At 43.0% G+C, this 113,749-nt stretch carries 108 protein-coding genes, 3 tRNA genes and 3 pseudogenes; 38 read left to right on the forward strand and 76 right to left on the reverse strand.

Features of this window, described 5'->3' with window-relative positions:
- From H4I94_RS09905 to H4I94_RS09915, 3 genes and pseudogenes are all read right to left on the reverse strand, one after another.
- Nucleotides 1-134, reverse strand: a pseudogene (locus H4I94_RS09905) (transposase); the annotation flags it as partial.
- Nucleotides 135-245: 111 nt separating this feature from the next.
- Nucleotides 246-3,014, reverse strand: a complete 2,769-nt coding sequence (locus H4I94_RS09910; RefSeq protein WP_261182996.1) for a M16 family metallopeptidase — start codon at nucleotides 3,012-3,014, stop codon at nucleotides 246-248.
- Between the two features lie 134 nt (nucleotides 3,015-3,148).
- A complete protein-coding gene (locus tag H4I94_RS09915; protein ID WP_261182997.1) occupies nucleotides 3,149-3,973 on the reverse strand; it encodes a PhzF family phenazine biosynthesis protein in 825 nt (274 codons plus the stop codon).
- Between the two features lie 208 nt (nucleotides 3,974-4,181).
- Between H4I94_RS09915 and gloB the strand changes: the two genes are divergently transcribed.
- The gene (gene gloB / locus H4I94_RS09920) at nucleotides 4,182-4,913 is read left to right on the forward strand and encodes a hydroxyacylglutathione hydrolase (protein ID WP_131272748.1); all 732 of its coding nucleotides are present in this window, start codon (nucleotides 4,182-4,184) and stop codon (nucleotides 4,911-4,913) included.
- 26 nt (nucleotides 4,914-4,939) lie between these two features.
- Here gloB and H4I94_RS09925 read toward each other — a convergent pair whose 3' ends face one another.
- Nucleotides 4,940-5,212, reverse strand: coding sequence for a hypothetical protein (locus H4I94_RS09925; RefSeq protein ID WP_261182998.1), 273 nt, complete (start codon nucleotides 5,210-5,212; stop codon nucleotides 4,940-4,942).
- A 501-nt stretch (nucleotides 5,213-5,713) separates the two neighbouring features.
- Here H4I94_RS09925 and H4I94_RS09930 point away from each other — a divergent pair.
- Nucleotides 5,714-5,917, forward strand: coding sequence for a hypothetical protein (locus tag H4I94_RS09930; RefSeq protein ID WP_086176023.1), 204 nt, complete (start codon nucleotides 5,714-5,716; stop codon nucleotides 5,915-5,917).
- Between the two features lie 156 nt (nucleotides 5,918-6,073).
- Here H4I94_RS09930 and H4I94_RS09935 read toward each other — a convergent pair.
- From H4I94_RS09935 to H4I94_RS09955, 5 genes are all read right to left on the reverse strand, one after another.
- Nucleotides 6,074-6,159 (reverse strand) — tRNA-Leu (locus H4I94_RS09935).
- 71 nt (nucleotides 6,160-6,230) lie between these two features.
- A tRNA-Leu gene (locus H4I94_RS09940) sits at nucleotides 6,231-6,315 on the reverse strand.
- 36 nt (nucleotides 6,316-6,351) lie between these two features.
- Nucleotides 6,352-6,425: transfer RNA gene (locus tag H4I94_RS09945), tRNA-Trp, on the reverse strand.
- Nucleotides 6,426-6,614: 189 nt separating this feature from the next.
- The gene (locus H4I94_RS09950; protein WP_261182999.1) at nucleotides 6,615-7,472 is read right to left on the reverse strand and encodes a serine/threonine protein kinase; all 858 of its coding nucleotides are present in this window, start codon (nucleotides 7,470-7,472) and stop codon (nucleotides 6,615-6,617) included.
- Nucleotides 7,432-8,943 (reverse strand): DUF3336 domain-containing protein, encoded by a 1,512-nt coding sequence (locus H4I94_RS09955; RefSeq protein ID WP_261183000.1) that lies wholly within the window; start codon nucleotides 8,941-8,943, stop codon nucleotides 7,432-7,434. The genes H4I94_RS09950 and H4I94_RS09955 overlap by 41 nt, the downstream gene beginning before the upstream one ends.
- A gap of 189 nt (nucleotides 8,944-9,132) precedes the next feature.
- On the opposite strand from H4I94_RS09955, the gene H4I94_RS09960 reads away from it, so the two are divergent.
- Nucleotides 9,133-10,005 (forward strand): ATP-binding protein, encoded by an 873-nt coding sequence (locus tag H4I94_RS09960; RefSeq protein ID WP_261183001.1) that lies wholly within the window; start codon nucleotides 9,133-9,135, stop codon nucleotides 10,003-10,005.
- A 458-nt stretch (nucleotides 10,006-10,463) separates the two neighbouring features.
- Here H4I94_RS09960 and H4I94_RS09965 read toward each other — a convergent pair whose 3' ends face one another.
- Together H4I94_RS09965 and tsaD are read right to left on the reverse strand one after the other, a co-directional pair.
- Nucleotides 10,464-11,405, reverse strand: coding sequence for a sensor domain-containing diguanylate cyclase (locus tag H4I94_RS09965; protein WP_092818431.1), 942 nt, complete (start codon nucleotides 11,403-11,405; stop codon nucleotides 10,464-10,466).
- Nucleotides 11,406-11,590: 185 nt separating this feature from the next.
- The gene (tsaD, locus tag H4I94_RS09970; RefSeq protein ID WP_092818432.1) at nucleotides 11,591-12,607 is read right to left on the reverse strand and encodes a tRNA (adenosine(37)-N6)-threonylcarbamoyltransferase complex transferase subunit TsaD; all 1,017 of its coding nucleotides are present in this window, start codon (nucleotides 12,605-12,607) and stop codon (nucleotides 11,591-11,593) included.
- 146 nt (nucleotides 12,608-12,753) lie between these two features.
- On the opposite strand from tsaD, the gene rpsU reads away from it, so the two are divergent.
- Both rpsU and H4I94_RS09980 read left to right on the forward strand, forming a co-directional pair.
- A complete protein-coding gene (rpsU, locus tag H4I94_RS09975; RefSeq protein WP_001136722.1) occupies nucleotides 12,754-12,969 on the forward strand; it encodes a 30S ribosomal protein S21 in 216 nt (71 codons plus the stop codon).
- A gap of 34 nt (nucleotides 12,970-13,003) precedes the next feature.
- The gene (locus H4I94_RS09980) at nucleotides 13,004-13,450 is read left to right on the forward strand and encodes a GatB/YqeY domain-containing protein (protein ID WP_092818433.1); all 447 of its coding nucleotides are present in this window, start codon (nucleotides 13,004-13,006) and stop codon (nucleotides 13,448-13,450) included.
- Between the two features lie 91 nt (nucleotides 13,451-13,541).
- On the opposite strand, the gene H4I94_RS09985 is transcribed toward H4I94_RS09980, so the two are convergent.
- The 14 genes from H4I94_RS09985 to H4I94_RS10050 form a co-directional block, all read right to left on the reverse strand.
- On the reverse strand, nucleotides 13,542-13,904 hold the full coding sequence (locus H4I94_RS09985) for a hypothetical protein (protein WP_261183005.1): 363 nt from the start codon (nucleotides 13,902-13,904) through the stop codon (nucleotides 13,542-13,544).
- 77 nt (nucleotides 13,905-13,981) lie between these two features.
- Complete coding sequence (locus H4I94_RS09990) at nucleotides 13,982-14,353, reverse strand: GFA family protein (RefSeq protein WP_261183006.1); 372 nt, start codon at nucleotides 14,351-14,353, stop codon at nucleotides 13,982-13,984.
- Between the two features lie 46 nt (nucleotides 14,354-14,399).
- Nucleotides 14,400-15,839, reverse strand: coding sequence for a M48 family metalloprotease (locus H4I94_RS09995; protein WP_409976754.1), 1,440 nt, complete (start codon nucleotides 15,837-15,839; stop codon nucleotides 14,400-14,402).
- 86 nt (nucleotides 15,840-15,925) lie between these two features.
- Nucleotides 15,926-16,894 (reverse strand): 2-hydroxyacid dehydrogenase, encoded by a 969-nt coding sequence (locus H4I94_RS10000; protein ID WP_131272742.1) that lies wholly within the window; start codon nucleotides 16,892-16,894, stop codon nucleotides 15,926-15,928.
- Nucleotides 16,891-17,556, reverse strand: coding sequence for a hypothetical protein (locus H4I94_RS10005; RefSeq protein ID WP_261183008.1), 666 nt, complete (start codon nucleotides 17,554-17,556; stop codon nucleotides 16,891-16,893). Before H4I94_RS10005 ends, H4I94_RS10000 begins: the two co-directional genes overlap by 4 nt.
- 97 nt (nucleotides 17,557-17,653) lie before the next feature.
- The gene (locus H4I94_RS10010; RefSeq protein ID WP_409976755.1) at nucleotides 17,654-19,504 is read right to left on the reverse strand and encodes a M48 family metalloprotease; all 1,851 of its coding nucleotides are present in this window, start codon (nucleotides 19,502-19,504) and stop codon (nucleotides 17,654-17,656) included.
- Nucleotides 19,505-19,633: 129 nt separating this feature from the next.
- Nucleotides 19,634-21,172 carry an amidophosphoribosyltransferase gene (purF, locus tag H4I94_RS10015; protein WP_092818439.1) on the reverse strand — a complete coding sequence of 513 codons (1,539 nt, stop codon included), beginning with the start codon at nucleotides 21,170-21,172 and terminating at the stop codon, nucleotides 19,634-19,636.
- A gap of 24 nt (nucleotides 21,173-21,196) precedes the next feature.
- Nucleotides 21,197-21,781, reverse strand: coding sequence for a CvpA family protein (locus tag H4I94_RS10020; protein WP_261183010.1), 585 nt, complete (start codon nucleotides 21,779-21,781; stop codon nucleotides 21,197-21,199).
- On the reverse strand, nucleotides 21,778-22,788 hold the full coding sequence (locus H4I94_RS10025) for a quinone-dependent dihydroorotate dehydrogenase (RefSeq protein WP_261183011.1): 1,011 nt from the start codon (nucleotides 22,786-22,788) through the stop codon (nucleotides 21,778-21,780). The genes H4I94_RS10020 and H4I94_RS10025 overlap by 4 nt, the downstream gene beginning before the upstream one ends.
- 90 nt (nucleotides 22,789-22,878) lie before the next feature.
- Nucleotides 22,879-23,358, reverse strand: a complete 480-nt coding sequence (locus H4I94_RS10030; protein WP_261183013.1) for a type II secretion system protein M — start codon at nucleotides 23,356-23,358, stop codon at nucleotides 22,879-22,881.
- Entirely contained in the window at nucleotides 23,358-24,497 is a 1,140-nt protein-coding gene (gene gspL / locus H4I94_RS10035; protein WP_261183014.1) for a type II secretion system protein GspL, read from the reverse strand. Before gspL ends, H4I94_RS10030 begins: the two co-directional genes overlap by 1 nt.
- A gap of 30 nt (nucleotides 24,498-24,527) precedes the next feature.
- Nucleotides 24,528-24,983, reverse strand: coding sequence for a phosphohistidine phosphatase SixA (gene sixA / locus H4I94_RS10040; protein ID WP_092818444.1), 456 nt, complete (start codon nucleotides 24,981-24,983; stop codon nucleotides 24,528-24,530).
- A 71-nt stretch (nucleotides 24,984-25,054) separates the two neighbouring features.
- Nucleotides 25,055-26,128 carry an NAD(P)H-dependent glycerol-3-phosphate dehydrogenase gene (locus tag H4I94_RS10045; RefSeq protein WP_092818445.1) on the reverse strand — a complete coding sequence of 358 codons (1,074 nt, stop codon included), beginning with the start codon at nucleotides 26,126-26,128 and terminating at the stop codon, nucleotides 25,055-25,057.
- 33 nt (nucleotides 26,129-26,161) lie between these two features.
- On the reverse strand, nucleotides 26,162-26,737 hold the full coding sequence (locus H4I94_RS10050; RefSeq protein WP_261183015.1) for a nitroreductase: 576 nt from the start codon (nucleotides 26,735-26,737) through the stop codon (nucleotides 26,162-26,164).
- A 228-nt stretch (nucleotides 26,738-26,965) separates the two neighbouring features.
- Here H4I94_RS10050 and H4I94_RS10055 point away from each other — a divergent pair, with 228 nt between their 5' ends.
- A complete protein-coding gene (locus H4I94_RS10055; protein WP_261183016.1) occupies nucleotides 26,966-27,346 on the forward strand; it encodes a hypothetical protein in 381 nt (126 codons plus the stop codon).
- A gap of 122 nt (nucleotides 27,347-27,468) precedes the next feature.
- Here the strand turns inward: H4I94_RS10055 and rhlB are convergent, their stop codons facing one another.
- Both rhlB and H4I94_RS10065 read right to left on the reverse strand, forming a co-directional pair.
- Nucleotides 27,469-28,620 carry an ATP-dependent RNA helicase RhlB gene (rhlB, locus tag H4I94_RS10060; protein ID WP_092818448.1) on the reverse strand — a complete coding sequence of 384 codons (1,152 nt, stop codon included), beginning with the start codon at nucleotides 28,618-28,620 and terminating at the stop codon, nucleotides 27,469-27,471.
- 99 nt (nucleotides 28,621-28,719) lie between these two features.
- A complete protein-coding gene (locus H4I94_RS10065; protein WP_004648643.1) occupies nucleotides 28,720-28,932 on the reverse strand; it encodes a cold-shock protein in 213 nt (70 codons plus the stop codon).
- A gap of 382 nt (nucleotides 28,933-29,314) precedes the next feature.
- On the opposite strand from H4I94_RS10065, the gene H4I94_RS10070 reads away from it, so the two are divergent.
- From H4I94_RS10070 to H4I94_RS10090, 5 genes are all read left to right on the forward strand, one after another.
- Complete coding sequence (locus H4I94_RS10070) at nucleotides 29,315-29,548, forward strand: sulfurtransferase TusA family protein (RefSeq protein WP_131272842.1); 234 nt, start codon at nucleotides 29,315-29,317, stop codon at nucleotides 29,546-29,548.
- Between the two features lie 140 nt (nucleotides 29,549-29,688).
- Nucleotides 29,689-30,558, forward strand: coding sequence for an RNA polymerase sigma factor RpoH (gene rpoH / locus H4I94_RS10075; RefSeq protein WP_092818450.1), 870 nt, complete (start codon nucleotides 29,689-29,691; stop codon nucleotides 30,556-30,558).
- Nucleotides 30,559-30,704: 146 nt separating this feature from the next.
- Nucleotides 30,705-31,070, forward strand: a complete 366-nt coding sequence (locus tag H4I94_RS10080; protein ID WP_261183017.1) for a DUF423 domain-containing protein — start codon at nucleotides 30,705-30,707, stop codon at nucleotides 31,068-31,070.
- Nucleotides 31,071-31,086: 16 nt separating this feature from the next.
- Complete coding sequence (gene thiS / locus H4I94_RS10085; RefSeq protein ID WP_261183065.1) at nucleotides 31,087-31,284, forward strand: sulfur carrier protein ThiS; 198 nt, start codon at nucleotides 31,087-31,089, stop codon at nucleotides 31,282-31,284.
- A gap of 11 nt (nucleotides 31,285-31,295) precedes the next feature.
- Complete coding sequence (locus H4I94_RS10090) at nucleotides 31,296-32,081, forward strand: thiazole synthase (RefSeq protein ID WP_131272734.1); 786 nt, start codon at nucleotides 31,296-31,298, stop codon at nucleotides 32,079-32,081.
- Between the two features lie 48 nt (nucleotides 32,082-32,129).
- Here the strand turns inward: H4I94_RS10090 and H4I94_RS10095 are convergent, their stop codons facing one another.
- The 3 genes from H4I94_RS10095 to H4I94_RS10105 form a co-directional block, all read right to left on the reverse strand.
- Nucleotides 32,130-32,465 carry a putative quinol monooxygenase gene (locus H4I94_RS10095; RefSeq protein WP_261183018.1) on the reverse strand — a complete coding sequence of 112 codons (336 nt, stop codon included), beginning with the start codon at nucleotides 32,463-32,465 and terminating at the stop codon, nucleotides 32,130-32,132.
- A gap of 27 nt (nucleotides 32,466-32,492) precedes the next feature.
- On the reverse strand, nucleotides 32,493-33,074 hold the full coding sequence (locus H4I94_RS10100; RefSeq protein ID WP_261183019.1) for an NAD(P)H-dependent oxidoreductase: 582 nt from the start codon (nucleotides 33,072-33,074) through the stop codon (nucleotides 32,493-32,495).
- A gap of 186 nt (nucleotides 33,075-33,260) precedes the next feature.
- On the reverse strand, nucleotides 33,261-33,872 hold the full coding sequence (locus H4I94_RS10105; protein WP_092818456.1) for a glutathione binding-like protein: 612 nt from the start codon (nucleotides 33,870-33,872) through the stop codon (nucleotides 33,261-33,263).
- Between the two features lie 218 nt (nucleotides 33,873-34,090).
- Here H4I94_RS10105 and H4I94_RS10110 point away from each other — a divergent pair, with 218 nt between their 5' ends.
- Together H4I94_RS10110 and trmB are read left to right on the forward strand one after the other, a co-directional pair.
- On the forward strand, nucleotides 34,091-35,539 hold the full coding sequence (locus tag H4I94_RS10110) for a SulP family inorganic anion transporter (RefSeq protein WP_261183066.1): 1,449 nt from the start codon (nucleotides 34,091-34,093) through the stop codon (nucleotides 35,537-35,539).
- A gap of 130 nt (nucleotides 35,540-35,669) precedes the next feature.
- Nucleotides 35,670-36,386, forward strand: coding sequence for a tRNA (guanosine(46)-N7)-methyltransferase TrmB (gene trmB, locus H4I94_RS10115; protein WP_092818457.1), 717 nt, complete (start codon nucleotides 35,670-35,672; stop codon nucleotides 36,384-36,386).
- Between the two features lie 58 nt (nucleotides 36,387-36,444).
- Here trmB and H4I94_RS10120 read toward each other — a convergent pair whose 3' ends face one another.
- The 7 genes from H4I94_RS10120 to H4I94_RS10150 form a co-directional block, all read right to left on the reverse strand.
- The gene (locus H4I94_RS10120) at nucleotides 36,445-37,119 is read right to left on the reverse strand and encodes a class I SAM-dependent methyltransferase (RefSeq protein WP_180041797.1); all 675 of its coding nucleotides are present in this window, start codon (nucleotides 37,117-37,119) and stop codon (nucleotides 36,445-36,447) included.
- A 32-nt stretch (nucleotides 37,120-37,151) separates the two neighbouring features.
- Nucleotides 37,152-37,949: a Rossmann-like and DUF2520 domain-containing protein gene (locus tag H4I94_RS10125; protein WP_180081816.1), complete on the reverse strand. Its 798-nt coding sequence runs from the start codon at nucleotides 37,947-37,949 to the stop codon at nucleotides 37,152-37,154.
- A 95-nt stretch (nucleotides 37,950-38,044) separates the two neighbouring features.
- The gene (locus H4I94_RS10130) at nucleotides 38,045-38,842 is read right to left on the reverse strand and encodes a thioesterase family protein (protein WP_261183020.1); all 798 of its coding nucleotides are present in this window, start codon (nucleotides 38,840-38,842) and stop codon (nucleotides 38,045-38,047) included.
- A 348-nt stretch (nucleotides 38,843-39,190) separates the two neighbouring features.
- Nucleotides 39,191-39,877, reverse strand: coding sequence for a class I SAM-dependent methyltransferase (locus H4I94_RS10135; protein ID WP_092818461.1), 687 nt, complete (start codon nucleotides 39,875-39,877; stop codon nucleotides 39,191-39,193).
- 59 nt (nucleotides 39,878-39,936) lie between these two features.
- Nucleotides 39,937-40,929 (reverse strand): biotin synthase BioB, encoded by a 993-nt coding sequence (gene bioB, locus H4I94_RS10140; protein WP_261183021.1) that lies wholly within the window; start codon nucleotides 40,927-40,929, stop codon nucleotides 39,937-39,939.
- Between the two features lie 168 nt (nucleotides 40,930-41,097).
- Nucleotides 41,098-42,786, reverse strand: coding sequence for an AMP-binding protein (locus H4I94_RS10145; protein ID WP_261183022.1), 1,689 nt, complete (start codon nucleotides 42,784-42,786; stop codon nucleotides 41,098-41,100).
- A 96-nt stretch (nucleotides 42,787-42,882) separates the two neighbouring features.
- Complete coding sequence (locus H4I94_RS10150) at nucleotides 42,883-43,512, reverse strand: TetR/AcrR family transcriptional regulator (RefSeq protein ID WP_092818464.1); 630 nt, start codon at nucleotides 43,510-43,512, stop codon at nucleotides 42,883-42,885.
- Nucleotides 43,513-43,660: 148 nt separating this feature from the next.
- Between H4I94_RS10150 and H4I94_RS10155 the strand changes: the two genes are divergently transcribed.
- The 7 genes from H4I94_RS10155 to H4I94_RS10185 all read left to right on the forward strand — a co-directional run bounded on the left by H4I94_RS10155 (nucleotide 43,661) and on the right by H4I94_RS10185 (nucleotide 51,634).
- Complete coding sequence (locus H4I94_RS10155) at nucleotides 43,661-44,833, forward strand: isovaleryl-CoA dehydrogenase (protein ID WP_092818465.1); 1,173 nt, start codon at nucleotides 43,661-43,663, stop codon at nucleotides 44,831-44,833.
- A 33-nt stretch (nucleotides 44,834-44,866) separates the two neighbouring features.
- Nucleotides 44,867-46,468 (forward strand): carboxyl transferase domain-containing protein, encoded by a 1,602-nt coding sequence (locus H4I94_RS10160; protein WP_261183023.1) that lies wholly within the window; start codon nucleotides 44,867-44,869, stop codon nucleotides 46,466-46,468.
- An 11-nt stretch (nucleotides 46,469-46,479) separates the two neighbouring features.
- Nucleotides 46,480-47,277, forward strand: a complete 798-nt coding sequence (locus tag H4I94_RS10165) for an enoyl-CoA hydratase/isomerase family protein (RefSeq protein WP_261183024.1) — start codon at nucleotides 46,480-46,482, stop codon at nucleotides 47,275-47,277.
- 15 nt (nucleotides 47,278-47,292) lie between these two features.
- The gene (locus H4I94_RS10170; protein ID WP_261183025.1) at nucleotides 47,293-49,287 is read left to right on the forward strand and encodes an acetyl/propionyl/methylcrotonyl-CoA carboxylase subunit alpha; all 1,995 of its coding nucleotides are present in this window, start codon (nucleotides 47,293-47,295) and stop codon (nucleotides 49,285-49,287) included.
- Nucleotides 49,284-50,186, forward strand: coding sequence for a hydroxymethylglutaryl-CoA lyase (locus H4I94_RS10175; RefSeq protein WP_092818469.1), 903 nt, complete (start codon nucleotides 49,284-49,286; stop codon nucleotides 50,184-50,186). Before H4I94_RS10170 ends, H4I94_RS10175 begins: the two co-directional genes overlap by 4 nt.
- A gap of 100 nt (nucleotides 50,187-50,286) precedes the next feature.
- Complete coding sequence (locus tag H4I94_RS10180; protein WP_092818470.1) at nucleotides 50,287-50,991, forward strand: CoA transferase subunit A; 705 nt, start codon at nucleotides 50,287-50,289, stop codon at nucleotides 50,989-50,991.
- Between the two features lie 4 nt (nucleotides 50,992-50,995).
- On the forward strand, nucleotides 50,996-51,634 hold the full coding sequence (locus tag H4I94_RS10185) for a CoA transferase subunit B (RefSeq protein WP_092818471.1): 639 nt from the start codon (nucleotides 50,996-50,998) through the stop codon (nucleotides 51,632-51,634).
- A gap of 65 nt (nucleotides 51,635-51,699) precedes the next feature.
- Here the strand turns inward: H4I94_RS10185 and H4I94_RS10190 are convergent, their stop codons facing one another.
- The 7 genes from H4I94_RS10190 to H4I94_RS10220 all read right to left on the reverse strand — a co-directional run bounded on the left by H4I94_RS10190 (nucleotide 51,700) and on the right by H4I94_RS10220 (nucleotide 58,457).
- Nucleotides 51,700-53,196, reverse strand: coding sequence for an OmpA family protein (locus H4I94_RS10190; RefSeq protein WP_261183026.1), 1,497 nt, complete (start codon nucleotides 53,194-53,196; stop codon nucleotides 51,700-51,702).
- Between the two features lie 157 nt (nucleotides 53,197-53,353).
- Nucleotides 53,354-54,256, reverse strand: coding sequence for a DUF1311 domain-containing protein (locus H4I94_RS10195; protein ID WP_261183027.1), 903 nt, complete (start codon nucleotides 54,254-54,256; stop codon nucleotides 53,354-53,356).
- A gap of 46 nt (nucleotides 54,257-54,302) precedes the next feature.
- Complete coding sequence (locus H4I94_RS10200) at nucleotides 54,303-55,037, reverse strand: hypothetical protein (RefSeq protein ID WP_261183028.1); 735 nt, start codon at nucleotides 55,035-55,037, stop codon at nucleotides 54,303-54,305.
- 117 nt (nucleotides 55,038-55,154) lie between these two features.
- Nucleotides 55,155-56,390, reverse strand: a complete 1,236-nt coding sequence (locus tag H4I94_RS10205) for a dihydroorotase (protein WP_261183029.1) — start codon at nucleotides 56,388-56,390, stop codon at nucleotides 55,155-55,157.
- Between the two features lie 9 nt (nucleotides 56,391-56,399).
- Nucleotides 56,400-57,416 (reverse strand): aspartate carbamoyltransferase catalytic subunit, encoded by a 1,017-nt coding sequence (locus H4I94_RS10210; RefSeq protein WP_131272715.1) that lies wholly within the window; start codon nucleotides 57,414-57,416, stop codon nucleotides 56,400-56,402.
- 223 nt (nucleotides 57,417-57,639) lie between these two features.
- Nucleotides 57,640-57,978, reverse strand: coding sequence for a hypothetical protein (locus H4I94_RS10215; protein ID WP_092818475.1), 339 nt, complete (start codon nucleotides 57,976-57,978; stop codon nucleotides 57,640-57,642).
- 158 nt (nucleotides 57,979-58,136) lie between these two features.
- Nucleotides 58,137-58,457, reverse strand: a complete 321-nt coding sequence (locus H4I94_RS10220; protein WP_092818476.1) for a hypothetical protein — start codon at nucleotides 58,455-58,457, stop codon at nucleotides 58,137-58,139.
- A 235-nt stretch (nucleotides 58,458-58,692) separates the two neighbouring features.
- Between H4I94_RS10220 and rlmKL the strand changes: the two genes are divergently transcribed.
- A complete protein-coding gene (rlmKL, locus tag H4I94_RS10225; protein ID WP_261183030.1) occupies nucleotides 58,693-60,900 on the forward strand; it encodes a bifunctional 23S rRNA (guanine(2069)-N(7))-methyltransferase RlmK/23S rRNA (guanine(2445)-N(2))-methyltransferase RlmL in 2,208 nt (735 codons plus the stop codon).
- Between the two features lie 64 nt (nucleotides 60,901-60,964).
- On the opposite strand, the gene H4I94_RS10230 is transcribed toward rlmKL, so the two are convergent.
- The 5 genes from H4I94_RS10230 to H4I94_RS10250 form a co-directional block, all read right to left on the reverse strand.
- Nucleotides 60,965-62,242, reverse strand: a complete 1,278-nt coding sequence (locus H4I94_RS10230; protein WP_261183031.1) for a YdgA family protein — start codon at nucleotides 62,240-62,242, stop codon at nucleotides 60,965-60,967.
- Nucleotides 62,243-62,549: 307 nt separating this feature from the next.
- Nucleotides 62,550-62,969, reverse strand: coding sequence for a GH3 auxin-responsive promoter family protein (locus H4I94_RS10235; RefSeq protein ID WP_261183032.1), 420 nt, complete (start codon nucleotides 62,967-62,969; stop codon nucleotides 62,550-62,552).
- Nucleotides 62,966-63,202 (reverse strand): hypothetical protein, encoded by a 237-nt coding sequence (locus H4I94_RS10240; protein WP_261183033.1) that lies wholly within the window; start codon nucleotides 63,200-63,202, stop codon nucleotides 62,966-62,968. Before H4I94_RS10240 ends, H4I94_RS10235 begins: the two co-directional genes overlap by 4 nt.
- Nucleotides 63,203-63,432: 230 nt before the next feature.
- Nucleotides 63,433-66,015, reverse strand: a complete 2,583-nt coding sequence (gene clpB, locus H4I94_RS10245; protein ID WP_092818481.1) for an ATP-dependent chaperone ClpB — start codon at nucleotides 66,013-66,015, stop codon at nucleotides 63,433-63,435.
- Nucleotides 66,016-66,460: 445 nt separating this feature from the next.
- Complete coding sequence (locus H4I94_RS10250; protein WP_131274600.1) at nucleotides 66,461-66,883, reverse strand: OsmC family protein; 423 nt, start codon at nucleotides 66,881-66,883, stop codon at nucleotides 66,461-66,463.
- 147 nt (nucleotides 66,884-67,030) lie between these two features.
- Between H4I94_RS10250 and crp the strand changes: the two genes are divergently transcribed.
- On the forward strand, nucleotides 67,031-67,738 hold the full coding sequence (crp, locus tag H4I94_RS10255) for a cAMP-activated global transcriptional regulator CRP (RefSeq protein WP_261183034.1): 708 nt from the start codon (nucleotides 67,031-67,033) through the stop codon (nucleotides 67,736-67,738).
- A 183-nt stretch (nucleotides 67,739-67,921) separates the two neighbouring features.
- Entirely contained in the window at nucleotides 67,922-68,971 is a 1,050-nt protein-coding gene (locus H4I94_RS10260; RefSeq protein WP_261183035.1) for an NADP(H)-dependent aldo-keto reductase, read from the forward strand.
- 129 nt (nucleotides 68,972-69,100) lie between these two features.
- On the opposite strand, the gene H4I94_RS10265 is transcribed toward H4I94_RS10260, so the two are convergent.
- The 5 genes from H4I94_RS10265 to H4I94_RS10285 all read right to left on the reverse strand — a co-directional run bounded on the left by H4I94_RS10265 (nucleotide 69,101) and on the right by H4I94_RS10285 (nucleotide 74,368).
- On the reverse strand, nucleotides 69,101-69,877 hold the full coding sequence (locus H4I94_RS10265) for a M48 family metallopeptidase (protein WP_261183036.1): 777 nt from the start codon (nucleotides 69,875-69,877) through the stop codon (nucleotides 69,101-69,103).
- Between the two features lie 113 nt (nucleotides 69,878-69,990).
- The gene (locus tag H4I94_RS10270) at nucleotides 69,991-70,299 is read right to left on the reverse strand and encodes a hypothetical protein (protein WP_092818485.1); all 309 of its coding nucleotides are present in this window, start codon (nucleotides 70,297-70,299) and stop codon (nucleotides 69,991-69,993) included.
- Between the two features lie 189 nt (nucleotides 70,300-70,488).
- The gene (locus tag H4I94_RS10275; RefSeq protein ID WP_261183037.1) at nucleotides 70,489-71,808 is read right to left on the reverse strand and encodes an adenylosuccinate synthase; all 1,320 of its coding nucleotides are present in this window, start codon (nucleotides 71,806-71,808) and stop codon (nucleotides 70,489-70,491) included.
- A gap of 70 nt (nucleotides 71,809-71,878) precedes the next feature.
- Entirely contained in the window at nucleotides 71,879-73,045 is a 1,167-nt protein-coding gene (locus H4I94_RS10280; protein ID WP_261183038.1) for an ATP phosphoribosyltransferase regulatory subunit, read from the reverse strand.
- Between the two features lie 345 nt (nucleotides 73,046-73,390).
- Complete coding sequence (locus H4I94_RS10285; protein WP_261183039.1) at nucleotides 73,391-74,368, reverse strand: alpha/beta fold hydrolase; 978 nt, start codon at nucleotides 74,366-74,368, stop codon at nucleotides 73,391-73,393.
- Nucleotides 74,369-74,392: 24 nt separating this feature from the next.
- Here H4I94_RS10285 and H4I94_RS10290 point away from each other — a divergent pair.
- Nucleotides 74,393-74,659, forward strand: a pseudogene (locus H4I94_RS10290) (AzlD family protein).
- A 22-nt stretch (nucleotides 74,660-74,681) separates the two neighbouring features.
- On the opposite strand, the gene H4I94_RS10295 reads toward H4I94_RS10290, so the two are convergent.
- Both H4I94_RS10295 and H4I94_RS10300 read right to left on the reverse strand, forming a co-directional pair.
- Nucleotides 74,682-74,999 carry a hypothetical protein gene (locus H4I94_RS10295; RefSeq protein WP_409976756.1) on the reverse strand — a complete coding sequence of 106 codons (318 nt, stop codon included), beginning with the start codon at nucleotides 74,997-74,999 and terminating at the stop codon, nucleotides 74,682-74,684.
- Between the two features lie 396 nt (nucleotides 75,000-75,395).
- Nucleotides 75,396-76,424, reverse strand: coding sequence for a type I glyceraldehyde-3-phosphate dehydrogenase (locus H4I94_RS10300; RefSeq protein ID WP_261183040.1), 1,029 nt, complete (start codon nucleotides 76,422-76,424; stop codon nucleotides 75,396-75,398).
- 432 nt (nucleotides 76,425-76,856) lie between these two features.
- On the opposite strand from H4I94_RS10300, the gene alaS reads away from it, so the two are divergent.
- The 3 genes from alaS (at nucleotide 76,857) to csrA (ending at nucleotide 81,408) form a co-directional block, all read left to right on the forward strand.
- Nucleotides 76,857-79,550 (forward strand): alanine--tRNA ligase, encoded by a 2,694-nt coding sequence (alaS, locus tag H4I94_RS10305; protein WP_261183041.1) that lies wholly within the window; start codon nucleotides 76,857-76,859, stop codon nucleotides 79,548-79,550.
- Nucleotides 79,551-79,615: 65 nt separating this feature from the next.
- Complete coding sequence (locus H4I94_RS10310) at nucleotides 79,616-80,896, forward strand: aspartate kinase (RefSeq protein ID WP_092818491.1); 1,281 nt, start codon at nucleotides 79,616-79,618, stop codon at nucleotides 80,894-80,896.
- Nucleotides 80,897-81,144: 248 nt separating this feature from the next.
- On the forward strand, nucleotides 81,145-81,408 hold the full coding sequence (gene csrA / locus H4I94_RS10315; RefSeq protein ID WP_092818492.1) for a carbon storage regulator CsrA: 264 nt from the start codon (nucleotides 81,145-81,147) through the stop codon (nucleotides 81,406-81,408).
- 60 nt (nucleotides 81,409-81,468) lie between these two features.
- On the opposite strand, the gene rnhB is transcribed toward csrA, so the two are convergent.
- Nucleotides 81,469-82,047, reverse strand: coding sequence for a ribonuclease HII (gene rnhB, locus H4I94_RS10320; RefSeq protein WP_092818493.1), 579 nt, complete (start codon nucleotides 82,045-82,047; stop codon nucleotides 81,469-81,471).
- A gap of 71 nt (nucleotides 82,048-82,118) precedes the next feature.
- Nucleotides 82,119-82,505: a hypothetical protein gene (locus tag H4I94_RS10325; RefSeq protein WP_261183043.1), complete on the reverse strand. Its 387-nt coding sequence runs from the start codon at nucleotides 82,503-82,505 to the stop codon at nucleotides 82,119-82,121.
- A 233-nt stretch (nucleotides 82,506-82,738) separates the two neighbouring features.
- Here H4I94_RS10325 and H4I94_RS10330 point away from each other — a divergent pair, with 233 nt between their 5' ends.
- A complete protein-coding gene (locus H4I94_RS10330; RefSeq protein WP_261183044.1) occupies nucleotides 82,739-83,293 on the forward strand; it encodes a cytochrome b in 555 nt (184 codons plus the stop codon).
- Between the two features lie 77 nt (nucleotides 83,294-83,370).
- On the opposite strand, the gene H4I94_RS10335 is transcribed toward H4I94_RS10330, so the two are convergent.
- From H4I94_RS10335 to yaaA, 5 genes are all read right to left on the reverse strand, one after another.
- Nucleotides 83,371-83,730, reverse strand: a complete 360-nt coding sequence (locus H4I94_RS10335; RefSeq protein ID WP_261183045.1) for a hypothetical protein — start codon at nucleotides 83,728-83,730, stop codon at nucleotides 83,371-83,373.
- An 85-nt stretch (nucleotides 83,731-83,815) separates the two neighbouring features.
- On the reverse strand, nucleotides 83,816-84,817 hold the full coding sequence (locus tag H4I94_RS10340; RefSeq protein ID WP_261183046.1) for an adenosine deaminase: 1,002 nt from the start codon (nucleotides 84,815-84,817) through the stop codon (nucleotides 83,816-83,818).
- A 76-nt stretch (nucleotides 84,818-84,893) separates the two neighbouring features.
- Nucleotides 84,894-86,216 carry an NCS2 family permease gene (locus H4I94_RS10345; protein ID WP_092818498.1) on the reverse strand — a complete coding sequence of 441 codons (1,323 nt, stop codon included), beginning with the start codon at nucleotides 86,214-86,216 and terminating at the stop codon, nucleotides 84,894-84,896.
- A 376-nt stretch (nucleotides 86,217-86,592) separates the two neighbouring features.
- Nucleotides 86,593-86,826 (reverse strand): hypothetical protein, encoded by a 234-nt coding sequence (locus tag H4I94_RS10350; protein ID WP_261183047.1) that lies wholly within the window; start codon nucleotides 86,824-86,826, stop codon nucleotides 86,593-86,595.
- A gap of 141 nt (nucleotides 86,827-86,967) precedes the next feature.
- Nucleotides 86,968-87,750: a peroxide stress protein YaaA gene (gene yaaA / locus H4I94_RS10355; protein WP_261183048.1), complete on the reverse strand. Its 783-nt coding sequence runs from the start codon at nucleotides 87,748-87,750 to the stop codon at nucleotides 86,968-86,970.
- Between the two features lie 123 nt (nucleotides 87,751-87,873).
- On the opposite strand from yaaA, the gene H4I94_RS10360 reads away from it, so the two are divergent.
- Nucleotides 87,874-88,506, forward strand: coding sequence for an alpha/beta hydrolase (locus H4I94_RS10360; protein ID WP_261183049.1), 633 nt, complete (start codon nucleotides 87,874-87,876; stop codon nucleotides 88,504-88,506).
- Between the two features lie 386 nt (nucleotides 88,507-88,892).
- On the opposite strand, the gene H4I94_RS10365 is transcribed toward H4I94_RS10360, so the two are convergent.
- The 4 genes from H4I94_RS10365 to pheA all read right to left on the reverse strand — a co-directional run bounded on the left by H4I94_RS10365 (nucleotide 88,893) and on the right by pheA (nucleotide 93,921).
- Nucleotides 88,893-89,270, reverse strand: a complete 378-nt coding sequence (locus tag H4I94_RS10365) for a hypothetical protein (RefSeq protein WP_261183050.1) — start codon at nucleotides 89,268-89,270, stop codon at nucleotides 88,893-88,895.
- Between the two features lie 109 nt (nucleotides 89,271-89,379).
- Nucleotides 89,380-91,626, reverse strand: a complete 2,247-nt coding sequence (locus H4I94_RS10370; protein ID WP_261183051.1) for a bifunctional prephenate dehydrogenase/3-phosphoshikimate 1-carboxyvinyltransferase — start codon at nucleotides 91,624-91,626, stop codon at nucleotides 89,380-89,382.
- Between the two features lie 3 nt (nucleotides 91,627-91,629).
- A complete protein-coding gene (gene hisC, locus H4I94_RS10375; RefSeq protein ID WP_261183052.1) occupies nucleotides 91,630-92,736 on the reverse strand; it encodes a histidinol-phosphate transaminase in 1,107 nt (368 codons plus the stop codon).
- A 75-nt stretch (nucleotides 92,737-92,811) separates the two neighbouring features.
- A complete protein-coding gene (gene pheA, locus H4I94_RS10380; RefSeq protein WP_261183053.1) occupies nucleotides 92,812-93,921 on the reverse strand; it encodes a prephenate dehydratase in 1,110 nt (369 codons plus the stop codon).
- A gap of 691 nt (nucleotides 93,922-94,612) precedes the next feature.
- Here pheA and H4I94_RS10385 point away from each other — a divergent pair.
- Nucleotides 94,613-95,131, forward strand: a complete 519-nt coding sequence (locus tag H4I94_RS10385) for a type 1 glutamine amidotransferase domain-containing protein (RefSeq protein WP_261183054.1) — start codon at nucleotides 94,613-94,615, stop codon at nucleotides 95,129-95,131.
- An 86-nt stretch (nucleotides 95,132-95,217) separates the two neighbouring features.
- On the opposite strand, the gene H4I94_RS10390 is transcribed toward H4I94_RS10385, so the two are convergent.
- Complete coding sequence (locus H4I94_RS10390) at nucleotides 95,218-96,360, reverse strand: acyl-CoA dehydrogenase family protein (RefSeq protein WP_261183055.1); 1,143 nt, start codon at nucleotides 96,358-96,360, stop codon at nucleotides 95,218-95,220.
- Between the two features lie 152 nt (nucleotides 96,361-96,512).
- The gene (locus H4I94_RS10395) at nucleotides 96,513-97,859 is read right to left on the reverse strand and encodes a dicarboxylate/amino acid:cation symporter (protein ID WP_261183056.1); all 1,347 of its coding nucleotides are present in this window, start codon (nucleotides 97,857-97,859) and stop codon (nucleotides 96,513-96,515) included.
- A gap of 436 nt (nucleotides 97,860-98,295) precedes the next feature.
- Between H4I94_RS10395 and H4I94_RS10400 the strand changes: the two genes are divergently transcribed.
- Nucleotides 98,296-99,300, forward strand: coding sequence for a glycosyl transferase family protein (locus H4I94_RS10400; RefSeq protein ID WP_261183057.1), 1,005 nt, complete (start codon nucleotides 98,296-98,298; stop codon nucleotides 99,298-99,300).
- 319 nt (nucleotides 99,301-99,619) lie between these two features.
- Here the strand turns inward: H4I94_RS10400 and H4I94_RS10405 are convergent, their stop codons facing one another.
- Together H4I94_RS10405 and H4I94_RS10410 are read right to left on the reverse strand one after the other, a co-directional pair.
- The gene (locus H4I94_RS10405; protein ID WP_261183058.1) at nucleotides 99,620-99,892 is read right to left on the reverse strand and encodes a YeaC family protein; all 273 of its coding nucleotides are present in this window, start codon (nucleotides 99,890-99,892) and stop codon (nucleotides 99,620-99,622) included.
- Between the two features lie 3 nt (nucleotides 99,893-99,895).
- Nucleotides 99,896-100,837: an NAD(+) kinase gene (locus H4I94_RS10410; protein WP_092818510.1), complete on the reverse strand. Its 942-nt coding sequence runs from the start codon at nucleotides 100,835-100,837 to the stop codon at nucleotides 99,896-99,898.
- Nucleotides 100,838-101,248: 411 nt separating this feature from the next.
- Here H4I94_RS10410 and mrcB point away from each other — a divergent pair, with 411 nt between their 5' ends.
- Both mrcB and H4I94_RS10420 read left to right on the forward strand, forming a co-directional pair.
- A complete protein-coding gene (gene mrcB / locus H4I94_RS10415; protein WP_261183059.1) occupies nucleotides 101,249-103,642 on the forward strand; it encodes a penicillin-binding protein 1B in 2,394 nt (797 codons plus the stop codon).
- 15 nt (nucleotides 103,643-103,657) lie between these two features.
- On the forward strand, nucleotides 103,658-104,224 hold the full coding sequence (locus H4I94_RS10420) for a tetratricopeptide repeat protein (protein WP_261183060.1): 567 nt from the start codon (nucleotides 103,658-103,660) through the stop codon (nucleotides 104,222-104,224).
- Between the two features lie 48 nt (nucleotides 104,225-104,272).
- Here the strand turns inward: H4I94_RS10420 and H4I94_RS10425 are convergent, their stop codons facing one another.
- Nucleotides 104,273-105,172 (reverse strand): NUDIX domain-containing protein, encoded by a 900-nt coding sequence (locus H4I94_RS10425; RefSeq protein ID WP_261183061.1) that lies wholly within the window; start codon nucleotides 105,170-105,172, stop codon nucleotides 104,273-104,275.
- A 139-nt stretch (nucleotides 105,173-105,311) separates the two neighbouring features.
- On the opposite strand from H4I94_RS10425, the gene hemP reads away from it, so the two are divergent.
- On the forward strand, nucleotides 105,312-105,482 hold the full coding sequence (hemP, locus tag H4I94_RS10430) for a hemin uptake protein HemP (RefSeq protein ID WP_092818514.1): 171 nt from the start codon (nucleotides 105,312-105,314) through the stop codon (nucleotides 105,480-105,482).
- 69 nt (nucleotides 105,483-105,551) lie between these two features.
- On the opposite strand, the gene H4I94_RS10435 is transcribed toward hemP, so the two are convergent.
- The 4 genes from H4I94_RS10435 to H4I94_RS10450 form a co-directional block, all read right to left on the reverse strand.
- Complete coding sequence (locus H4I94_RS10435) at nucleotides 105,552-106,889, reverse strand: sensor histidine kinase (RefSeq protein WP_261183062.1); 1,338 nt, start codon at nucleotides 106,887-106,889, stop codon at nucleotides 105,552-105,554.
- Between the two features lies 1 nt (nucleotide 106,890).
- Nucleotides 106,891-107,550 carry a response regulator transcription factor gene (locus H4I94_RS10440; RefSeq protein ID WP_261183063.1) on the reverse strand — a complete coding sequence of 220 codons (660 nt, stop codon included), beginning with the start codon at nucleotides 107,548-107,550 and terminating at the stop codon, nucleotides 106,891-106,893.
- 166 nt (nucleotides 107,551-107,716) lie between these two features.
- A complete protein-coding gene (locus H4I94_RS10445) occupies nucleotides 107,717-108,079 on the reverse strand; it encodes a NirD/YgiW/YdeI family stress tolerance protein (protein ID WP_131274622.1) in 363 nt (120 codons plus the stop codon).
- Nucleotides 108,080-108,171: 92 nt separating this feature from the next.
- The gene (locus H4I94_RS10450) at nucleotides 108,172-109,929 is read right to left on the reverse strand and encodes a GspE/PulE family protein (RefSeq protein ID WP_092818518.1); all 1,758 of its coding nucleotides are present in this window, start codon (nucleotides 109,927-109,929) and stop codon (nucleotides 108,172-108,174) included.
- Between the two features lie 257 nt (nucleotides 109,930-110,186).
- Between H4I94_RS10450 and H4I94_RS10455 the strand changes: the two genes are divergently transcribed.
- From H4I94_RS10455 to H4I94_RS10470, 4 genes and pseudogenes are all read left to right on the forward strand, one after another.
- Nucleotides 110,187-111,437, forward strand: a complete 1,251-nt coding sequence (locus H4I94_RS10455) for an MgtC/SapB family protein (RefSeq protein WP_261183067.1) — start codon at nucleotides 110,187-110,189, stop codon at nucleotides 111,435-111,437.
- A gap of 198 nt (nucleotides 111,438-111,635) precedes the next feature.
- Nucleotides 111,636-112,625 carry a hypothetical protein gene (locus tag H4I94_RS10460; protein WP_261183064.1) on the forward strand — a complete coding sequence of 330 codons (990 nt, stop codon included), beginning with the start codon at nucleotides 111,636-111,638 and terminating at the stop codon, nucleotides 112,623-112,625.
- Nucleotides 112,626-112,763: 138 nt separating this feature from the next.
- A pseudogene (locus tag H4I94_RS10465) lies at nucleotides 112,764-112,844 on the forward strand (hypothetical protein); the annotation flags it as partial.
- Nucleotides 112,845-112,916: 72 nt separating this feature from the next.
- The coding region (locus tag H4I94_RS10470; RefSeq protein WP_261183068.1) for an IS4 family transposase at nucleotides 112,917-113,749 on the forward strand (833 nt) is incomplete at its 3' end.

Here is a 113,749-nt window from a genome sequence, read left to right on the forward strand (position 1 = left end):
CAAACGGCCTGTGTGGTTGCGAAACTCGACCTTTGGGCAGAAGCCAGGTCTTTGATTGAGGGAGCAAGTGAAGCAAGAGGATTCATATTGAGCTTTACAAGGCTGTTATAGCGTTTAATCAGACGCTGATCCAGACCGGAGATGTTAAATTGAAGAGCATGCTCTTCAATTTAACGCAAAGCTCGGGAATTGTGTAGATACCTATGCCTACAAGGAGAGGGAAATTGAAAAAAGCGGATTAAGAATCATGACTTGTTTTGTGGCTTTCCATACTGGTCCGCCATGACTTCTACCAGCTGATCCAGTTTAATGTATTTCTTGATGACAGCGTCTACATCGGCTTTGCTGAGTTTTGCAAAAGCCAGGTCACGTTTTTCACGGTACAGTAAGTCGCGGTTATGTTCCAGTTGTGGCATCAGCATCGCATGAATATTGCGCTCATCTTCCAAAGCAGTTACCCGTTTTTTCAAAATATTGGCTTTGGCTGCTTCCAGCTCCTGTTCAGTCACCCCTTTAGTGAGTAAATCATTCAGCACTTTATGCACAGCTTGTGATACTTGCGCCGACTTCGCTGCCGTATAATTGGCTTCTATGCTGAGTGCCCCTGAATCAATCCATTCATCCAGATCCAGATTGCTGCCAAAACCGTACACCAGGGCATTTTTCTCACGGAGTTCCTGGGCTAAACGTGAAGACAGTTGCGAATCGCCCATAATATAGCCCAACACTATGAGTGCTGGTGCATCGGCATGATTCGAACCCACTGGCAAGGTCAAAATGGCCTGATAATTCCCAAATTCACGTTGCTCCGATAAGGCATGAATTTTTTGTGCCTGATATGCCTGATAATCAGCACTTAGACGCTGATAAGGCAATTGCGCTTTCCATCCTGAAAATTCTTTTTGCAGCAGTTTTAGCATGGGCTGAGCCTGATAATCACCCGTAATGGCAATTTGCGCATGATGACTGACAAAGAAATCCTGATATAACTTTTTCACTTGCTCAACCGTTGCCGCTTGAAGCTGCTGTTTGGACAGGTTCGGTTCAAAGTGGTAACGCAAATCTCCTGGCTGATAGGTTTCCAATAAGCGGGTCATGGTCAATGCGGCAACCGTTTCAGGTTCCGTATATGGACGATCCAGACTCGACAAGCTCTGTGATTTAATCAGGTCAAACTGCGATTGTTCAAACTTCGGTGTTTTCAGAACATCAAGCATAAATTTGAAATAATCGTCAAATTTGTCTTTTTTCGCCACAATCTGAATGGTAATGCTATTTGCAGATGCAGTAGCCGTTGCGCCACCACCGGCCTCAATCGACTTGTCGGCAATATCCTGCAAGCTGTATTGATCTGAGCCGCGCAGCAGTAAATAGGCCATTAAATCCAGCACTTCACCCTTATTAAACAAAGATTTGTCCGTACCAAAGTCCACAGAAATGGTGGCATAAGTTTTATCATCACGGGTAGAGGTCGGATATAAAGCGTATGCAATACCGTTTTTCAACTTTCCGCGCTGGATTTTCTTTTCAGTATCCACCAAATACTGCTTCGAGCTTTTGACGTATTCCGCAACCTCCTGCTTATACACCCTGCTGTCTTTAAGCTGTTCTTCTTGCACACTGGCCTGATCTAAGGTTTTAGGCTGCTCGGCGGCCTGTTGTTGTAATGCTTTTTTCTGATCTTCCGGGGTCGGTTTAATATCCCCAGAAATGCGATGTTCTGGCACTAAAAACCGGGTTAGGGTTTGATTGACATCGTTCAGCTTAAGCTGTTTTACATTATTCAGATCGCTAAAGTACTGCGCCCAATCCCCCTGATAGGCCACATAATAATCACTTAATCTCCCACCCAAGGCGGCAGCATTGCTGAGCACGCTGTCTGCCTGATTCTGAATCAGGGTTTTTACCCGGTTCAGTTCGGTCTCATTAAATGGCTGACTCTTTTCCACCCCTGCCACCAGCTCGGATTGCACCCTTTTCTCATCATGATTCGGGGCATAAATGGCGCCCATAAACACCAGATTAAAGTCCTGATCTAGCCAGGTGGTGGATTGAACGCCGGTACTTAAACCGGTTTCCACCATACTTTGATAAAGATGCCCACTCGGCTGCATGGTATATAAATAAGGTGTCAGCGCCAAAGCAGACTTGATCTTTTCATTTTTGCCATTCAGGTAAATATTGAATTTAGCCAGATCACTGCCCTTTTTCACGGCAAAATTTCTTTGCTGAATTTTGGCCGAATCCAGCACAGGAACCTTGGTCTGTGCTGGAACCTGACGAGCTGCTATTGGACTAAACTGTTGATCAATCTGTTTTAACACAGCGGCTTTATCAAATTTACCGGAAATGATCATCACTGCATTATTCGGTGCATACCAAGTTCGATAAAATTTATTCAGCTCATCCATTTTGATGGACTGCAATTCTTTTAAATCGCCAATCGGCAAACGTCCCAGATACCGGTTGCCATAAGCCGATTTCCACATCTGGTCCATCATCACTGCAAAAGGCTGATCCATACGAACTTCACGTTCGCGCTTCACAATGGCAATTTCAGAAGGCACAAACTTTTCCTGCAGTACCAGTTTGTCCATACGTTCAGCTTCAAGATGAATCACTTGATTAATCGCATTCTGTTCAGGACGGATCACATTGGTATATTTGGTGGAATAATAATCCGTGCTGGCGTTGGTCATTAAGGTGTATTGATCCAGACGGCGCTGAAATTCTTCCCCCTTGATATTCTGTGTTCCCTTAAATGCCAGATGTTCGAGCAAATGCGCCAGACCACCTTTGCCCTGCGGATCATTGAGCGAACCGGTCAGATAGACCGTATTCATAAACACTTTATTTTCTTTATCGTTTTGCGCCAGCACCACGCGAAAACCATTGTCTAATGTATATTCTTCAATCTTCTGCTCAGATTTAACCAAAATCGGTTGTGCCCAGGCAGTTGCACTAAAACCAACAAATAATAATGAGATAGTAAGTTGTTTAAACCGCATGAGCATAATTATTCCAATTTATTCAGTCATATGAATTTTTAAGCATCACATCTTAGAAAATGATCATGATGTTGAGTAGTCACTTTTTGCAAGCATTGCCGTTTATTTCAACAGCTTTGTCGTTCATTTATATCCATATGTTACAGATATAGCTCTGCCTGCATATATAATTTTGCATAACCCGAAATTTCAATCCGTTCATTTTCAAGCAGTTCACAATATAATTTTCTCCCACGTGCGGATGCCTGATAAGCCAGAATGTCTTTTTTGCCCAGTTTCTCCGCCCAAAGCGGTGCAATCGCGGTATGAATTGAACCGGTAACCGGATCTTCCTGAATGCCATTCGCGGGAGCAAAATAGCGCGATATACAATCATAAGGCGCAGCAGCCTGAGCAGTAATAGCCAGATCCAGAACACACTTGAGTTGGGTTTGCCCAGCTTGATTGAGTGTCCATTGCCTGAATAATTCCAGATTGGGCTTTTCATCCCGTACATCTTCCGGATTTGCATATTCCATAATGTAGGCCTGATGATTTAAATAAACATTTTTAAATGGCTTGCTTAAAATTTGCTTTAAAATTTCAGGATAATCGGTAATTTTTTCTGCACGGCGAATCGGAAAATTCATCTTGATTTTGCCATCAGCCTCCTGGCTTACCACAAAAATGCCGAGCTCTTTAACGTGGAACCGAAGGGTTTTAGCAGCAGTATAATCTTTAAAGAGTACAAAACTGCTGGCTAGCGTTGCATGTCCACAAAAGTTCACTTCTGTGGTTGGGGTAAACCAGCGGATTTCATAGTTTTCTGCATCAAGCATTCTTACAAAAGCAGTTTCTGCCAGATTATTTTCCAGGGCGATATTTTGCATCAAGGCTTCATCCAGCCACTGTTCAGTCACAATCACTGCCGCAGGATTACCTTTAAACAGTTCCGTAGTAAAGGCATCCACCTGATACATTTTCATCTTGCTTACTTCCAATAATTTAATCTCTGTTGCACTTTATTTGATAATTTAAAAAAACAAAAAGCCGATCTAGAAAGACTGTTTTTATATCCAACTACAGATCAGCAACGTTATGTATAAATACTGGCCTATTAATTGCGATTTTCCCCTGGAAAAAACCTGGCTTTAAGGCTAGCTTATTCATATCTATATCATTGATTTCTATCTCATGAATTTTCAAGTCCATATGATTGATGTGAAAAATCAATTACAGAACTATATCTGGTTATTAGAACATATCCCAAGCAAAGAAGTAGTTGCAGTGGACCCCACTGAAGCCCATCTGGTCGAAGAGTTTTGTACAGCGAACGGTTTAACGCTGGCTCAGATCTGGCTGACGCACTGGCATAAAGACCATATTGGCGGTGTACCGGAGCTTTTACAAAATCGTCATATCCCCGTTTATGGTCCCCGGGAAGAATTAAGCAAAGTTCCTTTTATCACTCATCCCCTGCAACATGAAGATCATCTTAATTTTCATGATTTAAATATTGAGATTATTGCTGTACCTGGACATACGCTGGGTCATATCGTTTATTTTATTGATGCGCTGGATGTGCTTTTCTGTGGCGATACGCTGTTTGCCATGGGTTGTGGCCGCGTGTTTGAAGGCACCTATGAGCAGATGTACCATTCGCTCAATCGCCTGGCTGCTTTGCCTGCACGCACCAAAGTCTACTGCACCCATGAATATACGCTGGCCAATGCCAAGTTTGCGTTACATGTCGAACCTGACAATCTGGCAATTCAGCAGCGCTTCGAACAGGTGGAAGCACTGCGTATGCTCGGGCAAAGCACCTTGCCAAGTAGCATTGAGCTGGAACTGCAAACCAATCCCTTTTTAAGGGTGGAAAGCGTGGAAGAATTTCGGCACATACGCCAGTTAAAAGATAACTTTTAACTGATTTTATGTTAATTACGGCAAGTTTATAAAATTTGATGGGTTAGGGTATAAGCATCCAGCTCATTTTGCGTCACCACTTGGGTGACCTGCATTTCGTCAACACGAACCAGCAGTAAACCGCCCAAAGCGGGTTGATAACGACGGGCGCTGCCAAAAGGCGTATAGGACACTTTGGATTGTTCTGCGAAAAATAGCCAATCCTCATGGCCCAGCATGACAGCAACAGGTACCAAGCCTTGTTGCTGCATGTGCTGAATTTGCTTGAGTACGTTCTGTTCAATGGTTTCTGTGGTCATTGCAATCCAGTCTTCATCTTCATCAACATTTTACACCGACCAGAATTCAAAAAATTCCTCGGCGGCACCCTATACTTTATCTTTTTTTTTAAATCCGAAGCAGCGTCATTTTTTTGGTGGCTATTATGGATCATTGAGTGAATGGATCATTAACCGAGAGAGATGCTCCACTCCAGTTCGCTATCTGAATATCCCCAAAACAACTCCAAGATAAGAACATATCTGCAACACCGAAAATTGTGTTTAAATATTTCCATTTCAATAAATCAAAAACACCCAGATTAAAATAAATAAAAATCAATAATATATAAAATTATTTCTTTCAATACCCGATGATTTTCCATCCAAAATTCACTTATTATTTATGCATTTCCTGCATAAAAAAAATACAAAATATTTATTTTATAAAAAACCTGTTCAAGCTACCCTTTAAAAAAATACCTGCATCCCTATTAATTATTTAATTGCAGTCAGTATCTAATATACACAAGGAGTTTTTTCGTGAAGAAAGTTGTTAAGGCAAAAAATTTAATTGCATTTCGTATCTGGTTAGAAAAATTGGGCTATTCAGTAAAGTCATTGACTGACAATCGTGGATTTACCTTTAGCTTTAAAAAAGAATATGGTCTGGTCACTTGTGATTTAGCGGGTAATGCCCTTGCCATGCAGCTTGGCGAAGAATTCGAAGATCACTTAAAAGCTTAAAAGACTATATGTAATTTTGGGTCGGAACAAAAACAATAATAATTTTAAATCTATTTCTAGAAATCTATTTTAGAAAGCCCATTTTTTGGGCTTTTTATTTATCTTTACTTTTTTTACAGGCAATAAAAAAGCAAGGTGATTTACCTTGCTTTCATATGGTGGGGATAGAGAGACTCGAACTCTCACGCCCAGAGGGCGCTGCGACCTGAACACAGTGCGTCTACCAATTCCGCCATATCCCCGTCAGGACCAACCAAGTGGCTGGATTTTTTTACAATAAAAAAGCAAGGTAGCTTACCTTGCCTTAATATGATGGTGGGGACGGAGAGACTCGAACTCTCACACCTTGCGGCGCTGGAACCTAAATCCAGTGCGTCTACCAATTTCGCCACGTCCCCATCAGGGTACCAACTTAATGTTGGATTTTTAAAGCTTGGCAGAGGATCAAGGATTCGAACCTTGACGAACGGTTTTGGAGACCGTCATGCTACCATTACACCAATCCTCTATAACCTAACTATCAAACCATGTTGATATTTAAGTGGTGGGGACGGAGAGACTCGAACTCTCACACCTTGCGGCGCTGGAACNATGGCTGTGTATATTATAGAGATCGATTCCTCATGACAAGACCTTTTTATGAAAAATCCACTTGTTTGTTTAAATAAAAAACAAAAACCGTTTTTCTGTATTTTTCTTAAACAATTTCAGTAAGTAAGCCCTGTTTTATGGGGTAAATATCAGTAAATCGCTGTTCTTTTTGCTTCGCCAGCATTCCACGCAAATAGCGTTCAAACGGCAAAAAATGTTGTGGCAGTTCAATCGTTAACTGCTGACAATGTAAATAAGCCCAGTCCCGGTAATTTTTTGCCCTCAAACGCTGCCCGCTGAGCCATTCATAAAGAATGATGCCGAGAGCATAAATATCGGTTTGTACGGTTTTATCGGCACCCTGAAAAAGTTCGGGTGCCATATAGCGCGGTGTGGCAGTCAGACTTTTCAGGGGGTGGACTGCATTGATTTTCTGTACCTGCTCAAAATCGATTAAACATGCACGGTTTTGATATGCAACCAAGTGCTCGTGTTTTAAATCGCCATGAATCCAACCGAGCTGATGCAACTGCTCCACGGCATCCAGCAGCTTTATGAAAGTCTGTTTGATCTGCTGCAGTGACATCCCGGCACAATCATCTAGCAATAAGTCTGCATCGCTTAGAATCAGTGCTGCACTGCCCGACAGGTTTGATTCAGCCAGGTTTTTAAAATGAGAAATGATTTGAAACGGCAATAAAAAATCAGGCATGCTGCTGGAAGAACTGGCTTGAGCTGAAAATTGCTGATAAAAAACCAGTTCATTCCAGAACCCGGCTTCAACGCCGGGATGGCTATTCAAGCTTTGGTTTTTTAGCCAATAGCGTTGCTGCTGATATTCAAAGGTATATAAACAACGCCCAAAAGTTAAACTTTTGGGCTTGGTCTTTAACCTTAAATGGATGTTAGAAAAATCCACATCTTTAAACTGCAATAAATTCTGCGGTTTTTTTCTCTGGATCATGCTGATAACTTAAAAGCTCTAAACAGTGCTGGATGGTTTTACCTACACGGGCATGGGTTTCAATCGAGGATATTTTCGGCCAGGTTGCCCGCTCACCTTCTCTTTGCAATAACTTGAACAAATATGGCCGTGGATTCTGAAACATATAGGTATAATGGCGTAAGCTATAATCCCCCACAATATTCAAATCACCATAATAACCTTGATCAATCACCCCATAGCCATGATCGAGCAAACGGCGTACAGGTGGAAACATGCCAACCCGACCACGGGCAAAATCCATGATTCCTTTGGTAATGACTTTGCCCTGACGACGAACAATCCGCTCTGGCCAACTCATCATATCTTGACGGTAGCGCTCTACATCACTTTGCATGAATGGCACAATATGTGGATTCACCTGACTGGCAATGGTGTAATTTAAATTATACAGTCGCGCCATTTTTTCCTGCGGGAAATCACTTCTTACACTGCCGTCTACCCAACGGGTATTGGACATATAAGGGGTCAATTTACCATCATAACGCTTACTGGTGAGCTTAACCGGTGGAAACAGGATAGGCACAGCACAGGAGGCCAACACCGCACTCCAGACCAGTAAATCTGGCGAAGTATAAGTATTCATAATACGTGCCTGTTGTGAGGTGTCATAAGGTGCTACAGCGACATTAATATGTAAGCCGGAAGTTTTAAAGGCTTCTTCAAATGTCACATCACCCAAATTTTCAATCAGGAATTTTTTCAGATATTTGACATCTGCAAAACCGCCATTACCTTTTAAAATGTCGCCAAGTTTTCGAAAATGAAAAGCTTCCGTAAAAAAGTTTTCACCGTTTAAAAGACTGGTAATATCTGAAGGTTTTGAGGTACCCAGCATGGTGGTCATGATTGCCCCGGCACTCGAACCGGATAACACCTTAGGCATTAAATCCTGTTCCAGCAGTGCTTTACATACACCAGTATGAAACAGTCCTAAAGTTGCCCCACCAGAAAACATGATTGCAGGCTGCCCATAAGCCTTTTTACACTGCTGAAAGAACTCTAATTTTTTTTCCATAGACAAGCAAATACAGCTGCTCGAAGCAATGTAAGCCAGACTTTCACTGACTTCTTCCACATAATCTTCAATGATTTTTTTAGTCCCCACATAAGTGGCATTAAAAAGCATGGGATGTGCAATATTCGCGATATCGTAGCTTAGCCCTTCACGTAATATATACATGAGATCGTGAGTACGTTTTTGAAAACGGTAGCGTTTTAACCTGTTTAATCGCTCAGAAATAATTTCAGCATCAAAATAAGGTGAACAGTTATCCAATTTCCATTCTTGAGCACCAGATTCTTCATCTATTTTTAGGGCGATGCTCTTCCATTCTTCATATGTTTCAGCCGAAGCAAGCTGACTTTTTAATTTTTTTATACGATACGCTTGATGTGGATTAATATTTGTCGTGAAATTATTAAATAACATATTTATCCCTCAAACGCTTTCATTATTATTTCCTGTCCCGGATTGGGTATCAAACATCATATTCGCACAACCCACAAATGATGAATCAATCATGATACCCCCTATTCAATTGGCAAACTATGACTATTTGATATACAGTTCCCATGTAAAATGACCTTTTTTCACTTTATCCGTATAAGCTGAACCATCATGGCAACAATTGATTTATCTGACAATATCTTACAAGTTCTTTCTACTGTACTCCAACAGCTACAGCAAAACCTCCCTGAACTGAAACAAGAAACCAACTTTGAAGCTTCGGCTTATAAGTGGCAAAATCAACAATTAAAGGCCATTCAGCAGCCCAAAAAAATCTATTTGGACGATTTAAAGGGTATAGAAAAACAAAAAGAAAAAGTAATTCAAAATACCCGGCAATTTTTAAAAGGCTTGCCTGCCAACGATGTGCTACTGACTGGCTCACGCGGTACAGGAAAATCATCCATTGTACGTGCCCTGTTAACCGAGTATGAATCGGAAGGCCTGCGTTTAATTGAAATTGAACGTGATGATTTAGCCGATCTGCCGATGATTCAGAAATTGATTGAAAATCGCCCGGAAAAATTTATTGTCTACTGTGATGACCTGGCTTTTAACGCAGAAGATGAAAACTATCGCAGTTTAAAAAGTGTCCTGGATGGTTCATTACAATCCGGTTCAAGCAATTTTATTATTTATGCCACCAGCAACCGCCGTCATTTATTGCCTGAATTTATGCATGAAAATACGCCCGTAACACGTATGGATGTACCGCAATATACGGAGCTGCACCCACAAGAAGCCATTGAAGAAAAAATTTCACTGTCTGACCGTTTCGGCATGTGGCTGTCTTTTTATCCTATGGATCAAAATTTGTATCTGGAGATCGTGCAGCATTATTTAGCCAAAGCCGGTATGTCCATGACAGATGAAGTACGCGCCGAAGCCTTAAGATGGTGTCAGGCACGTGGACAGCGTTCAGGGCGTGCAGCGTATCAGTTTTCGAAACACTGGATTGGGTCGCAACAATTAAAAGCCCTTTAAAAACAAAGTGATTAAGCTAGTATAAAAAACTCCGTCATAGCGGAGCTTTTTATATTTGAGCTTATTTTTTGTCGTTCCATAATCGTTAACCAGAGCAGATCGGCAATTTCACTACCATTACAATAAAAAGTCGCCTTGAGTGATTCAGACTAAAAATAGATGATGACTTTCTCATGGAATTAAAAATGAAAAATCATCACAAAAAAACGATATCCCTACACGGGCTTCCAGAGGTTTCTTAAAAAACTTTGGCGCTGTTCCTGACGATAAAAAAGCTTAAGCGGCCCGCATGGACGTGCTGAATTACCGTATAGTCCAGAAAATCAAGAAAAGGCTGCCGCTGCGCAAAGTTTCAAGCAAAATAAACAGAGGCCAAGACACATCGCAAGTATCTTGAATTAAAAGACCAATTTAATCAGCTTATTAAGAAAAACAGTTCAAAGTCATCCTAACCAATTTTATGCTTCAGACTTGAGTTGCCGTTTATGCTCAAACATTCTTCTATCTGCTTCAGCAGCTGCTTTAAACAGTCCTTGAGCAGGATGACGCATGGCCACACCAATCGCCGCAGCAATTTTTTCCTGCTTCAAGGCTTGCATAAGGCGACTCAAGAGTACTTCTGCTCCTGCCTCATCATTTTCTAAACTTAAAATCACAAATTCATCACCACCTAACCGCGCCACAATATCATTACTGCGTGCGGTATTTCTGAGCACATTCGCCGTTTGTTGGATCAGCTCATCGCCCCGATCATGTCCCAAACTATCGTTTACTTTTTTAAGATCATTCAAGTCAATAAAAAAAACGGCTGCCGGATGTCCATAACGCTTACAGCGTTCTTCCTCTGTAGTAACCAATTTTTCCCAGGCCCGGCGGTTGTATAAGCCCGTCAATCCATCTCTTAGAGCTTCAGCTTCTAAACGCTCATGCTGACGGATTTGTTCATTTTGGCGCAGTTCAGCTTGAAGGATATTACTTAATAAATTACCGAATAATTCGACTAATTCCACCTCCTGCATAATTGCATCAGATTTGATTTGCGGATCGATGGCACAAAGTGTACCAAACAAGCTGCCGTCTTCATGGATGAGCGGTTGACCGATGTAAGACTTAATATTGACTTGCTGGTTAATCGGTGCAGTTGCATATAATGGAATGTCTTCTGAACGCGGAGCAATTTTAGGACCTTTACCGGCAATCATGTGAAAGCAAAATGAATCCGCCCACTGAAATACCTGTCCGGGCTGAACATCATAACCATGGTCTTCGCTTTGCAGCACAATCCAGTCTTTACCTTCTACCCGGGTAATCATCCACAAGTTAAATCCGAAGCGTGAATGGAGAAACTTTAAAACCGCTTGCCCCGCCTCTTGAAAACTTCTGAAATTTATATGGTCCATATGAACAAACCTATGATGATGATCATAAAATAAATATTTTTTTGATTTACTTTAAAATATATTTTAATTGAGCAAAACCGATTCTAAATATAAACGCGCATATATCAAATTATATTTTGCTGCAACCGCTTCAGCTGATTATTAAAAAAGAGACGCTAAGCACCTCTTTTTTAATTCTTTAATATTTAAGCTTCGCTTGGATTGGTCAATTCCGTCATTGGCCAGCGTGGCGTCGTCGTCACAGACAAACCATCATGCTGACCTGCTTTTAAGCGCTGATAACCGGCAAAAGCAATCATGGCACCATTATCGGTACATAAAGCCGGTTCTGCATAATAAACTTGGGCTTTAATTTTAGCCAAATCTGCTTCCAGACGCTCACGTAAACGTTTGTTGGCACTTACCCCGCCGGCAATGACCAAACGCTTTAACCCAGTCTGCTTCAAGGTTTTTACCGATTTTTTAACCAGTGTATCTACCAGTGCTTCCTGGAAGGATGCAGCGATATCCGCCTCACGGTTCTGACCTTCCACTTTTTTCAGCTGAATCGAAACAGCAGTTTTTAAACCGCTAAATGAAAAATCCAGACCTTGATGCAGCATCGGACGTGGAAAATCAAAAGCTGTGGCATCACCCTGCTCTGCAAGACGTGAAATATTCGGACCACCCGGATAAGGCAAACCCATCATCTTCGCGACTTTATCAAAAGCTTCACCGGCAGCATCGTCGATCGATTCACCCAGCAATTCATACTGACCGATGCCGTGCGCTGCCATGAGCTGGGTATGCCCACCAGAAACCAATAAAGCGACAAACGGAAACTCTGGTGGAGTTTTAGACAACAAGGGTGCCAACATATGACCTTCCATATGGTGCACACCAATGGCCGGTTTATTCAGTGCAAATGCCAGGGTACGCCCAAACAATGCACCAGTCATGAGGGCTCCCATCAAGCCGGGACCACGTGTATAGGCGACTGCATCAATGTCTGATTTTTTAATCTTGCTTTGTTCAAGCAACTGATTGATTAAAGGAATGAGCTTGCGCACATGATCACGTGAAGCCAGTTCCGGGACTACGCCCCCATATTCGGCATGCAGTTTAATCTGACTATATAACACCTGTCCTATTAAGCCGACTTCACTGTCATAGAGTGCTAACCCGGTTTCATCACAAGAAGTTTCCAAGCCCAGAACGATCATTAAACTGCCTTTTACCCGTATCTAAATATTGCTAAAGCTATTATAGACTTGTGATATGAGATGTAAATGAGTAAAATACTGTCCTTCACTTGTGATCTAAGGCAATCGTGCTATAGATCTTATCCATAACTTAATGAGGATTCTTCATGCCACAAGTTAAATTGAAAGAAGGCGAACCAGTAGACGTAGCTATCCGTCGTTTCAAACGTTCATGCGAAAAAGCAGGTGTTTTAGCTGACGTTCGTAAACGTGAATTCTACGAAAAACCAACTCAAGAACGTAAACGTAAAAAAGCTGCTGCTGTTAAACGTTACCAAAAGAAATTGGCTCGCGAATCAGTTCGTACTACTCGCCTTTACTAAGATTAATTTGTGATTGACTGCTTGGACTAAATAAATGACTACTTTAAAAAACCAAATTACTGAAGTTTTGAAAGCAACTATGCGTGCTAAAGAAATGGATAAGTTGACGGTTATTCGTAGTCTGCAGGCAGCAATTAAGCAAATCGAAGTCGATGAACGCAAAGAGCTTGACGACGCTCAAGTTCTTGCGGTCATTGAAAAACAAATTAAACAACGTAAAGAATCGGTTAAAGCCTTTGAAGGCGCTGGCCGAGATGATTTAGCTAGTAAAGAGCAAGCCGAAATTGAAGTGTTATCTCAATTTCTACCAGAAGCTATGACTGAGGAAGAGCTTGATTCTATCATTGCGCAGACAATTACTGCACAAGAAGCTACTAGCATGAAAGATATGGGTAAGGTGATGAATTCTCTGCGTCCGCTCATAGCCGGGCGCGCCGATCCTGCACAAGTTTCAGCTAAAATTAAAGCAAAACTGAGCTAATTCCCAACTCCAGAATCATTCTTTAGCGTTGAACTGCCTTTAAGCAAAGACAGTTCAAATATTTCCCCTAATCTCGCATAAACATTTCCGATTATTTCAGATCACACTGAATATTATATTTTTTCAAAATCAGCATTTCTTTTGACGACATCACTTGATGAATCACGTCTTGCCTGGTCATTTGTCTAAATTGACGGTCCAAAGCTTCCCTGTTCTGATCTGCCGCCTGATACAACCGATCAATATAACTGCCCACTATTGCACAGTACTGTGTTTGCTGCTTTGGCGTAAAGCTCGTCTGTTGCGCATTTAGACTGCTAAAAAAGTTTCTGCTCTCCTGCTTGTACTGCTCAGAGATTTGACCTACTGCTGCGACGTATTGCTCAACACTCGCAACCGCTACATTTGATCCTGCACACCCCAACAATATTAAGGAAAATAATATTTTTTTCATAAATTAATACATTTAATCATTAAAACCATAAATTCACCCGCAGATTATCACAAAGTGAGCAAATTCAGCTGTAGATTTTATTCATCTATTATATACAGAAAATCAGGTTTATAGTGCATATAGGCTTGCTCGGAAGGTACAGGTAAATGCCCTTGCATTACCGTTCCCAAACGTAAACGCATAATATCCGGCACATCGACCCGATATGAATAAATCGGACTACCGCATTCCTGACAAAAAACCCGGGCTTTATTCGGACTATGGAAATATTCTTTTAAAAATTTAATACCGTGGGTAATTTCAAATTCTGATTTCTGCAATGGACTATTCCAGCCAAAGATGGAACCTTGAGCCATTTGACAATCCTTGCAGTAACAGATGATGGTTTTTTCAATTTCACCCTCATAACGATATTTCACTCTTCCACACAAGCATTGACCTTCTAGCATGCGTCACTCCTTATTTTTATTATCATTGCAGCATAATCATATCCGGCTAAATTCTGAGCTGTCGCTCTTTTTGCATTTCCTGAATCCGTGCTTTTAATTTTGCCGCCAGCATTTCATTATCTTTAATCAGGCGCTGGGCATGCAATAAGGATTTAATCGCATTTTCTTCCAATCCTGACCAGTATTCCACTTCTGCCCGGTAACGCAGCACATTCACCGTTCTAAACGGTGACTGCCGGTCTATATTGGCCGCTTGCTGCATCAGGCGCCAGGCCTGAATATCACGAGGATTTTTATTGATAAAACGCTGAATCAGACTGAATGCCTGCATAGGCTCTTTTTGACGGATATAGACTTCTGCCAGCTTAAAAGCCAAAGCCCGGTTTTCCGGCATGATCCGTGCTGCTGATTGAACAGCCTGATAGGCTTGCTCGGTTTTATTTTGTCCCAAATAAATATCGGTTTGAATTAAAACCAATAAATTATTTAGACGCTGCTGTGCTTTCGCCTGATTCAAAACCTGCTGTGCCAAAACATAATCGCCCTGTTTTAAATAAAATGCGGATAAAGCCAGCTGGCCGGCAAAATTATTGCGATTTGCCAAAACCTGGAGTTGCTGTTCCGTCGCCTGATTTGAAATGACCCGGCTATACCATTTCAGGATTTCAAAATCTTCATCATGTAAATTGGATTTTATACAGGGAAATTGATTGGCCCTTAAACGCGCCTCACTCATCCGCTCGGTGCTGAGTGGATGGGTGAGCCAGAAATCAGGCAGGAAACTGACTTTACTGGTTGCCCGGTCCATCACTTCAAAAAAGTCCGCCATACTTTGCGGATTATAGCCTGCGCTATACATATACTGCATGCCAATCCGGTCCGCTTCACGCTCCTGATTACGGCTATAGTTCAGCTGTTTATCCATCATCGCTGCCTGAGAGCCCAACATCACCGCAGTTCCGGCATCGCCATCCGCTTGAGAAGCAATCAGTGCACCGACCAGCAATCCTGCCAAGGTTAACAGGCCTTGCCCCTTAAAAGCTTCCTGTGAACGACTGTAATGACGTTGTGACACATGCGCCACTTCATGCGCCATCACTCCAGCGACTTCATCCATATTTCGGGCAGATGTCACCATTCCCGTGTTGATGGCAAACAACCCACCCGGAACAGCAAAAGCATTGATTTGCGGATCATTGATAATCACCAGACCTATGGGCTGACCCAGCTGGGTCTGGCTTAAAATATGTGAAAATACACTCCCCAACTGATCTTCCAGCCACGGATTCTGCAAAACGGGCATTTGGTGCTGTACTTCACGAAAGACTTTTTCACCAATCATTCTTTCTTTTTGCTGGTCAATCAGCCCGACTCCACTGCCAATTTCAGGAACACTCAATTGCGGCGTTGAATTGAAATTTGCACTGTGCGTTAATGCCATGGCTGAAATCAAAGTGATGTTGCAAGCCCATAAAAACCGTTTCAATGTGATGTTCTCAAACTGCTTTTTTTCAATTTATCCGAATATAACATTGAAAATTGGAGCAATTTGCAATGAAGTGTTATCAAATTTTAAGAAAAGGCAGGATTCACCAAATAAGGAGGTGTACGTCCTTCCAGGGCCTCAACCAGGTTACGATAAGCCAGTTCAGCCATTTTTTTACGCGTTTCCGCAGTCGCAGAACCCACATGCGGCATAGTCACCACATTTTCCAGAGCAAAAAGTTCTGATGCCTGCAAAGGTTCTTTGGCATAGACATCCAGTCCGGCAGCAAAAATTTTACCTGCTTTGAGCGTATCAATCATTGCCTGCTCATCCACCACGGAACCACGGGCAATATTGACAAAAACTGCATGTGGCTGCATTTGATCGAACTCGTGCTGCCCAATCAGAGCTTGGGATTCTGCATTTAAATCCACAGCGACCACCACAAAATCAGACTGTTTCAACAACTCATTCAAGGCACAGTAGCGGGCGTTTAAGGGCTGTGCCAGTTCCAGTTTTTCACGGCGGTTATGGTAAAGAATGTTCATGTTAAAACCATAAAAACCACGCCGTGCAATCGCAGCGCCGATATTGCCCAAACCGATGATGCCGAGCGTTTTACCAAAAATATCCTGCCCGAATTGTGCCGTCCCCACAGTGCGTTGCCAATTGCCCTGCTTGGTCCATTGATCCAGGGCGGGAACTTTACGTGCTGCGCTCATCAGCAAACTAAAAGCTAAATCGGCCGTGGTTTCGGTTAATACATGCGGGGTATTGGATAACCAGATTTTTTGCTGGTTTAAATAGGCCAGATCATAATTGTCATAACCCACACTGACACTGGAAATAATTTTAAGCTGTTGTGCTGTCGCCAGATTATCCGCATTAAGTAAACGCCCTGCACCAATCATGCCATCGGCATCTTTCACCTGTTCACGTATCTGTTCATTCACATCACCCTGTTTCGGGTTGATGATGACCACCTGATATTGTTGTTGTAATCGCTGAAGGATATCCCGATCTAACTGGCTAAAAACTACGACTTTCTTGTTCATGTTCCATCCGTGTTGTGAGGCGATTTTTGCATAAACTGCCACAGGCGTTTTTTTAACAGGGGCTGATCCAGCATTTCCTGCAAACCCGCCAGATTGATGCTTTTTGAATGTTTAAAATAAGCACATTGTCCGAGAAAAATAATGTTTTTATCTGCACTGATTGCGTCTAAAAAGCCTTGCACATAACTTTCCGCGCCATGACCATCCTGAAAGTTCATCAGAGGAAATGGCCACTGCAATTCATAATATTCAGCCAGCACCGCATGCTGGATATTATTCCAAAGCTGCTGCTGCTCGGCGGTGATTTCGGTTGCATCAATCACAATGACACAATGCGACAAACTCAAGGCCTGCAACTGGAACGCTGCTATTTGTAGTGCTGCACGCTCTACAATCACTTCAGCCACAACTTCAGCTTTTTCTACACTTGCTGCAACTGGAGCATTCAATGGCTCGACATGTTCAAATGCTTGATCTTGATCTGCTTGAAGCTCTAATGGTAATACAACTGGCGTTTTTTCCAGTACGATTTCAGTCTGATATTCAGCTGCGGCCTGATCTCGCCACAGCGATGAAGATGGCATTTTTTGACATGCAACATCCCGAGGAATCCAGATATCGATCCCCAATGTTGCCAATATGTCACGCTGATGCCCGATCATCTTTTTTCATCACCAATTGAATACTGGGTATTCTAACGAGATTACTGATTTTTTGCTGGGCTTTTATTGAATCATCACCCATTTTATCGCAGCTTGTTCAGACAATCATTAAACTGTTTTTCTTCTGCATCAACTCGACAATTTCATCGGTTTCAAAACCAAAACGCCAATACAGCAGCTGCAGAACATCAAGCTCGTCCTGGGTAATAATGCGGTCATTCCACAAACATAACTCGGCAACCCCTAAAATACTTAAACGGTCACGAAGCAGCAAACCCGCAATATCATTTAATATTTCTGCCAGATCAATCGGCTCATCCGAAATTTCGGCATACATTTCCAGTTCCTGTACCGTCAATACCCGGTGGAGAATTTTTTTCCGCACATCGAGCTGATTCTGGCTATTAATCTGTTGTACATGCAACAAGGCATCTATCAGGCGTACGATCTGCGGCTTGACATCTTCCAGTGAAGTCGGGGTATGCAATGGCAGCAGATTTAATTCAAATTTCACACACTCCAGCAATAAAGCATCCAGCAGACCAATTTCCCCATCTTCCTGAATAATTCGCGCCAGTTTCATTAAAAACTGGCGTGCAATGGTCGCAGGCATCGTGCCGATATTTTTACAGGCTTCGTAAAAGATGGAGATATGTACCCGACCATCCAGATGCAGCAATGAATCGACAATGGCACGACTGACTTCTGCCTCGGCAGGAATAAATTCACGGTATTGGCGAATCATTAAAATCGCCACCATCACCTCGCGTGAACCGGTTGCAGTCTGCAATGCCCGTTGGATCAGTTCAGGACGTAGCATGTTGTCGCGAATTTCTGGCTTTAGGGGCTTGATGGCATCATTAATCGCAAAACTGATTGGTGATAAACGCAGCAATGGCAACGGCTGTGGTGAACTCCACGGCGTATAGACTTCACTGTTCAGCTCATCAAGCGAACGAAACAGACTGAATAGTGGCTGATTACGCAATTTTTTTAAATTTTCAAGCTGCAAATCCTGCACCAGACCAGGGTTCAATTCATAAATACGCTGTTCGATGCTGGGATGAATATTCATCCAGTTTTGTGGACTTAAAGAGTTAGCAAAACACATATGCGAAATGGATTCGGCATATTCACTGTGAATTTGCGAACCTGAATGATGGACATAAATTCTGAGTAAAGTTTGCACATTGGCATCGTTTTGAATCAGGCGCCTGGTTTTCTGGTCATTTTTAAAGGTCCGGCTACCCAGCGAAATATATTTAATCAGACGGGTAATCAACACCCCCAGGCTTCCAATCAGCCAGATTATTCCTCCCAGGGCCACGAAAGAAGTGGCAAATTTATGTGTATGTGCCTGACCATGCTTGGTAAAACCCAGTTTGGCAATTTTACTGCCCCACTGGCTCAAAGTGCTCAGACTACTGTAGAGAATTTTTAAGCGGGTGTTTTCAGCGGTTTCACCAGACAGAATTTTATTAAACTCATGACTGAGCAAACCATAAAGTTCCAATTCATCCAGATTCTGTAAAGCGCCCCAAGTCAAAATAATCACAATATCGCGCGGATAAAACCCTGCGGTCAGCGCATTCACGCCAACTTCATCGGGAAGCACATAGATTGCCGGTGCCTCAATTAAAAAAGTATCCGCCAGTTGTTCAGTAATTTTAAGGGCAATGCTTTCTTCAGGAATACTTTCGATAAGACTTAAGCGGCGAGCCCCCATCTGTTTTGCCAGTGAGTGTCCGCCTGAACGAAAGACATAAAACTCATACAATACAGAAATAGCCATTACGCTCAGCAAAAGCACAATCAGATAAGGGCTCAGTACATGCCAGAAGATGGATTGAGTCTGGTCAAAATAGAAAACGTTCAATCCGACAATAGTATTTAAAATAAATAACGAAAGCAGCACCGCAAGCAGACAAATACTTGCAGACCAAACCATATTTTTATTTTTTATGAACAAATAACCCGCACTTTTCAATGTAAATTTCCTGTATTACATTGTATTTATTCACACATCATAAATTAAAAAAGCGGGAATTTCCCGCTTTTCATGGTATGCCAGAAGAATTTATTCTTCTTTCACACCAGTCAAGTCTACTGATGCTGCATCAATATTGACATCAATATAACCATCTTGAGCCTTTTTAGCAGAGTCGTTACGCTTGCTTTCCAGTTCATCCAGATAAGCTTCATCGATACCGCCCGCTACATACACACCATCAAACACCGAACAGTCAAATTCCTGTAATGCCGGTACCTTGTTAGTACGAACTGCACCTTTTAGATCTTCCAGATCCTGGAAAATCAAACGGTCTGCACCAATAATTTCACGGATTTCCTCAACACTGCGGTTCGATGCAATCAGTTCCGCTTTTGCTGGCATATCAATACCGTACACGTTTGGATATTTCACCATCGGTGCAGCCGAAGCAAAGAATACTTTTTTCGCACCCGAATCGCGAGCCATTTGAATGATTTCGTTACAGGTGGTACCACGTACAATCGAGTCATCTACCAGTAAAACGTTTTTGCCTTTGAACTCCAGTTCAACCGGGTTGAGCTTTTGACGTACTGATTTCTCGCGTTGTTTCTGGCCAGGCATAATGAAGGTACGCCCGATATAACGGTTTTTCACAAAGCCTTCACGGAATTTAACACCCAAAGTATTTGCAAGCTCTAAAGCTGAAGTACGTGAAGTATCTGGAATTGGAATCACCACGTCGATGTCGTGCTCATCTCCCCATTCACGGATGATTTTGCTGGCAAGCTTTTCACCCATTTTTAAACGTGCTTTATACACTGAAATGCCGTCAATAATGGCATCTGGACGTGCAAAATACACATATTCAAAGATACAAGGACGATATTCAGGATTAACCGCACATTGCTTGCTAAACAACTCACCCTTCGAGGTAATGAAAATGGCTTCGCCTGGCTCGATATCACGTTCAACCCTAAAGCCTAGAGCGGTAATCGCCACAGACTCGGAAGCAATGATATATTCAGTGCCGTTTTCAGTTTCACGCGAACCATAAATCAGTGGACGAATACCATTCGGGTCACGGAAACCCACCAGACCATGTCCGGTAATCATGGCAACCACACCATAAGCACCTTTGCAGCGCTCGTGTACACGTGACACCGCATTAAAGATATCTTCCGGGGTTGGATTCAATTTGCCACTTTTCTGCATTTCATGCGCAAAAACGTTCAACAATACTTCAGAATCCGAATCGGTATTCATATGACGAAGATCTGTTTTAAACAAATCTTCATGAATTTCTTCAGCATTGGTCAAGTTACCATTATGCGCCAAGGTAATCCCGTAAGGCGAGTTCACGTAAAATGGCTGTGCCTCTGCACTGCTTGAAGAACCCGCTGTCGGATAACGCACATGACCAATACCGTAATTGCCTAGCAGGGCACGCATGTGACGCGTATGGAAGACATCTCGCACCATACCGTTGTCTTTACGCAGGAATAGCCGCCCGTTATGACAGGTTACTATTCCGGCTGCATCCTGACCACGATGCTGTAACATCGTCAATGCATCAAACAACATTTGGTTAACGGGTGACTTACCAGCTATACCAACTACTCCACACATAGCAACCTCGCAAACAAGCTAGGATTAATAAAAAGGATTATTTGTTGATTCGCCTGTACGCGCTGCATGTTTCTGCGTTTTTTCAGACGATGTGTCGGAAGATGACGCTGCATCTTCAGACTTGATATGAGAAAGTGCCCCTTGCGCCGCTTCTTTAGAAAGTTCAGTCGCCCAGGGTGCATACGGAATAAGGAGTTGTACAAATTTAGACTGTTTCCAGTGCGGAGAACTTTCCACCCAGGGGCCCAGGCCCTGCATGGTGATGAGTACAATCAATAAACCTTTTAAAGAGCCAAAAGCGCCACCCGCCAAACGGTTTAACGGGCCGAGTTTCAGGCTTTTTAATATCTTGTTGAGTAAGGCAGTAATAATCCAGGTTAAAACCACCATCAGCAATACAATAAATGCAAAAGCTGCTATTTTTTGTACTACCGGATCTCCACTGAGTGAGACCATCGAAGGTGCCAGGATGGTTGCGTATTTTGCACCGACTATGAGTGCAAAAACCCATCCTACCAAGTTCGCAAAGGCTGAAACCAATCCTTGTCGCAAACCGTTGAGCCCTCCAATGAGCAAAATAATCAGTATGAAGATATCCAGCGTATTCATGGCGTGTTTAAAGCATCAATACAGTCTTTAATCAGGGCTGGACCTGTATATATGAGGCCACTATAAATTTGTACAAGGCTGGCACCTGCCTGCTGTTTCGCAGCGGCCTGTTCGCCAGACAAAATCCCGCCTACCCCGATCAATGGAATCTGACCTTGTAATACTTTAGCAAAAGCGGCAAGACAAGCGGTACTTTTTTCAAATACCGGAGCGCCAGACAAGCCACCCGCTTCATTGCCATATTTCAGGTTTTCTACCCCTTCACGAGACAAGGTGGTATTGGTCACAATCAAACCATCAATTTTAAACTGGATTAACTGTTTGGCAATGAACTGAATATCTTCATTGCTCAGATCCGGTGCAACTTTCAGCACCAGAGGCACATAATGCTGATGCTCTTCCGCCAGTTCAAGCTGACGCTTTTTCAAGGTTTGCAGCAACTCGGTCAAGGCATCGCCGCTTTGCAGGCTGCGCAAATTTTTGGTATTCGGCGATGAAATATTGACCGTGATATAGGAAGCGTAGTTATAAACTTTTTCCAGGCAAATCAGATAATCATCAACGGCATTTTCAACAGGAGTATCGGCATTTTTACCAATATTAATACCTAAAATGCCCTTGAATTTTGCTGCCTTGACATTTTCAATCAGCTTGTCTACCCCGTCATTATTAAAGCCCATACGGTTAATAATGGCCTTGGCTTCAGGCAAGCGGAATAAACGGGGATGCGGATTGCCCGATTGGGGACGTGGTGTAATGGTTCCAATTTCAATAAAACCAAATCCCAGTCCAGCCAGGGCATCAATATAAGCGCCATTTTTGTCTAAACCGGCCGCCAAACCTACCGGATTGGGAAATTCAATTCCCATACAGGTCACAGGTTTGGACGCTACGTTTTGACGCATCATGCCCATGCGATGAGCTGATTTCAATAACGATAGTGTGAGCTCATGTGCACGCTCCGGTGCTAAAGAAAACAACAAAGGGCGGGCAAGAGAATACAACATATCTATAAAAGTCTACTGCTTTTTAAGTCGCCATATTATAGGCATAGCCCGGAGAAAACACCATGCTTAGCAGATCTTTATTTTTACCCTTTATTGCACTGTCGCTGTTAATTTAATCTGTCCCGCCTCGGAAATTAATTCTATTTTCTCAAGACTTAGACCCATCTGCGCCAATTGGGTTAAAAAATTTGCCAAAATGGCATAATTTTCATGTGCCGCGACAATCTGGATTTGCTCGCCTGTTTGTTGGGATGCCACAGACAATCCCTGCTGCTGGGCAACGCGCTGGACTTTATCTGCCGCACTTAACTGCACATCATCTGCAGCTTTCATGGTCACTGCATTGCTTTGCATCCACACGATCATGTCTTTAAAGTCATTGACCCGATTCTGCTGTTTATTCGCAGCGGCATGCATATACCAAAGGGCTGAACCAATAGCCGCAACCAGCACAAAAATCGTGGTAAAGATCACCAGATAACGTTCACGTTGCGACAGCTGATCCAGATAATCCGTGGCTCGCTCAATGAATTGGTCAATCGAGTTTTGCAGTTTTTCTGATGTATTCATTATTGTATTTTCACCAATCCAATTGCACCTGCACCATTGGGCTGAATATTGCCTAATTCTGCCTTAAAGCCTTGCTGATTGAGCTGCTGGGTCAAGTTTTGCAAAGCAGTCGCAGAGTTGGCTTTCAATTCCATATTTAAAATAGAAGCATCATAATTGATCCGATTAGCCACAATCTGATTTTGCATCAGTACCGGACCAATCCGGCTCAGTAACTGTAAAGCTTGAGTGTTGGCACTTTTATTCAAGCGTACATGACTTTCAAACTGGCTTTTTAAATTCTGCTCGGTCACACGGCTGCTCTGACCAAACCAGTACTTATACTGATCAATGGCTTGTAAAGCAGTCTGATCCGCCACCTTTTTATATTTATACCAGCGTGTTGCGTCATAGCCAAACTGGACCACAACAGCAGCAACCAAGACCGCAGCACAGGCTTTCCAATAGCCCGATATACCCTGACTGTTTTTAGCTTTAGGCAAAATATTAAAAGGATGATGTTGCGCTTTTTTTAATACCGGCACTTCATAATGAAAAGATTCAATCCGTTCATGCGTCACCATGGCTTCAAGGCTTTGCATTTGTTCAGCAGTAAAATTGCTGATTTTATAAGATTGCCCCGGAGTCTGATAATCTAAAAAAAGTGCCAGATCATCTACCGAATTGCCCATAAATTCGCTTTCACGGACCAGCAAGCGTCCTGACAGATTCGCAATGATGGTTTTTCCCACCTCTGGAACCGGTAAAACAAGAAAATCCGGTAATAAGGAAACAACCTTAACCGGGATTAAGTTCAAGGCATGTTGTAAGGTTTCAACGGTGCTATTGGCTACACCTAAAATGATCAATTGATCTGGATGTTGAAAATGATGCAATATTTTCATTGAATCGATGGGCAAAACCACAAATTCTTCTAATAAATATTTGACCCCATCCGCACCCAATTTCTTGTATTGGGGCCTGGATAGACTCTGTTGCAGCATTTGTACATCGCGACTGGGAAAAAATACAATCGCTTCCTGTCCATGATAGCCTTGAATATCTTGAATTAATTGTTCAAGACTAGAGGCCTGAGACCAGCTCTCTCCAGTCGACCATTGCCAAACCCCATTGGCTTCAGGCATCCATAAATACAACATTAATGTTTTTCTGCCGTTTTAATTAATATTTTATGCGTTTGGAATAAAACTTTTTAACTGTGTTGATAAACCAGTTGCAATCACTGCCTGTTCATATATCCGCGCTTCAGCCAGAGCATACGGATGAAAAGGTTCTGCTGTCAACAATGCTGCAATATGCGCCACCACATTCATATGGCACACTACCACAATAGACTCATAAGGAAGCTGAGACAGCCAGTCCACTGCCAATTTTGCGTCATCATCCGGCTTAATCTTATTGCATACCAGCACGGGTACATCACGAAAATAATGTTGCAAATGTGCCAGGGTTTCCTGCGCACGCAATAAAGGACTCACCACAAAGGCATCAGGCCGGATGATATCCTTTAAATATTCTGCGGTAAGTTGGGCCTGCGTATGTCCACGCTCGGTCAAAGGACGCTTGTCATCATTGCCATGCACCGCAGGAGCGGCTTCACCATGACGGACTAAGGTAAGTTGCATAAAAATTCCTTATTTTCAAATATGCAGCAATTATAACCAAGCTTTATGAACGCAATAAGATGATTTAAAAATTACACTTCATTGTGAGGTAAAACAAACTCCACATCACTACGGTGACCATTTTTCATGAGTGAAAGTGCAATGCTTAAAGGTGGCGCACCTTCAAAAATCACATCATATAAAGCACTGGTAATTGGCATATACACACCTAATTCTTCCGAACGGCTGCGCACCTGCACAATGGTATTGATCCCTTCCGCAGTTTGCCCCAATTCTTGGGTGGCCTGTTCCAGGGTCTTACCTGAACCCAAGGCAAAACCCACCTGATAGTTACGGCTGAGCGGACTATTACAGGTTGCAAACAAGTCACCCACGCCAGACAATCCCAGGAATGTCAGCGGGTTTGCACCCAGTTTCACCGCAAAACGGCTCATTTCTGCCAGTGCGCGGGTCAGAATCATGCTCTTGGTGTTTTCACCCACTTTATAAGCAGCAGCCATGCCCATGGCAACCGCATAGATATTTTTTAAAGCTCCACCCAGTTCCACACCATGCACATCATCACTACCAAAAACCCGGAACAATGCACTATGCAATGCTTGCTGTACAGCATAACGTACCAGCTCTGACTGGCTGGCAATGACCGTTCCTGCAGGTTGCCCGGCCATAATTTCCTTGGCCAGGTTCGGCCCGGAAAGCACACCATAGGGAACCTGGGGCAATTCTTCACGAATAATATCGCTCATAAAATGAAAGGTTTTCGCCTCAATGCCTTTGGTTAAGGAAATCACGGCCTGCGAGCTGATAAAAGGCTTGATTTGTTTCAGTACATCGCGAAAAGAATGGCTAGGAATAGCCACCAGAATAATGTCACGATTACAGACAGCCGTTTCTAAATCCGATACCGCCTTTAAACCCGGCTCCAAAACAAAATCGGGTAAATAGCGTTTATTGATATGGGTCTGATTAATTTCTGCTGCTGCTGCCTCATCACGAATCCAGATCATGGTGTCGCAACCATTGCGTACAGCAGTATTGGCCATTGCAGTACCAAAACTGCCACCACCCAACACGGTCACACGCAAGGCCGTTTTTTGATCAATTGCAACCGGTTCAACAAGATCTGAAAATTTCAACTCTGACATTATTTTTATATCTCAACTCATGATTCAATACAGTTACTTATTCCAATAACTGACATAGTTTTGTGTATCCACTGCTGTACGCGCTGGAATCGCTTTCGCTGCGGTTCCAATATAAATAATTCCAGAAATTAAATCATCTTCTGACAGCTCCAAGATTCGCTTAAACAATGGCGACTCAACCACTGCCCCGCTGCGCCACATGGTTGAAAAGCCTTGCACTTGCAAAGACAACAAGAAGTTTTCAATTGCTGCGCCTGAACTTAAGGTCTGTTCAAAATTAGGAACTTTCGGGTGTGGCTGAAATTGGGTTAAGGCCAAAACCAGTAATGGTGCACGAAATGGATGATTTTTTACCCGCTCCAATTGAACAGGATCAGTTTCACCTAAATCCGCCAAAGCTCTGGAAAGCAACTCCCCAAAAGCTTCACGCTGATCGCTCGGAATGACAACAAAACGGGTGGGCTTTAACCGATGATGGTCCGGCGCAGTCAAAGCTGCCTGAAAGGCTTTCTCCAGTTGCTCTGCATTCGGCGCAGGCTCAACCAAATGCCCAATCGACTGACGCTGATGAATATTCTGATGAACCGTATCTACCGCTGAATCCGTCATTGACTTTGATATCTATTTACTAAAATATTTCACCAAGATTAGCATAATCTTGTTCAGTTACTCTAGAGCGTTAAGTGAATGTCTACTCCACAATGGCCGACTGAACTAAGCTTCAGTCACAGAGAGTTCATATAAAGCTGCATATTTCATACAAGTCCTTCAAAAATCATTCAAAAAATCATGTTCAAATAGCTTAAATTCTCTTTAAAACAATCCAGGGGGAAAAAGATGAAACAAGTCTTTGCACTCGCTTCAACTGTTGCCGTTGCTCTCGCCTTAACTGCCTGTGCATCCAATCCGACCACATCTTTAGCGATCCAAAAAGAAAATAATCAATATGAAGTGACGGGAATTGGTAAAAGCAGTTTAATTTCTAAAAATAACGCGATTACTGCAGCAAATAACGCCTGTGGTAAAAAAGCCACACCCGTCATCGTGAATGAAAAAACTGAATACAACGGTGCCTTAAAAGGTGTAGTCGATGAGCAAACCGGACAAATGATTCAGGCTGCAACCACTGTCCTTGGTACCTTGGCTGGCAAAAGTGGCAGTCTGGCACGCGATGAAGACTATCAAACCGTACTGACCTTCACTTGTCGAGCCAACTAAATATTCAAAGAATGGTCTATTTCATCTTATTCATTGAATAAAGCTGTCTAAAGCCCAAACAAAAAAGCCGCTTATTGAAGCGGCTTTTTCTACTCTTTAATGCGGCAATAAATTTCTTAAAACTAGCAATACCCTTCCAGACGGGTCAAAGGCAATTTCTGGCCAATCGCTTTTTCAATTTCCGGAAGATAGAACGCATCATCTTCAGACAGGAAACTGATACTCACCCCACGCGTTCCCGCACGACCGGTACGGCCTATACGATGCACATAGTCATCCGACTGTTCAGGCAAGGTAAAGTTGATCACATGTGAAACACCATCCACATGAATACCACGACCTGCAACATCGGTTGCGATCATAATATTATGCTGACCGTTCTTAAACTGATCCAGCATTTTCAGGCGCTTGTCCTGTGCAATTTCACCTGAAAGCATCACCACCTTATAACCGTCTTTTTTCAGGTGATCATAAAGCTTGCGTACCTGGTCACGACGGTTGGCAAAAATCATGACTTTTTCAATCGGCTCATCCCGCAGGATTTCTTGCAACAACTTATATTTATCTGTTTTGGCAACCATATACACGCGCTGTTCTACATCGGCATTGGTTTTCTTTTCCGGCTCAATTTCCACAGTCACCGGTTCGAACAACCACTGTTGCGCCAGATTCAACACATCATAGCTAAAGGTGGCAGAGAACATTAAGGTTTGACGTTGTTCTTTACGTGGAGAAAAACGCACAATACGTTTTACCGATGGAATGAAGCCCATATCCAGCAAACGGTCTGCTTCATCAATCACCAAAAATTCAATCTGGTCCAGCCAGACTTCTTTTTGTTCTACAAAGTCGATTAAACGACCTGGTGTCGCCACAATAATATCGACAAAATTTTTATCCAGCTGGGCTTTCTGCTTATCAAAATCTACCCCACCCAGCAAAGTCACCAGATGCAGGTCGGTAAATTTGGTCAGCTCTTTGGCATCACTTTCAATCTGTAAAGCCAGCTCACGTGTAGGCGCAAGAATCAGCGCACGCGGCTCGCCACGAAAGCGTTGTTCTTTAATCGGATTATTCAGCAAATCATTAATGACACTGACCAGGAAAGCCGCTGTTTTTCCTGTACCGGTTTGTGCACGGCCAATGGCATCATGTCCAGCCAAAGTGAATTTTAAAACCTTTTCCTGAATAGGTGTCATTTCTTTGAAACCTAAAGCATCAATCGCCTGTTTCAGTTTCGGATGTAAATTTAAGGTTTCAAAACCAGATGACATATAAAGGTGCTCTAACTTAATGATCAGGAAAAATAGGAATCTATTATAAACAAAAACGCCCCAAATTACATTGGGGCGTTCTCATGAATAATCAGGCGATTAGTCTAAAGGTTGTACTTCTTCCGCTTGGAAGCCTTTTTGACCTTTAACTACGCTGAATTCAACACGTTGACCATCACGAAGTGAACGGTGGCCGTCACCTTGGATAGCGCGGAAATGAACGAATACGTCGTCGCCGCCGTTACGTTGAATAAAGCCGAAGCCTTTAGTGTCGTTGAACCATTTAACTACGCCTTGTTCACGAGCTGTCATAAGTTAATCCTCATTGTATTTAATTAAAGGACCACCCGGTGTTGCAAACAGCAGAGTAAACAAGGTTTAAAAATAATTATTATTTCTAAGCTTGTAATCATTCTGTATTACTATTAACAAAATCCCGGTTACATCCATTGCGATATTCATTTTAAGACAGCTGAAATAGCGTCATTAATTTTGAATACGCGACGAGCTTAACACGGGTTTATGACAATTCATACTGTTTTTTTTGATTAATCTTCTTTTTGATTCCGCTTCTTTTTTACTAATTATTTCCTTATTTTAGATAAGTACTTTTATGTTGAAGTTATATAATTTTATTGGGCTTTGGCACCAAATTTGCTAAGATTTAACTAAATTGAATTAGATATTGAATGTGATGAATGATCTGGCCAATTCAGCAGTAATCATTGATGCGATGGGCAAGCCTTGCCCCATGCCCTTATTGATGCTTAAACGAGCAATTAAGAATAATTCTGGCGGCATTTTTTTACTCAAGTCTTCAGATCCGCATAGTCAGCAAGATGTAACGCGTTATTGTTCCATGCATCAAATGAACTGCAATATGACCAAAATTTCTGATTTTGAGTATCACTACTTAATTGAATCTTAATTATTTTCAATTAAACTAGAACGTTTCAAATGTGCATAAAAAATTACATTTCTCTACCCAAATTTCCTAATTTCAGAGAAATATTGGATTAAGATAAATTTATTAAGATGGTTATGTCATCCAACTCTCAAGGAGAACACATGAGTGACAGCAGCAATCAATTGATGCCCCTGTCATTATCGGCACCAGGGGTAAATCTCGGTGCTTATATTAGTACTGTCAATCAGATTCCTATTTTAACGGCTGAACAAGAAAAAGAGTTGGCCGAACGCTACTTCTACGACCAAGATTTAGATGCTGCGAAAATGCTCGTGATGTCTCATTTACGTTTTGTGGTGCATATTGCCCGCAGTTATGCCGGTTATGGTTTGCCGCAAGGCGACCTGATTCAGGAAGGCAACCTTGGCTTAATGAAAGCCGTGAAACGCTTCGACCCGAATATGGGCGTGCGCTTGGTGTCATTTGCCGTACACTGGATTAAAGCAGAAATTCATGAATACGTGATTCGTAACTGGCGTATTGTTAAAATTGCCACCACGAAAGCCCAACGTAAATTATTCTTTAATTTACGCAGCTTAAAAAAGTCCAGTAAAAAACTTACCCTGGACGAAGCACAATCCATTGCCAATGACTTGAATGTCACGCCTGAACAGGTACTGGAAATGGAAGGCCGCCTGACTGCCTATGATGCTGCTTTTGAAGCACAAGGCGATGACGATGATGAAGGCTCGACCCATGTCGCTCCAGCCTTATATCTGGAAGATAACCGTTACGATCCGGCACGTTTGGCTGAAGAAGAAGACTACGAAGAACAAAGTACTTCTGCCCTGCATGATGCCATGGATCAACTGGATGACCGTTCACGCAATATTTTACAGCGTCGCTGGCTGGATGATGAAAAATCAACCCTGCATGAGCTGGCTGCAGAATATAACGTGTCTGCCGAGCGTATTCGCCAGCTTGAAAAAAATGCCATGGAAAAAATTAAAGTGGCCATGTCATCCAACTAAGTGCTCGAATACATGTAGGGTATTTTGAAAAAAGGGCTGAGTGCTCTTTTTTCATCTTTAGGCTGCGGTAATGTTGCTTTTTGCCTTTCGTGCAAGTGCCAGAATATGCTAAGTTATGCGCAAATTTATTCAGGTGGTCATTGCTTATGTGGATTGCAATTTCAGCCCTCAATTTAGCTTTTGCCGTCATGCTTGGTGCTTTTGGTGCCCATGGCTTAAAAACACGTGCTACTGAAGCTCAATTGGCGTGGTGGCATACCGCAACTGATTATTTTTTCTATCATGCGCTTGGACTTTTGACGCTTGCCATTTTAGCCAAAGTGCTTCCCCAGCTTCCCATTAAAGCCAGCTTTATCCTGATTCAGGTCGGTATTTTCTTTTTCTGTGGCTCACTGTATGTCATGGCCTTAGGCCTACCCCGCGTTTTAGGTGCCATTACTCCAATTGGCGGTGCTTTGATGATTGCTGGCTGGCTGGTTCTGGCGTGGAATGCCTTTAAATACGTGAAATAAATAAAGGGAATGAATGATGCAGATTTATTTAAATGGCGAAGCAAAAAATACCACATGCACCAATCTATTAGAATTAATTCAAGAGCTTGAACTTGAAGGTAAACGTTTTGCTGTAGAACAGAATGAAATGATCATTTCCAAAAGCAGATTGGCACAGACCCCAATTTGCGCTGAAGATCATATTGAAATTATTCATGCCGTCGGTGGCGGTTAATCGGAGCTCCCATGGAAGACACCCCACTTATAATTGGTTCTCGTACATTTAATTCACGCTTACTGGTCGGTACAGGTAAATATAAAGATTTAACTGAAACCGATTTAGCCATTCAGGCCAGCGGTGCAGAGATCGTCACTGTCGCAATCCGTCGGGTCAATATCGGCCAGCATCCGGATCAGCCGAATTTGCTTTCGGTTGTGCCGCCAGAAAAATATACCATTCTGCCCAATACTGCAGGCTGCTTTGATGCCAACAGTGCCGTGCGTACCTGTATGTTGGCGCGTGAACTGCTGGATGGGCACAACCTGGTGAAACTGGAAGTGCTGGGTGATGAAAAAACCCTTTACCCGAATGTCACTGAAACCTTAAAAGCAGCACGTACCTTAATTGACGACGGTTTCGAGATTATGGTCTACACCTCGGATGACCCGATTATTGCTCAGGAATTGGAGAGTATGGGCTGTGTAGCGATTATGCCTTTGGGCAGTCTGATTGGTTCAGGTCTGGGCATTTTAAATCCGCATACCATTTCCATTATTAAGGAAAATGCCAAAGTTCCGGTACTGGTCGATGCCGGTGTCGGTACTGCCAGTGATGCCGCGATTGCAATGGAACTGGGCTGTGATGGCGTACTGATGAATACCGCCATTGCCGCTGCGCAAAATCCGGTTTTAATGGCCTCGGCAATGAAAAAAGCCGTTGAGGCTGGTCGTGAAGCATTCCTTGCTGGCCGTATGCCACGTAAACGCATGGCCAATGCCAGCTCACCTGAAACCGGTTACTTCTTTAAATAATTTTAATTCAACAATAAAAAAGGCGATATAGATCGCCTTTTTTATATTTCAAGAAAATGCACTTAACGGGTTTAGCCCTTTCTGCATAATCCGGATTTTTACATCCAATACATCATCTTTAACTTGCTGCTGGTAGGCTTGCATATGTGAGGTCTGTAAATGTGCATTTAAATGTTCAATACTTTCCCACTGTTCTAACATGATAATTGAATCAGGAACTTTGGTCTGATAATGAACATTTGAATCATGATCTACCAGTAATTCATAACCGTGACAGCCTTCTTCCTGTAAAACAACAGGTGTTATGTTCCTAAAGGCATTTAATACATTTTCACGATGTTGAACACCCGGGCGAATCTGAATATCTGCAATCACAATCAACATGGTTTACTCCTTAAACAGCCGATCAAGTTAGGCAAAGATATTCATCAGATGTTGACGATAGTCATGTTCATATTGAGCAACATTGGGCATCTTAATCACATCATTCACAATGAAAGTTTCTAAACTTTGCATACCCAAAAATTGATTGGCTTTATGAAAGGGCAAATAAACCCCGTCGACCCCAACACCCTGAAAAAATTGCTCAGGATCATTAAAAGCTTCGATGGGTGCATTCCAGGTTAAGGACAACATATACTTTTTATCGTGAATGAGACCACCCGAACCATATTTTTTCGATGCATCCGAACGCGATCGACCATCACTGGCATATAAAGTGCCATGCCCTTCGGTAAAAATATCATCCATATATTTTTTTACTGTCCACGGTGCACCCATCCACCACCCAGGCATTTGATAAATAATGACATCTGCCCATACATATTTTTGAATCTCTTCCTGAATTTCATAATCGCTATCTGCACGGGAAATTTTAACGCGATGCCCCAGCTCGCCAAGCACAGTATCTGCCAACTCAGTCAAGGTGTCATTTAACTCGCCATTTGAGTGTGCAAACTGTTTGGCACCATTCACGATCAGGATATTACTCATTTATTCGCCTTTGAGGATTCTTTGTCAGCGGTCAATATACTTAAATACCTTATTGATAAAAATTCATGTATTTGCAAAATACTATTGATAAAAAATCAACAATAAAATTATTGATCAAGCAGCTTCCAACCAATTTTTAAAGCTAAAAAAGCACCCTCAGGTGCTTTTTCAAATCATTGAAGAGAATTATGGAATCAAGCCTTCATCTCGCATGGCAATCTGTACTGACTGACGTTCTGCCACTTTATTACGCAGGGCAATAATATTTTTATACGGCGTAAGATCATGACCAATACCATTCGACCAGTTTGTGAGTACAAACAGATAAGCATCTGCCGGGCCAAAGTTATCATCCACCAGATAATCGTTATCTGATTCGCCAATTGCTTTATCGATATAAGTTAATAAACGGTCGATTTCGGCATAAGCTTTTTCTTTCGCTTCTTTTTCCAGGGGAGCCCCAAAGAAAACTGCATAAGCATCATGTAATTCTGAGTTTAAATATCCCAACCATTCCAGAACTTTGGCACGCCCTAGTCCTGAGGGTGGAATCAAATCTTGTTTAGGGTCGTGCTGAGCAAGGAAAGGTAAAATGGCAACGTTTTCAGTAAGAATCAGACCCGGATTAATTTCTAAGGCCGGAACATAACCTTTAGGGTTAATCTCGTAATAATCTGTTCCTTTTTCAGTTTTATGTGTTTTTAAATCAACGCGCTCCAAGTCAAAATCAACATTAATTTCATTTAAAATAATGTGTGATGCCAAAGAACATGCACCTGGAGAATAATAAAGCTTCATACCTGATCCTTGTTATATATCTATTCACTGTTTTAAATTGCTTCTAACAAACTTTCAAGTGATCAAACCTGTAAATTGCAAAAAAGCGTAAATGTATAAAAATCACTTACTCTTTGAATATTGTATAAATCACGCATATTTTCAAGTCAAACTCGTATGCTTTTTTGACTGAACTTGTTTTACCATACGCATCTTTAAAATTTGTGAAATCAATTAGCGTGATTAACCTGAAAAAAGAACAATGGTTTTCCAATATCCGTACCGATGTATTGGCGGGTCTGGTGGTGGGTTTAGCCTTAATTCCCGAATCCATCGCTTTTTCGGCGATCGCAGGTGTTGACCCGCAAGTCGGCTTATATGCCTCTTTTTGTATAGCCGTAACGATTGCTTTTTTTGGCGGTCGCCCTGCCATGATATCTGCGGCTACCGGTGCCATGGCATTATTGATGATTACCCTGGTGAAAGATCATGGGCTGCAATACTTATTGGCTGCCACGATTTTAACCGGGATCATTCAGGTGATTGCAGCCTACTTTAAAGTGGCAAAACTGATGCGTTTTGTTTCGCAGTCCGTAGTTTATGGTTTTTTAAATGCCCTTGCCATTTTGATTTTTGCCGCACAACTGCCGGAAATGAGCAAAATGGATAGCTTAGGCTATTTATTTATGGCACTGGGTCTGGGCATCATTTATCTGTTTCCTTATTTGCCCAAAATTGGCAAAACCCTTCCCTCACCTTTAATCTGTATTGTGGTACTGAGTGGTTTAGCTATTTTACTGGGTGCCGACATGCGTACCGTCAGTGATTTGGGACAGTTTCCGGATACTTTGCCAATTTTCCTGATTCCAGGCATTCCGCTGAACTTCGAAACGCTGCAAATCATCTTCCCTTATTCCATCACTCTAGCCACGGTCGGTTTACTGGAGACCATGATGACCACCACAGTAATTAATGAGGTGACTGAAACGGAATCCGACCGTCATCAGGAATGTCGCGGCCAAGGGATTGCCAATATTGTCAGTGGCTTTATGGGCGGTATGGCAGGTTGCGCCATGATCGGCCAGTCCATCATTAATGTATCTTCAGGTGCACGTACCCGACTGTCAACTTTAGTGGCTGGCGTGTTCTTGCTTTGTCTGGTTGTTTTTTTTAAAGACTGGCTGGCTTATGTGCCCATGGCAGCATTGGTGGCGATTATAGTGATGGTAGCCTTCACCACTTTCCAATGGGACTCGGTCAAACAGTTCCGTCAGCATCCTGCTGCATTTAATGTGGTGATGATTGCTGTGGTGATTGTGGTACTGGCAACGCATAACCTGGCTTTGGGCGTGTTGACTGGTGTGCTGCTGTCTGCACTGTTCATTATCAACAAGCTGGAAAGTGAAGTGAAAGTACAATCGACCTTGCACAATCAGCAACGCCACTATGTGATTACCGGGCAAATCTTCTTTAGCAGTTCAGAAAAATTCTTCCAGTTTTTTGACTTTAAAGAAAATGTTTCCAAAGTTGTGATCGATCTGAGTCATGCCCATGTTTGGGATATTACTTCAGTGAATATGCTGAATAACGTGGTGCAGAAATTTAAAGATCAAGCTATTGAGGTTGAAGTGATAGGCTTGAACGAAGCCAGCAGCACCTTGATTGCTCAATACAATCAATCTTCATAAAAGATAAACAGCTTGCGGGTTCTTTTATTTTTAAAGCTACTTTTAGCGACCGAAAAAACCGAGAAAAGTTTGACTTGTCAGGCTCAGGACTTAAAATACCGCATTCGTATTTTTTACATTTGCCAAAATTATGTCGAACGATCCATTAGACCAGCAAGTCGTAGAGCTGGACAACTTGAATGAACATCGCGAAATTGTCACTTTTATGCGTCGTTCATCTCCGCTGAATACCTCTCAACGTACTGCGCTTGAACAATATGGTCACCTAATTTTGGAATATCCGGTGGGTGATTTACGTCAGCAGTTTGAACATCCAGAACGTCCGCTTACTGTAGAAATCGGTTTCGGTATGGGACGTTCACTGGTGCTGATGGCGAAAGCCAACCCTGAGCGTAACTATGTCGGTATTGAAGTGCATGTTCCGGGTATTGCACAATGTGTGTATGAAGCGGGTATGGCAGGCTTAACCAATCTACGTTTGCTTGATGCCGATGCCATTCAGGTACTGCGTGAAATGCCTGACAACAGCATTAACGCGATCCAGCTGTATTTCCCTGATCCATGGCAAAAGAAACGTCATTTCAAACGTCGCTTTGTATCGCACGACCGTATGCCGCTGGTTGAACAGAAACTGGAAATGGGCGGTACCTTCCACTCGGCGACCGATTGGGAACCGTATGCTGAATGGATGCTGGATGTTTTGGATAACCGTCCAAACCTTGAAAATATGGCCGGCAAAGGCAACAGCTACCCTCGCCCGGAATGGCGCCCGCAAACCAAGTTTGAGCGTCGCGGCTTAGAGGAAGGTCATAAAATCAATGATTTTCTGTTCAAGAAAATCAAATAACCTTAATTGACAGCATAAAAATGGCTCATATCAATGAGCCATTTTTTATACTCAAAGTTTAAGCTTTTATCGCCATATAACCTTGATAGGATAAAATCTGGGTAAACCGCTGCACAGCATCGAAACCACTCGCTTTCAGTTGTTCAAAAGTTTCCTGCTCCGATAATGGATAAAAATCATCCTCCATGCGTTCTACCATGGCAGCAGCTTGTGCGGGGGTCAAACCATTGGCTTCGCAAATCTGTTTTAATGTTTCCAGCTCATAGACCGAGTTTATTTTGGTTAAGTCAAAAGTTATGAATATTCCTTGCGATTTTAAATGCGAAGAAATAGCCTTAAAGAACTTGGGCTTATCTGCATAATTGACAAAATGCGTCACCAGAATGGAAAGTACTGCATCATAGGATGGGCCCGTTTTTAACTGGTCTACCTCACCCAATACAAATTCCACCCGATGTGATGCATTTAAGGTGTGGATATGATGTCTGGCTTTATCCAGCATGTTTTGCGACAACTCTGTTGCGGTAAAGGTCCAGTCAGGAAACAACTGGACCAGATGACCCAGCTCATAGCCCGTACCACAACCGACAATCAGCACATGCGCATACTCATCCACATAAGCTTTTAATAAAGCTGTAATTTGCTGATGTACCACTTCATAACCAGGAATGAGCTTACGGATGTGTAAATCATAACCATCTACCACATACTGGCTATTAAAATCCTTTGCCATAAGTGCCTCCCTTTACAATGCATGACCTAAATTTATTTAAGTTTAAGTGACTCATCAGGATGATGCGATTGCAAAATCTGTTGACTCATCAGATTGTAAATATTTTTCAAATCTTCCCGTTTGGCATCATCCAGCATCTGTTGATGCATATTCAGGATATTTTGATCTCCCCGCATTGCAGGCCCGGTCTGCATCTGCTTAGGGTCATGCTGTACAGCTTTATGGGCGGTTTCCAAAATTAACGGGTAAAGCAGCGAGAAATCGACTTGCTGTGCATCGACCACCTGCTTCGCCATGTCATAACAATAATTGCTGAAATTACAGGCAAATACAGCCGCTAAATGCAGACTTAAACGTTGCGCCGATGAATATTGATAGACTCGTGAACTTAAGCTATTTGCTAGATTGGTCAATTGCGCCAGATCATTCTGCTGGACTGCTTCCACAAACAATGGCGTGGCCTGCCAATCTACTTCTCGGGCCAGGCTAAAAGTTTGTAAAGGATAAAATACTCCGGCACGTGGATGAACCTCTGCCAGAACTTGAATATCGGTACTGCCTGAGGTATGCACAATCAAGACATCGGCTAATTGTGCATGCACCTGTTGAATGACCTCAGCAATTACTTGATCGCTCACTGCAATAATCACCAAATCCACATCTGCTTGAAGTTCTGCAATATTGACTATTGCCTGTGCAGTGACCTGACTTGCCAAAGTCTGGGCATGTTCTAAAGTCCGGCTATAGATCTGTACAATTTGATGATTTTGGCTTAAAACAGCAGCCAGATGATGCGCCACGCGTCCCGCACCAATAAAACTAATTCGCATAGCTAAGTTCACGTTTTACAATTCTGTACAAGCATGCCAATAATAAAAGGACGAAGCAATTCGTCCTGATGTTTTTGTTTAAGCGCGCATCAATTTTAAAATTGACGCAAAGTTAAAATCTGCTCACTACGCCCAAATGGGCCTTGGGTATCATGCAAAATTCCGCTGGTCAGCCCGATTCCATCTTCACCATATTGCTGTGTCACTTCCAAACCCAACCACTCACCTTGCGGTAAACGGTGTAGATGGATTTGTAAATCCAAATTTGGAAACCCCCAACCTTCATTCGGGTCTAGGCGTGGTACGACCCCATTGGCGGTATCTACCATGCCCATTAAACGAACAAAACTAGATGTGGCTTGATTTTCAATCATCTCTAATTGATTTCTCAGCCAGACAATGCCCTTACCTGCACGACGGTCTAAATGTGCTCGGGTTTCAATACTTTGGATATAGCCCCCTGGCCAGCAGCGCATGCCATCCCAATCGGGCAAATATTCAGGGTTTTCTACAGGTAAGTCTTCCAACCCTGCAATTGCACGTGTGTCTGAGGTTTTCATTTTCCATGCGCGCGCCACAATACAGGTTTTTCCTTCAGCACACATTTCCGCTTCAATCAGTTCAATGGTTTTACCAGGCCGGATCATGCGAGTCGTGATGCTGAACTCCCCAAAGGCGATCAAACCAAAAATATCTAAACTGACCCGACCAATTCGCATATCATCACGTGGCATAAATTGCTCAAGTTCTGCACATAAAATACCCGTTGCAGGTGCCATGTGTTGCTCATGCGGATTCCATGCGCCCTGTGCATGAATGTTGGAACGATAGTACGCAGTACAACCACCATCGGCATGTTGTTCACGTTTGAGTAAAGTGTAATAGGCTGACATTTTTTCTCTTTCCCTGATCTGACTTTTTATACTGATACTTTTACTACAAATATTTGCTGACTTAATGATGTTATTAATAGGGTCTGTTGACAATTCGTCAATGTTTGCGGCGAGCATATTTTTTAGCTGATATAAGGCATGGGACAGGAAATTTCGTCATTCTAAATGACTGGCACATAACGCAATAGCAGCAAAAAATATGCTCGCCCTGAAAGGCTGTGGCTAAAACTTTCTCAGATTGCGTTATGAAACTTAGCAATAGTCTCGCTATTCCTTGCGTTTCATGCCTGATCTGCTCAGTTTTAACCTACAGCGCAAGCCATTTATGAAATATCAACAGACCCTAAACTATTTCTGAGCAAAAAAACCATAATAATTCATGAGTTGGCAATATGTTTTACACTGGTGAAAACCGACTTGAGTAAGCAATGCTGCCTGCACATCGACAGTAATTAAATGAAAATCATCGGCCAAGCGTGCAAGCATTTTTTCCGCTTGTACCGTGGTTAAACCACAATCCAGAGCCAAATTCTGCATCCAACGCAGTTCTATATTTTCAGTCTGCTGCATCAGATCATAGCTTAATAAAATCGCTGCAGGTTTTAATGTTTGGTAAATATCCTGAAAAAATAATATTTTTTCTGCCACAGGTACAAAATGCGCCACCAAAATCGCCAATGCGGCGTCAAACTGCAAGTTTTCAACCTGCGCTTGCTGAGCAAATTGATGTGTATCGGCCTGTATAAAACGCACTCGCTCATGCCCTGCCACAGACTGAATATTTTTTTCTGCCTGCTGCAACATGCTTAAAGATGGGTCGATGGCAGTGAATTGCCACTGTGGATGTTGCTGCAGTAAATACTGCAACTCATAACCTGTGCCACAACCCACCACCAAAAGCTGTGCTGTTTCGGGCAAATGGCTGCTTAAAATTGCGTTGATGTGTTGATGTACCAATTCATATCCAGGAATGAGTTTCCGAATATGACTGTCATAGCCTGCAACCACGGTTGCACTGTGAAAATCTTTTGCCATATCACATGATTCTTATTTAATTTACTGACATCCAAAGTTAAATTATTTTTGAGATCTGCTTAGGCCACTGCCATCGCATCTACCGATAATTCTTCAACGGTTGGTTTGGCACGTTCTGGCACTAGGCCTAGCTTTTGGAACAATTGTTTGTCTTTGCCTTCGCCTGCATTTGGTGTAGTCAAAAGCTTTTCACCTGAGAATAATGAGTTCGCACCTGCCATAAAGGCCAAGGCCTGATCTGAATCAGACAACGATTCACGTCCTGCAGATAATCGAATATAGCTGTTTGGCATGATAATACGTGCAACTGCAATGGTACGAATCCATTCAATCACATCCAGTTTTTCGACTTCAGCCAAAGGCGTGCCTTCAATCGGAACCAGCATATTGATGGGCACCGATTCAGGGTGTAACGGCAAAGTTGCCAATTCATGCAATAACCCAATACGGTCTTGAGTATCTTCACCTAAACCGACAATACCACCACTGCAGACTTTCATGCCTGTTTGACGCACAATATCCAAGGTATGTAAACGATCGTCAAAGCTACGGGTACTGATCACATTGGGATAATATTCACGCGAAGTATCGAGGTTATGGTTGTAATAATCCAAACCTGCATCTTTTAAACGTTCTGCCTGAGATTGGTTTAACATACCCAAAGTCATGCAAGTTTCTAAGCCTAATGCTTTGACTTCACGCACCATTTCCAGAACATACGGCATATCACGTTCATGCGGGTTACGCCATGCAGCCCCCATGCAAAAACGAGAAGAACCAGACTCTAAAGCTTCTTTGGCTTCTTGAATGACTTTTTCAACTGCAATGCGCTTTTCTGCTTCAAGCTGTGAATCATAATGCGCAGACTGCGAACAATATTTACAGTCTTCTGGGCATTTACCTGTTTTAATGGACAATAAGGTACTGACTTGTACGGTATTGGCAGCAAAATGTTGGCGATGCACGCGCTGTGCTTCAAAGACCAAATCCAGAAAAGGCTGTTCATATAACTGCTGAATTTCTTCTCGGGTCCAATCATTACGTACGGTCATCATTTTCATCCTTGATTATCACGCATCGCTCTTATAATTAGGGTAATTTTTTACAGAATGAGCGAGTACTTATTGGGGTGTTTTACCCTTTATCTCTGCGCAAGAAATAAAGGGTGTGTACTGAATTTAAAGGTCAATCTCGTAGCAATGCATGCCAGAAATATGACTTTAAGCAATTTCCTTTAAATTTAACTCTTCACGCATAAATTCACGTAATTTAAATTTCTGTGCCTTGCCTGAAGCGGTCATTGGAAATTCACTAAAGAAACGCACATAACGTGGGACTTTATTATGTGAAATGTGTTCTGCACAGTATTGGCGAATCGCCTCTTCGGTACACTCATGATGTTCATGCAAAATAATGCAGGCACACAGTTCTTCACCATAACGATGATCTGGCACACCAATCACCTGCACATCACAAACTGCATCGTGGGTATATAAGAAATCTTCAATTTCTTTAGGGAACAGGTTTTCTCCACCACGAATCACCACATCTTTAATGCGACCTTTGATTTTCACAAAGCCTTCATCGTCCATTTCTGCAATGTCGCCCGTGTGCATCCAGCGTGCGGCATCAATGACTTCTTGGGTTTTGTCGTGCTCATCCCAATACCCTAGCATCACCGAATAACCACGCACACACAATTCACCCAATTGCCCACGCGGTACGACCTTGCCATCTTCATCCACAATTTTAACTTCCAGATGTGGATGCACACGGCCCACTGTACTGACACGGCGTTCCACCGAATCATCCGTCGAACTTTGTGCGCTCACAGGTGCTGTTTCGGTCATGCCATAACAAATGGTGATTTGTGACATGTGCATACGGTCTATCACACGTTGCATAATTTCTTGCGGACATGGACTGCCTGCCATAATGCCTGTACGCAAGCTAGACAAATCAAATTCATCAAACTGCTCATGCTCTAAAATGGCAATAAACATGGTCGGTACACCATAAGCGGCCGTGCATTTTTCTTGCTGAATGGCTTTTAAGGTATCGAGTGGATTAAACACTGCAGATGGATAGACCATGGTTGAGCCGTGTGTGATACAGGCCAAATTGCCCATGACCATGCCAAAACAGTGGAATAATGGCACTGAAATACATACACGATCTTGCGGACTTAAATGAATGGCCTCACCTACAAAGTAACCATTATTTAAAATGTTGTTGTGGGTCAGCATGGTACCTTTGGGGTTGCCTGTCGTGCCCGAGGTAAATTGAATATTGATGGTTTCATCAAACTGCAATTCACTAGCAATTTGATCAAGCTTTTTCAGCATGTGTGTGGTTGGACTTGGCAGCAAATCCTGAAAACGATGCATTCCTGTCTGGGCTTGATCATCAATTTTAATCACATGCTTTAAATGCGGTAAACGCTTTGAATTGAGGACTTTGTTATCTGCCTGACACAGCTCTGGCGCAATTTTGGTGAGAATTCCCTGATAATCGGTGCTTTTAAATTGCGATGCAATAACCAAACCCTTACAGGAAACCTTGTTCAGCACAAATTCCAATTCATTGCTTTTATAAGCGGGGTTCAAGTTGACCAAAATCACCCCTGCCTTGAAGGCTGCGAATTGAGTGATTGTCCATTCCACACAATTCGGAGACCAAATGGCAAGGCGGTCACCTTTCTTAAAACCGAGTTTTAATAAGCTACAGGCAAAGGCATTGACCTGTTGCTGCAGTTGCTTATAGGTCAGACGCACATTTTGATGCACGCTTACCAAAGCATCATGATCTGCATATTGCTGGCAAGCCTGATCAAACTTTTCACCAATAGTCATACCTAACAAAGGCTGATTACTGGTGCCATAGGCATAACTTAACCGTACTTGTGTCATTGAATCGATCTCCTTGATTCTTTGTAATTCTGTTTTCCAACACTATTAATTGTTCTATGACGACGATTACTTTTTTGCCTATTCTGTGCGTTGTTCTTATTTCCCTCCTTCCTGTTTCCGCACTGCATTCACACAAAAATCGGCAATTTGTTTGACAAAGTAATCTTTATAATTTTGATCAAACATCACATTGCGAGACGGGTTTAAAGGTTCAATCACTACAAAGGTCATGGATCCAACCACACCTAAAGCTGCAGTGTTTAAATCTTCAAAATCAAACTCACCATTGACTTTTCCTTCAGCCAAAATTTCCTTGATGCTTTGTTTGATCAATTGTTTACTGCGAAAACGCTCATGTTCCATTTCTGGGTCCACAGGCTCGAACATTAACGAATACGCCAATTGGGGGCTGTTCATCGCACGCTTCACAAAAGTTGTAACTGATTTTTGCAATTTTTGTTTTGGCGTTAAATCTGACTTCGCAATGTGGTCCAAAATTTCAACTTCACGACGAATAGCAGCCGATAAAACTTCAATCAGAATCTGACTTTTATTTTCAAAGTAGCGATACACCAAACCTGTAGAAACACCAGCGCGTTCTGCAATGGCTTGTATAGACGCTTCTTTAAAGCCCCCATGAGCAATAAGTTCACGAGCAGAATCTAAAATCGCGTTGCGATTTTGTTCCATACGTTCCTGCATCAATGATGATCTTTTATAACTCATATCTTATTCTCAACCAGATAAAATGAATTGTAAATCATTTTGTGAATTTCAGTTCACTTTTTTAAATTTTCGATGTATGTTAGAACCTAAGCACAACAACAATGCTTGTTTTAGGAACAACAAATATAACCTCAGGATGAATGAATACATGAATTTACAAAGCTTAGACTTCGGTTTGGATGAAACCTTAATCGCACTGCGTGATTCAATCGCTGCTTTTTGTAAAAAAGAAATTGCACCCATTGCACAACAGGTCGATCGTGATAACGAATTCCCTGCCCAGCTTTGGAAAAAATTTGGTGATATGGGCTTACTTGGCTTAACCGTAAGTGAAGAATACGGTGGCACCAACTTAGGCTATTTGGCTCACATCATTGCCATGCAAGAAATTTCTCGTGCATCAGCATCCATTGGTTTGTCTTACGGTGCACATTCTAACCTATGTGTGAACCAAATTAAGCGAAATGGGACAGAAGAACAGAAGCAGCGCTATTTGCCAAAACTGGTTTCAGGCGATTATGTCGGCGCTTTGGCAATGTCTGAACCGAACGCAGGCTCAGATGTCGTCAGCATGAAGCTAAAAGCAGAAGACAAAGGCGATCATTACTTGCTTAACGGCTCAAAAATGTGGATTACCAATGGCGGTGATGCCGATGTGTTGGTGGTGTATGCCAAAACTGATTTGCAGGCGGGCGCCAAAGGCATGACTGCTTTCTTGATTGAAAAAACCATGCCAGGTTTTAGTCATGGCAGCCATTTAGACAAACTGGGGATGCGCGGCTCAAATACCTATCCACTATTCTTTGACAATGTTGAAGTACCAAAAGAAAACGTCTTGGGCGGTGTTGGCAATGGTACAAAAGTGCTGATGAGTGGACTGGACTATGAACGTGCAGTTTTAAGTGCAGGACCACTGGGCATTATGGATGCCTGCATGGACACCGTGATTCCTTATATTCATGAACGTAAACAGTTTGGTCAGGCATTGGGTGAATTCCAGCTTATGCAAGGCAAAATTGCCGATATGTATTCGACTTGGTTGGCATGTAAAGCACTGGTCTATGCCGTTGGCGCAGAATGTGACAAAGCTGAACACAGCCGCAGTTTACGTAAAGATGCAGCCAGTGCCATTTTATACGCTGCCGAAAAAGCCACATGGATGGCAGGTGAAACCATTCAAACCTTGGGCGGCAATGGCTATATCAATGAGTTTTCTGCAGGACGTTTATGGCGTGATGCCAAACTCTATGAAATTGGTGCGGGTACTTCAGAAATTCGCCGTATGTTGATTGGTCGTGAACTGTTTAACGAAACTGCCTAAAAATAAATCACAAGAATAGACAAGGATGTTGGCATGAATCAATTACAGAGCAAAATTAATATTCGCAGCGATGAGTTCAAAAACAACCAAGCTGCGATGCAAAGCCTAGTCGATGACCTCAGAGAAAAAGTTCAAAAAATTGCTTTGGGTGGTGGTGAAACTGCACGCCAAAAACATTTAGACCGTGGCAAATTACTGCCGCGTGAACGGATTGACCATCTGATTGATCCGGGTACTGCATTTATTGAAATTGGTCAGTTGGCCGCTTATCAGGTCTATCAGGATGATGTTCCTGCTGCGGGCGTCGTTGCAGGCGTGGGTCAGGTCAATGGTGTGACCTGTATGATCATTGCCAACGATGCCACCGTGAAAGGCGGGACTTACTACCCACTCACGGTGAAAAAGCATTTACGCGCACAGGAAATTGCCGAACAGAATCACCTCACCTGTATTTATCTGGTCGATTCAGGCGGTGCATATTTGCCGTTGCAAGATGAAGTCTTTCCAGACCGTGATCATTTTGGACGCATTTTTTACAACCAAGCCCGTATGTCGAGCATGGGCATTGCCCAAATTGCCGTCGTCATGGGAAGCTGTACCGCAGGCGGTGCATATGTCCCTGCCATGTCGGATGAAACCATTATTGTGCGTAATCAGGGTACCATTTTCTTAGGCGGCCCGCCGTTGGTTAAAGCCGCAACCGGTGAAGTGGTCAGCAGCGAAGACTTAGGTGGTGGCGATGTACACACTCGCCTTTCAGGTGTAGCAGACCATCTGGCAGAAAATGATGAGCACGCCTTAGCCATTGCCCGCAACATCGTGGCGAACTTAAACAAAAAGCCGAATCCGTTACCAGAAAATGTAGAAGCACCGTTATTCGATGCCTCTGAGCTGTATGGCATTGTTCCAACCGATGCACGTAAACCGTTTGATGTACGTGAAGTGATTGCCCGTATTGTCGATGGGTCACGTTTTGATGAATTCAAAGCACGTTTTGGTACCACCTTGATTACAGGTTTTGCCAAACTGTATGGTATGCCTGTCGGAATTATCGCGAACAACGGTATTTTATTTTCCGAGTCGGCACAAAAAGGCGCACACTTTATTGAGCTGTGCACCCAACGCAACATTCCCCTGTTATTTATTCAAAATATCACGGGCTTCATGGTTGGACGCCAATATGAAAATGAAGGCATTGCCAAAAATGGTGCCAAACTGGTGATGGCGGTTGCTACAGCCAATGTGCCTAAACTGACTTTGGTGATTGGCGGTTCTTTTGGTGCAGGTAACTACGGCATGTGTGGTCGTGCTTATTCACCACGCTTTATGTGGACATGGCCAAACTCACGTATTTCGGTGATGGGTGGCGAACAAGCATCGAGTGTACTTTCAACTTTAAAACGCGATCAGATTGAAGCCAAAGGCGGTAACTGGTCTGCAGAAGAAGAAGACCAATTTAAACAGCCGATTCGTGATCAATACGAGCGTCAAGGTCATCCATATTATGCTTCTGCGCGTTTATGGGATGACGGTGTGATTGATCCAGCACAGTCGCGCGAAGTTTTGGCATTAAGTTTAGCCGCTGCCCTGAATGCACCCATCCAACCGACCAAATTTGGCGTGTTCCGCATGTAAGAGGTGACAAAATGGATTATCAATTTTTACAACTCGAACAGCACAACCAAGTGGCAACGGTTTGGATTAATCGTGCGGAATTGCATAACGCTTTCAATACACAGGTGATTGAAGAATTACACGCCTGCTTTCAGGCACTCAATACCCGCGATGATATTCGGGTGGTAATTTTGGCAGGACGTGGCAAAAGTTTTTCTGCAGGTGCTGACCTGAACTGGATGAAACAGGCAGGTCAAGCCTCTGAGGCAGAAAATCAAGCCGATGCCCTGAAACTGGCGAAAATGCTGCAAAGTTTGGCAACTTTAAAGCAACCGACCATTGCCCGTGTACATGGCATTGCCTTTGGTGGCGGTATGGGTTTGGCCTCTGCCTGTGATATTTGCGTTGCCAGCACCGATGCAAAGTTTGCAACCTCTGAAGTACGCTTAGGACTCGCCCCTTCCACCATTAGTCCTTATGTCATTCGTGCGATTGGCGCACGTCAAGCATCACGTTACTTTTTAACGGCAGAGCGTATTTCTGCAGAACAGGCACAGCAAATTGGCTTGGCGCATGAAGTCACTTCAGCCGAAGACTTAGACAGTAAAATTGATGACATTGTGCAAGCCTTACTGCTGGGTGGCCCAGAGGCGCAACATGCCTCTAAGCAACTGATTCAGATTGTCAATCATCAAGTTTTAACCGAAGACTTATTGCAACAAACTGCACAGCATATTGCGCATGTTCGCCAAGGAGATGAGGCGAAAAATGGCTTAAATGCATTTTTGAATAAACAAAGCCCGGCTTGGATCAAGACCACGGCAGAATAAAAGAAGGATCGCACTATGTTTGAAAAGATTTTAATTGCCAACCGTGGTGAAATTGCCTGCCGTGTGATTCGTACGGCAAAAAAACTCGGGATTGCCACGGTCGCCGTCTATTCAGATGCCGATGCGCAATCACAACATGTCAAACTGGCAGATGAAGCCATTTATATCGGTGAATCTCCTGCAGCACAAAGTTATTTGCAAGTTGATCGTATTATTCAGGCAGCCAAAAGCACAGGGGCACAAGCCATTCACCCGGGCTATGGCTTCCTGTCTGAAAATGACCAGTTTGCACTGGCCTGTAAGGACAACAATATTGTTTTTATTGGCCCGCCAGTTGAAGCCATTTTAGCAATGGGTCTAAAGGCGACCTCTAAAGCCTTGATGGAAAAAGCAGGTGTGCCGCTAACTCCGGGCTATCATGGCAGCAATCAAGATGCAGCATTCTTAAAACAACAAGCCGATCAAATTGGCTATCCTGTCCTCATTAAAGCCAGTGCTGGCGGTGGTGGTAAAGGCATGCGCTTGGTGGAACGCAGTGAAGACTTTCTCAGCTTACTTGCTTCATGTAAAAGTGAAGCACGTTCCAGCTTTGGTAATGAAGATGTGCTGATTGAACGCTATGTGATTCAGCCACGTCATATTGAAGTACAGGTTTTTGGAGATACCCATGGCAATTACGTGCATTTATTTGAGCGCGATTGCTCAGTGCAGCGTCGTCATCAAAAAGTACTTGAAGAAGCACCTGCGCCAAAAATGCCAGAAAATAAACTTGAAGCCATGCGCCAAGCTGCCATTGATGCCGCACGTGCGGTCGATTACGTCGGTGCGGGTACGGTAGAGTTTATTGTCGAACAAGACGGCACCGCTTATTTCATGGAAATGAATACCCGTCTTCAAGTAGAACACCCTGTCACTGAAATGATTACAGGGCAAGATCTTGTAGAATGGCAGTTGCGGGTTGCCTTTGGTGAGCCATTGCCAAAACAGCAGCATGAATTGCAGATTCATGGTCATGCCCTTGAAGCACGTGTCTATGCCGAAGAACCAGAAAAAGGTTTTATTCCTGCCATTGGTCAAATCAGCTATCTACATTATCCAGAGCAAAATGACGCAGTACGGGTTGATAGCGGGATTGTCGAAGGTGATGAAATCAGTACCTACTACGACCCAATGATTGCCAAACTGATTGTCTGGGGCAAAAACCGTGAAGCTGCATTAACACAAATGCATCATGCTTTGGGTCAGTTCCATGTCGATGGTTTAGGCAACAATATTGCCTTCCTGGATCGCTTGGTACTGTGTGATTCCTTTAAAAATGCCAATTTAGACACAGGCCTGATTCAACGTGAAGAAGCATTTTTACTGAAGCCTTCTGCAGAAATCAATGCTGAACTGGTGATCAGTGCTGCACTAATTGAGCTGCTAACACGCCAGGCTCAAAACCCGGTTGCAAATAATTCAGTCTGGCAGCAGAAGTCTTTCTGGCGTCTGAATCAGCAAAATGCACATACAGTACAATTACAACGTAATAGTATTACGCTTAAAGTTCAGTTCAATACTCAAGATCAGGGCTTTGTTGCCCACTATAACGGTCAGCAATTTCCAGTTCAGGGTCAGTTTATTGATGCGCACACTTTAGCGCTGCAACTGAATGCCAAACAGCAAAAACTGGCTTTTAGCCAGAATGAAAATGGTATTACCCTGTTCCATAATGGTCAAACGCATAGCTTCGATTACATTAAGTCAGATTATCAGCAGCAGGATGAACAAGGCGCAGAAAATAACCTGACTGCGCCAATGCCGGGTGTGATTACCCAAGTCCTGGTGGCGGCCAATGCCCGCGTGAAAAAAGATGATGTGCTGATGACCCTTGAAGCCATGAAAATTGAATATTCAATTCGTGCGCCTTTCGATGGCATTGTGGCAAGTTCATATTTCCAGGCAGGCGATCAGGTCAAAGCTGGCGATGAACTGGTTGAATTTGAAGCATTGACGGAGGAAGTTGCATGACTGAATTTGTCAAAATTGTAGAAGTCGGCCCACGTGATGGTCTGCAAAATGAGAAAACACCACTCACTTTGGCAGACCGCAAAAACCTGATTCTGGATTTAATGCAAACGGGTTTGAAAAACATCGAAGTTGGTTCATGTGTTTCAGCCAAATGGGTTCCGCAAATGGCAGACAGCGACGTGCTGTTTGCTAGCCTGCCACAAGATCCAAACATTCAATTCAGTTTACTGACTCCAAACTTAAAAGGTTTTGAGTCGGCTTTGGCGGTGGGTTGCAAAGAGGTTGCTGTGTTTACCGCAGCTTCAGAAAGCTTTACCCGAAAAAACATCAACTGCTCGATTGATGAAAGTCTGGAAAAGTTTAGCGATGTGATGCGCCTAGCCAAAGCACATGATATTCAAGTACGTGGTTATGTGTCTTGTATGGTGGACTGCCCTTATGAAGGTGCAATTGACCCAAAACAAGTCGCTAAAGTCACACAGCAGTTATTGGACATGGGCTGTTATGAAGTGTCTTTGGGTGAAACCATTGGCACCGCAACCCCTGACCGTGTGCAAAAAGTCTGGGAAGCGTGCTTGGCGCAAGTTGATGCCAAAGTTCTGGCAGGTCATTTCCACAATACCTACGGTATGGCGATTGCCAATATTTATCAGTCTTTACTACAAGGCATTCGGGTATTTGATTCATCCATTGCAGGTTTGGGCGGTTGCCCCTATGCCAAAGGTGCTTCGGGCAATGTCTCGACTGAGGATTTGTATTACCTACTCTCCAATATGGGCTTTGAAACGGGTATTCAGGTCGATGCTTTAATGCAGGCAAGCCGTAACATCAGCGAAGTATTACAGCGCAACAATCCATCTAACTATGCCAATGCCTACTGGCAAAAGGCCTGTGCCTAAAGCATCGTAGGCCTAAATAAGCTTGGGCACACAGGTAACACGTATTACAACAAATTCAACGGCAAGTGAATGCCAGGTAGAGAATAAATAGAGGTGACAAATGTCCAATAAGGTATATGACAGCGCACAAGCTGCATTAAATGGCGTGGTTCAGGATGGACAGACCTTGGCAGTTGGCGGTTTTGGTTTATGTGGTATTCCTGAATCCCTGATTGCTGCGCTAAAAGCTACAGGTGCGAAACAACTGACCTGTATTTCTAATAACGCTGGTGTCGATGGTTTTGGTTTAGGACTGTTACTCGAAACCAAACAAATCAAAAAAATGATTTCATCTTATGTCGGTGAAAACAAAGAATTTGAACGCCAGTTTTTAAATGGAGAATTAGAGGTTGAACTCACTCCACAAGGCACATTGGCAGAAAAATTACGTGCTGGCGGTGCGGGCATTCCGGCTTTCTTTACCCAAACTGGTGTCGGCACCTTAATTGCAGAAGGCAAAGAAGTCCGAGAATTTAAGGGCAAAGAGTATATTTTAGAAGAATCTTTAACGGCAGATGTAGCACTGGTCAAAGCCTACAAAGCCGATACAGCCGGCAATTTGATCTTCCGTAAAACTGCCCAAAACTTTAATCCAGTCTGTGCCATGGCAGGCAAAATCACCATTGCAGAGGTTGAGGAAATTGTAGAGATTGGCGATTTAGACCCCGATGAGATTCACCTCCCAGGGATTTATGTGAATCGTATTGTACTGAATGCAACTCCAGAAAAACGTATCGAACAAATGACTTTAAAGGCGGAGGCTTAATCAGATGGCTTGGACGCGTAATCAAATGGCGCAGCGCGCCGCACAAGAGTTAGAAGATGGTTTTTATGTCAATTTAGGCATTGGCTTACCAACACTGGTAGCCAACTATATTCCTGAAAATATTAATGTCTGGCTGCAGTCTGAGAATGGCTTGCTTGGCATTGGTGAATTTCCGACTGAAGCAACAGTAGATGCCGACCTGATTAATGCAGGCAAACAAACCGTGACTGCGCGTAAAGGTGCGGCTTTTTTCTCTAGCGCAGATTCCTTTGCCATGATTCGTGGCGGGCATGTCAATATCGCCATTTTAGGTGCAATGGAAGTTTCAGAAACTGGTGATCTGGCCAACTGGATGATTCCTGGCAAGAAAGTTAAAGGCATGGGCGGTGCAATGGATTTGGTTGCAGGCGTACAAAAAGTCGTGGTCTTGATGGAACATTGCGCCAAAGATGGTACACCTAAAATTGTATCGCAGTGCAGTTTACCGCTCACTGGTAAAGCGGTGGTCCATCGCATCATTACCGACTTGGGTGTGCTCGATATTACTCCACAAGGCGTACAACTGGTCGAACTGGCACCCGATGTCAGCTTTGATGAGATTCAAAAAGTCACAGGTGTGGCTTTACAGAAAGTAGCTGCTTAAACACTACGTTTATTCTGCAAATAAAGAAGGACGAATCTTCGTCCTTCTTTCGTTACGCAGTCATCTTAGTTTACTTTCTTTTCAACCACACCTTCATTATCCACTGCACGTACAATTCCCGTTTCGGTATTTAATACTTCAAACTCAATACGGCGGTTTTTAAACTGTCCTTCAGGCGTTGCATTATCCGCTACAGGTTGTTGCGAACCATACCCCACCGCTTGTAACTGGGCAGGATCCACGCCCTGTTTGACCAGGTAATCTACAATAGCTTGAGCACGCTTTTGTGACAATGCCTTATTTTGTTCAGCACTCCCTACGGCATCTGTATGCCCTTTGACGGTTAAATGTGCCTGTGGCACGCGTTGAATCAAAGCAGCAGCTTGATCCAGAATAGATTTATTGGCATCAGGAATCTCGGCACTTGCGGTATCAAAATTAATAATCTGCATATTGAGTGCAGTTGCAATATCCAGTGCACGAATCTGATCCGGATTAATTTCCGCCAATGCCTGTTCTGCATTGCTATTGCCGGTAGCAATGGCAGTATCGGGATCTACAACTGCGGATGCACTCTGCATTCCAGCCGGAGTCAGCACAGTCATGTTTTTTACCAGGGGACGAATTTGAGCGGCAAGCTGTTCAGCATCCGCCGGATGAGCGGTCTGAATAGCAAGCTGATCCCCCATCCAGGTTAATGAAGCATTTGGCACACCTTTGACCATTTTCAATACAGTTGGAATGACATCCTGATCGATAAATTCTGAATGATAGCGGGCATTGTTTTCCACACCGCAACCGGTGTTGTGATTAAAAATCTGTTTAATCTCTTTCTGCAGAATCTCAATATAGCTGGCATTGCCGGAATATAATTGACATGTAATTAAATCTCCTGTCGAACCGGTACTGAGTTGCAGTTTTGCCGGCTCACTACTCGCGGTTTCAGCAGGTATACCACTGGCTGGAGTACTTTCTGTTCTATCTGCACATGACTTAAAAATAAATGCCAATAATGCAGCTAAAACAAGGGAAACAATCAAGGGAATTAAAAAACCTGATTTTCTTTTTTCTTCGAGTACCCGATCAGGGTCAACCGGGGGCGCTTGATGTAAAGTTTGTCCCGATGCCGTATTCATCCCCAAAGCGCTGAGTAGTGCGGGAGCCCAGTGTGGCAAAGCACTGGATACTGCTGGCCAATGGTTTTCAATCAGATGGGTGATCGCACTGGAATCGGAAGATCCAGCCTCATCTTCCAGTACGCCCAAGGTGGGTGCTATAGAACGATTCAACGTTGATTCGATTATTTCGGTCGGCACCGTGCCGGAAATCTGTTGTAAAAATTCCTGTTTTAAAGAGGGGTTGATGATGAAGATATCGCCCAATCTTGGATTTAATTGTTGCTGTAAATTTGTAATAAACTCAGGTTTAGATTTAAAGATAGATAATAAAATGGGAAGAAAGCTGCTTAAGGCCTGACTTTTCTCACTCAGGTATTCGGTTTCGCCCTCTAAAACCGTTGCAGATACTTTCTGCTTTAATAAATCAATCAAATTAAGATTCATGGCTTATTCCTCTTATTGTCTTCTTATCATGTCTTTTTTTAGTCTATTCGCTCATTTTTTAGACAGTGTAATAAATTGTATTATTTGAATAGTATTATTTTTCAACAATAAAAAAGCCAGCCGAAGCTGACTTTAATAAAGCTTAGCAGTAAATGAATTAAGGTTCTAAATAGTAAATTTTCTGACGTAATTCATTGGTACGCTGGCTGGTCATGTTCGTTTCACAATTTAGTCGATAAATTTCAGGATTATCTGAGTTTGAACTTTCTAATTTACATTCTAACTCGCGCTTTTTCAGCCAAATTCGTTGCTCATCCAGAAGTTGGTTACGCACTTCTTTTGTGGTTGAGTTCCAAACCAAATTTAAATTTTCATTCGCTTTATCTAGATTCGTTTTTGCTTCCGCAACTAATACTGATTGGTACTCCTGTGCCGCTGCCTCTTCATCGGCAACACGTTTCATCTCTTCCTGTTTTGCAACTTCAGCCGCATTTTGTCGTGCTGTTTTAACTAGGGAATCTACTGCTATATCTCGCACAAAATATGCTAGAGCATCTGGATTTTCTAAAGTTACATAAACTTTCTTGCCATCATCTGTAGGTTGAACCAAATATTCAATTTCTTTTTTTAACTGATTTGCTTCAAATGACAAGTCTGATAATACAGCCGCTTGAGCAATATTATTTTCATCATAAACAGCACGGGCAGCATCTGCATCTTTAATCATTTGCGCTGGAATTTTAACCAAAAACTCCGTTGCACAATACTGTTTTTTGCTATTCGGATCTGAATTATTGGTACGCACATCATTCACATTAAACGTGATTTGTTGAAGAGTACTACGTAATTTCCCCATATCAATGGTCACGTTTTCGGTATCAATTAACTCTTTCACACGTTCTGCAGAAATATCACTGACCGTCTTGCTAAAACTTTCAACAACTAACTGTTTGGCAGTTTCATCATTACATTTAACCGAAGCCCCAGTAATAGATTGTACTTTGTCACATCCCGACACCACTAAAGTACTGCACAACAATGCCAATAATTTAAATCTCATAATTACCCTTTTTAAATTCAACTTTATTTTCAACAATCAATGATGTCTATTCAGCGTAGTAAGCTTCTTCTGCTGCAGCTGTAGCTTCATATGCAGCTTCTGTGGCCGCCTCTGCAGCTGCATTCGCTTCATAATTTGCATCATAAGTTGCATTGTTAGCATTATTGTTTTGAATAGCTTCTTTACTTGCTTCCAGATTTCTTATCTGATTTTTTTCAATTTGTGGTTTTAAAAATGCATAAGTTAAAGTTTCTGAAAGCAATGTTTGTACATCAGAAGTATTTTTAAGTAATGCTAAAACTTTATCGCCTTTATCGGTAGGTTGCAGCACATACTCAAGTGTTAAATGCACCTTATTATTTTCATAATTTACACCTAAATTATTTGCATGCTGTTCTACACTTACAACATCTACTTTAGCTCTTGCTTGATCAGATTTTTTGACCAGATCCGATGGAATGGTTGCAGTTAAATCTACTGAACAAGAGGTCTTTGGGCTATTTGGATCAATAAAATCAGTTCTGCTATCTGACAAAGCAAACTGGATATTTTTTGCCGAGAGTTTAAGTTTTGTTGGGTCTAAATCTTTAATTGCCCCATTTTTAATCAAGGCTTTTAGTTCATGCTCTAGAGATTGGGCCAAATCATCTTGTAATACTTGTGTTACCAAAGATGTTGCAGATTCATCATCACATTTCACATGTTTAGAGAAAAGATTATTACATCCAGCTAAAGCTAATGTTGAAATAAGTACGAAAAATGTTTTATTGTTAAGTTTCATTAAAATACCCTCTTTTGTTTACACAATTATAAACAAAATCATTAAAAAATAACAATTTAGTCACAAAAAAAGCCAGCCGAAGCTGACTTTCTTATATTTTAAAAACAATCTGATTGCTTAAGCCGCAAAAGTTTTAATCACTTTACCAACCACTTTTTGGTTAATTAGTGGCGTATTTTTGCCTTGAGAGATAATGCTCTCTTTGCTGACTGTCCATTCCAGTTGAGGATCAAGCAAAGCCCAGCCCGCCTCTTCAGTCCAGCGCTCTACCATATTGGCCACTTTTGCCGGTGCAACGGTGACTTTTTCCACCCATTCCAAAGGCTTGAACAACCCTTCGTTAATGAGTTGAAGTCCAAATGGCACAAATGTATCAAATGCAGTAAAGCCCGGTTGGGTTTCAGCAAATGGTGCCATTTTTGCAGAACTGCTGAGCGGTTCATGATGGGTCGAAATGGCATCAATGACGCCCTCTTTCAAACCCTGACGCAGCAATTCTTTGTCTTGCTCGGAACGTAATGGCGGACGCACATGTGCGAGTGAATTGAAGCCGTCAATCAGTTGATCGGTCAGGTGTAACTGGTGCATTGCTACATCGCAAGTCACCGGCAAGCCTTTTGCTTTTGCAATGCGAATCAGTTCCACAGAAGCACCGCAAGACAACAAGCCAAAGTGGGCACGCACGCCAGTGGCTTCAATCATGAGCAGATATTTTGCAATGGCGACGGTTTCTGCCAAAGCTGGAATCATCGGCAAACCCTGACGTGAAGCGATAAAGCCTTCATGTACACAGCCATCTTTGGCAATTTGTGGTTCTTCTGCATAGAACACGACAGTCATATTCAGCCCTGCAGCATATTCCAGGGTACGAATCACCACATCATCGTCGGCAAATGGTGCATTGGCATTGGAAACCGCAGTACAGCCACCTTTTTTCAAGCCAGCCATATTGGCAGGTTGATTGCCTTTCAAACCTTGAGTTTGCGCACCAATGACTTCTAGGTAAATGCCGCCATCCAGCATGGCTTTTTCAACCAAACCATGAATGAGTGCACCATTGTCTTGCACGATCGGTTTTGAGTCTGGCGGAGTAAATACATGCAGAATACCGTTTTCACGTGCAGCCTTCCCTTCAGATTTTAAGGTCCCATGCTGCTGCTGACCCGGTTCGCGTAAACGCGCACATAGATCCACCATGGTAGGCATCAGCCACTTACCTTGCCCGTCAATCACTTCGCTGACATTGGCAGTTTCGGCAACCAGTTTGCCATTTTCAAGATAAACCGTTTGTACGCTGTCGGTTTTGTTGATGGGGTCCAAGACACGTACATTTTCAATTTTTACAATACTCATGACTTTCCCTTATCCCGCAACTGCTTCTAACAAACCTTTTTCCTGCAACTGACCTTGCATTGCCAGCGCCAATACCGCCATACGTACCGCAATCCCATTGGTCACCTGATTTAAAATCACGGACTGGGTACCATCGGCAATACTGGAATCGATTTCCACACCGCGGTTCATGGGACCCGGGTGCATCACGATACAATCCGGTTTCGCCAAGGCCAGACGCTCTTTGTTCAAGCCGTACATTTTATAAAATTCAGCTTGTGAAGATAGCGCTGGCGAATCAATACGTTCGTTTTGAATACGCAGGGTAATAATCACGTCACAATCTTTAATACCCTCTTCCATGTTGTTAAATAGACGGACATCTTCGCCATATTCAGCAAAACCATAAGGCAACAAGGTATTTGGCGCAATCACGCGAATATCTTTACAACCTAAAGTTTGCAGTGCCGCAACATCTGAACGTGCTACACGTGAATGCTTAATGTCACCAATAATGGCAATGCTGATATCTTCAAAATTCTTTTTGGTTTCACGGCGAATGGTGAGCATGTCCAGCATCGCCTGCGTTGGATGTGCATGACGGCCATCGCCGGCATTAATAATCGCGACATTCGGACACACATCTTTGGCAATAAAGTGCGGCGCACCTGAAGATGAATGACGCACCACAAAAATGTCGGTTGCCATGGCTTCCAGGTTCCACAGCGTGTCACGCAGGGTTTCGCCTTTAGATGTACTTGAACGGGCAATATCAATGTTGAGTACATTGGCAGACAGACGCTTTGCTGCAGCTTCAAAAGTGGTACGGGTACGGGTAGAGTTCTCGAAAAACAGGTTCATTACCGTACGACCTTCTAGCAGGTTATTGGTAATCAGCTGATTTTGGTCATTAAAAAAGGACTGCGCAGTGTCCAATATTTTTGTGAGGGTTTCTTTGGAAAGACCTTCGATGGTGAGGAAGTGTTTTAAGTTACCATCTTGGTTGAGTTGAATCTGGCTCGGAGTATGCAATGCCGCCAAGTGCATGAGAGATTCCTTATACGTTAAGTCAACGTATTATACAGAGTTTAAGCGATTTAAATAGTTCAGCTTGATCTTACTTGTCTAAAAAGCAGCTCGGTATTTGAAATAAAAAATATCATTCCCATTTAATTTTTCAATAACATAAATTGACCATTCAATGATTTAGCCATCTGATTTTAAAAATAAAAACAGGTAACCCAGTCCAGCTCCGAGTTACCCCAGGCAACTAACGGAGAGCCCCAATGTAGCGGTTAGCCCCTTGTGCACGCTCTATGTCTTCTTGGGTGGGTTCAACCGAAATTAAGTCTACATGTTGCGTGAACTGAATTTCATTTACCGGTTCTTCATCCACTTTTAATCCCAGCACTTTCGTCAGGCGTTCAACCAGGCGAAGTAATTCAGGGTCTTGCGTCTGTTTCGCCATTGCCATCACATGTTCGGCATATTCAACGTTCTCTGTAAGATAGCTTGCATCAATCACGCGCCCTGATACCCGTCTTAACCGTGCATAAATAAGTGTTGCCACTGAAAAAGTTTCATTTGTAATGATTACACTTTCTGACATTTGTCATTCCCATCTCTAAAAAAGAAAGTGAGGCATCAAGTGCTCTCCTTGATGATCAAGCAGCCTCACCGGGCTATGCTGCAATATCCGTACCAATATAAAAAAAGCCCACATGATTCAACATATGAGCTCACTTAAAATAATGTTTTTATTATATTTTAGAATAGGCTAAAACTTACATGACCTTCGTCAAGCGCTTTTTTATTGGTCTTGTTTTCCTTAGAAAGCAGAATCTGTTGGTCTTCTCCATTTATAAGATCATGATCCTCTTGTAAATCTAAAAGAACACGCAAACGTTCTACATAGCTTGCAAGTTCTGCATCCTTGGTCTCAAGTGCCAGTGTGACCACATGATGTGCATAGGAACGATCCTGCATTAAATACATGACATCAATAACCCGGCTATTCACTTTCCTTAAGCGTGCATATAACAATGTCGCGACTGAAAAAATATCATCCTTTTTTGCTGTAATATTCATAATTTACCCTTAATAAAATCCATACATTAAACTTTAAAATTCACTTGGAAGCGCCATGTAATTTTACATATCCCCTAAATTTTCAATTGGCTTTTTATTCCAACATTTAGAGCTTTTTATAATTAATACATCGACATAAATCGCTTGAAGTTTTAAAAATATAAAAAGTTTTCAGCCCTAAAATAAGTTAAACTTATGCAAGTTTTTATTTTATTTTTTTCGGTCTCTCTATTTTATGAATACCTCTTCACGTTTAAGCAATTACTGGGTCACCTGTGCAGATGGTCTTGAAACCTTACTCCAAGAAGAATTGGAAGGTTTGGGTGTTCAAAATATTGAACGTTTACCGGGCCGTTTAATTTTCAAAGGCACATTGGCAGATGCATACCGTATTTGCATGTGGTCCCGTTTGGCTTCACGTGTATTAACACCCATTCATACGCATGAACTTGAATTTACCCACGACGCGCGTGATGTAGCAGAAGAGCTCTATGAAGGTGCAATCAACTTTGACTGGTCGCTCATTTTCGCACCACAAAGTACATTTGCCATCCGTTTACATGTAGAACGCGAAATTAAGGTCAATACACAATTTGCCACTTTACGGGTAAAAGATGGTGTGGTGGATTCCTTTATGGAAGCGGTGGGCAAACGTCCAAGCATCGACATCAAGCAGCCAGAAATTACCCTCTATGTGCTTGCCGGTAAAACTGCACACACCTATTGCCTGGATTTATCCGGTGATTCTTTACATAAGCGTGGTTATCGTCATTACATGACCGATGCCCCGATTAAAGAAAATCTGGCAGCCGCCATTCTGCAAAAAGCCAAATTAAAACAGCGTAAGCCAGACATTATTTTAGATCCAATGTGCGGTTCAGGGACTTTTATCATTGAATCATTGATGATGCTGACCGACCGTGCTCCGGGTCTGGTACGTCGTTTTGGTTTTAATGGCTGGAATGGACATGACCATGAATTGTGGATGTCGATTAAAGCAGAAGCCGCAGAACGTCATCAAACAGCATTGCAACAGCCTTTACCGCAATTTTATGCCTATGATGCCGACTGGGAAGCGGTGAAAGCCACCAAGAAAAATATTATTGCGGCAGGCTTTGAAGCATTGCTCGACCATATCAAAATTGAAGAGCGTACACTTGCAGACTGGCCGGATTTCAAGGCTGAAGGCAAAACCTCATTTATTGTCACCAACCCGCCTTATGGTGAGCGTTTAGGAGATAAAGCCTCTAACCGTGCCTTATATTTAGGCTTGTCTGCCCTGTTACAAAAGAACTTCCCGAATCAGTATGCAGCCGTGATCGCGGCACAGGTTGAACAAGCCGACGTGCTGGCATTCAATGAACCGCAAATTCTGCGTCTGATGAATGGTAAACTGCCAATTTATGTACGTTTCGGCACCATCAAACCGGCTGCCGTATCAGAACCGTTCTTGGCAAACTGGCAGCCACAACAGTTCGAGCCGATTGAAGGCGCACAGGACTTTACCAACCGTCTGCAAAAAAACATGCAAAATCTAAAAAAATGGGCGGTTAAAGAAAATATTTTCTGTTTGCGTTTATATGATGCCGACTTGCCAGATTTTAACATTGCAGTGGATTTGTATGGTGATCGCCTGCATGTACAGGAATATGCCCCACCGAAATCGATTGACCCCGAAAAAGCTAAAAAGCGTTTTAACTTAGCCTTGCAAGCCATTCGTGCGGTGACCGGTTTAGGACGAGATGCCATTTTCATTAAGACCCGCGCACGCCAGGAAGGTAAAAGCCAGTACACCAAACAGAGTACTGCTTCTAAACGCTTTATCGTACAGGAAGGCAAAGCCAAAATTTTAGTTAACCTGACTGATTACCTGGATACCGGCCTGTTCCTGGATCATCGTCAAATGCGTTTGCGTATTGCAGCAGAAGCCAAAGGCAAGCATTTTCTCAACCTGTATAGTTATACCTCTACAGCAAGCCTGCATGCTGCTTTAGGTGGCGCTGCAAGTACCACCAGTGTCGACTTATCCAACACTTACCTGAACTGGTCCAAAGAAAACTTTGTCTTGAACGGTTTGACTGTGGATCATGCCGATGAGCAGCACCAGTTCTTTGCCAGCGACTGTTTTGAATGGCTGAAAGAAGGTCATGAACAATATGACCTGATTTTTATCGATCCACCAACCTTCTCGAATTCGAAAAAGTTTCATGGCACCTTCGATGTGCAACGTGACCATTTGTCCCTGATCAAGCGTGCCATGAACCGCCTGACCACAGAAGGAACCTTATACTTCTCGAATAATTATCGTGGTTTCGAGATGGATGAGGAAATTCTGGCGTTCTTTGATGTTCAGGAAATTACCAATGAAACCATTGGCCCGGACTTCAAGCGTAATACCAAAATCCACCGTGCCTGGAAAATTCAGCATCCACAAAATGGCTAATGCATTTCGGATAATGCACTAACTAAAAAGGCTGCCGATCTGGCAGCCTTTGTTTTTACATGTGTTAATTTAAAAATTTCTTTTCACCGTATTTATATTCAATGCCGATTTTTAAGATATCGCCTTCCCCTTTCGCTTGCAGCGACTGCTGCATACCATTCAGCATTTGTTCCAGTTCCTGATCGGATAAGGTTTTACCACCCTGTTGTAAATAATTTTTCATGATGGTTTTCATGATCTGTTTATCGTATTCAACATTGGCCTGGTATTCGACCAGATTGGGTGCCATTTTAACCAAGCTTTCAAAAGAAGATTGGTGTCCTGGCATAACCTTGCCGGTCAGGTTCGCCTTGGCATATCCTTCACCCGCCTTGATTTGATTATTCTGCGATTCAAAACTAAAGCCGTCGTTCACAATAGCCAGAAAACTATTCATCAGATCTTGACTCAATTCTTTTTTCGTTCCGCAGACTTCAGAATTTTTTTCCAGTAAATCCAGGAAAGCCTGTGTTTTCTGCCTGTTCAGGGCTTTCAGGCTCATATTCATCTGGAAATCGCGAAAACTTGGAATGTTATGCAGACGCATTTCACCAATTTTAACCTGGGTATCAAAATTGACCTTGTGCTCATCTACTCCTGTATTCACAAGCACTGCAAAGTCTTTCAATTCTCCACTGCCGAATTGCTGTACATTTCGATCGGTTCGCTGAATAGAAGCAATATTTAATCGGGTTTTCCCTTGATCTAAAACAGAATTTAAGCCCTGATTGGTCTCGAATTCTAAATCACGCATTTGCACATGCCCCAATTTATCATTCACTGTCATACCGGGAATCTGGAATTTGAGCTTAAGCACATCCAGTTGGTCGGCTTTAGATTTTGCATCCAATTTAAACGTCATCGGCTCAATTCGAGTTTGCATATCTGCCCCATTTTTTTCATACATCGGTGTGGTTAAAGATGAATGAATGACACCCAACCAGTCAATTCTGGTTTGAGCTGTTAAAGGCTTTTTCAATAAACCTTGAAAGATTTCATTGCCTTGCTTGAGGCGAATTTGCGATTCAATGTGATAGCCATTCCAGCTGCGTTTAATTGCATCGGTCCCGTTCAGAATCAGCACATCTTTGGGTTTACAGGGATCAATGGTGAATTCAGCAACCCAGTCTGCAGAGCCCTGCATCGCGCCCATATTAAAATTATGATATTGAATCGACATTAAATTGGATTTTTGATTCTGTTGATAATACGAATTTAGACTCTTATCTGCATATAATTTGCCGCCTATGACTGTAGTCGCCAATACAACGATACTTCCCAAACCCCAAATCAATTTTGACATCATATGTCTCGTTTTTTGCTTATTTTGTAGACGAGTATATGTTAAAAAAATAAAATTAGTGTAATTTTTCAAACAGTTAGATCCCCAAATCACATTGCATGTTGAGGGAATCTATATTTACTTTTAAATGCTGCTGAACGTGTCAAATCCGTCCCGGTTCGAAATAACTGATTTTACTTCGATCAAAGGTCGTATAGGGACAGGCTTTAAAACTATGGAAATAGTGTTTGGCTTGAATGACATGCGAGCTGGTATTGTTCATCCAACCAATTCTTGGATCGTTGTTGGCCAAAGTAATACAATATGCCTATTTGTGGCGTAATTTTGTTTGCTGCTGGGCATGAAAAATCAGGCTGGCAAATACATCAATGTGTTCAGGATGACACAGTGCACTACGCGCCAACTCATAATGAAAATTTTCTTTTAAGCGTTGATCTAAAGCAGCAGCACTGGGTTGTTTATGAATATTTTTTTCACTCAACATAATGTAATATGGCTTTTTCTTATTGCAATGCTCAATACCCAAAATACTGATGGGTAAATAATCCTCTTGCCTAAACTCTGCCAGAACTTTGACCGCCACGCTATGATCCAGTTTTTCACCCACCAAATCCACCGTCATTTTCCGGCCTAAAAAGCGGAAACATGGAATAGCTTGATAAAAATCCACCACTTCCAGTTCATCATCAATGACATAGCGAATTAAGCCAGAACCCGTGGTAATCACCGGACTGAAACGGTAGAAAAGCCAACAATTTGTTTGTTTTTAGGTTCAAAAATAAGGAAAACGCCGGTTTTTTCTAAAAAGTCACATTCAAAAATTTCATAACGTGTATTGGCATAATATTTTTGATAAATACCATACATACGCTTGAGTTCTTGGACTGTTACCTGGCTGCATTTCTTATATGCACTATAGGACTCATTTTTGAGCAGACGAATCAGCTTAAATTCGATCATGATTACTATTCCATGTGTAACCTTCTCTTTGGAAGGTGATATTGTTTTTGTTTTAACTGCTTTTTTATACAAGTGTATTTATATAAAGCGTCGCCATTTTAGCGTTTAAAAAGTTGAGAAATCAAATAAAGTCAGATGAACTTCACAAGAAAATGATAAACGCGAATCAATAAAAAACCCGGCCGAAGCCAGGTTTTTCTCAATTTTTATCTTTTAGTAAATACAAGTAACTAACTTAATTTCATTTTCTCGAACTCGAGATGACCATTTTCACCCTTAACATGAATGGTATCTCCTGGGATAAATTCACCACCCAGGATTTTTTGAGCCAAGGTATTTTCAATTTGCTGCTGAATGGCACGTTTCAATGGACGAGCACCGTACACTGGATCAAAACCAGCTTCAATCAACTGATCAAACGCACTGTCATCCACTGTAAGTCTCATATCTTTTTCACTTAAACGTTCACGTAAACGCTCCAACTGGATGTCGGCAATACCACGAATTTGCGCTTTTTTCAGTGAATGGAACACAACCAACTCATCAATACGGTTAATAAATTCCGGACGGAAGTGTTGAGATACAGCACCCATTACCACTGCACGAACTTCATCATCGGATGCGTTATCGCCCAATTCACGAACATCTTGTGAACCCAGATTGGAAGTCAACACAATCACCGTATTTTTAAAGTCCACTACACGGCCTTGCGAGTCAGTTAAACGACCATCATCCAGTACTTGCAGCAAGATGTTAAACACATCTGGATGCGCTTTCTCAACCTCATCGAACAACACCACACTATAAGGCTTTCGGCGTACCGCTTCAGTCAAGATACCGCCTTCTTCATAGCCGACGTATCCCGGAGGCGCACCCACCAGACGGCTGACCGAATGCTTCTCCATGAATTCACTCATGTCAATACGCACCATGGCATCATCACTGTCGAACAGGAAGTTGGCCAAGGCTTTGGTCAGTTCGGTTTTACCTACCCCGGTTGGGCCGAGGAACAGGAACGAACCACTTGGACGGTTCGGGTCAGACAAGCCTGCACGTGAACGGCGCACCGCATTGGATACAGCCACCACAGCTTCATCCTGCCCAACCACACGGCTATGCAGGAATTCTTCCATATGCAGCAGTTTTTCGCGCTCACCTTGCAGCATTTTCGCAACTGGAATACCCGTTGCAGCACTGACCACTTCGGCAATTTCGTTTTCAGTGACTTTGGTACGGATCAGTTTCGGTTCCTCACCGTTTTCCTCTGCGACTTCTTCAGCAGCGAGACGTTTTTGCAATTCAGGAATCACCCCGTATTGCAAACGGCTGGCTTCTGCCAAGTCACCTTCACGCTGGGCTTTTTCGAATGCGGTACGTGCTTTGTCCAGTTCCACTTGCGCCTGACTGGTGCCTTCAACCAGCCGTTTTTCAGCAATCCACTGTTCTTCCAGATCACTGTACTCTTTCTGCACTTCGGCAATCTGTTTTTCCAGATGTGAAACTTCTGCTTTGCTGCCTGAATCTTCATCCTGCTTCACCGCTTCCAACTGCATCTTCAACTGGATTAAACGGCGGTCCAAGCGGTCGAGTGGTTCAGGTTTGGAGTCAATTTCCATTTTAATCCGCGAAGCAGCTTCATCAATCAAATCAATGGCTTTATCCGGCAATTGACGGTCAGTGATGTAACGGTGAGACATTTTCGCAGCAGCAATAATGGCTGAATCCAGAATTTGCACCCCGTGATGGGTCGCATATTTTTCTTTTAAGCCACGCAGAATTGCAATGGTATCTTCAACGCTTGGTTCATCCACCAATACTTTCTGGAAACGGCGTTCCAGTGCGGCATCTTTTTCAATGAACTGACGATATTCATCCAGCGTGGTTGCACCTACACAGCGCAGCTCACCACGGGCCAATGCAGGTTTCAGCATATTGCCTGCATCCATGGCACCCTCACCCTTACCTGCGCCCACCAGGGTATGCAACTCATCAATGAACAGGATGATTTCGCCTTCATGTTTGGCCAGGTCTTTCAGAACAGCTTTTAAGCGTTCCTCAAACTCACCGCGATATTTTGCACCCGCCAGCAATGAACCCAAGTCCAAAGATAAAACGCGTTTACCTTTCAGGCCTTCTGGAACTTCACCATTAACAATACGCTGTGCCAAACCTTCAACAATCGCCGTTTTACCTACACCAGGTTCACCAATCAGTACCGGATTGTTTTTGGTACGACGTGACAACACCTGAATGGTACGTCGGATTTCTTCATCTCGCCCAATCACCGGATCCAGTTTGCCGGACATGGCGCGTTCAGTTAAGTCTATGGTGTATTTATTGAGTGAATCACGTTGATCTTCATGGGTATTACTCATGACTTTTTCGTCACCTCGAATTTTTTCAATCGCTTTGCGTAAACTTTCACTGGTTACGCCGACATTGTTGAGTAAAGTTTTGGTTGCACCGGTTTCCGCCAAAGCGAGTAGCACCCAGTCGGTAGATAAGAATTCATCTCCGGCTTTTTGGGCATAACTGTCTGCCAGATTCAAAGCGCGTACTGCTTCAGGATTAAGGTTGATATCTCCAGTCGGATTGGCAATGGTCGGTGCATCATTTAATGCTTGCTGCACTTTGGTTTGCAGATCACGTAGATTTGCCCCGGCTTGCTGAAACAGGCTGATATTGGCAGGCTCTTCCAGTAGCACCGATAAAATATGGATACCCGCGATGGCAGTATGGTCTTTACCCATGGCCAGAGATTGAGCATCTGATAGAGCTTGCTGCAAGCGGTTTGTAAATTTTTCAAAACGCATTCTTATTTTCCTCACAACAAATTTTGTACTTGGATAAAAGATGGGAATGGTTTGATATTTTTCAATAATATTTTTAAAAAATATTTTTAAATTTCAAGAACTAATATAATTAAAGTTAAATATAAACCTTAATTATAATATGGGTATTTAAGCTAATTTTTTCAAGTTCATTTGGGTCATTTATGTATGAAATTTTATTCCATATATATTTTTGTATCTTTTAAATAAATGTCATGAGACTTTTGAAAATTTATTTTGACTATAAGTCAATACATCTGCTTGAGGAACCTTCCAAGATTGAAGGTTTGGAGGAAAAGATCTATTAAAAATGCTATAGATTATTTTTAAATCTTTACCGGGATAAAATCTTTTTTCTTTATGGGTATTTTTAATACTGATGCAGCATAAAAATGGCAATCCGGAAATGAATTGCCATCTAAAGTTATTATTCCGCTTCAATAATTTCAAAATCGTGAGTAATTTCCACCCCACCATCCGATAACATTTTGCTTGCAGAACAGTATTTTTCAGCTGAAAGTTCAACAGCTTTAGCGACCTGTTTTTCTTTGACTGCTTTACCCGTCACCACAAAATGTAAATGGATTTTGGTAAACACGGCTGGGATGCTATCTGCACGTTCAGCCTTGAGCTGACACACGACATCTGTCACATCTTGGCGTGATTTTTTTAAAATCGTCACAATATCAAAGGAAGCACACCCACCAAGTCCCATTAATATCAATTCCATAGGACGTGGTCCACGGTTTTGACCGCCATATGCCTCAGCCCCATCCATCACGATTTGGTGACCACTTTCCGATTTTGCCTCAAAAGCAACATTCTCTAGCCAATGAACGCTTGTTTGCATTGCAACTACCTGAAAAAAACTATAAATTTACGATGTACCTGTACACTAACATAAATTGAGTTGAGAAGGAATTTCAGCTCTTCTGTGTGACAAGTTCACTTTAGGTCTTGTGCGATCTATTAATTATCCATATTCGGAACCGTTAGCATGACTTCAAACTTTTCACAACTTAGCACTGATGCACTGTCTCCAGGTCAACTTCCAGAGTCAGTGAAAGCATTATTAAAACGTGCCTATATAAATCGTTATCCAAAACGCACTGCAATTGTAGATGCAGGCTCAGAATCAAAATCGCTTTATTTGATTTTAAAAGGTTCAGTTTCCATTATTTTACGTGAAGATGATGAACGTGAAATTGTAGTTGCTTATTTGAATGCTGGAGACTTTTTTGGGGAAATGGGTCTTTTTGAAGCAAATCCACAACGTACTGCAGAAGTTCGTACACGTGACGTATGTGAAATTGCCGAAATCACTTATGAAAACTTCCACGAATTAAGCAAACAGTATCCAGACCTGAGCTATGCCGTATTTGCCCAGCTTGTACGTCGCTTAAAAAATACGACACGTAAAGTGACTGACCTGGCATTTATTGATGTATCTGGCCGTATTGCACGCTGCCTGATTGACCTTTCTTCACAACCAGAAGCCATGATTTTACCAAATGGCCGCCAAATCCGTATTACGCGTCAGGAAATTGGCCGTATTGTCGGCTGTTCGCGTGAAATGGTCGGCCGTGTCCTAAAAACCCTGGAAGAACAAGGCATGATTCATACCGATGGTAAAGCCATCCTGATTTATGATGTTTCTACTGAAGAAAATGATGCGTCTTTAGAAGACGAGGATGATGAAGAATAAGTTTTCTTCCATTCACCCTAAAAGCAAATCCTGAGATTTGCTTTTTTTATGTCTATTTTTCTGAGCTGTTCTTTTTAAATTTTTATGACAACTTTAAAACAATTCATGATTTAACGCCGATCCAAAAATCAGTTAGCCTAATGCACGATTTCAAACTTGATAAAAATTAAAGGATCCACCTTAATGCGACTCAAACCCTTAGCCAACACCGGGATTCTGCTGCCTGAAATTTGTTTGGGCACCATGACCTTTGGCGAACAAAATACCCAGGCAGAGGCCTTTCAGCAACTTGAATATGCTTTAGATCAAGGGTTATTTTTCTGGGATACGGCAGAAATGTATCCGGTACCGCCAAAGCCTGAAACTCAAGGAGCAACTGAAACCATCCTGGGCAACTGGATTGCACAGCGTGGTCAGCGCGACCAGCTGTTCATTGCTTCAAAAATTGCCGGTCCTTCACAAGGCGGCAGCCATATCCGTGACGGCAAAACCCGCTTTACTGCAGCTGAGATTAGCTCGGCACTTGATGGTTCCTTAAAACGTTTACAAAGCGATTATATCGACCTGTATCAGTTACATTGGCCACAACGCCCAACCAATTTCTTTGGCAAGCTTGGCTATGGCAACACAGAAGCGCAAAACCAGCAGCAAGTCACTGCCCTGGAAGAAACCTTAAGTGCCTTAAGTGATGAAATTAAAAAAGGCCGTATCCGTTATATCGGGCTGTCTAATGAAACCCCGTGGGGAACTTTAAAGTTTTTACATCTGGCTGAAAAATTAGGCCTGGAAAAATTTGTCAGCGTACAAAACCCTTATAGCCTGCTGAACCGAACTTATGAAATTGGCATGTCTGAAATTGCCCATTATGAAAATGTCGGCTTACTTGCTTACTCACCTCTCGCTTTTGGTTATTTAACCGGTAAATTCCGTCATGGCGCTCGTCCAGCTAATGCACGGGTCACCCTATTTTCCCGTTTTAGCCGTTATAGCAATCTTGAAAGTGAATGGGCAACCGAACAGTATGCTCAGCTTGCAGAACGGCATGGTTTAACCCTGACCCAACTGGCATTGGCATTTATCAAGCAGCAATTCTTTGTGACCAGTACCATTATTGGCGCAACCAATCCGGATCAGCTTAAGGAAAACATCCAGGCCTTTGAAATTGACTTATCTGCTGAGATTTTACAGGGTATTGAAGATATTCACCGCCAGCAGCCGAATCCAGCACCATAGATATTTCGCCGTAACTCATTAAGGTGAAGTGTTGCTTCACCTGCGTCAAATAACTTATATTCTTTAAAATCAAAAAATTTGCGTACAAAAAAGGATGCAATAAGCATCCTTTTTTTGCTTAACGACTGATTAACGTCTGTTATAGATGGCTTGAGCAGCTGGCAAGTTTTTACGCATTGCTTCAATACGCTGACCATTTGAAGGGTGAGTCGACAGGAATGATGTACCTCCCGCACCTTCCAACTTGTTCATTTTTTCCCAAAGCGTGATTGCGGCTTGCGGATTATAACCGGCACGCGCCATCAACATCAAACCACCTTGGTCAGCACGGCTTTCAAGGCTACGTGAATAGGGTAAACCCACACCCACCTGTGCACCTAACTGAGCTGCTGCTGCACCCAATTGACTGACATTATTGCCTGCATAGCCCAAACCAATGTTTAACGCCAGGTCTGTTAAAGCCTGTGCACCAATTTTTTGTTTGGAATGTTCTTCCAAGGCATGCACCATTTCATGGCCCATCACCGCTGCAATTTCAGCATCGGTCAGATTTAACTTATTTACAATACCAGTGTAAAACACCACTTTACCGCCTGGTGCCACATAAGCATTGATCTGGTCTGACTTCAGCACAGCCAATTGCCAGTCGAACTTTTGGCCTGTCTGGTTGATTTGGTCGCCATAAGGTTTTAGACGTAAAAATACCGAATTAATTCGCTTATAAGTCGCAGATGAAGTATCTAAGGTTTTATTGGCACTCGCTTCCTGAACAGTCTTATTAAAGCCCTGCGCAGCAGTAACATTTAATGTGGATGAGTCTGCCCCTGCCATGTCCGCTACAGTAGTACAACCGGAAATCGTGATTACACTTGCTGCACACAAACTTAAAATCAGCTTGCTGTTCATTATAATAATCTCCACCTTGAAAATAGATATCTCTTTTCAAGAGATTATATGAAATAGTGGATAATCTTTAAATTAATATTATCTCCACAATCATATCATTTATGTAAACAGGCTTATTTAAGAAATTGAAAACTAAGCCAATAAATTAAACACAAAACATTCAGCCCCAAATATATCTGGCAAAGTGGTTTAATTTTCTGTTCCAGTTGTTCATTTTTGCGCTTAAAAAATAAAAATGCATTTTGAATAAGCACGACCGGAACCAAAATACATGCAACGATGACACTTAATCCAATAAACGCCGCATTAATAATTGCAGGATCCTGTGTTTGTGCCTGAATAACCAGCATGGCAATCGTCGGTGCACCACCCATTGCAAACAGTAATGAATAAAACATCGTCGCTGATATATTTTTATGCATCATGCACAACCTTGTATTTGTTTTATATTTAACATTCTAGCAAGTGCAAGTGAATTAAACAGTATGCTCAGATGCAACTTTAGTCTGCAAAACTCTTCGCATATGGCATGTTGCTATCTTTTCCAAATAAAGCCGGCAAAAAAAGCCCCACAATTGTGGGGCTTTTTATACGTCCTGATTCTTGGCAGATTAAGCTTCGAATGGATGGCGGAGAATAATTGTTTCTTCACGGTCTGGACCAGTTGAAATGATGTCGATTGGACATTCAATCAATTGCTCAAGACGTTTTACGTAGTTAAGTGCAGCTTCTGGTAACTGATCAATTGATTTAGCACCAAAAGTAGACTCAGACCAGCCTGGCATGGTTTCGTAGATTGGTTTTAACGTTTCGAATGCAAGGGCATCAGAAGAACCTACGCAACCAGAATCAGCAGCTTCGTAACCGACACAGATTTTCACTTCTTCTAAACCGTCAAGAACGTCAAGTTTAGTCAAGCAGATACCAGAAAGTGAGTTTACTTCTACTGAACGGCGAAGAATTTCAGCATCGAACCAACCACAACGACGTTGACGGCCAGTAGACGCACCAAATTCTGAACCTACAGTACCCAAGTGTTTACCGATTGCATCACCAACATCGTTCGCAGCATCGTAAACAAGTTCAGTTGGGAATGGACCAGCACCTACACGTGTTGTATAGGCTTTAGTGATACCAAGTACATAGTCAAGGTGTAATGGACCAAGACCTGAACCTGAGCTTACGCCACCAGCAGTCGTGTTTGAAGACGTTACATACGGGTATGTACCATGGTCAACGTCAAGAAGTGAACCTTGCGCGCCTTCAAACATGATGTTATCACCGTTTTTACGGTATTTATGAAGTTCACCTGTTACGTCCACAACTAATGGAGCAACAACTTCACGCCATTGGTCGCAAAGAGTAAGTACATCTTCAAGATTAACCGCTTCTACACCGTAGAATTGAGTCAACTGGAAGTTATGGTATTCAAGAAGCTCGGTAAGTTGAGCTTTAAGATGTTCACCACCACGTACCAGGTCAGCAACACGAATTGCACGACGTGCAACTTTATCTTCGTAAGCGGGACCAATACCACGGCCAGTTGTACCAATTTTTGCATTGCCACGTTTTTTCTCACGCGCTTGGTCAAGTGCAATGTGGTTTGGAAGGATTAATGGACAGTTTGGAGAAATACGTAAACGTTCACGTACTGGCACGCCTTCTTTTTCAAGAATATCCATCTCTTTAATCAGCGCTTCCGGTGAAAGTACAACACCGTTACCAATTAAGCACAGTACGTTTTCACGTAAAATACCAGATGGAATGAGGTGTAATACAGTTTTCTTACCACCAACCACAAGAGTATGACCTGCGTTGTGTCCGCCTTGATAACGAACGACCGCTGCCGCTTGATCTGTGAGCAGGTCGACGATTTTGCCTTTACCTTCGTCGCCCCATTGGGTACCGAGTACCACAACATTCTTGCCCATAATAGCCTCATTGCATCATGCTGTTAAAATAGAAAACACAACTGAATGACATGAACATCCAGTTCTGCGATTAAATCGGTTCGACTGTCCACTCACCCGCCTTGTTCACCAACTGGTGAGTCGCAAACGGAATCGAGTTTAAATCATCATTACCTAATAACTGAATCACACTTAAGCCTTGTGCACGCAGAGCAGCGATTGCATCAAGCAATGCTTTATCTGTACCTTTCGGTGCAACAACTTTTTGAACCTGTTTGAACTGACCTGCACTGAGTGCATATAAGTCACAAGAGAAGCCAGTTGCCGGGCGCGCGCGTCCAAAGTGTTCGCCAATACCGTCATAACGACCACCTTGAGCCAGCGGTGCTGCACGGTTTGGCGCATAGACGGCATACATTAAACCAGTGTGGTAGTGATATGAACGAAGTTCTACAACATCAATACCAATATGCAAGTCTGGCCAACGTGCCTGAATTTCAGATCGAGTCGTTTTTACTGCATCAAATGCCTGTTTAAATGCCGGGTCTGCAATAATTTCAGCACTGAGGTTAGCTTCTAAAGCATCCAAATCACTTGAATAGCGGCCTAGTGCATAAAAATCTGCACCGAATTTTAATTCTTGTGTAAATTCAGCCAGTTCAGGCAAGGCTTTGCGCTGGTAAAGATCCGAAAGCTGATTTTCTTCCGCCTTGGTTAAACCAGCGTGTTTAACCAGACTGCGGAACAAGCCCACATGACCTAAATCCAGATGGATGCCATCCGCAAAGCTTGCTGTTTTCAATAAGTTGAGCATCACGTCAATCATTTCGACGTCAGCATCAATACTGTCTGAACCAAAAAGTTCCGCACCCAGTTGCAGCGGTGCACGCGTGGTATTAAAACCTTGAGGCTTGGTGTGTAAAACCGTGCCAGCGTAGCAATAACGCGCTACACCTTCGACCGGATATACATGCGCATCGATACGGGCCACTTGCGGTGTCATATCGGCACGCACACCCAGCAAACGGCCAGAAAGCTGGTCGATGACTTTAAAAGTGGCTAAGTCTAAATCTTGATTCGATTCTGAAAGAGAAGAAAGAGATTCGATGTATTCGATAAATGGCGTGTACACCAGCTGATAACCTCGAGATGCGAGGAAATCCAATGCTTCACGGCGCAAAGCTTCTATTACTTGCGCTTGTTCTGGTAATACATCAGCTACACCATCAGGTAATAACCATGTCTCTGAAATGGGCATGTTGTAAACCTAAATACTTGTCAGCGCGGAAGTAATCCGCATAAAAAAATCGGGAGCACACCCGATTTCTCCTAGTCTAGCACGATCATCTTTACTGTGCATCAGACTTTTGCAGAAAAGATGTGATTCATTGCCAATTAAATAATTTTTATACTTTGATTCTATCTCGCGACTTTAAAATCAAATATAAGTTAACCACTCCAGGCACAGGGATCACGTTATTTTGCCTGGATTAACATCAGAAATGCCCTCTGTTTTGCAATATAACTGGTCACTCTCCATGCTTGTGATGAACCTTCATGTTATATGGGGAACGCTAACCACCACCTCGCGCTCGAAGTCTTTTTAGAGGGAATCAAGAAAACCCAGAAGTAGAGCATTGACCACATCGGGCGCTTCTTGCTGAAGCCAATGACCAGCCTTTGGGATGACTTGAGATATTTGGAGCTGAGGCACTAAAGACGGCATTGCCTTGATGATGTCTTTCATCCCAGGAATGGCGAGTCCGGTATCTCGCTCACCCACGAGATACATGGCGGGCACATTAACATGCAAGCCTTGAAAAGCAGCTTCTGATTCCCAGTTTTGGTCTAGGTTGCGGTAGTAATTCAGGCCGCCGCGAAAGCCACTTTGCTCGAATGAGCGCACAAATAAGGTAAAATCGTCGGGACCAAGCCAAGCTGGTAGGGTTTGAGGGTCAGGCAGCATGGCGAGCAGTCCGCCAGAGCGAGGAACCATTCCAAACGGATTCGGTGTTTTCGGATCATCACGCGGGCCTGCATCCCCTGAAGCGGCAAAGTATATTTTTCGCAGGGTTGCAGCAACATTGGCTTCCAGCTCATGCTCCGCAAGCCCCGGTGATGCAAAGTAATGTGTGTAGAACCAGGCATCGGAAGTTTGTGGGAAAAGCTTGCTGGGTAGCATGGGTGCACGTCCCATCATAGGCACGCCCAGTGCCGCGACCGCACGAAATCGTTCTGGCCGGATAAGTGCTGCTTGCCAAGCTATTATCGCACCCCAGTCCCCTCCAACAATGACGGCTTGCTTCTCTCCAAGCACATCCATAAGAGCGACCATGTCACCGATCACTTGCAGCACCGTATACGCGCCGACTGCCTCTGGCCGGTCGCTACCCCCATAACCACGGAGGTCAGGTGCGACAGTACGGTAGCCTGCAGCGGCTAGTGCGGACAACTGATTACGCCATGCATGGGAAGTTTCTGGAAATCCGTGACAGAACAGGACCAGCGGGCCCTGACCTTTTTCTATCAGATTCAAGCGTATGCCATTTGCTTCGACCCGGCGATAAGAAGGTACTGTCATGTTGCTTTCTTTTCAGGTGAACCTATGCTGTTCTGTAATATCTATCTGACACGTATCCTGCGCTATGTTTGACTCAAAAATAAAACACTCAGCAATAAGCAATCCCAAATTATAGAAGTTGTGCCCGGCAGCGTGCTGAACTCAGTCATTGCAACATATTTTGTCAAAGACAACCCCGCGAATATGATTGCTATTGTCATTATCCTGCTGGCAGCATCACGTTTTTCTTTCTCACCTACGCTGGCCATAAGTGTGGCATCCACAGCAGTTTTAAGAATGCTACGGGCATAAAGCGTACCTTTAAATTTTTAAATTAAAGTGAGGTTTTGTCGGTTGAATGAACCGTTTTTGCCAATAGTCCAATCAATTCGGCATTTTGGGATTCCACCTGACTCAGTTTAGTCGTGGTCTTATCAATTACCTCTTGCTGAATATGCATTTTCTTCGCCAGGTCCTGCATAATTTCCAGGGTTTTTTTAAGGTTTTCTTCCAGATGAATCACTTTTGTTTCCAATTGTTGATTCAATTGAATTTCACTGAGGGCAGCACCTTGATTGGTAAATTGTGCCCAAATCAAAAAAATTACTGCTATGGCTAAAAGGAAAATAAATCCCCAGATAAATATCAACATAGGTACGCTGCTCGTGTTATTGATTGATGACTGATCTGTGTCATGAATCGATGGGATTAAATTTCAAAAGCTTATAATTTTCATATAGTAATCGAAAATTGATTATAAAATTAACCGTGCTTAGATTTATATTTATTATAAGCATCATTATAAGTCGACTTCGGGTCGGCAATTCACTGCCACTGCTAAATCATCAAATAAAATGTAACTTCATGGCAGCCTATTCATCCTACTGAAACCTGCATCTTTACTCAAGAATTAACAAACCATTCGAACAAATTGATAATAATTGAGTTACAGGTCGCATTATTTACCCCATACGCTATAAAACCCCATGTCTTTCAAAAGTAAGCAAGATGAAAAATCCATCTTGCACTCTCTTTTAAACAAGGCCCACTATTTATGGGTAAAGGATTCGCAGAGGTCCAGCAAGCGATTCGCATAGCCCCATTCATTGTCATACCAGGCAAAGACTTTGGCCTGATGTCCCACCACCATGGTTTGGCTTAAATCCACGATGAGTGAATAAGGCGAATGATTAAAGTCTGAGGAAACCACCGGTTCATCGGTAACATCCATAATTTCCGCATAATCCTGACGTGCCGACTTGATCAGGATCTCATTGATTTTATGTGCTGTGACATGCGACTGCGCAATAAAAGTGAGGTCAATGGCAGCTACATTAATGGTCGGTACGCGTATGGAATAGCCATCTATACGCTCTGCCATTTTTGGCATCACCCGTTTTAATGCCCCCAGCGCCGAAGATGTGGTTGGAATAATGTTATGTCCCGAAGCACGGGCACGGCGTAAATCGCGGTGGGCATGATCCAGCACCGACTGATCTGCCGTCACTGCATGAATTTCTGTCATCAATGCCGTATCAATGCCAAAAGCATCATCAATAATTTTAACCAAAGGCACCAAGGCCTGTGTGGTGCAGGATACACTGGAAATAATCTGGTCTGTGGCTTTGACTTCGTGATGGTTGACCCCATACACAATGGCCGCATCCACCGTATCAAAAGGCGCAGCACCAATAATGACCCGTTTTGCCCCTGCGTGAATATGCCCTGTGGCTGCTACACGCGAACGGAATAAACCGGTACATTCCAGCACCACATCAATACTTAAATCCTTCCAAGGCAGGCTTTCAGGCTGTTGCTGAGAAAACACCTGTACCTTTAATTGCGCCAGACCTGCAGAAATGTGCAAAAAAATCTGTTCATCCTGCAAAAGCACTTCAACCTTGCCCTTAAAGCGGCCATGGGTGGTGTCGTATTTAAACAAATGCACCAGTGTTTCTACATCTGCAATATCGTTAATGGCCACGATATCAAAATGAAAATCCTTAGGATTTTCAAACCAAGCCCGTAATACATTGCGACCAATTCGCCCGAAACCATTAATGGCTACTCGTTGCATCAGATATCCTTAACTCTTGGGTAGATGTAAACACAGCTCTATGTTAATGGATTTTAACCAGATACCGATACCATTTATGCTGTTCTATGCATGAAATATCTGGCAGCAAGGGTTTTAGCCTGCTGCTTTTAAGCTTATTTTGCCTCAAAATTTATTCAGAGAAGGCTGCATCAAAATATTTACTTCACTTTTCATTTATTTTATATCCTATACCTAAGGCAGAATTCGGCTGATCAATTGAAGGCCAGAAAGCCAAATACCGCTTAAATAGAATTGTGATTAATTCGCCTTAAAGTGATTGGTGCATGCGGCTTTTTCCGTTATACTTTAGCGTTTTAAAATTTTAAGCCAGTATCTCAGGCCAGCTTTATAAAAGTAAGACTTGCTTGACATGCTATTAGCCAAATACAAGATTTATGGAGTGACTTGGTTGTGAGTACTCGTTTTATGACATCAGCTGAAATTCGCGAAGCTTTTTTAAGCTATTTTGAATCGCAAGGGCATACACGTGTCGCGTCGAGTTCTCTGGTTCCTGCCAACGACCCAACATTATTATTCACCAACGCTGGGATGAACCAGTTTAAAGACTGCTTCCTGGGTCTTGAAAAACGTGATTATGTGCGTGCAGTGTCATCACAAAAATGTGTACGCGCAGGCGGTAAACACAACGACCTGGACAACGTCGGTTATACCGCACGTCACCACACATTCTTTGAAATGTTAGGCAACTTCTCTTTTGGTGATTATTTCAAGCGTGATGCGATCAAATTTGCCTGGGATTTTTTGACCAATGAGAAATGGTTAGGTCTGCCAAAAGACAAACTCTATGCCACTGTTTACCATACCGATGACGAAGCATTCGACATCTGGAACAAAGAAATTGGTTTAGATGCGTCTCGCATCATCCGTATTGGCGACAACAAAGGCGGTCAATACGCATCGGACAACTTCTGGGCAATGGGTGATACCGGTCCTTGTGGTCCTTGTTCTGAAATCTTCTTTGACCATGGCGATCACATTTGGGGCGGCCTGCCGGGTACGCCTGAAGAAGATGGCGACCGTTTCATCGAGATCTGGAACAACGTATTCATGCAGTTCAACCGTACTGCGGATGGCGTATTGCACCCTCTTCCAGCACCATCTGTCGATACTGGCATGGGCTTGGAACGTATTTCTGCAGTATTGCAACACGTTAACTCAAACTACGAAATTGACCTGTTCCAGCACTTGTTAAAAGCTGCGGCTGAAATCATTGGCCTAGATACCACTGAAATTGAAGCTGCCGCAAAAGCAGCAAACAAACCTGTTGACTACCCTGCTTCCCTTAAAGTGGTGGCTGACCATGCCCGTTCATGCTGCTTCCTGATTGCAGATGGCGTGAACCCGTCGAATGAAGGCCGTGGTTATGTGCTGCGTCGTATCATCCGTCGTGCAGTGCGTCACGGTAACAAACTGGGTGCAACCGGTTCGTTCTTCCACAAAATGTTGCAACCTTTAATCGAAGCAATGGGTGCCGCATACCCTGAACTTGCGGCTAACCAGGCACGTATCGAAGCACAACTTTTAAAAGAAGAAGAACAATTCGCGAAAACTTTAGAGCAAGGTCTGAAATTGCTTGAAGGCGAATTGGCTCAACTGAAAGGTTCAGTGATTCCAGGCGAAACCGTTTTCAAACTTTATGATACTTACGGCTTCCCGACTGACTTAACCGCTGACATCGCACGTGAACGCGACCTCACGATTGATGAAGCCGGCTTTGAAGTTGAAATGGCAGCACAACGTCAACGTGCACGTGATGCAGGTAAATTCGCCATCGACTACAACAGCATTGTAAAAGTTGAAGGTGAAACCCAGTTCGAAGGTTATAAAGCCACTCAAGCTCAAGGCCAGATTGTTGCAATCTATAAAGATGGCGAACAGGTTGACGAATTGGTTGAAGGCGATGAAGCACTGATCGTATTGAACCAGACACCTTTCTATGCAGAAAGCGGCGGTCAGATTGGCGATACAGGTATCTTCAAAAACGATACCGGCATCTTCGAAGTTCAGGATACCAAGAAATCTGGTGGTGCATTCGTACACCAAGGTATCGTGACTATGGGTAGCTTAAAAGCCGCTCAATCTGTTGAAGCAATTGTTAAAGCAGACATCCGTGAAGCAACTGCACGCAACCACTCTGCAACACACCTGTTGCATGCTGCCCTTCGTCAAGTGTTGGGTTCTCATGTACAGCAAAAAGGTTCACTGGTTGCATCTGACATTTTACGTTTTGACTTTGCCAATGACCAACCTGTTTCATTCGAACAACTGCAGGAAGTTGAGCGTCTTGTTAACCGTGAAGTGATTGCCAACACCGCCGTTTCTACCGAGCTTCTCGACATCGAATCTGCCAAAGCAAAAGGTGCAATGATGCTGTTCGGTGAAAAATATGGCGATGAAGTTCGTGTACTTTCCATGGGTTCAATCATTGAAGATAAAAACTTCTCGATCGAACTGTGTGGCGGTATTCACGTGAAACGTACCGGTGACATCGGTCTGTTTAAAATCACTTCTGAAGGTGGTGTAGCGGCAGGTGTACGTCGTATCGAAGCGGTAACGGGCACAAAAGCGGTTGAAGTGGTTCAAAAAGCCGACCGTGATATCAACACCATCAACGGTCTGTTAAAAGCACAAAAAGAACAAACCATTGAGAAAGTTGAAGCCCTGGCAGATACAGCATCCAGCCTGCAAAAACAGATTGAACAGCTCAACCAAAAATTGGCAAACTTCCAGGCAGCTGAACTTTTAAGCCAAGTTCAAACTGTGGCTGGTCGTCAAACATTGATTACCACTGTGCAAAACATGGATGCGAAATCGCTTCGCAACCTGCACGATGGTGTAAAATCTAAATTAGACAATGCAGTGATTGTACTTGCGGCTGTAGAAGGTGATAAGGTCAGTCTTCTCGCTTCTGTAGCAAAAGACTTTACTGCAAACATTAAAGCAGGTGACATCATCAAACACTTGGCAACCGAGCTGGGTGGTAAAGGTGGTGGCAAACCTGACTTGGCACAAGGTGGCGCGCCACTTAACGAGAAGTTTGCAACAGTGATGGCAGATTTGACTGCTTGGCTTGAAGCAAAATAAAACTTCACCTTTTGTGTAACTGACCCTGACCGGAAAATCAGGGTCATGGTTTATATGGAACAACTATGGCATTAATCGTTCAAAAATATGGCGGTACCTCTATGGGTACTCCCGAGCGCATTTTAAATGTTGCTCGTCGTGTAAAGCGCTGGCATGACCACGGCCACAAGGTGGTGGTGGTTGTATCGGCAATGAGTGGCGAAACCAATCGCCTGCTTGCTTTAGCGAAGGCCATTACCGAAACCCCTGATCCACGCGAATTAGACCAGATGGTGTCTACGGGTGAACAGGTTACGATTTCTATGTTAGCGATGGCGCTTAACTCGATTGGAGTCGAAGCAAAATCACTGACTGGCCGCCAGGTTGGCATTAAAACCGACAGCGCATTCAACAAAGCCCGCATTGAGTCTATTGATACTGACGTACTCACTGAAAACCTGGATGCAGGCCGCGTACTTGTGGTTGCCGGTTTCCAGGGTTTTGATGAATTGGGCAACACCACAACTTTAGGCCGTGGTGGTTCAGATACCTCTGGTGTGGCACTTGCAGCTGCACTTAAAGCAGATGAATGCCAGATTTATACAGACGTAGATGGTGTTTATACGACTGATCCACGCGTTGCACCAAAAGCGAAAAAAGTTGATCGTATTTCTTTTGAAGAAATGCTGGAAATGGCATCACTGGGTTCGAAAGTCCTGCAAATCCGTTCAGTTGAATTTGCTGGAAAATATCAGGTGCCTTTACGCGTATTATCAAGCTTCGATAACGACGATGATGGCGCATTTGACGAAGACTTCAAAAACAACGTCGGAACTCTTATTACTACTGAATTGGAAGACAACATGGAACAGCCAATTATCTCTGGTATCGCGTTTAACCGTGACGAAGCAAAATTGACTATCTTGGGCGTGCCTGACCTGCCTGGCATCGCATCCAAAATCCTGGCGCCAATTGGTGCAGCGAATATTGAAGTCGACATGATCATCCAGAATGTGGAAGAAGACGGTACCACTGACTTCACTTTCACGGTCAACCGTGGCGAGTTTGCTAAAGCAAAAGCAATTCTGGAGCAAACTGCGAAAGAAATTGGTGCACGTGAAGTTGCGACCCGTTCAGACATCGTTAAAGTATCGATCGTGGGTGTAGGTATGCGCTCACATGCTGGCGTAGCAAGCAAAATGTTTACTGCTCTAGCTGAAGAAGGTATCAACATCTTAATGATTTCAACTTCAGAAATTAAAATTTCAGTGATCATTGAAGAAAATTATTTAGAGCTTGCTGTGCGTACTCTTCACACTGCTTTCGGTTTAGACCGTGAATCTGGTGAATCAAGCGCACGTGCTTAAATATGTAAAGTAACAAATCTGGTCATTGTTGGACAGAATTTGCGAAATACTACAAAAAGAACAGAGCCACTATAGTTTTTTTTATAGTGGCTCTGTTATATTTGTAACCGAGGATTTTGAAAATATTAACAGAATTATTTTGTGTCAGTTTTTTGACAGAGCGTTCTGATAATATTTCTATGGTACTAAGGTTGTGTTTTTAACTTTTAAAATCAATTGCACGTTTAGCGTTTTGCAAGGAGATAAACATGCTGATTCTAACCCGACGTGTCGGTGAAACATTAATGATTGGGGACCAAGTCAGTGTCACTGTGCTTGGCGTAAAAGGTAACCAGGTTCGTATTGGCGTAAATGCTCCAAAAGAAGTATCTGTTCATCGTGAAGAAATTTACCAACGAATTCAACATGAACGCGCTATGCATGAACATCTGCAGCACCTGGATCAGGATTATCAACCTTCTTTTGAAGAAGATAATTTCCCACAAAATATCCAGAACGACTTTAATCGTTAAACCGTTAAAGGTTGTTCTAATATAAAGCGGCTATATAGCCGCTTTAAATTTATCTGCTGCTTATTTTTTTTCCAGCAAGGCCAACGCCTTTTTAACTGGTGCATAACTACGACGATGCTGATCAATAACGCCATGCTCAGCAATTGCCTCAAAATGGGCTTTGGTTGGATAACCCTTATGTTTGGCAAAACCAAAATGCGGATATTGCTGATCCAGTACCACCATCTCACGGTCACGTGTCACTTTTGCCAAAATACTGGCCGCTGAAATTTCTGCATGCAGTGCATCCCCACCGACCACCGCATCACAGCTCATGCTTAAGCCTTGCGGAACTTTATTGCCATCGACCAGCACATGTTCTGGCTGAAGCTGCAAAGCCTCTACAGCCCGGCGCATAGCCAATAAAGAGGCCTGTAGAATATTGATCTGGTCTATTTCTTCATGGCTGGCTTCAGCAATGGCCCAGGCCAAGGCTTTCTCCTGAATTTCTATGAATAATTTTTCACGCTTTTTTTCAGTGAGTTTTTTAGAATCATTTAAACCTTCTATCGGATTATTGGGATCTAAAATAACTGCAGCCGCAACCACCGAACCCACCAGAGGGCCACGCCCCGCTTCATCTACACCCGCAATTTTCATCAATGCTTTACCTACAAAAAAGAGGCTGAATCACATCAGCCTCTTTAATTTTAACATGAATTAAAGCTGTATTAGTTCATTGCTTCAGCAACACAAGCATTAATGGTTTTAGTCACTGCATTTGAAACAATAGTATTACGTGCAGCCGGATCAATTGCAGCTGTCGCCAAATCTACTGCCGTTACGTTTTGCGGTGCTTTTTCACTGACACAACCACAAATTTCGGTCTGAATATTTTGCTTTTGAGTTGCGGTCATTAACTTGGTTGCATTTTGCCATGCCGGAATAGCATTCAACTCGGTGGTACATTTTGCATTAATTGCAATTTTAATTGCAGTCATACCGAGTTGTTGAGTTGCCGATTGTGTTGCAGGCGCTGTGCTGGTTGTGGTATCCGTTGCCACACAAGCAGTTAAAGCCAAAGCAAGAGGTACCAGGACAGCAATTATTTTTTTCACAGTTTAATCCTTGAGTCTAAAATCTGTTGAGCATATTTTGCCGAAACTTTTCTCAGGAAGAAATCTATATTTCAATTGAATTTTCCACACTCAGATGATCTGATTAAAAAACCTACATGCACACAGTGTTTCAAGAACTACACGCTTCGTTCTATATTCATCATTTTTAAATATGTGCTTTTTAATTAGCATATGCAGACTTTTAGAATGACATATGGGTACTTGGGTATAACATGAAAAATACCTCACAATACTATACGCGTACGGCACAATGGCTGCATTGGATCATGGCGATTATCTTTATTGCGGCATGGCTGATTGGTTTTTATAGCGGAAATTTTCTAAGTTATGAGGTTGATGGAAGCTTTAAAGGTCAGGTCATTACTCTACATAAGAACATCGCCACCACCATTCTTTTTCTGGTTATGATTCGCATATTCTGGCGCTATACCCACCCTGTTCCAGCGCTACCCGACAGCATGTCACCGCTCATGAAAACTTTTGCACATCTGGGCCATTTCGCTTTATATCTCATGTTACTTGCCCTACCCATTACCGGCTGTCTATTTAGCTGGAGTGCGGGACATCCGGCACCTGTATTATATTTATTCGAAATTCCACGTTTGGTTCAGGACGATCCCGATCTTTTAGCCATCGTGAAACCTGTACACATTTATTTGTCCTGGTTTGGAGGCTTACTTGTCATCGGTCATATTGCCGCGGCATTAAAACATCATTTCATTGATAAAGATAACATCTTGCGCAGCATGACCCAACAAGCAAAATAATCAATGTTGTTGCCATAAAAAAGCCGCACTGGTGTATTACTGATGCGGCTTTTTATTGTTCAATTTATCGCGACAAGCTATTTCAAAGCATCTTTGGCACAGCCTTTTACGCTATTGATCACCGCCTGTTTAATCAGACTATTCTTTGCAGATTCACTCATCGATGCCATAGCCAGTTCTTTGGCCGAGATATCCTGCAATGCATGCTCACCAACGCAACCACAAATTTGTTTTTGTGCTGTAGTTTGCTGCCCTGAACTCATGAACAAGGCTGCGGATTGCCAGACTTTTGAAGCATTTAATTCACTTTTACAACCTTGCTCGATCACCGGTTTCAACATCTTCTGGGTAAAAGTAGAATTTTTATCCGTTGCAAAAACCGATACAGAACCAGCCAGTAAAGCGACAGCAAATAGCCAGCAAAAACTCTTTTTCACATTTGCCCCTAATATTTAACCCGTGATTATTCAGCAGCCCCATACATGAATCCGCTGAATCAGAAACATATGTCAAGATGCTCAATTATGCTAAAGCATCAATTTGCTTCGCCCATTTCTGCTTTTCAGCAGCAGGAATAAAGGAGGCTTCAAACGAATTTTTAGCTAACTGCTTCAGCTCATCATTTGACAGGTCTAAAGCTTTGGTAATTGCAATGAAATTATCATTCATATACCCCCCAAAATAGGAAGGATCATCTGAATTAACTGTTACATGCACGCCCTGTTGCAATAAACGGCGGATATTGTGCTGAACCATATCATCTACCACACAAAGTTTTAAATTACTTAAAGGACATACGGTTAAAGGCATTTTCTCTGCAATCAAACGCTGCATCAGCATCGGATCTTCTTCTGAACGCACACCATGGTCAATCCGGTTCACTTTCAGCAAATCCAGTGCTTCCCAGACATATTCAGCCGGACCTTCTTCGCCAGCATGTGCCACCACCAAAAAGCCTTCTTCTCGCGCTTTGGCAAACACACGTTCAAATTTAGATGGTGGATGTCCCACTTCACTCGAGTCCAGCCCCACCGCAATAATTTGCTCTTTAAAAGGTAAAGCCTGTTCCAAAGTTTGAAATGCCGCTTCTTCACTTAAATGGCGCAAGAAACACATGATCAAATGCGAGCTGATACCCAATTTGCTTTGTGCATCATCACAGGCACGTTTTAATCCCTGAATCACCGTTGCAAAAGCAATGCCACGATCGGTATGGGTCTGCGGATCGAAGAACATTTCGGTATGAACCACATGGTCTTCTGCACATTTTTCAAAATATGCCCAGGCCAGATCATAGAAGTCCTGCTCATGGATCAGGACATTCGCACCTGCATAATAAATATCTAAAAAAGATTGCAGGTTATGAAAGTTATAAGCCTGTTTTACTTCCTCAACAGATTTATACGGAATATCAATATGATTGCGTTGAGCAATCTCGAACATCAGCTCAGGCTCGAAAGTCCCTTCAATATGGACGTGTAACTCTGCCTTTGGCAGGGCTTGAATAAGCTCAAGTTGATTCATATCTTATCCTTATAAAATTTTTCAAAAATAAAAAAGGGTGCAAACCGAGTTTACACCCTATTCTGAATGGGGTGAATTAGCCGCCAAATACAGCAAATTTCAATGCCCAAAGCGCCGCAACAATCCAGACCATATAAGGTACTGTTTTTGCTTTACCTGTGAAGAGCTTGATTAATGCATAGCTGATAAAGCCCATCGCGATACCATCGGCAATTGAATAGGTAAATGGCATGCATACGATGGTTAAAAATGCAGGAACGGCTTCAGTGATATCATCCCATTCAATGTTGACGATACCTTGAATCATTAACACACCTACAAACAATAATGCAGGTGCAGTAGCAAAACCCGGAACCGATTGCGCCAAAGGAGCCAGGAATAAGCACAGCACGAACAATACGGCAACAACCACAGCAGTCAAACCGGTACGGCCACCAGCCGCAACGCCCGCAGACGATTCGATATAAGGCGTAGTTGATGAAGTACCCAATGCCGCACCCGCCACAATTGCGGTCGAGTCAGCAAACAGTGCTTTTTTCAAGCGTGGTAATTTGCCATCTTTTAACAGGCCCGCACGATGTGAAACCCCTACCAGCGTACCCGTCGAGTCAAACAGGTCGACCAGGAAAAATACAAAGATGACACCAATCAGGCTGGCTGTGAACAAGCCTTCAAAGTCCATTTGCAGGAAAGTTGGAGCAATCGATGGAATGGCCCCTACAACACCTTTAAACTCGTTCAGTCCCATTGCCGTAGCAATCGCGGTAATCACCAGAATACTGATAATGATTGCCCCACGGACTTTAAAGTGATGCATCACCACAATCATCAGGAAGCCAAGCAAGGTCAGCAATACCGTCGGTTGTTTCAAGTCACCCAAGCCAACAAGCGTTGCCGGATTGTCGACAATAATGCCTGAATTCTTTAATGCAATCAGTGCCAGGAATAAGCCAATCCCCCCGCCTATCGCAAATTTCAGCGACATGGGAATAGCATTGACAATGGCTTCACGGATTTTAAACATACTGATTGCAATAAATACCAGACCGGAGACAAATACAGCAGCCAGTGCAGTTTGCCAAGGTACACCCATGCCCATACACACAGAATAGGTAAAGTAAGCATTCAGGCCCATACCAGGCGCAAGTGCAATCGGATAATTTGCAATCAGTCCCATAACCAGACAGCCAATTGCGGCTGCGAGACAGGTTGCAACAAAGACAGCCCCATGATCCATGCCGGTTTCGGATAAAATCATTGGATTGACAATAATGATGTAACACATGGTTAAGAAAGTGGTTACACCTGCAAGAACTTCTGTGCGAAAACTGGTTTTATTTTCACTCAGCTTAAATAAGCGTTCAAGCATATGCTCTGAAGATGGATTAGGAGTCGTCATGACTTTACCCCTGTAAGTAAACTTTATGCCGTCAGCACGCTACAAAATTAATGATCCGTTTCTCAAATCACCATTAAGTTTATAGATGCCAGGCAACGGATATTTAAAAATTTCCTTTTAAAAACAATTGTTTTGTACAATTTTTCATTCGGTTCGATACAACCGGATCACAAAAATTGTAAACAAAAAAGCCGCATAACTTTTATGCAGCCTACATAGATAAAATAAATCAAATACTTACAATATAAATATAATGATTCAATTAAAATCTTGGCAAATTATAACACAATGCTTTTTTATTGTTTTTAAAATTTATTTTGAATTAATATTCAATAAGATAACAATATTTTTCAAACCTATAGTAAAAATCCGAGTGCTAAAACTGGCTAGATTTCACATGTAAAGGCCCTGCAGAAGAGATTTTCTCAGTTTCTATCGGTTCTAGAACCATATTATTTGGATTCGCTTCTACAGTTTTCAAAGATTGATGAGCATCCTGAATCAATTGATCCATTTCCTGTCTTTTTTTCATTTGATTGTCGTGATAAACCCCATATCCCAGTAAAACCACAGCAAAAATAAGGGTGGGAACTAATAATTTTTTCATCATAATTTTTTATTGTTCATCATTTCTCATGATGTTAACAAACGCACACTAAAATATAATGATAAAATATTTCAAAATCCTGTTTATTTTTGAGCAATAAAAATCCCGAAATTTATCGGGATTTTTACCTCGTTATTCTCTCATTTAAGCGGCTTGCTGCTCGTCACGCTTAAAGACCAGCTCACCTTTTAGCGAACTGTCCGCATCAAAATAGTAACCATCCATATTAAATGATTTTAATTCCTCAGCACGTTTTGCCTGGTTTTCAATGATAAAACGTGCCATTAATCCACGTGCTTTTTTTGCATAAAAACTAATCACCTTGTATTTGCCATTTTTCTGGTCCAGAAAAACCGGCTTAATGATCTCGGCTTTAATTTTGCCTGGTTTGACTGACTTGTAATATTCATCCGAAGCAAGATTCACCAATAGATCTGAATGCACCTCGGCTAAATCCTGGTTAATCAAATCGGTAATGATATTATCCCAAAAATCATAAAGATGATGACCACGTGGATTTTTGAGCTTGGTTCCCATTTCCAAGCGATAAGGCATCATCAAATCCAGAGGACGCAACAGGCCATACAGTCCGGACAGCATTCGCAAATGCTGCTGTGCATATGCAATATGCTGCTCATTCAGCGCATAGGCATCCAGTCCGGTATACACATCCCCTTTAAAGGCAAATAAAGCCTGTCGTGCATTAGAAAAATTGAATTCCGGTTGCCAGTCATTAAAACGCTCGACATTTAAATTGGCGATTTTTTCACTCACACTCATTAAATTGGCAATCTCGGTCGCAGAAAGATGACGACTCACATTTATAAGTTCTTGTGAATGTTCCAGCAATCTTGGCAGTGTATGTGCATCGGTTGGAAGTACAGATTCGTAATCTAAAGTCTTAGCAGGAGAAATTAAGGCGAGCATGAATAACCTGTTCAAAAAACAATTAAACAGACTATAACAGTAGCATTGTCTTATTGCCAATGTGTGTTTTTACTGGGTCTTAGCGCTAAAATAACCGATTCTTCTGTCATGAGTCGGTTTTACATGTCCGAACAAATTTTCCTTCAGGGTCCTGCAGGTCAGCTGGAAGTTTTTGTTGATTATCCACAGGGTGAAGTGAAAGGATTCGCGCTTGTATGTCATCCTCACCCCTTACAAGGCGGAACGCCCCAGCATAAAGTTCCAGCGTTGCTTGCGCAGATGTTTCTTGAGCGTGGCTGTATGGTTTATCGCCCAAGTTTCCGTGGTTCTGGCCAGAGTACGGGTGAACACGATAAAGGCCATGGCGAAACCGATGATATTCTAGAAATTATTCAAGTGATTCGCTGCAAGCATATTAGCCTGCCTTTTTATGCTGGGGGCTTTAGCTTTGGTGCCCATGTCATGGCAAAGTGTTTTCATGCCTTGCCCGATGAAATTAAACCCAAACAGTTGATTTTATGTGGACTACCTACTGCGACAGTTGCAGGTGTGCGTCATTACGTCACCCCACAGATTAAAGGAGATATTCTGTTCCTGCATGGTGAAGCTGACGAAGTGACCTTGTTGTCCGACTTGATTGAATGGGCTAAACCGCAGCGACATTTAATCACCATCTTGCCCGGCGCGAATCATTTTTTTACTGGATATTTAAAGCAATTACGGGTGGCTATCTCCCGTTTTCTTGTAGATGAATAAACTCACAATAACAGCATAGAGCATCCATTTATATAGGGTTTCTGCATGACGCCAAATAAAAGAGGAGGCTAGGTCGCACTGCTGTAGTATAGTCAAATTCCAGGTGTTTGATTTGTGAGTGTGGCAAGGATGCCACACAGTCCCCATCACGACAGGATGTCGTGTCTGGGGACTAAAGACTTTTGCCTACTTTTGGTCTGTCAAAAGTAGGGTCCAGCCTACACAAAGCGACTTAAATCCTTAAAGAAAAGACAAGGCTGTGAAAAATTAAATACTCAAATCCCAAATATCATCATATTGATTCGGTGCTGAAATAAAATTCAAATTGTGGGACAGCAGTGGGCTTAGCCCTCCTCTTGGTTTATCCATGTGGTCAAAATAAATATTTAACCCTTCCATCTAAAGCCGCTAAAAGATTCATCTTCTTTTAAAGTGTTTTCTACTGCTTGGGCCAATTGATTCAATAAACTCTGTTCCGTAATACGGTCTAGCCAATCCTGATCTTCAGCTGGGTAAGAAGTAATCTCACAGACCAGGTGCCCTTCTGCATCACGACTCTGGCAGGTGACCGATAATGGCAAGGATTGATTGTCTACACTTACCGCAACCTGATCACCACTTTGCGACAAGGTCTGAAAACCGTATTGACCCAGTTCTTTAGACAATAAGTCCGCAACATATTCCTGAGTCACATGACAGTCATTCGGTTGTTGTGACACATGACTATGCTTTTCACAGTTTGCAGTAAATTGTAATTTTCTCATCTGTGTATCCAAAGGCTTTCTTGTTGTATGGTTTTAGCATAAGCAATAAAAGTAAAACAGCCAAGCAAAAGCTTGGCTGTTATTTAACAAATACACAAAATTAGACTAATTATTCACTGACCTGAATCGCCAGACCTGCCTGGTTAGCCAATTCAGTGAAGGTTGGGAAGCTGGTTGCCACGGTTTCAGTACCGACAATTTTAATTTCGCCGGAAGTACGCAAGCCCGCCATGGAAAAACTCATGGCAATACGGTGATCATGATGCGATTCAATTTCACCACCTGTGAAAATTGCAGACCAGTCACCAGACTTACCCTTACCTTCAATGATGATGCCATCATCGGTTGGCATGCAGTCAATGCCCATGGTTTTCAAGCCATCTGCCATCACCTGAATACGGTCGGATTCTTTTACGCGAAGCTCGGCAGCACCGGTCAAAATGGTTTGACCCTCTGCACAGGCAGCGGCAATAAATAAAGCCGGGAATTCATCAATCGCCAATGGCACCTGATCTTCCGGCATGTGAATACCTTTTAAGGTGCGCGTGCCGCGAATACGAATGTCGGCAATCGGTTCACCGCCTGCAATACGTTCATTTTCAACCGTTAAATCTGCACCCATCTGTTTCAGGATTTCAATCACACCGGTACGCGTCGGGTTAATCCCTACCGCTTCCAAAGTGACATCGGAACCTTCAGTAATGGCAGCCCCCACCATAAAGAATGCAGCAGATGAAATATCGGATGGAACCTGAATGTCAGTACCGACCAATTTGCCGCCACCTTGCAGTGAAATACGGTTGCCTTCAGTTTTCACCTCATAACCAAAAGCACGCAGCATACGTTCCGAATGATCACGAGTCGGTTCTGGTTCAGTGACTACAGTTTCACCTTCTGCCCAGAGTCCAGCCAGTAAAATCCCTGATTTCACCTGAGCTGAAGCCATTGGCAAGTCGTAGTGAATTCCTTTAAGTGCCTGATTGCCGGTAATAGATACCGGTGGCGTACCACGCTCACCTGTGGTTTGAATTTGCGCACCCATTTCACGAAGCGGTTTGGCAATACGCTCCATTGGACGCTTTGACAATGATGCATCACCGGTCATGACTGAATCAAACTTCTGGGCACAGAGCATACCGGAAAGCAGACGCATGGAAGTCCCCGAGTTGCCCATGTATAAGGCACTTGCCGGGGCTTTCAAGCCATGCATGCCTACGCCATGAATGGTCACTTCACCATTTTTAGGCCCTTCAATGCTCACGCCCATATCGCGAAAGGCTTGCAGCGTTGCCAAGGCATCTTCACCTTCCAGGAAACCGGTGACATGGGTCGTGCCTTCAGCAATCGCACCAAACATGATGGAGCGGTGTGACACAGATTTGTCACCTGGCACGGTAAATTTACCTTTAAATGTCTTATCACCCGGCAAAATGGTAAATTGTTGTGTCACTTTATCGTTCTCCATCAAAGGTTTTTTAGCGAGCATATGATTGAAGTGTTGTCGAGCAGCTTGAGCATGCTCCAACAATCCGATCAATGCCTTGGAATTTTCATCTTCAATGAGTTTGCGAATTTGAGCCAGTTGCTGCTCAAAGCCATCCACTGCATTTAAAATTGCTTTTTTATTGGCAAAAAAGATGTCATGCCACATTTGCGGATCACTCGCCGCGATTCTAGAGAAATCGCGGAAGCCTCCAGCGGCATAACGGAAAATATCCAGATTATCTTCCCGGTTGGCCAGTTGCTCAACCAGGTTAAAAGCCATCAAATGCGGAAGATGGCTGGTATGCGCCAGCACTTCATCGTGCTTTTCCACATCCATGCAAATCACTTCTGCCCTGGCAGCTTGCCACAATTGAACCAGTTTATCCACAGCCCAGTCAGCACTGCTTGGCAACGGTGTCAAAATGACTTTGTGATTGGCAAACAAATCGACCTTACCCGCATGCACGCCAGTATGTTCCGCACCCGCAATCGGATGACCCGGAACAAAACCTGCCGGCAGGTTTTCACCATATACGGCTTTGGCTGCATCCACCACATTGCCTTTGGTACTGCCCACATCGGTAATGATGGTGTTATCTGACAGATAAGGCTTGATGGTTTCTAACACCTTTTGTGTCGCCCGCACAGGCAAAGCCAAAACCACCAGATCTGCACCTTGCACTGCGTCTACAGGATTGCTATAGCCGTCTTGAATCAGTCCAAGCGCCTTTGCATCTTCCAGCGTTTTTTGTGAACGTGTAGAGGCAACAATCTGTTTTGCCAGTTTTTCAGCAATGATGACACGCGCCAGACTTGAGCCAATCAGCCCAAGTCCAATAAAGGCAACTTTTTCAAACAGTGGCTGAGACATGGCTTAAGCTTTTTCCTCTACCGCATCAGGCGCTAAATCGAGTACTTTCGCCAGTGCTGTCAGGAACTTCGCATTTTCCGCTTCCGTACCAATCGATACACGCAGATGATTTGCAATACCCACAGGACGTACAATCACGCCTTCTTTTAACAAGGCATTGAAGGTTTGCGCAGGATCAGTCTGTACATCGACCAAAATAAAGTTGGCACGTGAAGGTACATAGTTTAAGCCTAGTGCCTCAAAGCCCTGTTCCAGCTGCTTCATGCCTGCTTTATTGACAATACGCGATTGCTCGATAAAGTCTTCGTCTTTCAGTGCGGCAACCGCAGCCACCATGGCAAGATGATTGACGTTAAACGGCTGGCGAATACGGTTCAGGTAATCTGTCACTTCTGCCGATGCCAAGGCAAAACCAACACGCAGTGCGGCCAGCCCATAGCATTTAGACAAGGTACGGCTGACAATAATGTTTGGATATTGCTCCAGGAATTTCAGGCTGTTGAAGTTTTCCGGGAAATATTCCACATACGCTTCGTCCAGAACGACAATCACATTTGCCGGTACTTTTTGCATGAAGGCTTCAAATTCGGCTTCTTCAAACCAGGTTCCGGTCGGGTTATTTGGATTGGCAATAAAGATTAACTTGGTATTGTCTTTAATTGCTGCTGCCATGGCATCCAGATCGTGAGCAAAACCTTTGGCCGGCACTTCAATCGCTTCTGCATTAATGGCTTGAGTCACCAAGGCATACACGGCAAAAGCATGCTGGCTATAAATCACCGAGTCTTTCTCTGAAACGAATGTGCGGGCAAACATTTCCAGCAAGTCGTTTGAACCATTACCCAAAGTAATACGGTCAGCGGTCACACCGAATTGTGCCTGAATCTGGTCTTTTAAAATAAAGCCGCCACCATCCGGATAGCGGCCAATTTCTGCCAGTTCAGCTGCCACAGCCTGTTTGACTTTGTCAGAACAACCCAACGGGTTTTCATTCGAAGCTAATTTGACAATATCAGTAATCCCTAACTCACGCTCAAGTTCACTAATAGGTTTACCTGGTTGATAAGGCTTTAACTTTGAGATGCCTTCATTGGCAGGGACAAACGACATGTTACTCTTCCGCTATTTCAAGTGATAAAAGGGATCAGCCTAAAATTAAAAAATCAGGCCGATCACCAGAGTGATTTATAAAACTGCAATTGGATAAGAACCCAGTACACGAATTTCTTTGACCAAAGGACGAATTTCCTCAATGGCCGCTTTGACATTTTCTTGCTCGATATGGCCTTCGAGGTCAATAAAGAATACATAGGCCCATTTTTCAGGCAATGCAGGACGGGTTTCAATACTGGTAAGACTAATGTTGTGTTTGGCAAATGGTGCCAGGATTTCCAGCAAGGCACCGGCACGGTCATGTGCGGAAATCAGCAATGAAGTTTTGTCATTGCCACTTGGCGGCACTTTTTCACGGCCAATCACCAGGAAACGGGTGGTGTTTTCCGGATTGTCTTCAATATTGCTGTGCAGGATTTCCAGCTCATAAAGATTGGCAGCCACTTCTGATGCAATCGCTGCGGAATGCCATTCATTGCGAATACGGCGTGCCGCTTCAGCATTGGAACTAAGGGCAACACGTTCAACGCCCGGATAATGGGCATCTAACCATTTTCGGCATTGCGCCAAGGTTTGCTGATGGGCATAAATCTGTTTAATGCTGTCTTTACGGGTATTGGATGACACCAGGAACTGGTGATGAATGCGCAGTTCCACTTCACCAATCACATTTAGGTGCGAAGCTTTAAAACAGTCTAAAGTATGGTTCACCACGCCTTCAGATGAATTTTCGACCGGCACCAGACCATAATGTGCACCACCCGCTTCTACTTCACGGAACACTTCATCAATGGTAGGAAGTGGGTGAACAATGGCATCCTGACCAAAATGTTTCAATACTGCTGAATGGGTATAGGTACCGACTGGCCCCAGGAAAGCAATGCTTTGTGGCGCTTCCAATGCCAGACATGCAGACATGATTTCACGGAACAAACGTGCCATGGTCACATCAGATAAGGGTCCTTCATTACGCTGCATAACATTGCGCAAAACTTGTGCTTCACGTTCAGGACGGTAAAACAATGGATTCTCTTCAGCTGCAAACTTTGCTTTTGCTACCGCTTCGGCCAATCTGGCACGTCGGTTAATAAGCTGTTGAATCTGTTGATCTACAGAATCAATATCCTCACGGATTTGAGCAAGGTCAAGAGAAGTCGTCGTGTTTTGATCGTCGTTGATCATTGTTATGTTGCCCTTCAAAAACGTTATGCAAACAGTATAACAATAGTTAGCTTTCAAATGTTACGCAATAAGACTTTGATTGATTCAGTCTTAAAAACATACAGTTGATTTAATCAGCAATTTTATTCCTCATGTTTTACCCTGAGTATTTAAAATTGATGAGCTTTTGCCAGTTCGCTAAAAATGACAGCACAGCTGTACATTTATAATTCAGCAAACTGGCTAGCGATTTTATGTCATTTCATTGAATAAATTTATCGGTATTTGCAAATAAGCTCATCGTTAAAAACGCTTAATACTGAGCAGCTTTGATGAAAGCGGTTCCGGCCCATACCCCTGAAATGCCGAAAACGACTTTGTTTAGTATTCCAGATAAATATATTCAAGTGCCCATTTAAACATGCATAGCTTCCAACCAACCCGCCCAGTCTTGCCTTGAATCACAGGAGAAAAGCCATGAAGTCTAGCTGACTGCATACTCGCCATCTGAAAAATGCTGCCTGCCAGCTTTTGACACATGCAGAAACAAAAGTTTTTTGATTAATTTTTTAACCATTACAAATAGTTAAAAATAGCGCCAAAGCTTTATCCATAGGGACTTTCGCATATTCAAGAGTTATTTACCAAACTCCATCACAATAGCTTAATGATTAATTTATAGTCTGTTAACAAAGCAATTCGGAGAACAACAATGTCCAAAAGAATCGCCGTTTTAGTGACCCATGATTTTGAAGATGCTGAATATTCAGAACCCGTGCAAGCCTTTCGCGCTGCACGCCATAGTGTTCTAAATATCGAAAACAAAGCAGGCAATATTGTCTATAGCCATAAACGAAAATCGGCCATCACCATTGACCAAAGTATAGATGATGTCACAGTGCATGATTTTGATGCCTTACTCATTCCTGGAGGATATTCTCCCGACCGGCTCCGTGGCGATGAGCGTTTCGTGAATTTTGTGCGTAATTTTGCTCATGCAGAAAAACCCATTTTGAGCATTTGTCATGGTCCGCAGCTCCTGATTACGGCCAAAGTCGTAAAAGGCCGCTTGATGACCACCATTAAAACGGTTGCCAAGGATCTGATTAATGCCGGCGCGGTCTATTATGATGTCGGTGTGGTCAATGATAATAATCTGTATATTTCATCACGCTCACCCGATGATTTACCCACTTTTATTGAAGAAAGTCTCATGGTTTTAAATCAATAAAAAAGCACCCCGCAAAGTCAGACCCGATGTCCAGCTTTTAGGGTGCAGTTCTGTTCGACTCTTTATTACCACGTCTTATTGAGGAATTAACGCCCCAGTAAGCTACGTGCCACAATCTCTTTCATAATTTCATTGGTTCCACCGTAAATTCGCTGAATACGGGCATCTACAAAGAACCGTGAAATTGGATATTCCGTCATATAGCCATAGCCACCAAACAGCTGTAACAGCTTATCCGCTATTTTCATCTGCATGTCGGTGGCAAAACTTTTTAAAGCTGCGGCAGTTTCAACATCCAGTTTACCCTGCATATATAATTCAACGTTCTGGTTATAAAAAGCAGCAGTCGCCTGTTCCTCTATTTTTGCCTGTGCCAGAACAAAACGGGTATTCTGGAACTGGCTGATGTGCTGACCAAAAGCCTGACGCTCTTTGACATAAGCAATGGTAACATCAATTGAACCGCGAATGGCGCCAATCGCTGTGGCAGCAATGGCAGTACGTTCACGTGGCAATTCCTGCATTAAATAGGCAAAACCCTGTCCTGCCTGTCCCAGCAGCTGCTCTTTAGGCACCTTGATGTTATCGAAGAACAGTTCGGAAGTATCTTGTGAATGCAAACCAATTTTGTTGAGGTTGGTGCCTTTTTTAAACCCTTCCAGATGTGTATCCAAAAGCAATAAAGACACGCCTTTTGCGCGTGCTTGCGGATCAGTTTTAGCTGCCAGCACCACCAGGTCAGCATGTTGACCATTGGAGATAAAGGTTTTGGAACCATTGAGCAGATAGTGATCTCCCTGCAAGATGGCATTGGTACGCATTGCCTGCAAGTCGGAACCGGCACCCGGCTCCGTCATGCCAATCGCACCCACCACTTCACCGGTCACCATTTTTGGCAACCAGTACCGCTTTTGTTCTTCTGTCCCTATATGCAAAATATAAGGTGCCGCAATTTCGGAGTGGCATGAAATCCCGGTCGATATGGCACTAAATCCGGCACGTGCCGATTCTTCCACTAACATTAATGAATAATGGGTAGGCACCCCATAACCGCCATATTCTTCAGGCACATCCACACACAAGAAGCCATTTTCGCCCAGTAAATTCCAGATTTCACGCGGCATAATGCCTTGCTGTTCCCACTGTTCATAATGCGGGGCAATGTGCTCATTCAAAAAGCGTTTGAAGTTGTCACGGAATAATTCTAAATCAGCATCATAAGCCAACATATAGCGTCCTTGTCTTTCGTCATTGTTATTTCTTCTGCTTTGCTATCCTATTCATTTTATTAGACTGTGTCATGAACTATAACGATCTTATTTTATGACTCCAAGGTCAATAAAAAAGGAAGCCGAAGCTTCCTTTCTAGCATCAAAACCGATTAAGCATGGGTTTGATTTGTTTCTTCCAGCATTTTCTGGTCAACCATTTCCGGGTTGTTTAATGCTGCATTTAACTGAGCTGTATCTAATTGACCGACCCATTTTGCAACCACAATGGTCGCCAACGAGTTACCGACCAGATTGGTCAAGGCACGTGCTTCTGACATGAAGCGGTCAATACCCAGAATCAGGGCCAGACCAGCTACAGGAATATGACCTACAGCAGACAATGTTGCCGCCATGACAATAAAGCCAGAACCTGTTACACCTGCCGCACCTTTAGAAGAAATTAACAACACTGCTAAAAGCGTAATTTCGTGAGCAAGATCAAGCTGAGTATTGGTTGCCTGTGCAATGAAGATTGCAGCCATAGTCAAGTAAATTGAAGTACCATCCAGGTTAAATGAATAACCGGTAGGAATTACCAGACCAACAACCGATTTTTCACACCCGGCAATTTCCAGTTTCTTCAACATACGTGGAAGTACGGATTCAGAAGAGGATGTACCCAGTACAATCAATAACTCTTCACGAATCATGCGGATCATTTTCAGGATGCTGAAACCACTGAAACGCGCGATACTCCCCAATACAATAAAGATGAACAGCAAACAGGTAATATAGAAACAGATGATAAGTTGAGCGAGCTGAGCCAGTGAACCAATGCCGTACTTACCGATTGTAAATGCCATCGCACCGAACGCACCGATCGGCGCAAGTTTCATGATCATGTTTACGATGTTAAAGAACACATGCGAAATTTGATCGATGAGTTTAAGAACGGGTTTACCTGCATCGCCCAATTTATGTAACGCAAAACCAAATAGCAATGCAAATAAAAGGACCTGAAGAATTTCACCTTCGGCAAAGGCACCCACCACCGTATTCGGGATGATATTCATAAAGAAATCAAGGGTCGACTGTGAAGCACCCGATTCCACATACTTGGCGATACCTGAAGTGTCTAAAGATGCAGGATCAATGTTCATTCCTACACCCGGTTTGGCAATATTAATCACCAGCAAACCGATAATTAACGCCAGTGTTGAGACCACCTCAAAATAAAGCAGTGCAATACCACCTGTTTTACCCACAGATTTCATGCTTTCCATACCTGCGATACCGCTGACCACAGTACAGAAAATCACGGGGGCAATAATCATTTTGATCAGCTTGATGAAAGCGTCACCTAATGGTTTTAATTGCTCGCCCAAGCCGGGAACACTTTGCTTAACGCCGTCCACGATTACAGATGAACTTGGGTAAAAATGCCCAACAATCACACCTAAAATAATGGCAACGACGACTTGAAAATACAGCGACTTATAGATTGGTTTCTTAGCCATAACATTACTTCTTCAGATATTTCCAAAACTAGAAATATTCAGTTTTAGCCTATTCTTACGAATACACTGCCCTTAATCTCCAGGCATTCACACCCAAGAAAATTAAAAGTATGCAGTGATCTAAGATACTGGAATATATAGAAATTTATAAAAAAGTAGTTACCATCAGAACACCATTTAAATTTATCAAAAATTTAAATGGTTAAATTGGGAGATGATAAGAACAATTAAAAAATTATATCAATTGTTTAAATTTTACCTGATTTTTAAAAGCTTATGCAGGTCGCATTGTTAATTTTGGCTAAAATATCACCACAAATTATTAAACATTAGTCGAAGACCACTAAAACACTTTTATATAAATTAAGCTGAAATAATTTTTTTGCCTTTATAAAATAGCATTACACTTATTTTTATCGCCAAGAAAACTCAGCTTATGCAAACCAAAAGAAATATCTATAAAGACTTTGAACATCCTTTTGCACAATATGTCCGTATTATAGGCAAAGGAAAAAACGGTGCCCGTTCGCTGACTTTTGACGAAGCCTATCAGGCATTCAGCATGATCCTAAAAGATGAAGTGCTTGATGTGCAGTTGGGCGCGTTCCTGATGCTACTTCGTGTTAAAGAAGAATCTGTCGATGAACTGGCCGGTTTTGTCCAGGCCACTCGTGACCAGCTCAATTTCAGAACCTTGGATGTAGACTTGGACTGGTCATCTTATGCCGGCAAGCGTAAGCATTATCCCTGGTTCTTACTGGCAGCCCTGACCTTAGCCCAGCATGGCTACAAGGTGGTCATGCATGGTGCATCCGGACATACCATTAACCGCCTTTATACCGAACAGGTCCTGGAATACTTAGGCTATCCGATCTGCCAGAATGACAGCGATGTGGAACAGCAGTTACAGCAACGCAATTTTGCCTATCTGCCTTTGCAAGCAATTTCACCTATTTTGAGTGATCTGATCTCACTGCGGAATGTGATGGGTTTACGTTCTCCCATCCATACCCTTGCCCGTTTAATTAATCCATTTAATGCCAAAGCCACCATGCAGGCGATTTTCCATCCGGCTTATCGTAGCTCTCACCAACAGGCAGCGTTTAAACTGGGCTATCAAAATAGTGCGGTGATTAAGGGTGAAGGCGGTGAATTTGAACGGAATCCGGATGCCAAAACCTTAATCTGCGGAATTAAAAATGGTGAGCTGTACGAACACGAACTCCCTAAACTGACCGATAACCGTAGTCCTGTTGAAGAAGAACTGGACTTGGCTGTATTTAAAGCCGTATGGGAAGGCAAACAGCATCATGAGTATGGTGAAGTTGCAGTAACGGAAACCATGGGAATTGCTTTATACACGATGGGCGCGTGTGCTTCTTATGAAGAGGCGATGTTAAAAGCCAAGGAACTTTGGGTAAATCGCAAGTCTAAAATCTAATTTGATGCAGAATAAATGATACGTGATAAAGCCATTCGCAATTGTTCGAGGCTAGACTTCATTTGATAAAAATGGTTCTGCGAAACATTCATCTAATAATAGTATCGAACGAGTTTTGCGATGAGAACACTTGAAACATGTTTCAAGTGTTCGCAAGATGACTTTGGCCTTACGAAGGAATACTTCTCAGGGCTTATCCAAAGTAACAGGATGAGCTTCTATATAAATTGAGATTTATCGGTAAGACACCGTCGTACCCTTCAAAAAATTAAGATATAAAAAAAGACACCGCAGTGTCTTTTTTATTGCAAATAAATATTTAAACAAAACGAATAGGCTTAAACTCTTCATCCTGCTTTGGATCATGTGAATCGCAGTGTTCATCTTCTTCTTTGGTACCGCGGTCAATATAGCCACTACGCTCAGTTTCAGGCAAGTTTTTCATTTCCCAGGCATAAACTGCCTGCATACAGATTTGACGTTGCTCTTTGGTCAGCGCTACGCCATTTGGCCATTTACCAATTTCCACTGCTGTCTTTAAACGCGCAACAATTTCAGGATCGAGTACGGCCAGCATTTGTTCAATATTCATCATTTAATCCTGCTGTTGTAGAGAGTCAAAATCTTGGTTCCAGCCCAGCTTGGTACGACAGGCGATATAGAAATCATAACCGGGTGGATGAAGGAGATTCAATTTAAATGGATGTTTGCGGATATGTAAACTATCCCCAACACTAAGTGAAACGCTGTGCTGACCATCGGCACTGACCATGGGCAATACACGGTTTTCACGAATGATAATCTTGATTTCACTATGTCCACCAACCACAATCGGACGTGAAGACAAGGTATGCGGGTGCATCGGCACCAAAGAGATGGCATCCATACTCGGATGAACAATCGGTCCACCACCAGAAAGTGCATAAGCTGTAGAGCCGGTAGGCGTCGAAACAATCAAACCGTCACTATGCTGACGATAGACATATTGACCATCAATATTCAGTTCAAAGTCAATCATATGCACCGATTTTCCTGAATGCAGAACCACATCATTCAAGGCAATCGCATCATAAATGCTTTCACCTTTGGAACGGATTTCCATTTCCAGCAGGAAACGGCGGTCGAGCTGAAATTCGCCTTTGAGCACCTGATCCAGCTTAAAAATAACCTCGGTCGGCTTAATATCGGTTAAAAAACCCAGACGACCACGGTTTACCCCAATAACAGGAGTATTATGTCTGACCAGGGCACGTGCAGCATGCAGTAAAGAACCATCACCGCCCACCACAATAACCAGATCAACCACTTCACCCAGTAAACTGCGGCTTACCGTTTGCGTATTGCTATAAGGGACTAAGGCTGCTGTTTCCGAATCAAAAACAGGATGTAAACCTAAACTTAAAAGATGGTCATGAATAAGACTTAAAGTTTCCACGACGGAGGATTTATCTGGACGCCCTATTAATCCAATGTTCCGAAAAGTTTTATGTGAAATTTGCACCTGGGTCATCGCTCCGCTACGATTCCTGCCTATCATAGCATTAACCCTGTTCATTTTAAAAAACTTTAAGTTCACATTGCACTGACAATGCAGCGATTTCAAAGACTCAACCTGATTTTAGCCAGCAGCCCAGATGGGCGTACTTTACATGCAGCGAACAACCCAAATCAGCATGGTTTTTTACGCTAAATGTCAGCCATTTTATAAAATTGCTTTTAACGGAATAACTTAAATGTTTAAAGCTGTTTTATTTGCTTTAATAGGAACATATTATTAACAAATATGGCTTTAATGCTAGAAATAATATCTGTTATAAAATCAAAGACTCATTACAAATATTTTGTTCGTTTTCTTGTTATATTTTCTCTTCATTCACAGATTAATTATTGCAAAAAAATGAAAAGCTTCGCATGATTAGCACAATTTATTTGGATCTTATAATCATTGATGAAGTCTGAACGCGGGATCGGTTTACTGGCCCTTATTTTTTCAATATTAGTCATTGGCGTCTTCTTGGTTTTTAGTGTCTATTTAATCCGAATGGACAATATTGTACGCAATAAATTTGAAGGACAGCGCTGGGATATTCCAGCAAAGGTTTTTGCCCGTCCTTTGGAAATTTATACCAATGCACCGGTCAACCAGACAGACTTCACTCAGGAACTCAAACTTCTGGGCTATAAAAGTTCTGACAGCTATACTCAATCCGGCAGTTATGTAAGCTCTGGTGATGCCCTGTATGTGCATACCCGCGGCTTCGACTTTGGTGACAGCGTTGAACCCGAGCAGGTCTTAAAAGTTACCTTTAACGATAATCAGATTGGTGAAGTCAGTGCAACCAAGCCTTCGTCTACCGGCATTGCACGTTTAGAACCTTTATTGATTGGCGGAATTTATCCACAGCATAATGAAGACCGTGTGCTGATTAAGCTCAACAGTGTGCCTAAACCGCTCATTGAAGCCCTGATCTCTACTGAAGACCGTAACTTTTATCATCATCATGGCATATCCGTTCGTGGTACAGCGCGTGCTGTAGTCAGCAATCTCACCGGTGGCAAACGTCAGGGCGGTTCTACCCTGACCCAGCAGCTGGTGAAAAATTTCTATTTAAGCCCGGAAAGAACCTTAAAACGTAAAGTCAATGAAGCCCTCATGGCCATGCTGATCGAGCTTCATTATGACAAAGATGAAATTCTGGAAGCTTATTTAAATGAAGTGAACCTTGGGCAAAATGGCAATTATTCGATTAATGGCTATGGTCTGGCTTCACAGTTTTATTTCGGCTTGCCGCTACGCGAACTGAACATTGCCCAGCAGGCTTATTTAGTCGGTCTGGTGCAAGGGCCTTCCCTGTTTAATCCGTGGAAAAATCCGGAAGGCGCAAAAAAACGTCGCGATATCGTGTTAAATAATATGCTGGTGATGGGATATCTGAGCCAAGAACAGTATGAACGAGAAATTGCTCGACCACTAAATGTGATTGCAAAACCCACCCTGGGACCTGCCCGCTTCCCGGATTTCATGGATATTGTACGTCGACAGCTACGCACCGAATATCAGGAAGGCGATCTGACCAATCAGGGCCTAAAAATCTTTACCACACTGGACCCGATTGCCCAAACCAAGGTACAGGAAGCGTTTAAAGCTTCTGTTTCCAGTCTAGCCAATGCCAACCCTAAACGTTTAAAAGACTTGCAGGGCGCTGTTTTGATTTCTCATCCTGAAAATGGTGAACTGGTTGCCGCTTTGGGCTCGACTCAGGACTTTACCGGCTTTAACCGTGCGCTGGATGCAAAACGTCAGGTCGGTTCCTTGCTTAAACCGGTCATTTACTTAAGCGCGATTGAATCTGGCCGTTATAACTGGGCTACACCGGTTGAAGACAGTGCCCTGAATATTTATAGCGAAGGTAAAAACTGGACGCCTAGAAATTACAGCGGGGGCGAGCATGGTATTGTTCCTATGTCCGAAGCGCTGGCGAACTCCTACAACCTGGCTGCCGTACGTTTGGGTCAGGAGTTTGGAATTTCGACTTTTAGCAATCACCTGAAAAAATTTGGCGTGACTGCCAATATTCCAAGCTATCCATCGATCTTTCTGGGGGCGATTGATATGTCACCGATGGAAGTGATGAGTATTTATGGCAATTTTGCAACTGGCGGTTTCAAATATCCTATCAAGTCCATTCGCTCGGTGGTCGATTCCAATGGACGCCTGCTCGATCGTTATGGCCTGACGCCACAACAAACCATCGATGCTTCTGCGGCCTATATTCTGAATTATGGTTTACAGCAAGTCATGAGCTCGGGTACGGGACGTGCAGCTTATAGCGCTTTCCCTACCGACCTGAAACTGGCAGGCAAATCGGGGACCACCAATGATACCCGTGACTCCTGGTTTGCAGGCTATTCAGGCAATTATCTCAGTGTGGTCTGGCTGGGTTTGGATAATAACAAGGTGACTGGCCTAACCGGTTCTTCAGGTGCGCTTCCGGTCTGGATTAATGTCATGAAACAGTTGCGTCAGAAACCGGTTAACCTGCGTCAGACCGAAAATGTGCAATGGCAATGGATTGACCGTTCTAGTGGATATTTATCTGCGCAAGGTTGTGAAGGCGCCATGTACATTCCCTTACTTCGCAGTAATATGCCACGTCAGGCCACTGCCTGCGGTTTACCGAACTATCAGGTAGAACCTGCTTACAATCCTGATACTGAAAACAATCAGGCACCTGTCGATCAAAACGATAGTATTGGTAACTATATTCGTGAAAGTGAGACTGAAACGCAGAACGAGGATTCTACGAATCAGGTCATTTCAAGTGGTAGTTATAACAATTAAGGGTGACAGTGAAGCATGAACGGGCAATGTAAACGGCATAAATACGGGCTCATTGCCCTGAGCTTGATTGGCTTGGTGGGCTGTCAAAGCCTGCCTGCTCCCGAAAGCAAACAGCCACCGAAACCGGCTACGGCAGAAAAGCCGGATATTAAAACACCTTCGGGGGTGGTCGTCACCCCTTATGAACGTGAAGAAATTCAGCGTAAAAAGATGCAGGTGATTGTTCCTGAGCAACACAGCAAACAGCAATTTGAAGATGGTCGCCAGCTGCCTGCATTTCAAAAGCTCATGCAAAAAACCCAGCTCGCCTATAAGCAGGGAAAATGGAATGAAGCAGAAGCTGCGGCATTGCAGGCACAGCGCCTTGCGCCGCAATCCGCTGAAACCTTCTTGTATCTGGCATTAATTGCCAATAAAAACAATCAGCCTGCAAATGCCAAAGCTCTGGCGCAACGCGGGCTTAGTTATGCACAAACCAATCCCATGAAGAAACAGCTTTGGCAGGTCATTTTAAAAGCTGCACAACAGCAAAAAGATCAAAAAACCATTCAACAGGCGCAAAAAGCCCTGAAAGGCTTATAAACCTGAGGATATGTTGAACTGATATCCTCAAATACATGCTCTTCGTTTTTATAAAAAGCGCATCCCTGCAATGCCATAGGCACCCTGCTCTTGAGCGCCCGCAAGATCACCTGGCTGCATGCCGCCCAAGGCAAAAACAGGTAGATCGACCTGTGAAACCCAGCGCTTGAATTGTTCCCATCCCAATGCCACAGCCTCTGGATGGGTTGCCGTCGGCAATACCGGACTTAGCAAGAGTGCATCACACCCGATCTGCTGTGCCTGTTGCATTGAAGCCAGATCATGGCATGCTGCAATGGTACGCTTACCCAAGGGCAAATCACCCGGCTTCAATGCCATCAGTTGTGGCTGTTTTAAATGAATGGCGGAAATGGCTTGCTGCTGAATCGAGTTTAATTGCTGAAAAATATCGACATTTACAATCAGCCGAGGTAAATGCTCCACACTGTGCTTAGCCAGTTCCGTGAGCTGCTGCTGAGTTCCCCCGACACGCCAATACAACAACTGATCCTGTTTTAATTGCGTCAGGTCATCCAGCTGCGCTGAAATTTTAATCTGATGGGGCCAATACAGGCGCTGAATTATGGCTTGATTGGCTTGAGGGAAATTGAGATTCAACAATTCTTCACGGCTGTACCAGGTCCAGGGCTGTTGAATCTCATTCAATAAAGCAGTCGGTACAATGGCATGAAATAAATGCAGCTTGACAATCACATCCTCATATTCATGAACAATCCCATCAAAGGCATGCCAGTCATGCAGACCAATCCCCACTTCTTCATAAATTTCACGGCGGCATGCCACCAGGGGCGTTTCGCCCTCTTCCACTTTTCCTCCCGGAAATTCATGTTTATTGCCCTGATGCTGTTTCGCTTCACGCCAGCCCACCAGCACGTTGTTTTGATGCAGTAAAATTGCAATGGCAACATCAATTGCGGGTTTAAACATTCCCTGTTCCTCAGCCTGAAAATATTACAGAGTGTAAGCAAATTTAAGTTTTTTATAAAATCTTAAATCATCCATTGACAGGTCTATTCGATAATGATTATCATTTAAAACACTCAATACAGACCACGGAATCGACGGAATGAACGCACCATTTAGCCTATTTACCCGTAATCATGACAACGCTCACTCACTTCCCATGTTGCACTCGAACAACCTGTTTGCTCTGGGGCGAGAAATTCGGATTATGCATGCCGGAGAAGAATATCGTCTACGTTTAACTCGTAACAATCGTCTGATCCTGACCAAATAAAAATAATTCACTCAACAATAATAATCGTGGAAACAAGCAGTATGCGCGCAAACATGCTGCTTTTTAATGCTAGCTAGGCAATGGAAATTGCAGCTCCACTTTTAATCCGCCATGCGCCGATCGGGAAAATTGAATTTCACCGGCATGTAATTCGATAATCTTTTTACAGATCGACAGTCCCAGTCCTGAACCTTGGGTTTTGGTACCCAATGCGCGATAAAAGCGCTCACCCAGTCGTTGCAAGACTTCTTCCGTCACCCCCTGTCCATCATCTTCAATGCTAATGCTGAGCCGTTGTTGCTTTTGCTGCATATTCATAAACACGCGACCATTTTGCCCGGCATAACGGATGGCATTGTCCAGCAGATTGCGCAGGCAACTGAAAATGAGTTTGTCATTTCCAGTAATCACCAGATTTTCGGCGAATTGTGTCTGGATTTGAATATTTTTCTCGGCGGCAAAGGGCTGTAAGGCTTGCAAGACCTCGTTGATGACCCTGTTCACATCCATTTCAGACTTGGGCAATTGAGCCGTATGGGCCGGGTCCAGCCGTGCCAGCAACAACAAGTTTTCTAAAACCTGTGTGCCACGGTTGACATCATTTTGAATACTCGCCAAGTCCTGGTCGAGTTCCGGATATTTACGTTTCAGTACCTGCAAACGCATTTGAATAGCCGATAAGGGTGAACGCAATTCATGCGAAGCATCCGCAGTAAAGCGCTGTTCTGCCACCAGAGATTGTTCAAGCCGTTGTAATAACTGGTTCAGCTGCCATACCATCGGCTGTAATTCTTTTAACTCGGGTACTTGCTGCTGAATCGGTGCGAGATCATCCGCACTTTTAGCTGAAATTTCTCTGGACAGTTGATGAATGACTTTAAATTGGTGTTTTACCGCAAAATGCAGAATCAGCCATTGAATAAACCAGAGCACAATTAAAATCAGGCCATAGCCCATGACATTTTGAGCCAAAGCTTTAAAGCGCTCTCCCATCGGTTGCAATAGCAATACCGACGTATTCAGTTCAGAATTTTGCGAGGTATAGATACGCCACAACTGCTGATCGTGCCAAATCAGATCATAACCTTCATCGGCATTATTTTTGAACGTTGAAGACAGATGGTCCAAATGGAAATTTTCTGATTCGCTCAGCACCTGTTGCTGATCTTTTAACTGGTATTGAATGTCAAATTCATCGCTGAGCTCATCCACCTGTTGTCCTGAACTCGTGCTTATATCCGGAATCAGCAGCATGTCGGCAATTTCATCCATGAGCTGGTCTTGCAGCTGCATGGTCTGGTATAGGGAAATCCCCACAAAAAGCAGCAAGGCCAAAACCCCAGCCAACATGGAACTGAATAATGAGGTTTTGATTAACCTGCTTTGTAGAGAAACGGCTTTTGACATATTAACCCTGACTCATGCGATAGCCCAAACCGCGAAGGGTCTTGATATACTGGCTGCCTATTTTCTTGCGTAACTGATAGATAAACACCTCTATGGCATTGCTTTCTATTTCATCGCCCCAAGCATAAAGTGATTCTTCCAGCTGTTCACGGGTAATTACATGCTCCGGCTTTTGCATTAGTTTATGTAAAATCTGAAACTCTTTGGCGGTTAGGTTGATGGTCTTTCCATCCTGAATAAGCGTTTTGGCCTGTGGATCCAGTACCAAATTTGCATAGCGCAGATATTGTCCGGCACTGCTTTGATGTTGCCGCAACTGCGAACGGACACGCGCAGAAAGCTCCTCCAGACTAAAGGGTTTGACCAGATAATCATTGGCACCCAAATCCAGCCCTTCAACACGGTCATGAATACTGTCCCGCGCGGTGATAAAAATCACAGGGGTCTGTTGCTGATGCGCACGCAAAGCTTTAAGAATTTCATCGCCAGTGGCTTTGGGTAGTCCACGATCAAGTAGGATACAGTCATACTGATGCTGTTCAATCGCCAAAATGGCATGATCGCCACACTCCACCCAGTCGATATTGTAGCCATCCATTTCCAGCCATGTTTTGATGCTTTCTGCTTGGGATACATCATCTTCTGCCACTAAGATTCGCATGTCGGGTTCTCAGGTATTCTGTATTTTGTGATTTTAAAATAGCACGCTTTAAACAGCTGTTTGCATTAAAAAAACCACATGAGCCAATCATGTGGTTTTCATAAGAGACACTATTTGCAAGAGATAGCAAATCAAACTGATGATCTGTGTCGTTGAATAGACCGTATTAGAATTGAACCGCATCCACATCAATTTCAACGCGTTTAGCCGGTTTGTAATCGATGTCGACTTCACCAATGATGGTCACCGGAGTTTTGGCATTTACCGGTTTACCTTGCCATAACTCATCGTCAATATCGACGGTAATAGTGCCGGTATTATCACGGAACTGGTATTTTTCATCCCCGACTGCTTTTACCACATAGCCTTTAAGCTGTACCTTGCTGTCATCTTTTAAAGTTAAAGCCTGTTTAACCGTAGTAGTTTTTTGTGGTGCAATTGCAGCCTGATTGACTGCCGTATTTGCCACGGCGAATGTTGTTGCACCGACCAAAGCGGTCACTAAAGCTGCTTTAGAAATCATGTTCAAACCCTCGTTAAGTTGTTGCTCATTTCGATAGCATGATTAAAACAAATCAAGATGAGGTGAATCTTAAGATAGCTTCATTTTCAAACAGTATTTCAATTCAGTGGAACAACGCGTAACACTTCTTCCAAAGTGGTCATGCCAGCCAGCACTTTGCGTGCGCCCGCGATACGTAGCGGTTCTATTCCCTCTTTTTTCGCCTGATCACGCAGCTGGTTTAAAGTCGCATCTGCACCAATCAGCTGTTTGGTCGCAAGGCTTAAAGGCATAAATTCATAAATGCCGACCCGCCCTTTATAGCCCGTCTGGCGACATGCTTCACATCCCACCGCCTTAAATACGAAGTTGGGCATTTGCAATGCATAATCAAAAGTTAAATGCTTCCACTCCTGTTCATTAATAAAGGTTTCCTGTTTGCAATGCGGGCAAAGCTTGCGTACCAGACGCTGTGCCAGCACCCCTAAAATCGTGGCTGACGTTAAAAAGGGCTGTACTCCCAAATCATGCAGTCGGGTCAGACTCGAGGGTGCATCATTGGTATGCAAGGTGGATAACACCAGGTGACCGGTTAATGCGGCCTGAATGGCCATATTGGCGGTATCCTGATCACGAATCTCGCCGACCATAATGATGTCCGGGTCCTGACGCATCAGCGCACGCACCCCATCGGCAAAACCTAAATCAATCCCCAGATTCACCTGCATCTGGTTAAAGCTCGGTTCCAGCATCTCAATCGGATCTTCAATGGTACAGACATTGACTTCTTCTGTTGCCAGCTGTTTCAGCGACGAATACAGCGTGGTGGTTTTGCCTGAGCCTGTTGGACCGGTGACTAAAATAATGCCGTGACTGTGTGCAGTTAAAGCCTGCCAGTCATTCAGTAACCCGCCTTCAAAACCGAGCTGCTGAAAACTGCGCACCAACACTTCCGGATCAAAAATACGCATCACCATTTTTTCGCCAAAGGCTGTCGGCAAGGTAGATAAACGCAATTCGGTTTCCTGTCCTTTAGGCGTACGGGTTTTTAAACGACCATCTTGCGGTTTGCGTTTTTCCGCCACATTCATGCGGCCTAAAATTTTAATGCGCGAAATCACGGCGGTAAGCGTATTGGCCGGCATTTTATAAATGGTATGCAACACGCCATCAATACGGAAACGCACCTTGCCGGTGTCTTTACGGGGTTCCAGATGAATATCGCTGGCACCCTGTTCAAAGGCAAACTGCAACACCCAATCCACCAGCTTGACAATATGCTGGTCATTGGCATCCGGGTTTTGCGTATCGCCCAGTTGCAATAATGCTTCTACGCCTTTGTTATCCCGGTCATAGGCACTGGATTTTTGCGACGAATTAACGGCACGGCTGACCTGATAATATTCCACCAGATAGCGCTGCAACTGATCCGGACTAAGCAGTACCCGCTGAATTTTTTTCGGGGCAATCGTGTGTTCAAGATTGGCCACCCATTCCGTTTTAAAGGGTTGATCGGTAGCTATCAGGACTTTGTCCGGCTGAATTTCGACGGCCAGAATTTTATTGCGCAGGGCAAATTCCTGCGACATGATATTGGTCAAAGCGCCAACATCGGCCTTCAAGGGATCAATAATATAAAAAGGAATCTGGGCTTTGTCTGCAATCCACTGGCACAAGCGGTTTAAAGTTAAGGTCGATTGTGGATGTGCCTGATCGACCAGATTAAAATGTGCAATCCACTGCAAGGGATGCCATTTCAGTTGCTCACGCTGACGGTGTGTGGTTTGAATCAGCAGCTTGTTACGCTCGGTAATACGTCCATCTTTTTGTAATTGTTCCAGACACCAGGAAGTATCCATTTCAAAATTAAATTTCATTGTTATATGCCCCAAAACATTCACACACTATAGCAAACTCAAGGTCATCTCGCTTCAGCCCGTTTTAGAAAAAAATATCCCCCTATCTTTTTCTAAACTGATCGATATGAGCGTTTACTGCAAAATAAACTATAGCCTGTTTTCATTTGCATTATGTTTTTACTTTCGGATATTTATAGCCAATAATGCTGAATGTGCTGTTTAATTCAGCAGCTGACTGTGCATAAACCAATAATTGGATTTTCCCTGTGAACAATATGCTGAATCTGCCCCTTCAAAGTACATCATTTCAAGACTTGCTGATGGTTATGGCAGCAGCATTGGGCTGTGGCTTGCTGATTGGTCTGGAACGCGAACGTAGCAAGCAGCGTGAAAATCAGCATAGTTTTGCCGGGGTTCGTTCATTTGCCATCTGCGCTTTATTGGGTGCCTTGTGTTTTGCTTTTGGCGATCTCTTTGGCGTGATTGGCGCACTGATTGTGGGCGGTATCGGTATCTTTTCACTGAAGAACCAGCTGCAAGACCCCGGAGTCACCACCGAACTGGCTTTTGTCATGACTTATTTCATTGGTGCGTTGTGTGTCTGGAATATTACGCTGGCTGCCAGTCTCTCTGTGGTACTGACCTTCATTTTAATGATGAAACATTCCATGCATGGGATTGCCGGAAAATGGATTACCGGAACAGAACTTAAAGATGGCGTATTTTTACTGGCCCTGATCTTAATCGCCTTGCCGCTGACCCCCGATACGCCTTTATGGGGCAATGTGCTTAATCCGCATATCATTTTAAAACTGCTTACCCTGATTCTTGTGGTGCAAGCATTGGCTCACGTGGCCAAACGTTTACTTTCGAGCAAGAAAGCACTCATGCTTTCTTCCATTGCTTCCGGATTTGTTTCCAGTACGGCCACGATTGCACATTTAGGCATACAGGTACGTAATGAGGGGGCCGATGCTCGATCCAATGCCGGTGCAGCACTGATGTCATGTATATCCACTTTGCTGCTTTTATTTATTGTTGTAGGCGGTGTTTCCTTAACCTGGCTAAAGCTGCTGATCTTGCCTTCGCTGATTGCCCTCACCATTTTGGCACTTTGCGCTTACTGGCTTTTACGTAAAGCTGAACCTGTGGAAGACACAGAGCCTGTCGACAGTGCCATGTTTAGCTTAAAAGAAGCAGCGATTATTGCCGGAACGCTCACGGTCATTCAGGCAGGCGTGCATGGCTTGGAACTTTTACTGGGCGATTCCGGTTTAATTGCAGGTACACTGCTGGCTTCACTGTTTGAAATTCATGCCGCTGCGGCCGCTGTGGTTGTTCAAGGTGAACCGACAAATAGCAGTTTACTCTATGCAATGATGTTAGGTCTGGCTGCGCATGCCATTTCTAAATGCATTAATGCAGCCATCAGCGGAGGCTTAAAATTTGCACTTTATTTTGCACCTGTACAAATTCTGCATATGGCTGTTTTGATCGGTGTACTTTGGTGGCTTAATGCACTTTAAATCGAGTTTGATTATAAACTATTATTAATCAATTAAATTAAATCTTTAGTTAAATTTAAAATAATGATTTTGTTAATATTTCTTGAAGTAACAATAAGTCATTTACATTATTAGATGAATAATTAATCATCGACTTCGTTTTTTATCTTTTATCAAAAAACTTAAATTTTTAATTAATAATAACGGGGGTGTTTCATCATGAAGCTTAAATATCTGAGCTTATCAATTATAACAGCACTAACTTTGGTTGGCTGCGGTGGCGGCGGTTCAGACAGTACTTATCAAGGTACAGATTCTGGCTCTGCCGAAGAAAATAAAGATTTTCAACAATGGCACTATTTTGAAATTGAAGCTGGCTATGCAGTCAATGAACCCATTGAATTTGTTCATAACATAATCACTCTTGATCAGGGCAATGTATATGTTCAAGATGACTCGCCTACACCAGACAATGACATATTTGTTACTCAAGATGGTGTTTATCAAGAGTTAGGACCAAAAAATTCCCAATATGGATATTTAGTCGGAACAGGATCTTTGGATAATTTAGTGTTTACACATAAGCCTTATTCTCCTGTTGGCTCAACCGGTCTTGTATTTACCACAAATTTCAAAAAAATTGACCTCAGCGGCAAAAATGCCTTGGCTACACTGGAGTCCAGAGATCAATGGGACATTGCAAATAATTCAATTTCAAATATTTCGGCACAGCGCCTTGCTTATTATAATTCAATCAAAGATCTAACTTTCCCTGCTGGTGCATATTGCTTACAAAATAGTATTCACAGCAATAATCAAGAAAATCTATATCTCTATACCAGTGACAAGAGTGACGAAAAATTCGCTTTTGATGGTTATGCGGCACGTTTTGCTCAAAATGACACGCATATCTTTAAGAAAACCTATAAAGACACCATTGCCTACTTAGAATCCGATGACGGTACAGATGCAGACGCAACTTATGGCGCAGCAGAATATAAGGGGAACTACTATGGTGCTGGGCGTTATCTGAAAGGAGTTGAATACAGCCTAGCGCAGTACATTCAAGAACAAAAGGACAAATTAAGCATTACATTAACTGAAGCAGAGCGCAAACTGGCTATCGAAGAAATTGAAACCTTGAACAATGAATGCAGCTGGTATAACGACACCGCTGCACAATTTATTCAAAACTCAATGAAACTTTAAACTGCTCAAGCGAGCGACATCAGAAAAGGAGCTTAAAGCTCACTGCTGTCCCATAGTTTACTTTAAATAAAAAAACCTGAGTCCGAATAGTTAAAATATAAGTGCGAACAAACACTTTAACTACCAAGGACTCAGGTTTTGTCACATCAGAATACCGTATTTCATCAGCTGATTAAACCTGTCATACGACAGGATTTTGAACACCTTGTGAAAAAATATCATGTTGGACAGAAATTTAGATCGGCTTCCCGATGGGATCAGTTTGTTGCCATATTGATGTNNNCTCAGGTTTTGTCACATCAGAATACCGTATTTCATCAGCTGATTAAACCTGTCATACGACAGGATTTTGAACACCTTGTGAAAAAATATCATGTTGGACAGAAATTTAGATCGGCTTCCCGATGGGATCAGTTTGTTGCCATATTGATGTCTCAACTCTCCTGCCGGCAAAGCCTGCGGGATATTCAATCCAATCTGGAGTGCCAACAGGAGAAGCTTCATCATCTCGGAGCAAAATCTATTCCGCGAAGCACGCTGGCACGAATCAACGAGCAGCAGCCGGCTGCCTTGTATGAAAAGCTGTTTTACAAGTTGCTTCAATACTATGAACATTCAAAAGTCGCTCATAAATTTCGCTTTAAGAATCCTCTATATTCCCTTGATGCCAGTCACATTGACCTCTCGCTTTCCTTATGTGGATGGGCCAAAGTTCATGACTCAAAAGCCAGTATGAAACTCAGCACAGGATTGAATCACAGCAATCATATTCCTGAGTTTGTTGCAGTTGAAAATGGCAAAGAAAATGACATGGTACAAGGCCGAAAATTCCAGTTTCCTTCTGGCAGCATTGTGGTCTTTGATAAAGGCTATGTCGATTACCAATGGTATGCAAGTCTCACTGCTCAAAACGTTGGATTTGTCACACGTCTGAGGCCCAAGGCTGTGTATCAGGTGATCCAGCAACATTCCGTGCTTGAGTCCAAAGGCATTCTAAAAGATGAAACCATTCAGCTGAATAGCGCACATGCCCTAAAAAGAAAAGCACCAGTACTCAGAAGAATTGAATATAGAGACCGTCAAAGTGGCAAGCACTTCAGCTTTCTCAGCAATAACTTTCATTT

Source organism: Acinetobacter sp. T_3_1 (assembly GCF_025377055.1).
Classification (GTDB): Bacteria; Pseudomonadota; Gammaproteobacteria; order Pseudomonadales; family Moraxellaceae; genus Acinetobacter; species Acinetobacter kookii.

What these genes read in the sequence shown, in the direction of transcription:
- H4I94_RS10190 (WP_261183026.1), bottom strand. Translation starts at nt 53,196, where the DNA reads ATGAATCTTAATTTGATTGATTTATTAAAGCAGAAAGTATCTGCAACG.
- yaaA (WP_261183048.1), bottom strand. Translation starts at nt 87,750, where the DNA reads ATGCTCGCCTTAATTTCTCCTGCTAAGACTTTAGATTACGAATCTGTA.
- H4I94_RS10420 (WP_261183060.1), top strand. Translation starts at nt 103,658, where the DNA reads ATGAACGGGCAATGTAAACGGCATAAATACGGGCTCATTGCCCTGAGC.
- H4I94_RS10240 (WP_261183033.1), bottom strand. Translation starts at nt 63,202, where the DNA reads ATGATCGAATTTAAGCTGATTCGTCTGCTCAAAAATGAGTCCTATAGT.
- H4I94_RS10440 (WP_261183063.1), bottom strand. Translation starts at nt 107,550, where the DNA reads ATGCGAATCTTAGTGGCAGAAGATGATGTATCCCAAGCAGAAAGCATC.
- hemP (WP_092818514.1), top strand. Translation starts at nt 105,312, where the DNA reads ATGAACGCACCATTTAGCCTATTTACCCGTAATCATGACAACGCTCAC.
- clpB (WP_092818481.1), bottom strand. Translation starts at nt 66,015, where the DNA reads ATGCGTTTTGAAAAATTTACAAACCGCTTGCAGCAAGCTCTATCAGAT.
- H4I94_RS10285 (WP_261183039.1), bottom strand. Translation starts at nt 74,368, where the DNA reads ATGACAGTACCTTCTTATCGCCGGGTCGAAGCAAATGGCATACGCTTG.
- H4I94_RS10195 (WP_261183027.1), bottom strand. Translation starts at nt 54,256, where the DNA reads ATGAGATTTAAATTATTGGCATTGTTGTGCAGTACTTTAGTGGTGTCG.
- H4I94_RS10275 (WP_261183037.1), bottom strand. Translation starts at nt 71,808, where the DNA reads ATGGGCAAGAATGTTGTGGTACTCGGTACCCAATGGGGCGACGAAGGT.
- H4I94_RS10365 (WP_261183050.1), bottom strand. Translation starts at nt 89,270, where the DNA reads ATGAGAAAATTACAATTTACTGCAAACTGTGAAAAGCATAGTCATGTG.
- H4I94_RS10200 (WP_261183028.1), bottom strand. Translation starts at nt 55,037, where the DNA reads ATGAAACTTAACAATAAAACATTTTTCGTACTTATTTCAACATTAGCT.
- H4I94_RS09910 (WP_261182996.1), bottom strand. Translation starts at nt 3,014, where the DNA reads ATGCTCATGCGGTTTAAACAACTTACTATCTCATTATTATTTGTTGGT.
- hisC (WP_261183052.1), bottom strand. Translation starts at nt 92,736, where the DNA reads ATGTCGTTTGTCCCTGCCAATGAAGGCATCTCAAAGTTAAAGCCTTAT.
- H4I94_RS10100 (WP_261183019.1), bottom strand. Translation starts at nt 33,074, where the DNA reads ATGAGTAATATCCTGATCGTGAATGGTGCCAAACAGTTTGCACACTCA.
- H4I94_RS10410 (WP_092818510.1), bottom strand. Translation starts at nt 100,837, where the DNA reads ATGATAGGCAGGAATCGTAGCGGAGCGATGACCCAGGTGCAAATTTCA.
- H4I94_RS10345 (WP_092818498.1), bottom strand. Translation starts at nt 86,216, where the DNA reads ATGACGACTCCTAATCCATCTTCAGAGCATATGCTTGAACGCTTATTT.
- H4I94_RS10020 (WP_261183010.1), bottom strand. Translation starts at nt 21,781, where the DNA reads ATGAATACGCTGGATATCTTCATACTGATTATTTTGCTCATTGGAGGG.
- H4I94_RS10425 (WP_261183061.1), bottom strand. Translation starts at nt 105,172, where the DNA reads ATGTTTAAACCCGCAATTGATGTTGCCATTGCAATTTTACTGCATCAA.
- H4I94_RS10065 (WP_004648643.1), bottom strand. Translation starts at nt 28,932, where the DNA reads ATGACAGCTCGTGAACAAGGCGTAGTTAAATGGTTCAACGACACTAAA.
- H4I94_RS10385 (WP_261183054.1), top strand. Translation starts at nt 94,613, where the DNA reads ATGTCCAAAAGAATCGCCGTTTTAGTGACCCATGATTTTGAAGATGCT.
- gloB (WP_131272748.1), top strand. Translation starts at nt 4,182, where the DNA reads ATGAATTTTCAAGTCCATATGATTGATGTGAAAAATCAATTACAGAAC.
- H4I94_RS10270 (WP_092818485.1), bottom strand. Translation starts at nt 70,299, where the DNA reads ATGCATAAAAATATATCAGCGACGATGTTTTATTCATTACTGTTTGCA.
- H4I94_RS10150 (WP_092818464.1), bottom strand. Translation starts at nt 43,512, where the DNA reads ATGAGTTATAAAAGATCATCATTGATGCAGGAACGTATGGAACAAAAT.
- H4I94_RS10455 (WP_261183067.1), top strand. Translation starts at nt 110,187, where the DNA reads ATGCTGAATCTGCCCCTTCAAAGTACATCATTTCAAGACTTGCTGATG.
- rlmKL (WP_261183030.1), top strand. Translation starts at nt 58,693, where the DNA reads ATGAATACCTCTTCACGTTTAAGCAATTACTGGGTCACCTGTGCAGAT.
- H4I94_RS10185 (WP_092818471.1), top strand. Translation starts at nt 50,996, where the DNA reads ATGGCTTGGACGCGTAATCAAATGGCGCAGCGCGCCGCACAAGAGTTA.
- H4I94_RS10330 (WP_261183044.1), top strand. Translation starts at nt 82,739, where the DNA reads ATGAAAAATACCTCACAATACTATACGCGTACGGCACAATGGCTGCAT.
- crp (WP_261183034.1), top strand. Translation starts at nt 67,031, where the DNA reads ATGACTTCAAACTTTTCACAACTTAGCACTGATGCACTGTCTCCAGGT.
- trmB (WP_092818457.1), top strand. Translation starts at nt 35,670, where the DNA reads ATGTCGAACGATCCATTAGACCAGCAAGTCGTAGAGCTGGACAACTTG.
- H4I94_RS10105 (WP_092818456.1), bottom strand. Translation starts at nt 33,872, where the DNA reads ATGAAGCTTTATTATTCTCCAGGTGCATGTTCTTTGGCATCACACATT.
- H4I94_RS09985 (WP_261183005.1), bottom strand. Translation starts at nt 13,904, where the DNA reads ATGAAAAAAATATTATTTTCCTTAATATTGTTGGGGTGTGCAGGATCA.
- H4I94_RS10125 (WP_180081816.1), bottom strand. Translation starts at nt 37,949, where the DNA reads ATGCGAATTAGTTTTATTGGTGCGGGACGCGTGGCGCATCATCTGGCT.
- H4I94_RS09915 (WP_261182997.1), bottom strand. Translation starts at nt 3,973, where the DNA reads ATGAAAATGTATCAGGTGGATGCCTTTACTACGGAACTGTTTAAAGGT.
- H4I94_RS10435 (WP_261183062.1), bottom strand. Translation starts at nt 106,889, where the DNA reads ATGTCAAAAGCCGTTTCTCTACAAAGCAGGTTAATCAAAACCTCATTA.
- H4I94_RS10215 (WP_092818475.1), bottom strand. Translation starts at nt 57,978, where the DNA reads ATGTCAGAAAGTGTAATCATTACAAATGAAACTTTTTCAGTGGCAACA.
- H4I94_RS09955 (WP_261183000.1), bottom strand. Translation starts at nt 8,943, where the DNA reads ATGTTATTTAATAATTTCACGACAAATATTAATCCACATCAAGCGTAT.
- H4I94_RS10260 (WP_261183035.1), top strand. Translation starts at nt 67,922, where the DNA reads ATGCGACTCAAACCCTTAGCCAACACCGGGATTCTGCTGCCTGAAATT.
- H4I94_RS10130 (WP_261183020.1), bottom strand. Translation starts at nt 38,842, where the DNA reads ATGTCAGCCTATTACACTTTACTCAAACGTGAACAACATGCCGATGGT.
- H4I94_RS10390 (WP_261183055.1), bottom strand. Translation starts at nt 96,360, where the DNA reads ATGTTGGCTTATGATGCTGATTTAGAATTATTCCGTGACAACTTCAAA.
- rhlB (WP_092818448.1), bottom strand. Translation starts at nt 28,620, where the DNA reads ATGTCATCTGGTTTTGAAACCTTAAATTTACATCCGAAACTGAAACAG.
- H4I94_RS10095 (WP_261183018.1), bottom strand. Translation starts at nt 32,465, where the DNA reads ATGTTGATTGTGATTGCAGATATTCAGATTCGCCCGGGTGTTCAACAT.
- H4I94_RS09990 (WP_261183006.1), bottom strand. Translation starts at nt 14,353, where the DNA reads ATGCTAGAAGGTCAATGCTTGTGTGGAAGAGTGAAATATCGTTATGAG.
- H4I94_RS10005 (WP_261183008.1), bottom strand. Translation starts at nt 17,556, where the DNA reads ATGATCGGGCATCAGCGTGACATATTGGCAACATTGGGGATCGATATC.
- H4I94_RS10120 (WP_180041797.1), bottom strand. Translation starts at nt 37,119, where the DNA reads ATGGCAAAGGATTTTAATAGCCAGTATGTGGTAGATGGTTATGATTTA.
- H4I94_RS10395 (WP_261183056.1), bottom strand. Translation starts at nt 97,859, where the DNA reads ATGGCTAAGAAACCAATCTATAAGTCGCTGTATTTTCAAGTCGTCGTT.
- H4I94_RS10405 (WP_261183058.1), bottom strand. Translation starts at nt 99,892, where the DNA reads ATGAATATTGAACAAATGCTGGCCGTACTCGATCCTGAAATTGTTGCG.
- H4I94_RS10070 (WP_131272842.1), top strand. Translation starts at nt 29,315, where the DNA reads ATGAATGATCTGGCCAATTCAGCAGTAATCATTGATGCGATGGGCAAG.
- H4I94_RS10030 (WP_261183013.1), bottom strand. Translation starts at nt 23,358, where the DNA reads ATGAATACATCAGAAAAACTGCAAAACTCGATTGACCAATTCATTGAG.
- H4I94_RS10205 (WP_261183029.1), bottom strand. Translation starts at nt 56,390, where the DNA reads ATGAGTATTGTAAAAATTGAAAATGTACGTGTCTTGGACCCCATCAAC.
- H4I94_RS10050 (WP_261183015.1), bottom strand. Translation starts at nt 26,737, where the DNA reads ATGACGGATTCAGCGGTAGATACGGTTCATCAGAATATTCATCAGCGT.
- H4I94_RS10250 (WP_131274600.1), bottom strand. Translation starts at nt 66,883, where the DNA reads ATGCAAACAAGCGTTCATTGGCTAGAGAATGTTGCTTTTGAGGCAAAA.
- tsaD (WP_092818432.1), bottom strand. Translation starts at nt 12,607, where the DNA reads ATGATCGTTCTGGGCTTGGAAACTTCTTGTGATGAAACCGGGTTAGCA.
- H4I94_RS10450 (WP_092818518.1), bottom strand. Translation starts at nt 109,929, where the DNA reads ATGAAATTTAATTTTGAAATGGATACTTCCTGGTGTCTGGAACAATTA.
- H4I94_RS10370 (WP_261183051.1), bottom strand. Translation starts at nt 91,626, where the DNA reads ATGTCTCAGCCACTGTTTGAAAAAGTTGCCTTTATTGGACTTGGGCTG.
- thiS (WP_261183065.1), top strand. Translation starts at nt 31,087, where the DNA reads ATGCAGATTTATTTAAATGGCGAAGCAAAAAATACCACATGCACCAAT.
- H4I94_RS10230 (WP_261183031.1), bottom strand. Translation starts at nt 62,242, where the DNA reads ATGTCAAAATTGATTTGGGGTTTGGGAAGTATCGTTGTATTGGCGACT.
- H4I94_RS10090 (WP_131272734.1), top strand. Translation starts at nt 31,296, where the DNA reads ATGGAAGACACCCCACTTATAATTGGTTCTCGTACATTTAATTCACGC.
- H4I94_RS10340 (WP_261183046.1), bottom strand. Translation starts at nt 84,817, where the DNA reads ATGAATCAACTTGAGCTTATTCAAGCCCTGCCAAAGGCAGAGTTACAC.
- H4I94_RS10220 (WP_092818476.1), bottom strand. Translation starts at nt 58,457, where the DNA reads ATGAATATTACAGCAAAAAAGGATGATATTTTTTCAGTCGCGACATTG.
- H4I94_RS09980 (WP_092818433.1), top strand. Translation starts at nt 13,004, where the DNA reads ATGACTACTTTAAAAAACCAAATTACTGAAGTTTTGAAAGCAACTATG.
- sixA (WP_092818444.1), bottom strand. Translation starts at nt 24,983, where the DNA reads ATGCAACTTACCTTAGTCCGTCATGGTGAAGCCGCTCCTGCGGTGCAT.
- H4I94_RS09950 (WP_261182999.1), bottom strand. Translation starts at nt 7,472, where the DNA reads ATGATCCAGAGAAAAAAACCGCAGAATTTATTGCAGTTTAAAGATGTG.
- H4I94_RS10175 (WP_092818469.1), top strand. Translation starts at nt 49,284, where the DNA reads ATGACTGAATTTGTCAAAATTGTAGAAGTCGGCCCACGTGATGGTCTG.
- H4I94_RS10155 (WP_092818465.1), top strand. Translation starts at nt 43,661, where the DNA reads ATGAATTTACAAAGCTTAGACTTCGGTTTGGATGAAACCTTAATCGCA.
- H4I94_RS10210 (WP_131272715.1), bottom strand. Translation starts at nt 57,416, where the DNA reads ATGCACTTGGCGGCATTGCATACTCCGAGCCAGATTCAACTCAACCAA.
- rpsU (WP_001136722.1), top strand. Translation starts at nt 12,754, where the DNA reads ATGCCACAAGTTAAATTGAAAGAAGGCGAACCAGTAGACGTAGCTATC.
- H4I94_RS10135 (WP_092818461.1), bottom strand. Translation starts at nt 39,877, where the DNA reads ATGGCAAAAGATTTTCACAGTGCAACCGTGGTTGCAGGCTATGACAGT.
- rnhB (WP_092818493.1), bottom strand. Translation starts at nt 82,047, where the DNA reads ATGAAAATTGCGGGTGTAGATGAAGCGGGGCGTGGCCCTCTGGTGGGT.
- H4I94_RS09925 (WP_261182998.1), bottom strand. Translation starts at nt 5,212, where the DNA reads ATGACCACAGAAACCATTGAACAGAACGTACTCAAGCAAATTCAGCAC.
- H4I94_RS10145 (WP_261183022.1), bottom strand. Translation starts at nt 42,786, where the DNA reads ATGACACAAGTACGGTTAAGTTATGCCTATGGCACCAGTAATCAGCCT.
- pheA (WP_261183053.1), bottom strand. Translation starts at nt 93,921, where the DNA reads ATGATCAACGACGATCAAAACACGACGACTTCTCTTGACCTTGCTCAA.
- H4I94_RS10025 (WP_261183011.1), bottom strand. Translation starts at nt 22,788, where the DNA reads ATGTTGTATTCTCTTGCCCGCCCTTTGTTGTTTTCTTTAGCACCGGAG.
- H4I94_RS10000 (WP_131272742.1), bottom strand. Translation starts at nt 16,894, where the DNA reads ATGAACAAGAAAGTCGTAGTTTTTAGCCAGTTAGATCGGGATATCCTT.
- H4I94_RS10350 (WP_261183047.1), bottom strand. Translation starts at nt 86,826, where the DNA reads ATGATGAAAAAATTATTAGTTCCCACCCTTATTTTTGCTGTGGTTTTA.
- H4I94_RS10160 (WP_261183023.1), top strand. Translation starts at nt 44,867, where the DNA reads ATGAATCAATTACAGAGCAAAATTAATATTCGCAGCGATGAGTTCAAA.
- H4I94_RS10460 (WP_261183064.1), top strand. Translation starts at nt 111,636, where the DNA reads ATGAAGCTTAAATATCTGAGCTTATCAATTATAACAGCACTAACTTTG.
- H4I94_RS10180 (WP_092818470.1), top strand. Translation starts at nt 50,287, where the DNA reads ATGTCCAATAAGGTATATGACAGCGCACAAGCTGCATTAAATGGCGTG.
- bioB (WP_261183021.1), bottom strand. Translation starts at nt 40,929, where the DNA reads ATGACCGTACGTAATGATTGGACCCGAGAAGAAATTCAGCAGTTATAT.
- rpoH (WP_092818450.1), top strand. Translation starts at nt 29,689, where the DNA reads ATGAGTGACAGCAGCAATCAATTGATGCCCCTGTCATTATCGGCACCA.
- H4I94_RS10080 (WP_261183017.1), top strand. Translation starts at nt 30,705, where the DNA reads ATGTGGATTGCAATTTCAGCCCTCAATTTAGCTTTTGCCGTCATGCTT.
- H4I94_RS09960 (WP_261183001.1), top strand. Translation starts at nt 9,133, where the DNA reads ATGGCAACAATTGATTTATCTGACAATATCTTACAAGTTCTTTCTACT.
- H4I94_RS10265 (WP_261183036.1), bottom strand. Translation starts at nt 69,877, where the DNA reads ATGAACAGCAAGCTGATTTTAAGTTTGTGTGCAGCAAGTGTAATCACG.
- H4I94_RS10295 (WP_409976756.1), bottom strand. Translation starts at nt 74,999, where the DNA reads ATGTTGATATTTATCTGGGGATTTATTTTCCTTTTAGCCATAGCAGTA.
- H4I94_RS10045 (WP_092818445.1), bottom strand. Translation starts at nt 26,128, where the DNA reads ATGTCAGAGTTGAAATTTTCAGATCTTGTTGAACCGGTTGCAATTGAT.
- purF (WP_092818439.1), bottom strand. Translation starts at nt 21,172, where the DNA reads ATGTGTGGAGTAGTTGGTATAGCTGGTAAGTCACCCGTTAACCAAATG.
- csrA (WP_092818492.1), top strand. Translation starts at nt 81,145, where the DNA reads ATGCTGATTCTAACCCGACGTGTCGGTGAAACATTAATGATTGGGGAC.
- H4I94_RS10300 (WP_261183040.1), bottom strand. Translation starts at nt 76,424, where the DNA reads ATGCAACGAGTAGCCATTAATGGTTTCGGGCGAATTGGTCGCAATGTA.
- H4I94_RS10400 (WP_261183057.1), top strand. Translation starts at nt 98,296, where the DNA reads ATGCAAACCAAAAGAAATATCTATAAAGACTTTGAACATCCTTTTGCA.
- H4I94_RS10310 (WP_092818491.1), top strand. Translation starts at nt 79,616, where the DNA reads ATGGCATTAATCGTTCAAAAATATGGCGGTACCTCTATGGGTACTCCC.
- gspL (WP_261183014.1), bottom strand. Translation starts at nt 24,497, where the DNA reads ATGTTGTATTTATGGATGCCTGAAGCCAATGGGGTTTGGCAATGGTCG.
- H4I94_RS10360 (WP_261183049.1), top strand. Translation starts at nt 87,874, where the DNA reads ATGTCCGAACAAATTTTCCTTCAGGGTCCTGCAGGTCAGCTGGAAGTT.
- H4I94_RS10055 (WP_261183016.1), top strand. Translation starts at nt 26,966, where the DNA reads ATGAAACAAGTCTTTGCACTCGCTTCAACTGTTGCCGTTGCTCTCGCC.
- H4I94_RS10170 (WP_261183025.1), top strand. Translation starts at nt 47,293, where the DNA reads ATGTTTGAAAAGATTTTAATTGCCAACCGTGGTGAAATTGCCTGCCGT.
- H4I94_RS10165 (WP_261183024.1), top strand. Translation starts at nt 46,480, where the DNA reads ATGGATTATCAATTTTTACAACTCGAACAGCACAACCAAGTGGCAACG.
- H4I94_RS09965 (WP_092818431.1), bottom strand. Translation starts at nt 11,405, where the DNA reads ATGGACCATATAAATTTCAGAAGTTTTCAAGAGGCGGGGCAAGCGGTT.
- H4I94_RS10010 (WP_409976755.1), bottom strand. Translation starts at nt 19,504, where the DNA reads ATGGTTTGGTCTGCAAGTATTTGTCTGCTTGCGGTGCTGCTTTCGTTA.
- H4I94_RS10280 (WP_261183038.1), bottom strand. Translation starts at nt 73,045, where the DNA reads ATGCCCATTTCAGAGACATGGTTATTACCTGATGGTGTAGCTGATGTA.
- mrcB (WP_261183059.1), top strand. Translation starts at nt 101,249, where the DNA reads ATGAAGTCTGAACGCGGGATCGGTTTACTGGCCCTTATTTTTTCAATA.